The sequence below is a fragment of the Paracnuella aquatica genome (assembly GCF_003332885.2).
Taxonomy (GTDB): domain Bacteria; phylum Bacteroidota; class Bacteroidia; order Chitinophagales; family Chitinophagaceae; genus Flavisolibacter; species Flavisolibacter aquaticus.
In genome coordinates this window covers 230687-312082 of sequence record NZ_QOWJ01000004.1, presented here as the reverse complement: position 1 = coordinate 312082, position 81396 = coordinate 230687, and the positions used below count along the sequence as shown (strand labels likewise).

71 protein-coding genes (1 of these 71 running past the window's edge) are annotated in these 81396 nt (G+C 50.2%); 40 read left to right on the top strand and 31 right to left on the bottom strand.

Going from position 1 to position 81396, the window contains the following annotated elements; translation table 11 throughout:
* The first annotated feature begins 502 nt into the window (after positions 1–502).
* The 19 genes from DRJ53_RS09010 to moaCB all read left to right on the top strand — a co-directional run bounded on the left by DRJ53_RS09010 (position 503) and on the right by moaCB (position 19639).
* Positions 503–1150, top strand: a complete 648-nt coding sequence (locus DRJ53_RS09010) for a Crp/Fnr family transcriptional regulator (RefSeq protein ID WP_114235278.1) — start codon at positions 503–505, stop codon at positions 1148–1150.
* A gap of 54 nt (positions 1151–1204) precedes the next feature.
* Complete coding sequence (locus DRJ53_RS09005) at positions 1205–2011, top strand: sulfite exporter TauE/SafE family protein (RefSeq protein WP_114235277.1); 807 nt, start codon at positions 1205–1207, stop codon at positions 2009–2011.
* Between the two features lie 74 nt (positions 2012–2085).
* Entirely contained in the window at positions 2086–3504 is a 1419-nt protein-coding gene (locus DRJ53_RS09000) for an MBL fold metallo-hydrolase (protein WP_114235276.1), read from the top strand.
* A 112-nt stretch (positions 3505–3616) separates the two neighbouring features.
* Entirely contained in the window at positions 3617–3856 is a 240-nt protein-coding gene (locus DRJ53_RS08995) for a hypothetical protein (protein ID WP_114235275.1), read from the top strand.
* Between the two features lie 82 nt (positions 3857–3938).
* Entirely contained in the window at positions 3939–4499 is a 561-nt protein-coding gene (locus tag DRJ53_RS08990; RefSeq protein WP_114235274.1) for a YeeE/YedE family protein, read from the top strand.
* A 13-nt stretch (positions 4500–4512) separates the two neighbouring features.
* Positions 4513–5049, top strand: a complete 537-nt coding sequence (locus DRJ53_RS08985; protein ID WP_175580743.1) for a DUF6691 family protein — start codon at positions 4513–4515, stop codon at positions 5047–5049.
* Positions 5050–5304: 255 nt separating this feature from the next.
* Positions 5305–7071 carry an FAD-dependent oxidoreductase gene (locus DRJ53_RS08980; protein ID WP_206609743.1) on the top strand — a complete coding sequence of 589 codons (1767 nt, stop codon included), beginning with the start codon at positions 5305–5307 and terminating at the stop codon, positions 7069–7071.
* A gap of 482 nt (positions 7072–7553) precedes the next feature.
* A complete protein-coding gene (locus DRJ53_RS08975; RefSeq protein WP_114235272.1) occupies positions 7554–8909 on the top strand; it encodes an MBL fold metallo-hydrolase in 1356 nt (451 codons plus the stop codon).
* 176 nt (positions 8910–9085) lie between these two features.
* The gene (locus DRJ53_RS08970; protein ID WP_114235300.1) at positions 9086–9727 is read left to right on the top strand and encodes a 2Fe-2S iron-sulfur cluster-binding protein; all 642 of its coding nucleotides are present in this window, start codon (positions 9086–9088) and stop codon (positions 9725–9727) included.
* Positions 9724–10707, top strand: a complete 984-nt coding sequence (locus DRJ53_RS08965) for an FAD binding domain-containing protein (RefSeq protein ID WP_114235271.1) — start codon at positions 9724–9726, stop codon at positions 10705–10707. The genes DRJ53_RS08970 and DRJ53_RS08965 overlap by 4 nt, the downstream gene beginning before the upstream one ends.
* Positions 10708–10716: 9 nt before the next feature.
* Positions 10717–12960 carry a xanthine dehydrogenase family protein molybdopterin-binding subunit gene (locus tag DRJ53_RS08960; RefSeq protein ID WP_114235270.1) on the top strand — a complete coding sequence of 748 codons (2244 nt, stop codon included), beginning with the start codon at positions 10717–10719 and terminating at the stop codon, positions 12958–12960.
* Positions 12961–13091: 131 nt separating this feature from the next.
* The gene (locus DRJ53_RS08955; protein ID WP_114235269.1) at positions 13092–13715 is read left to right on the top strand and encodes a nucleotidyltransferase family protein; all 624 of its coding nucleotides are present in this window, start codon (positions 13092–13094) and stop codon (positions 13713–13715) included.
* Positions 13712–14692, top strand: coding sequence for a GTP 3',8-cyclase MoaA (gene moaA / locus DRJ53_RS08950; RefSeq protein WP_114235268.1), 981 nt, complete (start codon positions 13712–13714; stop codon positions 14690–14692). The genes DRJ53_RS08955 and moaA overlap by 4 nt, the downstream gene beginning before the upstream one ends.
* 271 nt (positions 14693–14963) lie before the next feature.
* Complete coding sequence (locus DRJ53_RS08945) at positions 14964–16157, top strand: molybdopterin molybdotransferase MoeA (protein WP_241558500.1); 1194 nt, start codon at positions 14964–14966, stop codon at positions 16155–16157.
* A gap of 9 nt (positions 16158–16166) precedes the next feature.
* Positions 16167–16904, top strand: a complete 738-nt coding sequence (locus DRJ53_RS08940) for a sulfite exporter TauE/SafE family protein (RefSeq protein WP_114235267.1) — start codon at positions 16167–16169, stop codon at positions 16902–16904.
* Between the two features lie 36 nt (positions 16905–16940).
* A complete protein-coding gene (locus tag DRJ53_RS08935; RefSeq protein ID WP_114235266.1) occupies positions 16941–17171 on the top strand; it encodes a MoaD/ThiS family protein in 231 nt (76 codons plus the stop codon).
* Between the two features lie 12 nt (positions 17172–17183).
* Entirely contained in the window at positions 17184–18302 is a 1119-nt protein-coding gene (locus tag DRJ53_RS08930; RefSeq protein ID WP_241558499.1) for a ThiF family adenylyltransferase, read from the top strand.
* Positions 18283–18726 (top strand): molybdenum cofactor biosynthesis protein MoaE, encoded by a 444-nt coding sequence (locus tag DRJ53_RS08925; RefSeq protein WP_114235264.1) that lies wholly within the window; start codon positions 18283–18285, stop codon positions 18724–18726. Before DRJ53_RS08930 ends, DRJ53_RS08925 begins: the two co-directional genes overlap by 20 nt.
* Before the next feature lies 1 nt (position 18727).
* Positions 18728–19639 carry a bifunctional molybdenum cofactor biosynthesis protein MoaC/MoaB gene (gene moaCB / locus DRJ53_RS08920; protein WP_114235263.1) on the top strand — a complete coding sequence of 304 codons (912 nt, stop codon included), beginning with the start codon at positions 18728–18730 and terminating at the stop codon, positions 19637–19639.
* A gap of 14 nt (positions 19640–19653) precedes the next feature.
* On the opposite strand, the gene DRJ53_RS08915 is transcribed toward moaCB, so the two are convergent.
* The 3 genes from DRJ53_RS08915 to DRJ53_RS08905 form a co-directional block, all read right to left on the bottom strand.
* The gene (locus tag DRJ53_RS08915; RefSeq protein WP_114235262.1) at positions 19654–20769 is read right to left on the bottom strand and encodes an XdhC family protein; all 1116 of its coding nucleotides are present in this window, start codon (positions 20767–20769) and stop codon (positions 19654–19656) included.
* A gap of 109 nt (positions 20770–20878) precedes the next feature.
* Complete coding sequence (locus tag DRJ53_RS08910; protein ID WP_114235261.1) at positions 20879–21313, bottom strand: hypothetical protein; 435 nt, start codon at positions 21311–21313, stop codon at positions 20879–20881.
* Between the two features lie 139 nt (positions 21314–21452).
* The gene (locus DRJ53_RS08905) at positions 21453–21878 is read right to left on the bottom strand and encodes a hypothetical protein (RefSeq protein WP_123893459.1); all 426 of its coding nucleotides are present in this window, start codon (positions 21876–21878) and stop codon (positions 21453–21455) included.
* A gap of 257 nt (positions 21879–22135) precedes the next feature.
* Between DRJ53_RS08905 and DRJ53_RS08900 the strand changes: the two genes are divergently transcribed.
* The 3 genes from DRJ53_RS08900 (at position 22136) to DRJ53_RS08890 (ending at position 26277) form a co-directional block, all read left to right on the top strand.
* On the top strand, positions 22136–23170 hold the full coding sequence (locus tag DRJ53_RS08900; protein ID WP_114235259.1) for a synaptic vesicle VAT-1 family membrane protein: 1035 nt from the start codon (positions 22136–22138) through the stop codon (positions 23168–23170).
* A 116-nt stretch (positions 23171–23286) separates the two neighbouring features.
* The gene (locus DRJ53_RS08895; RefSeq protein WP_114235258.1) at positions 23287–24927 is read left to right on the top strand and encodes a TldD/PmbA family protein; all 1641 of its coding nucleotides are present in this window, start codon (positions 23287–23289) and stop codon (positions 24925–24927) included.
* An 18-nt stretch (positions 24928–24945) separates the two neighbouring features.
* A complete protein-coding gene (locus DRJ53_RS08890; RefSeq protein WP_114235257.1) occupies positions 24946–26277 on the top strand; it encodes a TldD/PmbA family protein in 1332 nt (443 codons plus the stop codon).
* Positions 26278–26384: 107 nt separating this feature from the next.
* On the opposite strand, the gene DRJ53_RS08885 is transcribed toward DRJ53_RS08890, so the two are convergent.
* Positions 26385–26603, bottom strand: a complete 219-nt coding sequence (locus DRJ53_RS08885) for a hypothetical protein (protein ID WP_123893457.1) — start codon at positions 26601–26603, stop codon at positions 26385–26387.
* An 18-nt stretch (positions 26604–26621) separates the two neighbouring features.
* Positions 26622–26858: a hypothetical protein gene (locus tag DRJ53_RS08880; protein WP_114235255.1), complete on the bottom strand. Its 237-nt coding sequence runs from the start codon at positions 26856–26858 to the stop codon at positions 26622–26624.
* Positions 26859–27114: 256 nt separating this feature from the next.
* Between DRJ53_RS08880 and DRJ53_RS08875 the strand changes: the two genes are divergently transcribed.
* Positions 27115–27402: a type 2 periplasmic-binding domain-containing protein gene (locus DRJ53_RS08875; RefSeq protein ID WP_114235254.1), complete on the top strand. Its 288-nt coding sequence runs from the start codon at positions 27115–27117 to the stop codon at positions 27400–27402.
* Positions 27403–27487: 85 nt separating this feature from the next.
* On the opposite strand, the gene DRJ53_RS08870 is transcribed toward DRJ53_RS08875, so the two are convergent.
* Positions 27488–28927: an NAD-dependent succinate-semialdehyde dehydrogenase gene (locus DRJ53_RS08870; protein WP_114235298.1), complete on the bottom strand. Its 1440-nt coding sequence runs from the start codon at positions 28925–28927 to the stop codon at positions 27488–27490.
* 122 nt (positions 28928–29049) lie between these two features.
* Here DRJ53_RS08870 and DRJ53_RS08865 point away from each other — a divergent pair, with 122 nt between their 5' ends.
* Positions 29050–29661: a pseudouridine synthase gene (locus tag DRJ53_RS08865; RefSeq protein WP_114235253.1), complete on the top strand. Its 612-nt coding sequence runs from the start codon at positions 29050–29052 to the stop codon at positions 29659–29661.
* 119 nt (positions 29662–29780) lie between these two features.
* Here DRJ53_RS08865 and DRJ53_RS08860 read toward each other — a convergent pair whose 3' ends face one another.
* Together DRJ53_RS08860 and DRJ53_RS08855 are read right to left on the bottom strand one after the other, a co-directional pair.
* Positions 29781–30479 (bottom strand): dihydrofolate reductase family protein, encoded by a 699-nt coding sequence (locus tag DRJ53_RS08860; protein WP_114235252.1) that lies wholly within the window; start codon positions 30477–30479, stop codon positions 29781–29783.
* A 213-nt stretch (positions 30480–30692) separates the two neighbouring features.
* The gene (locus DRJ53_RS08855) at positions 30693–30902 is read right to left on the bottom strand and encodes a hypothetical protein (protein ID WP_123893455.1); all 210 of its coding nucleotides are present in this window, start codon (positions 30900–30902) and stop codon (positions 30693–30695) included.
* A gap of 124 nt (positions 30903–31026) precedes the next feature.
* On the opposite strand from DRJ53_RS08855, the gene DRJ53_RS08850 reads away from it, so the two are divergent.
* Both DRJ53_RS08850 and DRJ53_RS08845 read left to right on the top strand, forming a co-directional pair.
* On the top strand, positions 31027–31623 hold the full coding sequence (locus DRJ53_RS08850; protein WP_114235250.1) for a DUF4230 domain-containing protein: 597 nt from the start codon (positions 31027–31029) through the stop codon (positions 31621–31623).
* Positions 31624–31702: 79 nt separating this feature from the next.
* Complete coding sequence (locus DRJ53_RS08845) at positions 31703–33607, top strand: AAA domain-containing protein (protein ID WP_114235249.1); 1905 nt, start codon at positions 31703–31705, stop codon at positions 33605–33607.
* A 20-nt stretch (positions 33608–33627) separates the two neighbouring features.
* On the opposite strand, the gene DRJ53_RS08840 is transcribed toward DRJ53_RS08845, so the two are convergent.
* Entirely contained in the window at positions 33628–34476 is an 849-nt protein-coding gene (locus tag DRJ53_RS08840) for a DUF4349 domain-containing protein (RefSeq protein WP_114235248.1), read from the bottom strand.
* A gap of 379 nt (positions 34477–34855) precedes the next feature.
* On the bottom strand, positions 34856–35866 hold the full coding sequence (locus DRJ53_RS08835; protein WP_114235247.1) for an LLM class flavin-dependent oxidoreductase: 1011 nt from the start codon (positions 35864–35866) through the stop codon (positions 34856–34858).
* 240 nt (positions 35867–36106) lie between these two features.
* On the opposite strand from DRJ53_RS08835, the gene DRJ53_RS08830 reads away from it, so the two are divergent.
* Complete coding sequence (locus DRJ53_RS08830) at positions 36107–37405, top strand: NCS2 family permease (protein ID WP_114235246.1); 1299 nt, start codon at positions 36107–36109, stop codon at positions 37403–37405.
* A gap of 228 nt (positions 37406–37633) precedes the next feature.
* On the opposite strand, the gene DRJ53_RS08825 is transcribed toward DRJ53_RS08830, so the two are convergent.
* The 6 genes from DRJ53_RS08825 to DRJ53_RS08795 all read right to left on the bottom strand — a co-directional run bounded on the left by DRJ53_RS08825 (position 37634) and on the right by DRJ53_RS08795 (position 45652).
* Positions 37634–38671: an aldo/keto reductase gene (locus tag DRJ53_RS08825; RefSeq protein WP_114235245.1), complete on the bottom strand. Its 1038-nt coding sequence runs from the start codon at positions 38669–38671 to the stop codon at positions 37634–37636.
* A 218-nt stretch (positions 38672–38889) separates the two neighbouring features.
* Positions 38890–39141: a hypothetical protein gene (locus DRJ53_RS08820; protein WP_114235244.1), complete on the bottom strand. Its 252-nt coding sequence runs from the start codon at positions 39139–39141 to the stop codon at positions 38890–38892.
* 52 nt (positions 39142–39193) lie between these two features.
* Positions 39194–40024, bottom strand: a complete 831-nt coding sequence (locus DRJ53_RS08815; RefSeq protein ID WP_123893453.1) for a hypothetical protein — start codon at positions 40022–40024, stop codon at positions 39194–39196.
* A 267-nt stretch (positions 40025–40291) separates the two neighbouring features.
* Complete coding sequence (locus DRJ53_RS08810) at positions 40292–42796, bottom strand: sensor histidine kinase (RefSeq protein ID WP_162303839.1); 2505 nt, start codon at positions 42794–42796, stop codon at positions 40292–40294.
* A gap of 379 nt (positions 42797–43175) precedes the next feature.
* Positions 43176–44633 (bottom strand): glycogen-binding domain-containing protein, encoded by a 1458-nt coding sequence (locus DRJ53_RS08800; protein WP_162303838.1) that lies wholly within the window; start codon positions 44631–44633, stop codon positions 43176–43178.
* A complete protein-coding gene (locus DRJ53_RS08795) occupies positions 44630–45652 on the bottom strand; it encodes an aspartyl protease family protein (protein ID WP_123893451.1) in 1023 nt (340 codons plus the stop codon). Before DRJ53_RS08795 ends, DRJ53_RS08800 begins: the two co-directional genes overlap by 4 nt.
* 213 nt (positions 45653–45865) lie before the next feature.
* On the opposite strand from DRJ53_RS08795, the gene DRJ53_RS08790 reads away from it, so the two are divergent.
* Positions 45866–46072: a hypothetical protein gene (locus DRJ53_RS08790; protein ID WP_114235238.1), complete on the top strand. Its 207-nt coding sequence runs from the start codon at positions 45866–45868 to the stop codon at positions 46070–46072.
* A gap of 79 nt (positions 46073–46151) precedes the next feature.
* Here DRJ53_RS08790 and DRJ53_RS08785 read toward each other — a convergent pair whose 3' ends face one another.
* From DRJ53_RS08785 to sucD, 7 genes are all read right to left on the bottom strand, one after another.
* Positions 46152–46850, bottom strand: a complete 699-nt coding sequence (locus tag DRJ53_RS08785; RefSeq protein ID WP_114235237.1) for a PRC-barrel domain-containing protein — start codon at positions 46848–46850, stop codon at positions 46152–46154.
* A 71-nt stretch (positions 46851–46921) separates the two neighbouring features.
* The gene (locus tag DRJ53_RS21285) at positions 46922–47098 is read right to left on the bottom strand and encodes a hypothetical protein (protein WP_155523205.1); all 177 of its coding nucleotides are present in this window, start codon (positions 47096–47098) and stop codon (positions 46922–46924) included.
* Positions 47099–47237: 139 nt separating this feature from the next.
* Positions 47238–48293, bottom strand: a complete 1056-nt coding sequence (locus DRJ53_RS08780) for an NAD(P)/FAD-dependent oxidoreductase (RefSeq protein ID WP_114235236.1) — start codon at positions 48291–48293, stop codon at positions 47238–47240.
* Positions 48294–48467: 174 nt separating this feature from the next.
* Entirely contained in the window at positions 48468–48851 is a 384-nt protein-coding gene (locus tag DRJ53_RS08775) for a rhodanese-like domain-containing protein (RefSeq protein ID WP_114235235.1), read from the bottom strand.
* A gap of 77 nt (positions 48852–48928) precedes the next feature.
* Positions 48929–50860: an alpha-2-macroglobulin family protein gene (locus DRJ53_RS08770; RefSeq protein WP_123893449.1), complete on the bottom strand. Its 1932-nt coding sequence runs from the start codon at positions 50858–50860 to the stop codon at positions 48929–48931.
* Between the two features lie 106 nt (positions 50861–50966).
* Complete coding sequence (locus tag DRJ53_RS08765) at positions 50967–52370, bottom strand: hypothetical protein (protein ID WP_123893447.1); 1404 nt, start codon at positions 52368–52370, stop codon at positions 50967–50969.
* Between the two features lie 457 nt (positions 52371–52827).
* Positions 52828–53712: a succinate--CoA ligase subunit alpha gene (gene sucD / locus DRJ53_RS08760; protein ID WP_114235232.1), complete on the bottom strand. Its 885-nt coding sequence runs from the start codon at positions 53710–53712 to the stop codon at positions 52828–52830.
* Between the two features lie 306 nt (positions 53713–54018).
* Here sucD and DRJ53_RS08755 point away from each other — a divergent pair, with 306 nt between their 5' ends.
* The gene (locus DRJ53_RS08755) at positions 54019–54837 is read left to right on the top strand and encodes a purine-nucleoside phosphorylase (protein WP_114235231.1); all 819 of its coding nucleotides are present in this window, start codon (positions 54019–54021) and stop codon (positions 54835–54837) included.
* The gene (locus tag DRJ53_RS08750) at positions 54837–56840 is read left to right on the top strand and encodes a putative porin (protein WP_114235230.1); all 2004 of its coding nucleotides are present in this window, start codon (positions 54837–54839) and stop codon (positions 56838–56840) included. Before DRJ53_RS08755 ends, DRJ53_RS08750 begins: the two co-directional genes overlap by 1 nt.
* Before the next feature lie 314 nt (positions 56841–57154).
* Here the strand turns inward: DRJ53_RS08750 and DRJ53_RS08745 are convergent, their stop codons facing one another.
* Positions 57155–59377: a glutamine synthetase III family protein gene (locus DRJ53_RS08745; protein WP_114235229.1), complete on the bottom strand. Its 2223-nt coding sequence runs from the start codon at positions 59375–59377 to the stop codon at positions 57155–57157.
* A gap of 227 nt (positions 59378–59604) precedes the next feature.
* The gene (locus DRJ53_RS08740) at positions 59605–60864 is read right to left on the bottom strand and encodes a hypothetical protein (protein WP_114235228.1); all 1260 of its coding nucleotides are present in this window, start codon (positions 60862–60864) and stop codon (positions 59605–59607) included.
* 236 nt (positions 60865–61100) lie between these two features.
* On the opposite strand from DRJ53_RS08740, the gene purL reads away from it, so the two are divergent.
* The 6 genes from purL to DRJ53_RS08705 all read left to right on the top strand — a co-directional run bounded on the left by purL (position 61101) and on the right by DRJ53_RS08705 (position 73261).
* A complete protein-coding gene (purL, locus tag DRJ53_RS08735; RefSeq protein WP_114235227.1) occupies positions 61101–63338 on the top strand; it encodes a phosphoribosylformylglycinamidine synthase subunit PurL in 2238 nt (745 codons plus the stop codon).
* Positions 63339–63568: 230 nt separating this feature from the next.
* Positions 63569–64363 (top strand): pyrroline-5-carboxylate reductase, encoded by a 795-nt coding sequence (gene proC, locus DRJ53_RS08730; RefSeq protein ID WP_114235226.1) that lies wholly within the window; start codon positions 63569–63571, stop codon positions 64361–64363.
* 166 nt (positions 64364–64529) lie between these two features.
* Positions 64530–68270 (top strand): DUF3857 domain-containing protein, encoded by a 3741-nt coding sequence (locus tag DRJ53_RS08725; protein WP_114235225.1) that lies wholly within the window; start codon positions 64530–64532, stop codon positions 68268–68270.
* 367 nt (positions 68271–68637) lie between these two features.
* Positions 68638–70281 carry a CTP synthase gene (locus DRJ53_RS08720; RefSeq protein WP_114235224.1) on the top strand — a complete coding sequence of 548 codons (1644 nt, stop codon included), beginning with the start codon at positions 68638–68640 and terminating at the stop codon, positions 70279–70281.
* A gap of 322 nt (positions 70282–70603) precedes the next feature.
* Complete coding sequence (gene yidC, locus DRJ53_RS08710) at positions 70604–72439, top strand: membrane protein insertase YidC (RefSeq protein ID WP_114235222.1); 1836 nt, start codon at positions 70604–70606, stop codon at positions 72437–72439.
* A 165-nt stretch (positions 72440–72604) separates the two neighbouring features.
* Positions 72605–73261 (top strand): DUF4412 domain-containing protein, encoded by a 657-nt coding sequence (locus DRJ53_RS08705; protein ID WP_114235220.1) that lies wholly within the window; start codon positions 72605–72607, stop codon positions 73259–73261.
* Positions 73262–73337: 76 nt separating this feature from the next.
* Here the strand turns inward: DRJ53_RS08705 and DRJ53_RS08700 are convergent, their stop codons facing one another.
* Positions 73338–73694: a hypothetical protein gene (locus DRJ53_RS08700; protein ID WP_114235218.1), complete on the bottom strand. Its 357-nt coding sequence runs from the start codon at positions 73692–73694 to the stop codon at positions 73338–73340.
* Between the two features lie 150 nt (positions 73695–73844).
* Between DRJ53_RS08700 and DRJ53_RS08695 the strand changes: the two genes are divergently transcribed.
* From DRJ53_RS08695 to DRJ53_RS08685, 3 genes are read left to right on the top strand one after another with little or no spacing between them, the layout of a single operon-like run.
* On the top strand, positions 73845–75275 hold the full coding sequence (locus DRJ53_RS08695) for a tetratricopeptide repeat protein (protein WP_114235217.1): 1431 nt from the start codon (positions 73845–73847) through the stop codon (positions 75273–75275).
* Positions 75276–75335: 60 nt separating this feature from the next.
* Entirely contained in the window at positions 75336–76109 is a 774-nt protein-coding gene (locus DRJ53_RS08690) for a phosphosulfolactate synthase (protein ID WP_114235216.1), read from the top strand.
* Positions 76106–76867, top strand: a complete 762-nt coding sequence (locus tag DRJ53_RS08685) for a shikimate dehydrogenase family protein (RefSeq protein ID WP_114235215.1) — start codon at positions 76106–76108, stop codon at positions 76865–76867. The genes DRJ53_RS08690 and DRJ53_RS08685 overlap by 4 nt, the downstream gene beginning before the upstream one ends.
* Positions 76868–76899: 32 nt before the next feature.
* Here DRJ53_RS08685 and DRJ53_RS08680 read toward each other — a convergent pair whose 3' ends face one another.
* From DRJ53_RS08680 to DRJ53_RS08655, 5 genes are all read right to left on the bottom strand, one after another.
* Complete coding sequence (locus DRJ53_RS08680) at positions 76900–77331, bottom strand: acyl-CoA thioesterase (protein WP_114235214.1); 432 nt, start codon at positions 77329–77331, stop codon at positions 76900–76902.
* Positions 77332–77380: 49 nt separating this feature from the next.
* Positions 77381–78172, bottom strand: coding sequence for a hypothetical protein (locus tag DRJ53_RS08675; protein ID WP_114235212.1), 792 nt, complete (start codon positions 78170–78172; stop codon positions 77381–77383).
* A 5-nt stretch (positions 78173–78177) separates the two neighbouring features.
* On the bottom strand, positions 78178–78744 hold the full coding sequence (locus tag DRJ53_RS08670) for an RNA polymerase sigma factor (protein ID WP_114235211.1): 567 nt from the start codon (positions 78742–78744) through the stop codon (positions 78178–78180).
* 10 nt (positions 78745–78754) lie between these two features.
* Positions 78755–79330 carry an RdgB/HAM1 family non-canonical purine NTP pyrophosphatase gene (gene rdgB, locus DRJ53_RS08665; RefSeq protein ID WP_114235210.1) on the bottom strand — a complete coding sequence of 192 codons (576 nt, stop codon included), beginning with the start codon at positions 79328–79330 and terminating at the stop codon, positions 78755–78757.
* Positions 79331–79793: 463 nt separating this feature from the next.
* Positions 79794–80447 carry a hypothetical protein gene (locus DRJ53_RS08655; RefSeq protein WP_114235208.1) on the bottom strand — a complete coding sequence of 218 codons (654 nt, stop codon included), beginning with the start codon at positions 80445–80447 and terminating at the stop codon, positions 79794–79796.
* A gap of 65 nt (positions 80448–80512) precedes the next feature.
* Between DRJ53_RS08655 and DRJ53_RS08650 the strand changes: the two genes are divergently transcribed.
* Positions 80513–81396: the 5' portion of a branched-chain amino acid aminotransferase gene (locus tag DRJ53_RS08650; protein WP_114235207.1), read on the top strand. It continues 181 nt past the right edge of the window; 884 of the gene's 1065 nt are visible here — the first part of the coding sequence; the start codon lies at positions 80513–80515; its stop codon lies beyond the right edge, outside the window.

Here is an 81396-nt window from a genome sequence, read left to right as displayed (position 1 = left end):
GTGGAGGGCTTTTGAGGTCTTGTTTCCATGATCATTGTTTTTGAGGTGAGTGAATGGAAACCCTCTCTTAATTTACTACTATTCTAGTCCACTTTTCGCTGAAGATTTACAAAACCCGCTCTGGTAGCGGGTTTCATCGTTTTAAGGGAGCAATTCAATCTTCTCACTTTTAAAAAATGGGAGAATTTCAATCGAGCATACACTTCGGAGCAGTGCGCCTCTAAATCTAATTGAAGAACGAGATTGTTTCATTGAATCTGTATTTAGCGCTGGATGCACTGTCCAATACTCCATTTCAACTACTTTAATCCACCGTCAGTTTCTTCACATTAATAATCCGCTCATTCCTCAATTATATTCTCCAGCTGGATTCATTGTGTTTCACCGATCTGCGAGCCAATAGCGGCAAGTAGACAAATGGTGTAAGTGGCGAAATGCTGGTCTTATTTAGTGACACACTCCATTAAATTGCTGATCCAACACATCAGCTACCTTTGCAACTATGACCGAAAAGGACCTTTCCCTTTATTTCCCCACGCTGGAACCAGAACTGATCAGCGAAATATTTTCCGTGGCCGAAGTGAAAACATTGGCCGAAGGCGAATTGCTGATGCGTACCGGGCAAAACATCCGCGCCACGATGCTGGTGATCGATGGTTTGATCAAAATTTACCGCGAAGACGACCAGGGCAACGAGGTGTTTATGTACTACCTCGATGGTGGCCAGGCCTGCGCCATTTCATTGGTGTGTGCATTGGGACAGGAAACCAGCGGGTTGATGGCCAAAGCCGATAAGCCCTCAACGGTGTTGAGCATTCCGGTGCAGTACACCAACGAGTGGATGGGCAAATACAAAAGCTGGGCGCAGTTTGCGGTCAACTCATACCGCCAGCGGTTTGATGAATTGCTCCAAACCATTGATCACATTGCGTTCCGCAACATGGACGAACGCTTGGTGTTTTACCTAAAGCGGCACCAGGAAAAACTGGGCACCAACTTCATCGCTATTCCGTTTACCGAAATGGCGCAAGAGCTCAACTCTTCCCGTGAGGTGATTTCCCGACTCATGAAAAAGCTTTCCGAAAAGGGCATTGTAAAGCTGCACGGCTCTAAAGTGGAAATCATTAACCTCGATGTAGCACTGTCGTGACTTATATCACGAATTGCTACAGTGCAATAAGCCAGCTTTGCCTTTAAAAGCAGCATGGAAGGGATTGGATACATCGCGTCGTTATTGATTGGTATTTCGCTGGGGCTTATTGGTGGCGGTGGCTCCATTTTAACCGTTCCGGTTATGGTGTACCTGTTTGGCTTGCATCCCCTGCTGGCCACATCATACTCGCTTTTTATTGTGGGTACCACAAGTTTGGTGGGCGCATTTACACAGTATCGCAAAGGTTTGGTAAACCTTAAAGCGGCCTTGTTTTTTGGCGCGGCATCAGTGCTTACCGTTTTTCTTACCCGCCGGTTTTTGGTACCCGCCATACCGCATGATATACTCACCATTGGCAATTATACACTCAGTTCTTCGGTGCTCACCATGGTGCTGTTTGCGCTGCTGATGCTGGTGGCATCCATCGGTATGATCCGCGAAAAAAATAACGCAGCCGAAGCGCCGGAATGCCCCGAGTGCATTCGTTTGTCGAAGCTGTTGGGCTATGGTGTAGCTATCGGCCTCATCACCGGGCTGTTGGGTGCCGGTGGCGGATTTTTACTCATTCCCGCACTGGTATTTTTGCTCCGCTTGCCCATGAAAAAAGCAGTGGGCACATCGCTGCTCATCATTGCACTCAATTCGCTGATTGGCTTTGCAGGAGACCTTGGCCAGTTTTCCATCGACTGGTGGTTCCTGCTTAAGATTGCGCTGATTGCCATTGCGGGTATTTTTATCGGCGGTGCATTGAGTGTAAAGATACCGGGCGGTAAACTCAAAAAGGGCTTTGGTTGGTTTGTGCTGGTAATGGGGATTTATATCATTCTTAAAGAAACAATATTAACATTGCCGCAATAAGCGGCGTGACTCGGGTCACGAAATAAAGGGCTGCAGAGCCGCAATTTTACAGCATCAAATAAAAAAATACCGACATGAAAATAGAACAGATTTATACCGGATGTTTGGCTCAAGGCGCTTATTATATCGAAAGCGAAGGCGAAGCTGTAGTGATCGATCCGCTGCGTGAAGTGGAGCCTTACCTGCAGAAAGCAAGCCGCAACGGCGCTGCCATCAAGTACGTTTTTGAAACGCATTTTCATGCCGACTTTGTGTCGGGCCACGTGGACCTTTCCAAACAATCGGGAGCTCCCATTGTGTACGGTCCAAATGCCACGCCTTCGTTCGATGCCATCATTGCAACAGACGGGCAGGAGTTTAAAGTAGGTAGCCTCACGTTTAAAGTGCTGCATACGCCTGGTCACACCATGGAAAGCACCTGCTACCTGTTGAAAGATGAATCGGGGAAAGATGTAGCGCTGTTTAGCGGCGATACGCTGTTTATTGGTGATGTTGGCCGCCCCGACCTGGCACAAAAAGCAGCCAGCATGACGCAGGAAGAACTGGCCGGAACCTTATTCGATTCGCTGCGCAGCAAGATCATGCCGCTGGCCGACGATGTGGTGGTGTATCCTGCGCATGGTGCGGGTTCGGCTTGTGGTAAAAACATGAGCAAGGAAACTTCTGATACATTGGGCAATCAAAAGAAAACAAACTATGCCCTGCGTGCTGACATGACCCGCGATGAATTTATTAAAGAAGTAACCGACGGGCTCACCACACCGCCCGCATATTTTCCATTAAACGTAATGCTCAATAAGAAAGGCTACGAAAGCATTTCGGCAGTGTTGCAACGTGGCAAACAAGCGCTTTCGCCTGATGCATTTGAAACTGCCGCTAATGAAACCGGCGCCATCGTGCTCGATACAAGAGCGCCGCAAACCTTTGCCCAAGGCTTTATTCCCAATTCCATCAACATTGGTATTGATGGTTCATTTGCGCCTTGGGTGGGTGCCCTCATTCCAGATATCAAACAGCAAATTTTGCTCGTTACCGATGAAGGCCGTGAAGAAGAAGTGATTACCCGCCTGGCCCGTGTTGGCTATGATTATACCATTGGTTACCTCGCCGGCGGTTTTGCTGCATGGCAAAATAGCGGTAAGGAAATTGATCGCATTGAATCGATCACGGCTGAAGAATTTAGCAAGCAATTGAATAACGATATAACGGTGCTGGATGTGCGCAAACAAGGTGAGTTTATCAGTGAGCATGTGGACGGTGCAGTAAATATGCCGCTGGATAATATCAACGATCATCTAGCATCGCTTGACAAAGACGGCACCTACTACGTGCACTGCGCAGGTGGTTATCGCTCCATGATCTTTAATTCGATTTTAAAGGCCCGCGGCTTCGACAACCTGATCGACATCAACGGCGGTTTTAAAGCCATCAAAGAAAGTGGTGCAGTGCCCGTTACCGATTATGTATGTCCATCTACTTTAGCAAAAAAATAAGCGCAAATGAGGCCTGCCTTTGCAACGTGTTGTATGCGTATGCATGGCGCTTTGCAAGGCGGCCTTGTATTACAGTAACATATTTTTCAACAAGCAAAATAGCGTAGTGCATATGGAAAAAGTTTGGAATTGGATGCTGCTGAATAAGACCTATGGAATCGGTTTAGCTGTCGGTGCACTGGGTGGATTTTTATACTGGAAATATGTTGACTGCCTTACCGGCACTTGCAGCATCACATCCAGCCCCCTAAACAGTACGCTTTATTTTGCCCTGCTTGGTGCATTGCTGGTTGGCTCGTTTAAAAAAGGCAGCAAAGAGGCCGCACCAGGCCAAGAAAACAACAACAGGTAAAAGCGGTTGACAGGCCGTGATATAAGTCACGGTAAATGAAACGCCGCAATATCATTTTTGCTACCGCAAAACAAACAACACAATGGAGCTTTTACAACAACCCTGGCCCTGGTATGTAGCGGGTGCCCTCATCGGGCTAACCGTGCCGGCACTGCTGATTTTGGGCAATAAACATTTTGGTATTTCGGCAAACCTGCGGCATGCCTGTGCCGCCTGCTTCCCGGCCAAAATTCCTTTCTTTCAATACAATTGGAAAAAGGAAGCATGGAACCTGTTTTTTGTGGGTGGCATCCTCATCGGCGGCTTGCTGGCCACACAGTTTCTTTCCGATCCAAACCCTGTGCAGGTGGCACCGGCACTGTTGTCGGAACTTAAAGAATACGGCATCGAAGACCATTCGAAGGTGTTGCCCAAAGAGCTGTTCAGCATCGATGCATTGTTCACGCTGCGTGGCCTGATCATGCTGGTGGGTGGCGGTTTCCTGGTGGGTTTTGGTGCCCGGTATGCAGGCGGTTGCACCAGTGGTCATTCGATCATAGGCATTTCTAATTTGCAGGTGCCTTCTATGATTGCAACGGCCGCATTTATGGCGGGCGGCTTTCTGATGGCCAACCTGATTTTACCCTTTATTTTAAAATTGTAAAACCTAAGAAACAATGCCCGGCGTTTTTAATAAAATTTCTGTAGAAACCAACACTGCGCCCACCTTTGTGGACACCGATTACGAGGCAAGAGCGCAGGATACCATGTGTATCAACGAATCGCATTTGCAGCACAAATGGTACCACAACCTGAAGTATGCAGCAGTAGGCATCCTGTTTGGAATAGCGTTCACCAAAGCAGAAGTTATTTCCTGGTTTCGCATACAGGAAATGTTCCGCCTGCAAAGCTTCCACATGTACGGCGTTATTGGTACCGCCATCGTTGTGGGCATGCTCTCGGTTTGGCTGATCAAAAAGTTTAAGGTAAAGACCATCTATGGCGAGGCCATCGAGTTTCATCCGAAAAAATTCAACAAGGGACAGATCTATGGTGGTTTGATCTTTGGTTTGGGCTGGGCCATGACCGGCGCTTGCCCGGGACCACTATTCGCACAGATCGGTGCCGGATTCCTCGTCATTGCAGTAGTGCTATTGAGTGCTGTTGCCGGTACTTGGGTGTATGGCTACTTCCGCGAAAGACTGCCGCATTAATGCATGGCAGTTTTAGGTAAATAAATTCGGCTGACATAAATCAATTGTCTTAACCAATGCCGCAACAAGCAGTGACGCAAACACTGGATGTTGCGGCATTTTTTTATGTAAATAAAAGGCTTAAATAAATCATTATCTTCTTGTATAGTGCAGTACTGCTGCATGTTTCAATGTATGTAGTACTTGAAACTGATTCATTACCTACAAGCTTTTATGCGATGCTGATGCAACAGCAAAACATGAGATTGATCAGGTGTGATCCAAGTCACGCAAGGAGGAGTGGTGGCGGCGTCTTTTTGTAACACAAAATCACTCATTCAACTGATCATGCAATACATCATCATTGGCGCGGTGGCCGGCGGGGCTAGCACCGCAGCACGGCTTCGGCGCATGGACGAACATGCTTCTGTTATTCTTTTTGAAAAAGGCGATTATGTTTCTTACGCAAACTGCGGTTTGCCGTATTACATCGGCGATGTAATCACCGACCGCAACAAATTGTTTGTGCAGACAGCAACGGCGTTTAAGAACAGGTTTGCCATCGATGTGCGGGTTCGCACCGAGGTTACTTCCATCGACCCGGTGGCGCAAACCGTAACCGCTACCAACTTGTTTACCGGTGAAGTATACACCGAGCGGTACGATAAACTGGTGCTTTCGCCCGGCGCCGAACCCATCCGACCTCCACTGCCCGGTATCAATTTGAAAGGCATTTTTACGCTGCGCAATGTGGCCGATACCGATGTCATAAAATCATATGTGCAACATTTCCCGAAAGGCAAAGCAGTAGTGATTGGTGCCGGTTTTATTGGCCTTGAAATGGCCGAGAACCTGGCCCACCTGGGCATGGAAGTTACCGTTGTGGAAATGAGCAACCAGGTAATGGCGCCGCTTGATTACCCGATGGCGGCATTGGTGCAACAACATCTGCGCAGCAAAGGCATCCGGCTGATTTTGAATACCGCAGTAACCGGCTTTTACGAGGAGCCGCTTGATCGGTTGTCGCTTTCACTCAATATTGGTGATGCACTCGAAGCCGACGTGGTCATTTTGTCCATCGGCGTTCGGCCTGATGTGCTGCTGGCAAAAGCGGCCGGCCTGCAACTGGGTGCTGCCGGTGGTATTTGGGTAAACAAGCATTTGCAAACATCCAATCCCCATATCTATGCGGTGGGCGATGCAATTGAATTTGACAATCCCATCACCGGCAAGTCGATGTCGAGTTTCCTGGCCGGTCCGGCCAACAAGCAGGGGCGCATTTGTGCCAATAATATTGTGTTGGGCAATGCGCAGGTTTATGAAGGTGCCATCAATACTGCCATTGTAAAAATCTTTGACCTCACCGCAGGCGTTGCCGGTATGGCGGTTAAGCATTTAAAAGCAGCCGGCATCGAACACCTGGTTTCTACAACCTATAATGGTTCGCATGCAGGCTATTATCCCGGCGCCAATATGATGACCATTCAATTGGCGTTTGCACCCGGCACCGGTCGCTTATTAGGCGCCCAGGTTGTGGGCGGCGATGGTGTGGACAAACGACTCGACCTGTTGGCTTCAGTAATTAAAAAAGGTGGGACGATTTACGACCTTACTGAAATTGAACATGCTTATGCGCCGCCGTTTTCGTCGGCCAAAGACCCGGTCAATATTGCAGGCTATGCCGCGGAAAATATTTTGTTGCACCGCGTTCAGCCCTGGTATTGGGATAGCCCGGAAGCAGAATCGGGAAACAGCTTTTTGCTGGATGTAAGAACACCAACTGAATTTGCATCGGGCAGCATCGGCCATGCAGTAAATGTTCCCCTCGACGAGTTGCGCAGCCGGCTTACCGAACTGCCCAAAGATGCACCGATCTATCTTTTTTGCCAGATTGGGCTGCGTGGTTACATGGCTGCCCGTATATTGTTGCAAAGCGGCTTTGAAAGGGTGTATAACCTTTCGGGTGGCTACCGCTTGTGGCTGGCATCCACCATCGAAAAAGAGCAGTTGTTGGCGCATAATAATTTGCAATTCGCCGATTAATGCGGCATCATCAAATACAATTCAATTTGGATAAAAGCTAACGCTTCATTTTTTAAAATAACACTGGCCACTGCTGATGTAGTGGCCAGTGTTATTTTAAAAAGTCGTCATTGATTATGTCCATTAAATGTTTGTAAGGTTCCTTGAAGTTATTTCTGAATTATCCAATGCTCACGGTGTTTTTGGTGCTGCTTTTTACGAAAGGTTGCGCAATTATGCCAATAACTTCAGCGTGACTTGCATCACGAATGGCTGCTATTCGCCGCAGTAAATTTGTGGAAACAAACGGGTTAAAGCCGGTCAAGGTTTTCCGAAGAATGCGTGCTTTTATTCATGAACATGCGCTTTTGCACCTCGCCTTGCTTCCTTGCATCATTTGGCGCAGTTTTCGGAAGGTTAAAAGTTGATCATGATGGAACACACGGCATTTCAGGATCAGGCTTTCGCACCGGTTATTGTTCAACACAGAAAAGAAATCAAACATGAAGATTCAGCAATTTGAAGACAAGCATCTGGCACTTTATAGCTACGCGGTATTGAGCGAATGCGAACAGAAAATAGTGCTGATCGACCCGGCACGTGACGTGCAACAATACCACGATTTTGCAAAGGACCACAACGCCACCATCATTGGTGTTATTGAAACGCATCCGCATGCCGATTTTGTAAGCAGCCATTTGGAACTACACCAAACACTGAACGCAACCATTTATACCAGCAAATTGGTTGATGCTGCTTACCCGCATCAAACCTTTGATGAAGGCCAGTCGATACAATTGGGCAAAATAAAACTCACGGCCATCAACACCCCGGGCCATTCGCCGGATGGCATCAGCATATTGCTGGAGCACGACGGCAAACAGAAAGCGGTATTCACCGGCGATACCTTATTCATTGGCGATTGCGGCCGCCCCGACCTCCGCGAAGGTGCCGGTAAACTGCAGGCAAAACGTGAAGCGTTAGCAAAACAGATGTATCATTCGCTGCGCCAAAAACTGGCAGTGCTCAACGAAGATGTACTGGTATATCCAGCCCATGGCGCCGGCACATTGTGTGGCAAAAATTTAAGCAAGGAAAGCAGCAGTACCATTGGTAAAGAAAAACAAACCAACTGGAGCCTGCAGGAAGCCACCGAAGAAGAATTTGTTCAAAACCTGTTGGCCGACCAGCCTTTTGTTCCGGCGTATTTCCCGTTCGATGTAGAGCTGAATCGTAATGGCGCTGCGCCGTTGCATCAAAACATTGGAGCCGTTACCATCGAGCAACAACAAGCAGCACTGGACCCCGATGCATGGGTGGTGGACGTACGGGATGCAGCCACCTATAAAAAGGGCCACCTGCCCCACAGTATCAACCTGATGGAAGACGGCAAACTGGAAACATGGCTGGGCAGCATTATCAAGCCCGGCGAACGTTTTTACCTCGCTGGTGAAAACAGCGAACAGGTGCAGCGGGTGTTGCAGCGTGCTGCTTCCATTGGATACGAAACAGCTGTAATCAAAGGCTTGGTGATAACCGGTGGAGCGGAGCAAGACGAAGCCATCGATCTGCCCGCATTTAAACAGGCCACCGAAGAATACACCATTGTGGATGTACGCAACACTTTGGAAGTAAAGGAAGGGAAAATATTCAGCAACAGCATTTCCATTCCACTGGCCGAACTGCGCCAGCGGGTAGCTGAAATTCCAACAGGCAAACCCATTGTGGTGCATTGTGCCGGCGGGTACCGCAGCGCTGCAGGCAGTTCATTGATCCAGTCCACTTTGGGCCAGCAAGTGGAGGTGCTTGATTTAGGCGAAGCAGTAAAATCATTTCAAAAGGCACAGCCTGCACATTAGGACCATTTAGATTTCAAATAGAACAACCTTAAGAGCAAAGGGAAGGCGTAAATAAAAGCCTTCCCTTTTTCTATCTCTTGCAGCGATGGTTTAACTTAGAGATGGTGGCCGGCCATTTGCAATACTCAATGGCCTCCGGCGCAAGCCAACCCTTACCTAACCAAACCAAGTTGTTTATGCCCCATAAAAAACCTGCACCCAACCCTAACGAGGAGGGTGGCCCGGCACAGGGCCGTAGGGATTTTTTAAAACAATCGTCGTTGCTTGCAGCCATTGCCGCCATGCCGCCCCTGCTGGTAAAAGCCGCCGATGCCCAACTCGACGAAAAGGCCGCCGCATATTTTGAAAAGCTTCCCTTGTCGGTGGAAGTAAATGGCGTCACCCACCGCTTATCTATTGAGCCACGCACCACTTTACTCGACCTCCTGCGCGAACAGCTGGCCCTCACCGGTACCAAAAAAGGTTGCGACCATGGGCAGTGCGGTGCCTGCACCGTGCATGTTGATGGCCAGCGGGTGCTTTCCTGCCTGTCGCTTGCAGTGATGCAGGAAGGCAAAAAAGTCACTACCATCGAAGGGTTGGCCAATGGCGAAAACCTGCATCCCATGCAGGAAGCTTTTATCAAACACGACGGCTTTCAGTGCGGCTATTGCACACCGGGACAAATCATGTCGGGCATTGCCTGCATCCGCGAGGGGCATGCAGGTTCCGACGATGAAATACGGGAGTATATGAGCGGCAATATTTGCCGTTGCGGCGCTTATCCCAATATTGTGAAGGCCATTGCCGATGTAAAAAAAGGAGGGCAGCGCATATGATCAACTTCGAATACATACGTGTAGCTACGGCAAAAGCAGCCGTGGATGCGCTGGTAAAAGATGGCGTGGCGCAGTGGATTGCCGGCGGCACCAACCTGGTTGACCTGATGAAGAAAGGCGTAACGGCGCCACAAAAATTAATTGACATCAACAACCTGGCGCTAAAGGAAATAAAAAAGGAAGGCAGCAAGTTACGCATTGGTGCACTGGCCCTCAACAGCGCCGTGGCAGATAGTGAGTTGGTGCAAAAAGAACAGCCGTTGCTGGCACAGGCGCTGCAGGCCGGCGCCTCGCAGCAGATCCGCAACATGGCCACCGTAGGCGGCAACATGATGCAACGAACCCGCTGCCCATATTTTTACAACACCGATATGCCCTGCAACAAACGGCAACCCGGCCAGGGCTGCGGTGCGCTGAAAGGCTACAACCGCATGCATGCCATATTTGGTGCATCGGATAAATGCATTGCCGTGCACCCCAGCGATATGTGCGTTGCACTGGCGGCACTCGATGCAACGGTGCAGGTTACGGGTCCAAAGGGTAGTCGTTCTATTCCATTTTTATCTTTTCATCGCCTGCCCGGCGAACTGCCGCAAAAGGACAATACGCTGGAGCGTGGCGAACTCATTACCGGCATTGAAATACCCCAAAATGCATTTGCCAAAAGCACCCATTACCTCAAGGTCCGCGACCGCAGCTCCTATGCATTTGCATTGGTATCGGTGGCAGCTGCAGTGGATATGCAGCGTAACGCCATCCGCGATGTACGCCTGGCCATGGGCGGCGTGGCACATAAGCCCTGGCGCCTTACTGCAGCCGAAAATTTCCTGAAAGGAAAAGAAGCCACCGAGGCAAACTTTGGACAGGCTGCGCAACTGGCCATACAGGGCGCCAAAGGATACGGGCACAACAACTTTAAATTAAAGCTGGCTCCCAACGCTATTGTGGAGGCATTGAAAACCGCCGTCGGTAAATCTTAAAAACATTGTATGGACCAACACCATTTCTTTGATGCTCCGGAACGCGATCCCATTGACCGGGTAGATGGCAGGGCCAAAGTAACCGGCGGCGCCACGTATTCGGCTGAGTATAAAATTCAAAACACGGCCTATGGTTTTTTGGTAGGCAGCACGGTTGCCAAAGGCCGCATCAAAGCCATTGATACAAAAAGTGCCGAGCGGGCACCGGGTGTATTAGCAGTAATTACCCACCTCAATGCACCAAAGATACCGGGCTATCAAACGGGCAAAGACCCGTCGAAGCCACAAACCGGCGGACAGCCGCTGCGCGTTTTTTACAACGACGAAATTTTTTACTACGATCAGCCGATTGCGCTGGTCATTGCCGATACTTATGAGCGGGTTTTGCATGCAGCCAAACTGGTAAAAGCGCAGTTTGAAAAAGCGGCGCACCAAACCGACATGGAGGCGAATTTGGCCAAAGCAAAAATACCCACAGGCCCCCGCTTTGAAGATTACAAACGCGGCGAACTGGATGCATATAAAAATGCGCCGGTAAAACTGGAACAACAATATAATCACCCCGTTGAAGTACACAACCCAATGGAGTTGGGCAGCATCATTGCCCGGTGGGAGGGCGCCGATAAAGTAACGGTGTATACCAAAACGCAGGGTGTGGGTTCCACGCAAAATTCCATCCGCGATGCATTTGGCCTCAAGGCCGAAAATGTAACCGTACATGCAGAGCATATTGGTGGTGCATTCGGCATGGCGCTGCGCACCTGGCCGTATGAAATTGCAGCCATTATGGGTGCCCAAAAAATAGGCAGGCCGCTGAAGCTGATGCTGCACCGCGAACAGATGTTTACCAACGTGGGCTATCGCCCCGAAACGGTTCAGAAAATTGGCCTCGGCGCAACCGCCGATGGCAAGCTTACAGCCATTACCCACGAAGCCACAGCCAACACATCGCCGTACGAAGAGTTTACCGAGGCTACGGTCAATATTTCGCGGTTTTTATATGCCTGTTCCAACGTAACCACGCGGTACCGGCTGGTGCCGCTCAATGTGTGTACGCCCATCTGGATGCGTGGCCCCGGCGAGGCCACGGGTTGTTTTGCGTTGGAGTCGGCTATGGACGAACTGGCATTTGCGCTGAACCTTGATCCCATTGAATTTCGCATCCGCAACCATGCCGATACCGACCCCGAACGCAACCTGCCCTGGTCGAGTAAATTTTTGAAAGAATGCTACGAACTGGGCTCTGACCGCATTGGCTGGAAGGACCGCAAACTGCAGCCCCGTGCACGCCAGGAGGGCGACTGGCTGGTAGGCTACGGCATGGGCACGGGTTCGTTTGGTGCATTCAGGGGCAGCGCAACAGTAAAGGCCATTTTGCAACGGGATAATAAGTTGGTGCTGCAGTGTTCGGTAAACGATATGGGCCCCGGCACCGCCACCATGATGACCACCATTGCATCGGAGCAAATGGGCATGCCGCCCAAACAAATTGCGGTGCAAATGGGCAGCACCGGCCTGCCGCCGGGCCCCACACAGGGCGGCTCAATGGTTACATCTACGGTGGGTGCAGCAGTGCACGATGTATGTGCCGCACTAAAGGAACAACTGGCCGCACTGGCCAGCAAAGAGGGCTCGCCATTTCATACCGCCAACGTGCACGAGGTAAAAGTAGACGACCTCGTTTTTTCGGAAACCGGTTTGTCGCTCAAGCGGGATGGTTCAGTAAAAATCTCCTATGCCGACCTGTTGCAGCGCAACAGCCTGCCGGCGCTGGAACTGACCAAGGAATCGAGGGGGCAAAACCAGCCTTATTCCAGTTACTCTTACTCGGTGCATTTTGTAAAGCTGCGGGTGCATCCGCCCACCGGCCGCATCAAGATCGACCATATTGTTTCCTGCGCCGATGCAGGTACGATTGTTAGTCCCAAAACCGCCGAAAGCCAGATGATTGGTGGCGCGGTGGGCGGTGTAGGCATGGCCCTGATGGAAGCGGTGGTAATGGACCACCGGTTTGGCCGGCCTATCAACAACAACCTGGCTGATTACCATGTGCCGGTAAATGCCGATATACCAAAAGTGGACGTGCTGTTTGTAAACAAAAAAGACCCGTACACCAACCCGATGGGCTCCAAAGGTTTGGGCGAAATTGCCATCATTGGCGTGGCACCTGCGGTGGCCAATGCCGTGTTCAATGCCACGGGGAAACGCATCCGTTCGCTGCCCATTACCCCCGATAAAGTGATGGAAGCCTAGATTTACAAAGTATATTGCATTGTTATTTGATGCTAATGTGCATAAAAGCACTGGGTGCACAGCGTTAATGCTTCTGCATAAGCATTACCAAATAGCCGACCGATTTTTAAAATGCACGAACAAAACACACCATGAATAGGGGAGCAAACAGCAGTGAATGCACGGCGTTGCTGATTGCGGCTGCAGGCCGCTCGGCAAGGCTGGGCCGGCTAAAGCAACTGCTTTCGCTGGAAGGCGAACTGTTGCTGCAGCACAGTGTGCGGGTGGCAAAAGAAGCATCCCTTGGCCCTGTGGTGTTAGTGCTTGGTGCCCATGCCGATGAAGTGCAGGCGGGAATTGATAGCAATGGTGTTGATGTGGTAAAAAATAGTGAGTGGAGCGAAGGCATGGCGGCTTCCATTCGTGCAGGAATTGGGCATGTGCAAACGGCCTATCCCCATGTGCAAGCCGTTATCCTGATGGTGTGCGACCAGCCGTTAGTTTCCGCAAACTTGTTGCTGGAATTGCACGAAGCCCACCAGCGCACCGGCAAGCCCATCATCACGTGCAGCTACGCCGATACATTTGGTCCGCCTACACTTTTCCATCAAACTATGTTCATCGAACTTTTACAGCTAACTGGTGATGTGGGTGCCCGCAGCATTTTAAAGGCACATGCCAACAGCGTGGAAGCCATTTCATTCCCCGAAGGTGCAGTGGATGTAGATACCGATGCCGATTACCAAAACCTGCTCAAACACCAGCGTACAACATGATCCGTGATAACCATAACCGCATCCACAATTATCTGCGCATTTCGCTGACGGATAACTGCAACCTGCGGTGCTTTTACTGCATGCCCGAAGAGGAGTATGATTTTACCCCGGCATCGCGGCTGATGCAAAAAGGCGAGATTGAAACGCTGGCCAAAATATTTGTTTCGCAGGGCGTAAATAAGATCCGGCTCACGGGCGGTGAACCGCTGGTACGCAAAGATGCAGCTGATATCATCCTGTCGCTTTCGCGGTTGCCCGTGCAGCTCACGATGACCACCAACGGTACGAGGCTGCATCAATTTATCGATGTGTTGGAAGATGCCGGCGTGCGGTCGCTCAACATCAGCCTCGATACCTTGCAGTCCGACCGTTTTGCCATGATCACCCGGCGTGATGGCTTTCAGCAGGTGATGGACAATATTCAAATGCTGTTGCAAAAAGACTTTCATGTAAAAGTGAACGTGGTGGTGATGAAGGGCCTCAATGATGGCGAGTTGGCCGATTTTGTGCAATGGACCCGCGATGTGCCGGTGCATGTGCGGTTCATCGAGTTTATGCCATTTAGTGGCAACCGGTGGACGAGCAACAAAGTGGTAACGCTGCAACAAATGCTGCACACCATTGGCGAACAATTTGATTTTATTCCGCTGAAAGGCGTAGCGCATGATACCGCAAAAGGCTTTATGGTGCCGGGCCATGCCGGTACTTTTTCGGTGATCAGCACCATGAGCGCCCATTTTTGCGGCGACTGCAACCGGATGCGCCTGACGGCCGACGGCAAGCTCAAAAACTGCCTGTTTTCACAAGCCGAAACCGACCTGCTCACCCCGCTGCGCCACGGCGCCGATGTGTTGCCGCTCATTCATCAAAGCATTGCGGCAAAGGCCCGCCAGCTGGGTGGCCAACTGCCCGCCGATTTTCAAAACCTGCAGGCAGATACAGTGCAAAACCGTAGCATGATCACGATTGGTGGTTAACGATTTTCGCTTGTTGTTTTGCAGCACAATTCAGCATTGGGTAAAGGTGGTTTTGTTTTAAAAAGCGCCTTTCAATGAAGGTTCAAACGCTAGCTCCATTCATGTTCTGAATGACGTTTTGCTGCCACCAATTTATCCAACCCAATACATAACATTTCCTCCGTGTCACTCCCTGTCGATGTGCCTCCGTGGTTCAAAACCCTAAATCCACCAAATCACTTAAATTCATCCCTTCACCAGTTTGTTGACCACCTCAAATCATTATTTGAAAATGCGCACCATGATCGGCACGGAAGAAGCCGGAGCTATTATTGCCGCCCATGTTCAACCGTTGGAAGCCGTAGTGCTGCCGCTGGCTGATGCGGCCCGGCTGGTGCTGGCAGAAGATGTTATGGCACCGTTGCGCATTCCTGCTTTTCCGCAATCATCAATGGATGGATACGCTTTTTCTTTTGCCGGGTGGCAGGCGCACAACACGCTGAATATTGATGGCGTGGTGCCTGCAGGCAGCCACAAGCAAATACAATTGCAGCCGCAAAACTCCGCCCGCATTTTTACCGGCGCACCGGTGCCGCATGGCGCCGATACCGTGGTGATGCAGGAAAAAGTGAAAGTGGAAGGAAACAGGCTGCACATACTCGATGCACAACTGCAACCGGGTGCTAATGTGCGGCCGGCAGGTTCGGAAATGGAAAGAGGAGAATTGGCGCTACCAAAAGGAAGCCCTTTGTCTGCTGCGGCTGTTGGTTTCCTTGCGGGCCTAGGCATCACACAGGTGCCGGTGGTGCCCAACCCAACCATCACCATCATTGTTACGGGCAACGAGTTGCAGCAGCCCGGTGCGCCATTGGCCTATGGCCAGGTGTACGAGTCCAATTCATTTGCATTAACAACAGCTTTGAGCATCTTGCACATCCCGAATGTTACAGTGCGTCAGGTGCACGATGATCCCGCTGCACTGGCAAATGTTTTAGGGGCTGCATTGAATGAATCCGATGTGGTGCTGCTCACCGGCGGTGTGAGTGTTGGCGACTATGATTTTGTGATTGGTGCCGCCACGCAAAATGGGGTGACGCCACTTTTTCATAAAATAAAACAACGACCCGGCAAGCCGCTGTTCATGGGCATGCAGGGCAAAAAACTCGTGTTTGGTTTGCCCGGCAATCCTTCATCGGTGCTCACTTGTTTTTACTTGTATGTGTTGCCTGCTCTGGCCCACTTAACCGGCCGCGATCTTACGCTAAAAAAACTGCAGGTACCTCTTAGTAAACCCTATAAAAAAGCGGTAGGCATCACGCATTTTTTGAAAGGGGCCTGGGATGGGCAAACTGCTGTTCCGCTGGATGCGCAGGAATCGTATAAAATGCGGTCATTCGCACAAGCCAATTGCCTGATACAGGTGGATGAAAACATAGAAACCTGTGCAGAAGGCGATTTAATTACCATTCATTTATTGCCTGTTTAGATAGCCGTTATGGAATTAACGATCCTGTTTTTGGTGCTCCTGTTGTGCGTGGCATTTTTGTATGCCTCGGTAGGGCATGGTGGCGCCAGCGGCTACCTGGCGCTGATGGCCATTTTCAGCGTGGCGCCAGAGGTGATGAAACCAACGGCTTTGTTGCTCAACCTGTTTGTTTCGGTGGTTGCATTTGTGCAGTTTTATCGCGGCGGGCATTTCAATACCAAACTCTTTTTGCCCTTTGCATTGGCCTCCATTCCTTTTTCATTCATCGGCGGTTTGATCGTTGTGGATGGGCAGGTGTACAAACATATTTTGGGGCTGCTCTTGCTGGTGCCCATTGTTCGGTTTCTGGCGTTTAGAAACGGCGAAGAAGGGGAGAGCAAAGCGCCCAACATCGGGCTGGCATTGTTTATCGGCAGCATTATCGGATTTTTGTCGGGGCTTATTGGTATTGGCGGCGGCATTCTGCTATCGCCGGTCATCTTGTTGCTGGGCTGGGCCGGGCAAAAACAAACGGCCTCCGTCAGCGCCCTGTTTATTTTTGTCAACTCACTGGCTGGCCTCGGTGGGCAGTTGGTGAAAGGCGTGCAGTTCAGCACCGACATGTACCTGTATGTGGCGGTGGCGTTTGCGGGCGGATTGGGTGGGGCTTATTATGGGTCTATGCGCTTGCCGCAGCAAAGCCTGAAACGCATACTGGCCCTGGTGCTGCTGCTCGCATCGTATAAATTATTATTTACAGGAGCGTAGTATTTTTTTAAACTACCTGCTGCAAAAAAAGATACCATGATCCAAGTGTTGCTTTTTGGACAATTAGCGGAACTGGCCGGTGCCAGCAACCTGGAGTTAGATGGTGTGGCTGATACCGCATCGCTGCAACTGGAACTGCAACGGCGCATGCCTGCACTGGCAACAACTACCTATCGCATTGCGGTCAATAAAATTATTGTAACAGAAAATACCCCGCTCAGTGGCGGTGCAACTGTGGCCTTATTGCCGCCATTTTCAGGAGGATAATTTATGGGCACAATGGAGCGGTATCACCGGCAAATAATCTTAAAAGAACTGGGCGCTGAGGGCCAGCAAAAACTGCTGTCCGCAAAGGTGCTGGTGATTGGTGCCGGCGGCCTGGGGTGCCCCGTGTTGCAATACCTTACTGCTGCCGGTGTAGGTACTTTGGGTATTGTAGATGATGATGTGGTGGCGCTGTCTAACCTGCACCGCCAGGTGCTGTACACCATGGAGGATATTGGCAAACCAAAAGCCGCACAGGCAGCACTACGGCTGCGGGCTATGAATGATGATGTTCAAGTCATTGTGCATGCCGAACGGCTTACTACTGTCAATGCATGGAACTTGATAGCCCCTTACGACATTGTTGTAGACACTTCTGATAACTTCCCCACACGTTACCTCGTAAATGATGCATGTGTGTTGTTGCAAAAGCCCTTGGTGTACGGAGCAGTATCTCGGTTTGAAGGGCAGGTAGCTGTGTTTAATGTGCCAACAAAAAATACTGCTGCAGTCAATTACCGCGACCTGTTTCCAACCCCGCCGCAAGATGGCGAAGTTGCCAATTGTGCCGAAGCCGGCGTACTGGGAGTGTTGCCCGCCATCATTGGCAGTTTGCAGGCAGTGCAAGCCATCAAGCTCATTGCCGGCATTGGCCGGCCATTGATCAATAGGGTGCAAACGTATAACCTATTACAGGATAGTTGGTACGACTTTGAAGTGCAGCCGGCACCGCTTCCCAATCCATTACAACCAACAAGCCGTGCAGCATTTGAGGCAACGGGTTATGCGGTGCAATGCGGTATAAGTGGATTTGAAGAAATAGACGTAGCGCAATTTAACCAGTTGTTGCAACAAGCCGACACACTGGTGATCGATGTTCGGGAATTAGACGAGCTTCCGCCGGTAACTGAATTTGCACACCGGCAAGTGCCGCTTGCTACAGTGCCCGATCTATTTGGAAACATCAATCACCAAAGCATCGTTGTATTTTGCCAGGGTGGCAAGCGCAGCCAGCAGGCTGCAAAGCAGTTGGCCCATGCATTTCCCTTAAAAAAAATCTACAGCCTGCGCGGCGGTATACTGAGTTGGAAAGAAGCGGCACAAACAAAACAACATGAAAGAACACAAGCTTAAAAACATATTTGTTCAGGGCGCCATCCCGGCAAGCTTTATTGCCGAAAGCATCCAAAAACACAGCACGCAAAAAGGCATTGGCGGCCACTCTATTTTCCTGGGGCAGGTACGTGCCGATGTGTTGGATGAAAAAACCGTAACAGCAATTGAATACACTTCGTACGAACCAATGGCGCTGGAACAAATGGGTGCCATTCGCGAAGATATTTTTGCTAAATACAACCTTACCTGCATGCATGTGTACCATAGCCTGGGTGTAGTTGCTGTCGGCGAAATTTGTTTGTTTGTATTTACTTCATCAAAGCACCGAAAAGCTGCCATTGAAGCCTGCACCGAAGTGGTGGAGCGCATCAAAGCCGAGCTGCCGGTTTGGGGTAAAGAACAATTTGGCGATGCCACTCACCAATGGAAAGTGAATCAATAAGATGGTTGATATTACACACAAAAACACTACACTGCGCAAGGCCATTGCCAGCGCCACGCTGCAGGTAAGCAAGCAAGAAACAATCGATGCTATTCAAAGCCGCAGCGTGCCTAAAGGTGATGTGTTTGAGTTCAGCAGGGCTGCCGGATTATTGGCGGTGAAAAAAACAAGTGATGTTATTCCCGATTGTCACCCGCTGCCCGTAGAGTACACCGCCATCACCCACCGCGTGGAAGGAACGACGGTAGTGATTGAAGTGGAAGTGCATGCCATTTACCGCACCGGTGTGGAAGTGGAAGCCATGCATGGCGCTGCTATTGCTGCACTTACTATGTACGACATGCTTAAACCCATCGACAAAGAAGTGGAGATCAGCAGCATAAGGTTGGTAAAAAAAGAAGGCGGTAAATCGGACAAAAAATCGTTGAGCGGAGCGGGTTTGTCTGCTGCTGTTGTGGTTTGCTCCGATACTATTACGCGGGGTGAAAATAAGGACACTGCTGGCCAGTTCCTGGTGCATAGGTTAGAGGGACTTGGTGTGGAGCGGGTATCCATTACCGTTATACCCGATGAAGTTGCTGCAATACAGGCGCAGGCAAATGCTTTCATCGAAAATGGAATTGACCTTGTGATCTTTACCGGTGGCACCGGTCTTTCTCCGCGTGATGTAACGCCTGATGCTATCGAGCCGTTGCTGGATACACCCGTTCCAGGCATCATGGAAACGGTGCGCCATTACGGCCAGCAGCGGATGCCTTTCGCCATGCTGTCGCGGGGAGTGGCCGGCTTTGCCAAAAACTCGTTGCTGATCACGCTGCCCGGTTCGGAAGGTGGTGTGCGGGATGCGATGGATGCGCTGTTCCCGCAACTGTTCCATGTATTTAAAGTGCGGCAGGGCATGCGGCATTCTTAAAAAAAATATACGATTTATTGCGCAGCATTGCCATGGATGGTTCCCTGCTTCATGCGGAGCGGCGTGCCCGGCCTGCCGGCAAAATGGCTGGTAATTTCGGCTACAATCGACAGCGCAATTGCTTCGGGTGTGGTAGCGCCAATGTCTAACCCGGCCGGTGAGTAAATTCTTTGTTCGTCATTTGCCGTAATCGCAATTCCTTCGGCAATCAATGCATTCACCATTTTCAGCGTTCGCTTTTTTGGCCCAAGCAGCCCAACGTATGCAGCGTTAGTTTGCAATACTTGCTGCAAATTTTGCTGGTCGGTTGCCAGGTCGTGTGCCATCAGCACCACTGCGGTGTGATCGTCAATTTCGGGCGTTTCATTGCCCTTATGGTGCAGCACTTTGCTGGCGGTTGTAAACAGCGATTTGTCGGCCTTTGCCGTGTTCATCACCACTGTTGTATGCCAGCCCTGTTCCGAAGCAATTCTTACTAGCGGGTAAATATCATAATTGCCGCCATAAATAACGAGCCGAGTGGCAGGCCGCAACACCTCGATAAAAACCTGCACCGTTTGATTCTCATTTTGGAATGACGCTGTTTGCGAGGTCATCTGCGCCAGGCTTTCTTTGGTTTGTTGCAACACATAGGGCGCAATGGCTGGTATTGGAAAAGTTTGCAGCATTAAAGCATCATCTTCATACAGCAGCACCGTTCCCAACAACTCTTTATGTGTACCACCATCGGTTATGGTAAGCAGCACACGGGGCACACGGGTGCCGGCCACTTTTTCCAAAAGTTCAATAGGATTGGGTCGCTCCGCAACGATTGGTGTAAACAAAACATCGATCACCCCATTGCAGCCAAGGCCCACACCCACCTGGTGGTCATCGTCCTGCGTCGTATCGTACGTAACCACCGATGGCGTTCGCAGGGCAATGGCTTTTTGCGCCCTGCGCAATGCATCGCCTTCGAGGCAACCGCCACTGATGCCGCCCACATATTGCCCGTTTTCCAGCACCAGCATGCGGGCGCCCGTTCTGCGGTACGACGATCCCTCAACCCTGGAAACGGTGGCCAGTGCGGCGCCGGTGGGGGCAGGTTGTATTTGCCGATAGGCTTCAATAATGGCGTTGATCTCTTTCATTGAATGGCTTGCTCTGAATGGCAAAGAAACAAAAAACTAAAGCCCTGCATGCTTGCAGGGCTTTACATATAAATCAACCACCGGTTCATTAGAACCAGCGTTATAAAAATTAGTTGCGCAGCGGCTGTCCCACTGGTATGGAACAATCATGACCGGGTGCACCATGCGCCGGGTTCAGGCGGGCTGTTTGTCCCGACGACGGCAGGGGAGCTGGAGGAATTTGCATCATGGGTGCTGCCCCAACGCCAGCAGGTGCGGCTGTTGCGGCGCCAGCACTGCCATCCAGTGGCGCACCAACTGGAAGTTCGCAGCGGTGCCCCGGTGCGCCGTGTGCCGGGTTAAGCGCAACGGTTGCATTGCTGTTGGTGACAGGGGTAGTGGTGGTTGCTGCTGCGCCTTGTGTGGTTGGTGTAGCGGCTGGTGTGGCATCCGGTGTAAATGTAGTTGGTGCCGGAATCGGTTCGGATACCCGGTTGTTGCCCGAGCTTTCGCAGGAGGCAGCTACCAATGCTATTATAGCGATGCCCAATAATTTGTTGATCATAAAAGGGGATTGTCGGTTGAAGGGCTGAAAGTACTCTAAAAAACAGGAAAATGAAAAGTGCACCCAACCACATCGCTAAATTTAACCAATTAATGGCTGGAATGGGCTCCTGTGCGCCATTACATCGGGTTGAGCATGCCTACGCAAGTGTTGCCGTGGCTACCGTTTCTTCCCAGGGTTCTGTTTGAATTACTAGGTATTTCAGCAGGGAAAAATCAAAACCTGTAAGCAGTTCGTACAGGGCTGTGCCATCCAGTTGCGCCACGCTGCAAATTTTTACCGAACCGGCACCCAGTGTTTTTTCTGGTGACAGGTAAATGACGAGTCCGTGTTCAGCGGCCAGGTGTACGCCTTCCAGTTTCAGCAGGTGTTTGCTGTTGGGCTGGCGGTAAATAGCAACCGATCCGCCGCTTGTTTTGGAGGAATAAATCATCGGGCCGGATGCAACCACGGTCGCATGGGCAATGCTGGTTTCTTGGCTGGGTTCTGAAATATCGGCAGTTTCCTTAGTACAGGCAGTTGCCATCAAAGCAATTATAGAAAGGAGGAGTCGGTATTGTTGCATAAACATTGGTTTTGCATTTGCCGCTTCATATCGGTACTGCTTTTAAAGTTAACATTTTAGGGTGGTAGGCAAATGCAGCGCAATCAAACAGCAGGCAATCATTCAGTTTTAGTTCGGTTAAAAAATTAGCTTGCAGCTTGCTGTAGTTTCTGCAAATACTGTTTGTAGTTAAAAGATAGACTCCGATGATCAGGATTTTTGTGTCTTCAACTTTTTGTTTCAGACTGCAGTAGCCAACATTCCAAAAGAGCAAATCAATGAACGGAATTAAACGACAGGTATACCGCATGCCCAAAGCAGGCTCCATCAAACATTTAACCCTGCAGCAAGAGCCGTTGCCCGAACCTGCAAGTGATGAAGTTTGCGTAGCTGTTCGGGCCATCGGGCTCAACTTCGCCGACATATTTGCCATGCAGGGTTTGTACAGCGCCACGCCGCCTGGCTCGTTCATTCCTGGGCTGGAGTTTTCCGGTGAAGTGCTGGCTGTTGGCAGCAACGTAACGGCTTTAAAAAAGGGCGACCGGGTGATGGGCGCCACCAAGTTTGGCGGCTATGTGTCGCACATCAACATCAATCATCGCTATATCATTCCCCTGTCCGAAGGCTGGAGTTTTGAGCAAGGCGCCGGCTTCTTGGTGCAGGGTTTAACGGCTTTTTATGCCCTCACCGAACTGGGCAACCTGCACCGGGGTATGAACGTGCTCATACATAGTGCAGCGGGTGGCGTAGGCATCATGGCCAACCGCATTTGTAAAAAGTTCAATGCCTACACCATTGGCACGGTGGGCAGCAAGGGCAAGGTTGATTTTCTGTTGAACAGCGAAGGCTACGATGCAGTGATTGTTCGGGACGAGCATTTTGCTGCAAAACTAGCCACGGCACTGGATGGGCGCCCTTTGCACCTGGTGCTGGAATGTATTGGCGGCCCTATTTTACAACAAAGCTGGAATGCCATGGCGCCCATGGGCCGTATGATTGCCTACGGCAGCGCCTCGTTTACATCCCATGGCGCAAAACCCGATTACCTGCGCCTGGCTTGGCGGTTTTTGCGCCGGCCGAAAATTGACCCATTGCGGTTGCCGTCGCAAAACAAATCGTTGATGGGGTTCAACCTCATTTTTTTATACGAACAAACCGACCTGATGCTGCACATGCTCCAACGCTTGCAGGCACTACAACTGGACCCGCAACATGTGGGGCATGTATTTCCATTTGCACAAATGCACGATGCCATACACTTGTTTCAGCAAGGCAATACCGTGGGCAAAGTGGTGGTAATGGTGGATCAATAAAAAATGCAGCAACAGCATTTTTATACAAGCAAACAATCGGCGCAGCACTGGCTTTCTGTTTGGAAAATATTGGGTAAATGGCGTAAGTTGAACCCAATTAATCCAAAGTATTTATTTTGAAACGAGCCGATTTTCTCCGGATGACATCAATGGGTGTGGGCGCCCTGATGATGCCCGACCTGTTGTGGGGCAATGCAGTTGATCCTGCGCAGTTTTTGGAGCAGGCCCCCGACAAAGCCACCAAAAAAGCACTCGCCGATGCAGCCCTTGCAGCGGCCCGGGCCAAAGGTGCTACCTATGCCGATGTACGCATCAGCCGCTACCTGCAGCAAAATATTGCCACCCGCGAAGCCAAAGTGCAAAGCATTGCCAACAATGCTTCGTACGGCGTAGGCATCAGGGTGATTGCCGCTGGCTCGTGGGGCTTTGCGGCCACCAACAACGTGACCAAAGAGGGCATTGCACAATGTGCCGCGCAGGCGGTGGCCATTGCCAAGGCAAACGCCAGTTTGCGTACCGAACCGGTTTACCTGGTGCCGCAAAAAGGCCTCGGCGAAAAGGAGTGGAAAACGCCCATTGAAAAAAATCCTTTTGAAGTGCCCGTTGCCGATAAAGTGGCCCTGCTGATGGAGGTGAACAACGCCGCGATGAAAGAAGGTGCAAGCTTTATTACTTCCAATCTTTCGTTTGTAAACGAACAAAAATATTACGCTTCTACCGACGGCACTTATGTGGCGCAGGACATACACCGGCTGAATCCGGTTTTTTCGGTAACCGTGGTGGACCGCCAAACCGGTAAGTTTAAAACGCGGGATTCATTGAGTGCACCTATGGGCCGCGGTTGGGAATATCTGGAAGGCACCGCATCAGAAAAGTTGCAAGGCCCTGCGGGGCTGACACTGTACCGCAACAAATACGACATGGTGGAAGATGCAGTACAGGCCACACGCCATGCCAAAGAAAAGCACAAAGCGAAAAGCGTAGCGCCGGGTAAATACGACCTGGTGCTCGATCCAACCCATTTGGGACTCACCATCCACGAATCGATTGGCCACCCGCTGGAGCTGGACCGGGTACTTGGATACGAAGCCAACTATGCAGGTACTTCGTTTGCCACGCTGGATAAATGGAAGTCCGGCAACTTTAAATTTGGCAGCGATGTGGTAAACGTGGTGGCCGACAGAACGCAACCCTATTTGCTCAACACCATTGGCTTTGACGACGATGGCGTGCCGGCAAAAGAATGGGACCTGATCCGAAAAGGCATTTTGGTAAACTACCAGGCTACCCGTGACCAAGTGCACCTGCTGGGGCAAAAAGAATCGCATGGGTGCAGCCACGCGGATAGTTGGGGGTCGGTGCAATTTCAACGCATGCCCAATGTGTCGTTGCGGCCTAGCAAGGAAAAACTATCGCCTGCCGAAATGATCCGCAACGTGGAAAAAGGCATTTATATTTTGGGCCGCGGCTCTTACTCCATCGACCAGCAGCGTTATAATTTCCAGTTTGGCGGCCAACTGTTTTTTGAAATAATAAACGGTGAAATCAAGGGCATGCTCGAAGATGTGGCTTATCAATCCAACACACAGGAGTTTTGGAACGCCTGCGTGCAAACCTGCGATGCCGGCGATTACCGCAGCTTTGGTACATTTAACGATGGTAAAGGACAGCCGGGACAAGCCAGTGCCGTATCGCATGGTTGTGCCACCACAAGGTTCAATGGGGTAAATGTTATCAACACGCAGGCCTCTGCTTAATTTCAACCAGTACATTTCATGCAACTTCTCACCGAACAGGAAGCAAAAAAAATCATCGACACTGTGTTGGCCCATGCCACCGCCGACGAAACCAGCGTGGCCATCAATGGCAGCCGCACGGGCAATATCAGGTTTGCACAAAACATGGTAACCACCAGCGGCGAACGGGAAAACCTGACGCTTACGATCACCACTTATTTTGGAAAAAGGAGCGGTAGCGTTACCATTAACGAGCTGAATGATGCCGCCATAAAAAGCGCCGTGCAGCAAGCCGAAGAAGTGGCGCGGCTGGCACCGGAAAACAGCGAGCACCTGCCGCTGTTGGGCCCGCAGCAATACGCTAAGGCTGCCAACTATTCCGAGAAAACAGCAGCCATTACGCCTGCATTCCGTGCGGCGCTGGCAGGGGCCAGCATCAGGCCCTGCCGCGAAGCAAAAGTGGATGGCTCCGGCTACCTCGAAGACACTACCGGTTTTATTGCCATTAGCAACAGCAGGGGTTTGTTTGGATACAATAAGGCCACCAGCATTGAGCTCACCACCACCGTTCGTACGGCAGATGGCCGCGGGTCGGGGTTCGCGGTGCAAAGCTTTACCGACGCATCGAAGGTGGACAGCAAGGCGGCCACAACATTGGCCATGCAAAAAGCAAAAGCATCGGCCAGCGCCATCGAACTACCACCCGGCAAATACACCGTGATACTGGAGCCTGCAGCACTTGCAGGTAACGGCGACAGCAGTTTTCTTTCCAATTTTATGGGCGCCCTAGATGCCCGTAATGCCGATGAGGGCCGCAGTTTTTTTGGAAACAAAGGCGGCGGCAATAAAGTGGGTGAAAAACTGTTCAGCGACCTGCTCACCATTTACTCCGACCCCGCACATCCCGAAGTGCCTGCCATGCCTTTTGCGCCGGATGGCCGCCCGCAGGAAAAAGTTATGTGGGTGGAAAAAGGCGTGTTGAAAAACCTGGTGTACTCCAGGTTTTGGGCCGATAAACAGGGCGTGAAAGCAATGCCCGCACCGGGCAATATCATTGTGGCCGGCGGCACCAAATCATTGGAAGAAATGATTCGCGAATCGGACAATACCATACTGGTGACCCGCACCTGGTACATGCGACCGCTGAACCAACAAAGCTTGCTGGTAACGGGCCTAACGCGGGACGGTGTTTTTTTTATTGAAAAAGGGAAGATTAAACATGCCGTAAAAAACTTCCGGTTCAATGAAAGCCCGCTGCAGATCTTTCGCAACCTGGAAGTGGTGGGCCGGCCGGTGCGTATTGGCAACAACCTGGTGCCACCGGTAAAAACGCGGGATTTTAATTTCAGCTCCTTGTCTGATGCTGTGTAAACATTAGCCGTTCGATCAATGAGCCATCTGTAAAATAAAAACAACCCGGGGGTACATCTTACCGGGTTGTTTCGTCGCGGTGGTTTTCCAACTTCAGTATTTTCTGCCTATCCAACAACTGTTTCCCTTCTGTTGCAAGCCCGGTGCCGTTCTACTTGTCCGTTCTTAGCATTGTGATACACTTCTACATAAAAATCGTGCAACTGGTACACCTTCACACGGTAGCCCGGTACCACCTTCTCGGTAAGCGGGTCACCCCACAACTCCACGGTTTCTCTTTTTGCACCTTCGCTCATGGCACAAAAACCTCTTAACGTCATTGTCATGCACACTGGTTTTGATGATTAAGAATGGCTCGCTGGCTGCAGGTAAGGCTGCAGTCCAACCAGGCTTTTAAAATTTCGTTTACCCAACACTTCGTCGCCTACTGTGTTTAGAAACACTTCCACGTAAACCTTTGGTAACTGGAACAGGAGCACCTGCATATCGGATGTTTGGCGGCTGCCAATGCATGCGCCTTTGATGAGGATGCGCCGCAACTCCTTGCAATGATGGATGGTGTTGAATTGCTGGGTGGTCATAGGTTGAATTTTTTAGGTAATGGGGTTAGTTTAACATACATGGTGCCAATTCAGCCATTTGCCTGAAATTTTTTCCCGGCTTTGTGATACAAATGGTTTGTTTTTACTCATTTACATCAAACGGTTTTTCCCGATTAGGCCCCATTTCTACACAAACACCCGAAACGGAAACCCGTGCCGGAAGCATCTAAACGGCAGCGGGTTAATTGCCGATACGGCACTCTCTTTGGAAAGAATGAATAATAAACGTGGAGTAATGGAACATACGGTGGTTGTGCTGTTTAAAAATGCATTGGCGCATTACCATGTGGTTCAAAGCGGCGCATTAGGCTATGAAGCAAGCCTGCTGCGATACGGTGGCAGTGCCGAAAATGTACCACCGATCGATGTGCGGTTTGTAAAAGAAGGGCGGCATTGCACCGGAAGTACAGAAGAGGCCGATTTGATGGATGACCTGTATGATGCGGTGCAACGAAAAGAACAAAAAAGGGAAGGCCCGGCAGGTGCACATCCACCTGTGGTTCAGCCTTATTTAACCTTATAAATTTTTGAGGTGTGTGAAGTGTGTGAGTGATTTGGCCAGGCAGCTTTCGTTCGTGAAGGCTGCCTTTTTTTATGCCATAAAATCATCAGCCCATGTTGCCAAAACACAGGTATTTTAGTTCCATATAAGCGTCCATGCCGTATTTCGAACCCTCGCGGCCAAAGCCCGATTGCTTGATGCCGCCAAAAGGCGCCACTTCAGTGGAAATAAGCCCTTCGTTGATGCCAACCATGCCATACTCCAGTGCCTCTGCCACCCGCCAGCAGCGGGCCACATCTCGGCTGTAGAAATAGGCGGCCAATCCGTACTCCGTATCGTTTGCCATTCGTATCGCTTCGGCTTCATCATCGAACGGGAAAATGGGCGCCACCGGGCCAAACACTTCTTCTTTTGCAATCAGCATATCGGGTGTGGCAGGTGCCAGCACGGTAGGTTCAAAAAACAGTCCCTCTTTCACCGCGCCACCGGTTTTGATCTCTGCGCCTTTTTGCACCGCATCGGCAATATGTGCCTCCACTTTTTTCAAACCCGCTTTGTTGATCAGCGGGCCTACTTGGACGTTTTCATTCAATACATCGCCGGTCTTGAGGCTTTTTACTGCTTCAGTAAATTGCTCCAGGAAAGCATCATACACGCCGCGCTGCACCAGTATGCGGTTCACACATACGCAGGTTTGCCCATTGTGCCGGTATTTCGACACCAGCGCACCTTGCACAGCCGCTTTAATGTCTGCATCATCAAATACGATAAAAGGCGCATTACCGCCCAGTTCCAGCGACAACCTTTTGAGGTCGTTGGCACATTGCGACATCAGTATGCGGCCCACTTCGGTGGAGCCGGTAAACGAAAGCTTCCGAACCTTTGGGTTGGTGCACAGCTCTTTGCCCACATCACTGCTTTGGCTGGAAGTAACGGTGTTGTACACACCGGGCGGAAAACCAGCCTGCTCAGCCAGTTGCGCAAGTGCAAGTGCAGTAAGTGGCGTTTCGGCGGGCGGCTTTACCACCACGGTGCAGCCTGCAGCCAGTGCGGGGCCCACCTTGCGGGTGATCATTGCCAATGGAAAATTCCACGGTGTAATAGCTGCCACAACACCTATGGGTTGTTTGATCACCACCAGCCTGCGATCGCCAGTATGTTGCGGAATCACATCGCCATAAGTACGCTTAGCTTCCTCGGCAAACCATTCAATAAACGAAGCGCCATACTCCACTTCGCCAAGGCTTTCTTTGATTACTTTACCCGATTCAAGCGTCATGATGCGGGCCAGTTCGGCTTTGTGTGCAATCATCAGGTCAAACCATTTGCGCAGCAGTGCAGCACGTTGTTTTGCGGTCCAGCCGCGGTACTGTGCCCATGCAGCATCGGCCGCATCAATGGCTTTGGCAACATCTGCCGCATCCATATCGGGCACATCGCCAATCACTTCGCCGGTTGCGGGGTTGTTTACGCTAAATGTTTTGCCGCTGCCCGCAGCGGTCCATTGTCCGCCTACAAATGCTTTATCCAGAATGAGGTTGCTCATGTTGATTTCTTTAAATAAAAGTGCTGCCTGCTTAAAGGTACAAAGCACTGGCCAGGCTGGTTTAGCCGCAAGTAGTTTCACCGCGTTTTCAATGCCTGCTTCATTTAGCCTACATTGCTGCCATGGAAGCGCATGGTCACCGGTATTTTGTATTGAACAAACCTGCGGGTATGGTGTCGCAGTTCAGCAGTCCGCACAATGTAGGGTTGCTGGGTGATCTGCGGTATAATTTTCCGGAGGGCATACATGCCATTGGCCGGCTTGATAAAGACTCCGAAGGACTGTTGCTGCTCACCACCAATAAAAAGATCACCAGGCTGTTGTTTAACGGGCCGGTGGCGCACCGCCGCACGTACTTGGTGCAGGTGCGCAATAAGATGAGTGATGAAACAGTGCAACGGTTGCGCACCGGTGTGCACATACCCACCGATGCAGGCGGCATGTACCGCACACCTCCCTGCGATGTTGCGATTGTGGATCCACCTGCAGACTTGTTTCCATCGCCATTCCCGGTGTCTGATTACATACAGCACACCTGGGTTGAAATAAGCCTTACCGAAGGAAAATACCGGCAGGTGCGCAAAATGGTTTCGGCTGTGCGGCACCGTTGTATGCGGCTGATTCGCACTTCGATTGAAGACCTGCAATTGGGCGACCTCCAACCAGGCGCTGTGCGGGAAATAGGGGAGGTGGATTTTTTTACATTACTAAAGTTGGAGCCGCAGAAGATTTAGCGAAGCATAGAAACAAAAAGAGCAGGCTTATACCTGCTCTTTCAAACGAAATTATATCTGTCAATGTGTTGTGCTAAACGCGAAAAAAAATTCATCTTCCTTTCGCCGCACAGTGTTCATCATCGCCCCGACTTACCGCGCAACACTTCATAGCGTATCCACAAAAAGTCGTTGTAGATCTTCTTTACTGATTTTAAAGTAAACTGCGTGGCTTTGCGTTTGCCATAACCTTCTTCGGCTTCAAACACGGTAGGTGCGCCAATGGTGCCATCGGCAACAGGTGCCAGCACCAGGCTGAATTCATCGATCAATCCCGCTTTCAGGAACGAGCCGTTTACATGGCCGCCGCCATCAATGCGCAGCCTTTTAATGCCAAATAATTTATACAGTTTTTTCAGCACCAGCTTCAGATCGAGTTCAGTTTCGCCGCCAAAAATGTACGACACATTTTGCTCTTGCAGGTGTGCCAGGTAAGCACCGGAAACCTGCTCCGTCAGCACTTCAATCACATGCTCTGTTGATACCATGTTGGTATCCCAATGGCATTTGCCCGAAGGGTCGATCACCACTGCAAATGTTTTGGCTTTGTACTCCGCCACAAAATCTTCTCTCGGAATGTTTACGCGGCCACGTCTTTTAGCAGGTGCTTTTTTACTCGAAAACTCCTGCATGGTTACACGGCCCACCAGCCATGCATCGGCTTTGATTTTTGATGCCGGTTCTTCAAAATATTTGTGGTGGTCTTTAAAACCCCAGATGTCTTGTTTGATGCGGCCATCTACCGAGCCCAGCATGTGGCATATAACGTACGGCTTCATTTTCGGTTGTGTTTCAGTGATAGAATAGGAGCACAAAGTTGCAGCTTTATTATTTAGCCTTAAAGCAAGGGCAAACATGCTGCGTAATCATTGTGGTGAAAATAAACGCGGTGTATTGCAACAACGGTGTAACGCAAAACCCGGAAGTGCAGACACTTCCGGGTTTTGCGGGTGAATCATTCACCGGTTGTTTTCAACTTGTTTGCAAGGCTTTTAGCGTTCCCTGTCCTCATCCCGGCTTTTGCGCTGGCCCGACTGGCGCAGGTCTTCGGTGTACTGGTCTTCCTCGCGGTCGATGTTTTCACCGCCGTTGTTTTGTGCGCCGGTTTGTGCCGTGCCCTGCTGGTTGCCGATGCTTTCGTTGCGGCCATGTTCGTGCCCGCTGCGGTTGCCCTGTTCGCGGTTGCCTTTTTCCTGTGCCATAACATTTTTTTTAAGGTTAAAAAAGAAATAGGCCAATAGCAGCACAAACGCCGTACCGTTCCGGGCACGGCCCCCGGCCGAGCATGAATTTTGTAACAACCCTTGCATCTAATTACCGAACGCCATGACGGACAACTTCCTGCTGCTTTTGCTGGGCCTGTTGTTGGGTGCTTTCATCATGTTTTTGTTTTGGAAACTGCGCAGCAAAGGCCAAACCGTGCAGGTGCGGGAAACCTCGCATACGGTGGTGGAAGGCATTCGCAAGGTGTTTAAAATAGTTTTGGTGGAAGGCTATTTCAACGAGTTGTACAACTATGAAGAAACCAAAAAGCTGTTTGGTTTCATTCCCTCCACCAAGCGGGCCCTCGTCATTATACAAGCCAAGGTGTTGGTGGGTTTTGATTTTGAAAAATGCGTTTGGGAAGCCGATGAAAAGGACCGCAAAATAAAACTGATCTCTTTTCCCGAACCCGAGATTTTGAGCATCGAGCCGGATTATAAATATTACAATTTCGACGAAGGCATGTTTAACCTGCTCAACCGCGATGACCTGACCCGCATCCAGGCCAACGGAAAAAAACAGGTGGAACTGGCTGCACTTAAAAGCGACCTGCCCCGAATGGCTGCCGAACAAATGCGTACCCTGCTTACCGAAGTGGTCCAATCCAAACAATGGCAGATCGAAAACATGCACCAGATTACCGCGGTGAAAAAGCGTTGAAGTTTTAAGTTAAATACCGCGCATTATTCCACAGCAGTACCTGTGACTTAGTGCCCTTGCGGCCGTTACCTTTGCCCGCATGGATTATTTCAAACAACTGCAGCGCCTGCTGCAGGTGGAGCAGGAAGAAGACCGACGCAGTTACCGCCAGCTGATGGAAACTTTGCCGGTGGCCGACCGCCGCGAATCGGGGCTTACATGGTATCCTATTGCCATTCGCGAAACAGAAATTGGCCGCGGCGATTACCTGACGGTGGAGGTGGAGCGCACTACCCACACCGATGTGTTGCACCAATTGCGCTTTGGCATGTCGGCCGCGCTTTTTTCCAACCACGATCCAAAGGCCGACCGCGTGGACGGTGTTATCACACACATCAGCGGCAACCGGTTGAAGATTTCTCTGCGCATTGAGGACCTGCCCGACTGGACCCGCAACGGCAAACTGGGTATTGATGCAGTGTTTGATGAAGCCAGTTACCAGGAAATGGAAGCAGCGCTGAAAAGCGCATCTGCCATCATCGATGATAAAGAACGTGGCCGCATGGTGCAGGTGCTTACCGGTGGACAGGCACCAACGTTTAATAACGGCATCAACCTGCCACCAATCAGTGGTTTGAATCCATCACAAACCGAGGCCGTAAAAAATATTTTAACCGCTAATGAACTGGCTATTGTGCATGGCCCGCCCGGCACCGGCAAAACCACAACCTTGGTTCAGGCCATACGATTGCTGCACCGCCAGGACGGCGCTCAGGTTTTGGTGGTGGCGCCGTCCAATGCGGCCGTGGACCTGCTCAGCGAAAAGCTTTCGGATGTTGGCCTCAATGTGGTGCGTGTAGGCAACCCGGCAAGGGTGGCCGAAGCACAACTGGCCCTGACGCTGGACCGGAAGATGGCGGCACACCAAAGTTTTAAGGAAATAAAACGCTTAAAGAAACAAGCCGCTGAGTACCGCGATATGGCGCAACGGTACAAGCGCAGTTTTGGTCGTGATGAACGCGAACAACGCAAAGCGCTGTTTGCCGAAGCCCGCAATATTGCCCGTGATGTGGAGCGCACCGAGCAATACATTGTGGAAGATGTGTTGTCGAAAGCGCATGTGATCACCGCTACGCTGGTTGGTGCCAATCACTACACGGTACGCCACCTGAAATTTCAAACGGTGGTGATTGATGAAGCGGCACAAGCCTTGGAGCCCGCTTGCTGGATCCCGATTCTAAAAGCAAAAAAAGTGGTGATGGCCGGCGACCATTGGCAACTGCCGCCCACCATCAAATCGGATGAAGCTGCAAAGGGTGGACTGGCCACAACATTGATGGAAAAATGCGTAGCGCTCCATCCCGAATCGGTGGTGCTGTTGCAGGAGCAATACCGCATGCACCAAACCATCATGGGCTTTTCATCACAGGAGTTTTACAAAAACAAATTGATAGCGCACCCATCTGTTGCGGACCATGTGCTGGCACCCGGCGATAAGCCCTTGTTGTTTATTGATACCGCAGGCTGCGGCTTTGAAGAAAAGCTGGAAAGCACATCGCTTTCCAATGAAGAAGAAGCCCGTTTTTTGGTGCAGCAAATGGTGCGTTTTGTTGGAACGTTGCAGCCCCAAATTGCGGCCGTGGTAACGCCAAGCATCGGTGTTATTTCGCCATACCGCCACCAAGTGGAATTGCTAAAAGAACTGGCAGCAAAGGATGAAGTATTGCAATCTTATCCTGCACTTTCCATCAATACCATCGACTCCTTTCAAGGGCAGGAACGTGATGCCATTTTTATCAGCATGGTGCGCAGTAATACCGAAGGTGTTGTTGGCTTTTTATCCGACATCCGCCGCATGAATGTGGCCATGACGCGGGCCCGCAAAAAGCTGGTAGTAGTGGGCGATAGTGCTACGTTGGCACAGGCTTCTTTTTATGCCGATTTCATTGCTTATGCACAGGAGCATGATGCGTATCAAAGTGCATGGGAGTTGATGGAGTATTAAGTGGGTTTTGCAAAAACAATTCACCGAAGCACCGGTTGTTTTTTGCGGTTCCATAATTTTACCAGGTACCAGAAAGCAACACCCGCAACAATAAACATCCACAAGTTGGTAACGGCTATTATGAATTGTAAAAACAAATTCCAGCCCGATTGAAAAGATTGTGCCAATTGCGTAGTAAAGGGCAATTGGTAACTCGCAAGGTCGGCGTTTGCTTTTACTTCTTTACGCACCATCGGGTGTTGCATTAGGTGCAGCTGCACCGTGCTGTATGCAACATCCAGGTCAATCTGCCGCATCTCGCGTTCCTGCTCAATTATTTCGTCGTTCACTTGTAGTGAAACGATCGGTGTAGATGGTTTGGATGGCTTGCTGGGAGCGGTTTTCAGGAATGTTGACCGATTTCGCTGCTGCCGCTGCTGCACCATATAGTGCAGGCTTTTGTCATCGATGGAAAGCTGGCTGTTGCTGGTAAAATAACCCAATGCATGTACGTCTTGCAGAAAGTCTTCGAGGTGGTGCGATGGCACCCTTGCTGTTATATCAGCTGTGGTGGTGTAGGCCGTTATTTGCAACACTGAATCATTGGAAAGGCGCAACTCTTTTATGTCGGTTTCTGCAGCATCAATTTGCTGGTGGGTAATCATACCTCCCATGCTGCGCACCAGCACCGATACGTTGCGCACCGACTCCTGTGCATTGCGTACTTTGATGTTGACGCCTGCTTTCTTAACTAGCTTTGCTGCCTGGTTATTTGGTTTATTGTAAGCTGTTGTATCGGTCGTAATGTCGTAAGTGTTTTCGGCGTCGCCGTTTTCACATGCAGTAAGCATGCACAGCGCAAAGAGGGGCAGCAAGGAAAGAGCTTTCATAACCGTAGGTTTTGTATTGATTGATTCCTATGGGTTGTAAAAAGTAACCTCCGGTTTTTAAATTTCTATACTGCTTTATTTGTTAAAATAAATTGGCAAAACACGACATTGCTTGGGCAATATTGATTTATGCCTATGCTCGTTTTTATAGCTAAAAAATCCCGCAATCAATGTCGTCATGATTGCGGGATGATGTTTTTACTAAAAATAGATTTAGCCGTAGTTAGCCAAGGATAATTTGAACAATAACTGTGGAGTAGCTTCTCGTTTTCGTATAGCGCAACTGCATCTATGTTGATGAGGCGGTGCGAAAATTTACAATTAATGCTGCCGCATCTATTGCCGCTAATAAAACTTTATTGCAGTAATAAAAAGCTCCTTACTCCGCACCCTTGAACAACGGTGCAATCAGCGCAAACGAACGCTTTTTTGCTTCGTGGCTGTACATGTGCGACGCCACCATTATTTCATCCACACCGGTTTGATCGAGGAACTCCTGCAACTGCTGCCGGACGGTGGCAATACTGCCCACAAAGCTGTATTGCATCATGTGGCGCACCGCTGCTTTTTCGGCATCGTTCCAAACACCTTCCATCGTGTCAATGGGTGGCTGTAGCGGCATGCGTTTGTTGCGGATCATGCCCAGCGCCATCATATAAAATGACGTGGCGAGGCGTTCCGCTTCTTCGTCGGTTTCGGCGGCAATCACATTAACACAAGCCAGTGCATAGGGCTGTTGTAAAAACTGCGATTCCTGGAAGCGTTGGCGGTACAACTGCAACGCATCGGGTAGGTAGGTAGGTGCAAAATGCGAGGCAAAACCAAAGGGCAGGCCCAGCATGGCCGATAGTTGTGCACTGTACGTGCTGGAGCCCAGCAGCCAAACTGGCACACTAGTGCCTTCGCCGGGAATGGCCCGTACTTTGGCGTCGGGATCATGTGGGCCCAGGTAATTCAATATTTCAATCACATCGTTGGGAAACTGCTCCACCGGTGCATTGAGGTTGCGCCGCAGGGCCATGGAGGTGACGCCATCAGTGCCGGGTGCACGGCCAATGCCCAGGTCGATGCGATTGGGATACATAGAGGCCAGTGTGCCAAATTGTTCGGCAATGATCAGCGGCGCATGGTTGGGCAGCATTACGCCACCGGAACCCACCCTTATTTTTTGCGTAGCGCCGGCCACATAACCCACCAAGACCGAAGTGGCCGCCGATGCCACGCTTTCCATATTGTGGTGCTCGGCAAACCAGTAACGGGTATAGCCCAGCGCTTCGGCATGTTGCGCCATATCGCGGCTTTTGGTAAATGCATCGCCGGGAGTATCGCCGGCTACGATGGTGGCCAGGTCCAGCACGGAAACAGGTATATCTGAAAGTTGTTTGTTCATGGTAGTAAAAGGTGCAAAGTTCGGAAGCTGATATTGAAAGATGCCGTTAAATAAATGGTGGTGTTTTGAGGAATTAAACTACGGTGCTACAATGTCAGACAACCTCAGTTTTGTTTACCGCAATTGAATATTTAAGCGCAGCGATCTATTCATGAAATGAGCAATGGCATTGCTGTTGTTCCTGCACGGGTTACCTTTCCAATTCCTATTTATTTGAACGCACCACTATAAAACATTTGTATGGGATTGTTTCAGCTACGGGCAAATGGTACCAACATCCAGACCGAGATCATTGCAGGCATTTCCACGTTCCTGGCCACATCGTACATCATTGTGGTTAACCCGGCCATTTTAAGCGAAACAGGTATGCCTTTTTCGGCTGTGGCTACGGCAACGGTGGTGGTGTGCCTGTTTAGTTCGGTGCTGATGGGGCTGTATGCCCGCAACCCCGTGGTGGTGGCGCCGGGCATGGGCCTCAACGCATTTTTTACCTACAGCGCTGTGCTGGGCATGGGTGTGCCCTGGCAAACCGCGCTGGGTGCGGTGTTTTGGTCAGGGATCTTTTTCCTGTTGCTTTCGGTGTTCAACATCCGCACCCACATTGTGCGGGCCATACCCAAACCGCTGCGGTATGCAATAGCCGCAGGCATTGGCTTGTTCATCACACTTATTGGCCTGGCCAATGCAGGTTTTGTGGCGCAAAATAAAGCCACGATCATTGGGCGCGGCGCTTTGCAGCCATCGGTGCTGGTGTTTGTGTTGGGGCTGCTGCTTACCGCGGTATTTATTGTGCGCAATATGAAAGGCGCCATTTTATTCGGCATCATCATTACTACTTTGCTGGCGGCTACCATTGGAAGATGGTGGGGTGGCAGTGTGCCGCTGGTTCATTTCAGCGGTTTGTTTGCACCGCCCGATTTTAGCCTGGTGGGCCAATTGGATCTTTGGGGCTCGTTGCAGTTTGCTGTTCTGCCCGTGATCTTTGCATTTGTTTTTACCGACCTGTTCGATTCGCTTTCTACACTTGTGGGCCTGTCGGAAGCAGCAGGTTTGGTAGATGAAAACGGCGAGCCGCGCAATATAAAAAGGGCGCTGGTTACCGATGCGTTGGCCACAACCGTGGCAGGCCTGGTGGGCAGCAGTCCGGGTACTGCTTTTATCGAATCGGCAGTGGGCATAAAAGAGGGCGGCCGCACGGGCCTCACGGCAGTGGTTGCCGGGTTGTTGTTCTTGCCGTTTTTGTTCCTGTCGCCGTTGCTGAGCATGGTGCCTTCCATTGCCACTGCGCCAGCATTGGTGCTGGTGGGCGCCTTTATGCTGCAACCTGTTATCCGCATCAATTGGCTGCAGTTGGATGATGCCATACCGGCGTTTTTAGCGATGGTGCTCATCCCATTTACTTACTCTATTTCGCAGGGAATCATTTGGGGCTTCCTGAGTTGGACGGTCATTAAAATGGCTTGCGGTAAATGGGGCGAATTACCACCGGCGCTATTGGCCATCGATGCATTTTGTGTATTGGCGCTGGTGCTGGAATAAGTATTTTGAACCACGAAGACACGAAGGAACAAAGGGGCACGAAGAAGAAAATCAAGTATGAAAAGTCATCAACGGCAATTGAAAATACAACTGCAAAAGTCGACGACCGAGCCGCTAAACATTTATCAATCTAATGCCATTTGAAAAGGTTCTTTTCAACGGCGAACGTCTTTCTTAAAACCTTCGTGCCCCTTTGTTCCTTCGTGTCTTCGTGGTTCAACAAAACCTTCAATAAAACTTCGGCAATGGATTGAGCTTTGTGTTTTGGCGCTGGTGCCAGTACGGATAAATGGTGGGCAGTTCGCTGGCTTTATCTAGTTTACGCACCTGCTCCGGTGTTAAGTTCCAACCAACGGCACCGAGGTTTTGCTGCAACTGTTCTTCGTTGCGGGCACCTATAATGATGCTGCTTACCGTGGGCCGCTGCAGCAGCCAGTTGAGGGCCACCTGTGCCACGGTTTTGCCCACTTCTTCTGCCACTTCATCCAGCACATCCATGATGTTGTACAGGTGTTCGTCGTTCACCACCATTTGTGGAATGGGGCTGCCGCCCTGCGCCACGCGGCTATCCGGCGGCAATGGTTGGTTGCGGCGGTATTTGCCACCCAGCCGGCCCGCCGCCAGCGGCGACCATACTATAGCGCCTACTTTCTGGTCAATTCCCAGTGGCATCAGTTCCCATTCGTATTCGCGGTGCAGCAGCGAGTAATACACTTGGTGCGCCACGTAACGGCTCCAGCCGTAGCGGTCGGCAATGGACTGCGCTTTCATCAGGTGCCAACCCGAAAAGTTAGAGGCAGCAATATAACGCACCTTGCCGCTTTGTACCAGCCCGTCCAGCGTATGCATTACTTCCTCCACAGGTGTGTTGCCGTCAAAGCCGTGCATGTGGTACACGTCGATGTAATCGGTGCCCAGGCGCCGCAGGCTGCCTTCCACCTGTTGTATCAACCGGTGCCGCGATGAGCCCTGGTTGTTGGGGCCGGCGCCAAAAGGAAACGTGCCTTTTGTGGAAAGGATTACATCGTGCCGTTTGCCGGCAATGGCTTTGCCCAATATCTCTTCCGATGCCCCTTGCGAGTAGGTATCGGCGGTGTCAAAAAAGTTGAGGCCTGCATCCATGCACAGGTTCACGAGGCGGGTGGCCTCGTCCACCTGCGTGTTGCCCCAGGCTTTAAAAAAATCGCTGCCGCCGCCAAAGGTTGCCGTGCCAAAGCTCAATACGGGCACATACAGGCCCGAGCCGCCCAGTAGTCTGTATTCCATGCGCGATCAGGTTTTGTGTAAAAATAAGCGGGTAAATCTATCTGCGGCGGGGTTAAATTTTAATTGCAACTATGCCAGTTACAATTCAACCCATGTTGTTGATCAAAGCCGGATATGAAACAATTGTTACGTTTTTTTTATTTATAAAAAACAGGGTGCCGGGTCGTTTCCGGCACCCTGTTTTGGTGCTTTTTAGTGCTGCACAAATGCCCTTAATATCAGGGTTGTTCTTCCGTGGCAGCATCTTTTTGCGAGGCACGATCCACATCCAACAGCCGGTCTTCCATATTGGTGTGATCGTATTCTGTTGCTTCTTTCCGGATCACTTCATCCAGGTCTTCGTTGCCGGTGGCTGCTGGCAGTGGTTCGCCGGGTGCAGCGCCCTGGCCGTTTTGGAGGGCCCGTTCGTTTTCGTCCCAGGTTTGGCTGATGTTGCTGAGGCCGGGACCTTTACCTATATTCTTTGCCATAGTTTGCCGTTTTAATGAACAACTGCCCTTTCTTTCGAAAAAACTATGCCTGTTATTTCAGCCGTTCGTATACTTCGGTATCTTTTCCGCCCTCCCATTGAATGGTTTGTTCAAAATGATCTTTATCCAGCATTTTTATTTTTACGGTCACTGGTTTGTTTACCAATACCGTTTTGAACGAGGAACTGGTGTTGTTTTCAATAAGTTCATCCTTGCCGTTCATTTTAAAATTGCCATAACCATAAAATGAAACCGGCTTGTTGGTAGTGGCATCTTTGGTTGTATTTACCCAGGCAAAATTACCCCGGTGATAAAACTTGAATTGCGTGTGCCCTTCCCTTGTTTGGGTAGTCCCATCATTTGCAACTGAAATTACTTTTGTTTGTTTCCAAGCACCGTCAAGTGGCGAAACCAAATCTTTGTCCACCCGGTCGTATTCTTCTATAAGTTTCCAACTAATGTTGTCCGCACCGGGGGCAAACTGAATGACCTGTGCATAGCCGTTTCCCGTTTGGTTGATGGCCAATTCAAATTGATCTTTCACCGCTCCCTGTTCGCTGGTATAAAATACATCTTCGATTACTTTTCCATTGTTGATGCGGTAAGTTCCTACACCATAAACGGCCAGCGAATCATCGGGGCCGGGGTGCACATACAACATGTGTCGGCCGGTAAAAATCTTTATTTGCTTTGCCTGCATCAGGCTGTCCTTTGTTCCATCGTTGGCTACCTGGCGTGTCAATAAATAAGCGCCACGCATGTCTAAAGCGTTTTTATTGCTGGCAAATGTTTTGGCGTCTTTTTTGGCAGCCGGTTGGGCAATGCTGTTTGCGGCAATCAATAAAAAAACGCAACTCAGAAGCATTGAATGAATACGTAGCATTTGGTTGTATTTATTTGGTGAAGAGATCAGGTTAGCGGCGAAGCAGGGGCGAGGGCATAATCAGGAAGGGTATTCTAATGTATTGCCTTAAAATGGCAAATCCTATAGCTCAGGTTTGAATTAGGTGCACCTAAAAATGCAGAAACCTGTTTGGTTGTGGCGGGCTGATAACAAGTCTTGAAGGGAACTAAAAAAGCCATCCTGCCACTGTACTGTGGACCGGATGGCTTTTTGAAAATTGTTCGCAACTAATGCGTAGCAACGTATTTAATTACTGGCTGCAAGCGAGTGGAACATAAAGGCTGTTTCAGCGGGCAGCGGAAAGGAAGCCCGTATAGTACAACCCTTTCCAGGCCTTGTTTCCAGCATAAACTGCCCATTCATATTTTCGGCCCTAGTGCGCATGTTGGTAATGCCAATGCCTACCCATTTTTCCTTGCTGTTAAAGCCTTTGCCATCATCGCGGATAGTGAGCTGCAGCGTATCGTTTTGATACTGTAAAATGATCTCCGCACGGGAGGCGCCTGCATATTTAATGATGTTGTTCAAACCCTCTTGGATGATGCGGTAGATGCTCAGGTGCAGGTCTTCGGAGATGTGCAGTTTTTCGATGCCCTGCTGCTTGAAGCACACCATTAATTTATTGGTCAGGTTAACGCTTTCCACCAGGTCGGCAATGGAGTCGTGCAGCGTGATCTTGCCCAGCGTAGGAGCAGAAAGCCGTTTGGAAATGCTGCGGATTTCGTTGATACAATCCTGCAGGTATTGCGTGGAGCGCTCCAATAGTGCCCGGTCTTCGCGGTAGCCGCTCAGGTACATTTCGTTGTACAGCTTTACGGTGGTGAGCACCTGGTTTACATTGTCGTGCAGCTCCAGGCCCAGTTTCGACCGCTCGGTTTCCTGCGCTTTGATCACCGCCGATGTAATTTCTTTTTGCTTGTTGCGCAGTTCGGCGTCCAGGCGTTTTTGCAACTCCACGCGGTCGGTAATGTCCCGCGCATTTACAATGATGCCGCCAATAAGCGGGTTGGCCGAATGATCGATGCCTTTCGATTCGAGCCAAACATAATGACCTTCCCGGTGCCGGAAACGGTGCTGCACACCGGTCAGTGCTTCGTTTGTTTTAACCCGCTCCATGCCGGCCATTGTTTCCTGCATATCATTGGGGTGTATATATTCGCCCAGGTGTTTGCCCAGCAGTTCATTTGCTGTAAAACCCAAGCACTTCGAAACGCTGTCGCTTACATAGGTAAAGCAACCCTGCATGTCGAGGATGACAATCAGGTCGGAGCCTTCCTGCACCATTGCTTTAAATTTCTGTTCGCTAAACGCCAGTTCCTGTTCCGCTTTTTTCCTTTCGGTAACGTCTTTGGCAAAAGCAACATACCGCGACAGTTCGTTGGCTTCATTCAGCACCGGCTGTATGTTGAGCGACACCCAATAAGGCCTGCCGCTTTTGCTGTGGCAAAGGGCTTCCATTTGCACATGGCCACCCGTATTTACGGTTTGCTGAATATGCCGGTCGTCGGCTGCACTGAACGTACTGGCAAATACTTCGTTTGGTGTTTTGCCCAATACATCTTCAGCGTCATATTCGCTAAGCGTGCAGAAGGCTTTGTTTACCCAGGTAATGCGGTTTTCTTTGTCAGTGATCAAAATCGATTGCGTCGATTCTTCAGCTATCATGGAAAGTTCGCGAATGCGATCGTCGATCACTTTTTGTTCGGTGATGTCGCGGCTATTGTACACCAGCCCGTTTATATCAGGATCGTCCAGCAGGTTCGTCACGGTTGAAGCAATCCAGCGCCAGTTGCCTTCGCTGTTACGAAAACGGATCGGACCAACTTCCAGCTGCTTCTGGTTAAATGCCTGTTGTAGCAAAGCTTCAACGTTCACTGCATCTTCGGGGTGAATAAAATCGGTGACCGATTTTCCCATAACATAATCAGTGGTAAAGCCAAGCAATGTTTCCACGCTTTGCCCCACATATTGGTACCGTCCTTCGCCATCCAGAATGCCCACCATATCGGTGCAGTTTTGCACCAGCTTGCGAAATTTATTTTCACTTTGCTGCGCTGCCTGCTCCGAAAGTTTTTGCTGGGTTACATCCTGCAAAGTGCCAATGGTGTAGCAATGCCTGCCCGCTACGTTGTAATACATTTCGCGGTGGTGGTGTAGGTGTACCACCGTTCCATCGGGGCGGATGATGCGGTACTGGTGCTGGCGGTTTACGGAGGTGTCGGTCTGTATAAATTCAGCCCTTACCCACTGGTCTTCGGGGTGCAGCAGGTTCCACAGGTGGTCGATGGTAAAATCGGGCACCTCCTGTTTGGTGAGGCCCGTAATGGCGTAGATATTTTCCGATAAGTACTGAAAACGGCGGTTGATTACATCAAATTCAAAATTGGCCACACCGGCAATTTCCTGCGCTTTCAACAGGCGGCGCTCCAGTGCCCGCTGCCCCGATCCATCGCGGGCTACACAATACAGAAGTTCATCTTCTTTGCTCCACCTTGCCGACCAGCTCACATACACGATGGAGCCGTCCTTGCGGCGGTAGCGGTTTTCGTGGTGGTGGGTAAATGCAACGGCAGTATTATCGGCAATGGCCTTCAGTGTGTGGTACACATCCTCCTGCAGGATAAAATCGGTAAACGGGCGGCCCACCATTTCGGAAGGCTCATAACCCCAAAAGGTTGGCGATGCATCGCTGACATAGCGGATGATGCCGTTGCGGTCGAATACGCAGACTACGTCCACGATATGTTTCATCAACCTGGATGGGTCAAATTTGTAGGATATTGGCCCGGTCCCTTTTTGATCAGGGATTGCGTGGGCATGGATTTTCATGAATACAAAGATTTGAAAAAATGGGTCGCGTTTATTTGATGCGGGTTAATGTTTGCCGAAAAGATGCGCAAATACACAATAATACCTATGTGCCTACAGCGCTTGTACTTAATTTTTTCAGGTAAAAGCAGCAAAGCAAATAGGGGAGCGGGTTTGGGGCGCTGCAGTTTTTCAACAAAAGCCGTTTTTGCTTCGGCAAAAAACAAATCAAATTGCATCATCAAACCAAGAAAATGCGGGCTACAGATGTTGATTTTTTTGAATAAAAATGTTGCAGAAAAATGCGCAAAATGCCATGAGATTAACGACCAAACCAGAGGATGGAATTACCGGTTTTGTGTTCGTTTTGCTCCCATAATTTATTCTCCGGGTCCAGTATCCACTGGCCATCCACCACAAATTTATACCGCTGTTTTCCGTTCCACAGGTGCAGCGGCAGCACCCATTCGTTGCCCCGGCGTTGCATGGGAAAAGATGTTGGGTTCCAGTTGTTGAAATCGCCAGCCAAAAACACCCGCTTTGCTTGGTCAAAACCTTTTAGCCTGAACGTATGGTTGGCGCCCAGCACAAAATGCGAGTTGTTGCCGGCTACAGGTGGATTAGCCGGGTCGGACGTCCATTGGCCATCCACCAAAAAGCGGTATTCATAATTGCCCGGACCCAGCACATAAGGCAGTTCCCATCCGTTGGCTGTTTTACGCATCTGCAGTTCAAACGGCCGCCAGTTGTTGAACGAGCCGGCTACCCGCACTTCTTTGGCAGCTGTAAACCCAGGCAGTTGAAACAGGTATGGTTTGCCCAAAGCGACGTATGAGTTATAGCCGCCTTCGCCGTCGGGCAACTGTTTGGGGTTTTGTGGATCTGTTACCCATTTGCCATCGGCTACAAACTTGTATGCGTGTGTTCCTTCGGAAAGATAGAGCGGCAATACCCAGCCCCGCTCGGTGCGCTGCATGGCCAACTCACGGGGCCGCCATTGGTTGAACGAGCCGGCGAGGTACACATTTTTGGCGCCTTCAAAACCGGGCAACAAAAACACCGTATTTGTTTGGAAAAAAATAGAATTAATGTTGCCTTCGCCATCGTTTTCGCGTTGCTGGTTATCGGCATCTACCATCCAGTGGCCATCTGCAATAAACTTGTACCAGTATTTTCCGCCGCCCAGTTTTACGCCCACTTCCCAACCACCTTCGGTGCGCTTCATGGGCAGGGCTTCCGGGTCCCAATTGTTGAACGAACCGGCCAGCATAACTTGCCGCGCATTTTCATGGCCACGCAGAAAAAAGCGCACTACCGAATCGCGGCTTGTTTCAAAAGCAGGCTTGTTGCGAAAGCGGTTATGCCCAAGCGTGAGTCCGTTGTTGGTAGCCGGAAAGCGTTGTGCAAAAGTTGGTTTTGTTTCTGTAAAACGAATGCGGTTTTCTGGATTATTCCATTCTTCAAAATGCTGGAAACCTTTGGTGATGATCAGCGTTTTCCGGTTGGTTTGCGCCACCCGCCAGCCTGCTTTGCCCAAAGCCTCGGCGCTGTTTTTAAACACCAGTTCATTGAGCTGCAGGTGCTGCAGGTCGAACTGTGCCACAAAAGAATCAAGCGTAGCAGCTGAAATATTGCGGTCGATTTTTATCTGCATCCGCCCGTCTTTGACGGTGTATGATGGAAACAGCACCTGTGCCTGCAGCAGCAGTGGCAGCAAAAAGTAGACTGCACAGGCCATGATGCGTACCACCCGGCGCGACTTCCATATGGTACGGCTCATTTCCATAAATACATTTTTCTGGTCACAAAATTAAACCCGATTTTTTTCAGCGGCATAAAATGCAGCCCAATCACGCCGTGCACGCCCATATTTTGCGAAAAGCAGGTATGCTCCAGGTTAGCAATGAGCACCGGCATGGGTTCCAGCGTATTGGCTCCCAGCTGCAGGCCATTGGCATTGCCGCGCAACGCCTCCACATCTTTGGTGCTGGTGCCTTTAATGGTCATGCGGCCAATGATGGATACATGGTTCAGGATGCTTTCCGGCAGCCGGCTGTCGAGGATGCCGGTTTCGGCGCCACTGTCCAGCACCAACTTTAATTTTTTTCCTTTTAAATGAAGGTTCAGCATCACCTGGTTGTTTTGCACCGCTATTTCTTCCGTTAAAAAGCCCGCCTGTTGCAGGTGCGGACTGTTGTATTTGGCGCCTTCGCGGCGGCCAATCCGGTGAAAATATACCATGCCGGATTCATAATCAATCACCATTTCACAGTTTTTCAACAGCTCGTAACCAATCAAACCCAGTACTTTAATGCCTTTGCTGTTTTCAATCTGGCCCAAGTCCACCAGGTCGGCTTCAAAATGGTGGTAGGCCATGGCGCCAATTCCAAAATTTTTGACCGTGGTTTTTTGAATGGCCGATGCGGTGCCCGAAACGCTGGTGTGCTCTTCGTTGGAAACCACGCTGACGGGATAGTGGCGGAAATAAACCTGGTTGAGCACCAGGTGCGGTGCACCAGTGTCGAGGATAAAGTTGCCCTCCACACCATCCACCACGCCTTTAAGCACAATGAGGTTGCCTATGCGGTTAAACGGTACCGCAGTACTCAACGAGTCGTCCTGCTTGGCGGGGTCAAAAATCTCGATCCATTTTATTTCAGCGCCTGCAGGCTTTACAGCGGCAGGTAATGGGCGCCCTTCAATGGGCAGTGTTTTGAACGATGCACACAATAGGGCCAGCAGCACCAGCAGCATGGTCCTGATGAATATTTGGGCAAATATGGTTTTGGTGTGCAGCAAAGCGCCGGCTCTTGGTTTTGCTATGTAACGACGCTTGACGCAGTTAGGTTACCCGCTTTATACCAGCGGTTAAATAGCAGTATGGACCGGCCTATGTGTTAAGGCTTTACCAATCACCACTTGTAAAAAGGATGTGTACTGCCCTTAATATGGCAGCTTTTTTGAAACAAGAACCAGTGATGATCGATTTGTTAAACCATAAAATTTTGAGCTATGGCAAAAAATGAAATAGAGCGGAGCCAGCAGCAGGACCAGGGCGTAACCATTGGTACGCAGGGCAACAACGACATGGTGATACCGGGACCAGCTACACATGGCAGCCATGAACAAGAGCAGGGATCGGAGCACCAAATTCCCAACCAGGACAAATCTTCGGCTAACCGTAACCGGAATACGGAGCAGGAGCGCAACAGTGATTAAGTTTTGGGCTAGCCCCAAAAAGAGCGGCATGTTTACCCGAAGGAAACATGCCGCTCTTTTATTTTAAGCTGCGTTTATTTTAAATATCCCGATGCTTGCCGGTTCTGCGGTAGTATTCGTCGTCGGTTTCGGCGCGGTGGCGCTGGCCGTCTTCAAATCCACGGCGATATGCCTCGTCGTTATCGCGTTTGGCGTGGGTGTCGTTATAGTCCAGGTCGCTGCGCCGTACGGGCTCGTTGTGGTACACCGGCCGGTCGGTAGCGGGTGTTTGGGAAACAAAACCCTGCCGGCGGCGCAGCATGTTGTTGTCGTCAAAATGCTCGTGGTTGTAAAAGCCTTCATCCACATCGGTTTGGGACAGGCCACCCTGCTGCGTGGAGCCCAGCGCTGTGTTGCCGAAAATAAAGCGCACATCGTGCTCGGCCTTGGCGCCCAACCGCGACTTATTGTAGCTGGGCAGGGCCCGCAACTGAAACGCATTTACCGAAGGCAAAAACACATCGTTGTCCGATGCATCCAGTTCAGCCATGCCAATGGGCACCAACACGGTGCGGCGGTCCAGCTCCAGTTCGGGTGTGTCCAGTATCTGCAGCACCATATAGCGCACTTTGCCGGCCCTGATGTCGAAGATCAGGTCCTGCACGGTACCGAATTTCAGTTTGTTGGCGTCCCGCACATCCCAGCCGCGGATGTCGGGCTGGTTTTTTGGAATCGTGTAATCGCTGCCGCTCAGTTCGCGGAGCCGGGTGGTAGGTTCGGGTGTTTTTTTACCAAACATATACCTGTATTTTATGGCAGGCTACAAGCCCGCCGGTTGATGAATATTTTTTAGCGCAAATACCTCGGTAGCTACCGCGTGGCCGGTGCTGCGGTTGAATCGTATGCTGCATCGGGTGTGGTGGTAACCGCCGCTGGTTCGTCGTTGTTATACAGTAGGAAAAATGCCAGTACGGCCAAAATGATTAGGGTGAGAATGATCCAGGGTAGGGGAGACTTTCTTTTTTTTACTACATCGAGGTCTGCCATATGGTTACATTTTTGGGTTCGATATAGTACAGTAAAAATTTATGCCACCGAAGAATTGTGGTTTGAAGGCACATAGTTATGCGCAGCAAAATGCTACCTGATCATTTAGCTGCTGCATTTAAAACAATAGGTTGTTTCCTTAAAATTTCGTCAGCACCCGTTCAAAACGTTTCACGTCGGCTTCTGGCGTAATGGGTGTGCCGTGCACCAGGTGCGCTGCAAATTGGTGGGCAAAATACGGTGCCAGCGAAGTGCCTTTGGTGCCCAACCCGTTGAAAATGCCAACGGCCGGATGCTGCGGGTGCAGGCCCACAAACGGGCGGCGTTCCACCGTGGCGGGGCGGATGGCTGCTTTGTGGTCCACCACGGTAAAGGGCAGCTTCAGCCAGTCGCGCAGGTGTTGTTCGGTCCGTTGCCGGAACTCAGGCGTTGGCGCCGCATCGGCAAACCGGTTTTGGTACGTAGAGCCCACCCAAAACAAACCCTTTTGCGCCAGCGGTGCCAGCAGGTGCGATTGCTTAAAAATGTGCTTGTCTTCCAGCCCGGCACATTCAATAAACAGCGCTTCACCTTTGTTGGCGGAAAAGGGAAGGGCCCGGAACCATTTGTTTGCTTCGCCCTGGTGCCCTTCGCAAAAAATGATCTTTTGCGCATCAATGTCTTCATACCTCACGCCATCGGGCTGCACCGTAAGTGCTTCGGGGTTAAACCGGTGATCGCGGAAATGTTGCGGCATAGCGGCCCGCCAGGCCTGCATCAGCAACTGCAGGTCAACGCAAAAAGCGGGGCGTACCTGGCCGCAGCCGTAGTGGTAATTGAAAAAGTTATTGAAATGGTTTTGGTCGGGGTAAGTGTGCAGGTAAGTATCATCTTCGGTGATGCGGGTAACAAACAGATCGCGGCTTTCGCTGTTGGGAAAAAACCGGATCATGTCGAGGTGACGCACCACCTGCACCTGCAAAAAAGTTTCCATTTCGCTATACGTGGTACGGGCAAATGGCAACAGTTCTTCAATCATCCAGCTGCGCACAAAACGCCTGCCGGTAACGGGGTTGATGATGCCGGCAGCTACCCTTGAAGAAGTGATGGGCGCCGCTTCATCCAGCACCAAAAAAGATTTGCCTGCCCGGTGCAGGGCCCACGAAAGCATGGTGCCTGCAATGCCCTGTCCGATGATGAGGTAATCCACTTGCATGGTTCAAAGGTACAGGCGCAGCTATTTCGGTTGTGCGTCCTGTTTGTATTATGAAGTGTCGTCTTAGTGTTTTTCCAAAAGCAAGTTTGGGATGATGAATATGTGGGTGAAGGCACACGAAATTCTGTCCGGATGTGTATCCAGCCTGTAATAGTTGCAACCTTATTTTTTTAATTACTGCTCTACGTTTTTGCCGGCTTCTTTCCATGCCTTAATGCCGCCATCCAAATGCGCTACATTTTCATAACCCATTTGTTTGAGCGTAGCAGCGGCCAGCGCCGATCTGCCGCCAGAAGCACAATGCAAAATGATGCGTTTGGATTTGTCAAACTCCGGCTTGTGATAAGGCAGCGTTTCGTCGGCATAAAACTCCAGCATGCCGCGGGGCGCATGCACCGACCCGGGGATCTTCCCTGTTTGCGACAACTCTTCTTTTTCGCGGATGTCGATCAGCGTTGCGCCGCCGTCGCGCAGCGATGTTTCCACCTCATCGGGGCTGAGGTTTTCAATTTGTTGCTTGGCTTCCTTAACCAGTTCTGTTGCAGATTTTGCGGCCATAGTTAAAGGTTTATTGGTTCACTAAATCTACAACAGTGTGTCTTGAAAGGCAAATTGCTTTTTAGGAAGTCGGCCGTTTATTCAATCTCCATTTTTACTATGCCTTGCCTAGCCAGTGCCTTCCCGGTGCGCATTTCTGTAAGTTCTGTAATACCGCTGTGAAAAGTGCCGCGGTGCGCCGCTTTTATGCGGTAGGTAAATGTGGTGCGGCCGGCCGGCAATTTGGTCAACCACCATCTTTTTGCACCCAACATGTTCTGCTCAAAAATGCTTGCATTTATACTGGTAGTGCCCAGTGGTGCAAAGCCCGCGGGCCAACCCGATTGAAGCTGAAGCCCCGTTCTTTCTTGGTCGTTAGTCACCTGTAATTTTACTTCCATAGTATCGCCCAGCAAAACCGGAATTCCTTCGCTCCATGGTGTCTTTTTTCCTCCTTTGCATAAAAAGATTTCACGCTGGAGGTCAACTCCATTAACGGGGTCTACATACTCATCAAAATATTGCCAATAAGCCACTGTAATAGGCATAGAAGCTCCCCCCGTTTTGCCCACTGTAATGTTGCCCGCTGCGGGATGCACCAAACCTGCATCAACCGTAGTTGTATAGAAGTATGCATTTGCCGGCAAGGTTCGTGGCGGCAGGTTGCCCATTTGCACAGACGTGGGTTGCAATTGAACCAAATGCGCATTGTTGACTAAAAGCGCATAGGCGGCACCGGTAGTTGCCGATGGATTCTGCCAGCCATCGGGATTGCCTGTTTGCAAAAGGGGTAAAATAAGGCTGTCTGCTGCTTTCCTGTTGTTTACAAGCGTTGCTGCTCCCAACAATAAACTTGTTTCGCTTGCCAATTGGTGCCTGTTATCCAAGCTAGGTGCTGATGGTTTTTGTTGCTGCAAAGCAAGCATTAAAACGTTTTTTGCCTGTGCGGTATCTCCCCTGCGCCACAGCACCATCGCCATCATGGCCTGTGTTCCCAGGCTTTCCCTGCCCAACGTTGCTGAAATATTTATGGCATTGGAAAATTTTTTGTCGGCCGGCTGCAACAAACTTTCGAGGTAAGCCAGGCTAATTGCAGACAATTCGGCTTTTGACTTTATCAAAAATCGCACAGCGTTTTTGGTCATGTTGTTTATTGCACTGTGCTGTGCTGCAGGTATTGCCGAACGGTGGATCAATCTAGCCAGTGTTATGGCAACAGTATGCGTTGTCGTTGCATCGGTATTGCTGCCACGCCAGGCGGCAAAGCCACCAGAGGCTTGTTGCGTTAGTTGTAAGGTGTGCAGTGCTGCTGTAAATTGTTGTCGCAGGTAAACCAGCTCAAAAGCCTGCAAGTTTATTTCCTTCGCCATTGCATTGGCAGCTTCGGGTTGTTGGCCTACAAACTGCATTAAAATACCAGCGGCAAACAAGCGGTTCGCTGCTGCCTCGGCGCCAGGGTTTTCTTGCTGCAGCAAATGGCCCAATGCCGCATATGCAAAAGGCGCTGGCGTAGCCGCCATTTGCACCTGCAGCGCCGCCTGTTGCAGGCTTTCGTTTTCGCCGCTGTTTACCAACTGCGGAATAGAAAAGGTTCCACTGCCTTTATGCACTGCAGATTGTGTGTGTAGTTGCCGGTTTGGAAGCACCGGCACAAGCGCATTCACCGTTGCCGTATCTGCTGCGGCACTGGCCACGTATCGCAGCCTTGCCGTTTTGAAAAAAGTATAAGGCACTTCCACCGGGAAACGCACTGTAGCGCTATCTGCCGGTGATGCGGTAAAATATTGGTTCGGAAAAAAGTTTTGAAACCACCCGTCCACAGCAGTGCCTGATGTTGCATCCTGCAGTTGCAGCTCGGATTGACCGGTAACCTCTTTATTGCTGTTGTTTTTTACATGCAGCAACAACTCCATCCGGTCGCCAGGGCGCAGAAACTGGGGTACCGCCGAACGCAGCACTAACGACTGGGCCGTAACCGTTGCCGATAAAAAGAGGAATAGAATGGCGCAACAAAAAGTGGAACAACGCATAACCGGGTTCAAAGCGCCAAAATAAGATTTTGTTGCACTGCACAATGGTTAAAGTAGCGCCAAGCCAATGATCGAATATAGCCTGACGCCTGAAGCAATCTATTTCTTAGAAAATAACATGCGTAATGCCGATGGAAAAATTACCCAGCAAATCACGGCGTTTGAAATTCTGACCAAACCATGGACTGCCATCTTCCATTTTTTGTTGGTAATGCTCGTAGCTGGCACCTGCCTGGAACGAAAGCCTTGTGTTGTAGCTGATAAAGTAGTCGCCGTTCAGGTAAAGCCCCGGCTTAATGCTGGTAATTGAACGAGCCAAATTGTCGCCACCCAACAAATTCCAAGTGCCTGTCATGTTAAATCCGCCAGTAACAATAGTCCTGTTGTTGGGATAATATCCCATTTCGTAAAAAAGATCGGCATGATAAACGGACGACTCGTCATTAACGGTTTGCTCCGGTGTGTTGGTGGCCGTTTGTTTAATACGTAAGCCGTTGCGGGTGTAGCTTGCCGAGGCACCCATGTTGCGTTGCCACTTTAGCGAAACGGGCACATGGCGGCTAAAGCCCAGCACGGGTTTCAGGTTGTACCCATTATTATTTCTAATGGCTTCAGAATCCTTCTGATCAATGGTGCTTTTTTGAACGACGCGTAACCAACTAGCTCCAGGTGTTACGTTGACATACCAACGAGTGCCGGATGCTCGGGTGGGGTTAAATGCCAGCGCCCAGTTGTCGTTGATCGTGGTAAAAACGCGTATATCGCCGGTGCCGGTCAATCCTTCCCGCTGCAAAAAATCATGGATGGTAGTGAGTTCATAGATACGGCGGCGGCGGCTGTCGAACACTCTTCGGTTGTTGATGGCCGTTATAACCTGCGCCAGCTTCAGTGTTGTTTGCTCGTCGGCAGGTCGTTGCAGCAAACCTTGTTGTTGCAGATCGTTTAAAATAAAAAAAGCCATTTGTGCGTCCTGCACCAGTTCTATCCGGCCACGGCCAAAGCCCAGAGTAACAGAGCCTGCCAACTGGGGGTTGTTGGTTTTTTGTATACTGCTGGAGTCGGTTGAGCGGCTGCCTGAAGTCGTAGCAAAAGCGTTGCCGCCCAGTTCCCAGAACCAATTATTTGCCCTGTAGTTGCGTTGGGTAATAGATGCATTTACCGAGGCGGATCCATTACGTGACTGTCGGTCTGTTTTTGAAAAGCCATTTTCCGCTTTGTTGCCGGTTGACGAAAACTGGCTGCCTACGCTGATTCCGGCTTGCTGCCAAATGCGGTCGGTGCTTTTGAAACTAGCGAATGATACATTGGTAGGCTGCAGCGCAAAATTGCGCATAATCGCCTGGCCGTTGCCGCTCTTGCCATTGGTGTACACACCACTCATGCCGGAGTTGACCGTTAGTGCCCGAAAGCCTGGTGTGCGGTATTTGTAGTTTTTGAGCAGCGTACTGTCTTGTGCAAATGCCGGAATGGTAGCCAATGTTAAGTAGGCGTAGAGTAGATTTTTTCTCATGGCAAATTAGTCTTGAGTGTTGATTTATTACCAAATCAACTGAATTTTAAAATGGCAAACTGTTGCAGAAATGATAAAGAAAAGATGAGGGCTATGAATTTATTTTTAAGCAGATACATGTCGTCTTTTGGTAACGGTATTATTTTAAATGTCCATTCTTATTCTACAGAGTAAGCGGTTATGTTTAATTCTAAGAAACTGCCATGCCGAACATGTTTCGGCAGCTCCATTGAAAAGAAAAGACATCATTAAAACAGCGTATGATTGTATTTTTTTGGCAGCATTCGCTAGTACGAAGGAGCTGCCGAAACGAGTTCGGCATGACAACTCTGAAATTGGAAAGGGTACTCGGTATTCTTAATTGAATTTGACAATGCAACTCTATTGAAGCAAAATAAAAACGCCCCTGGATCAGGGGCGTTTTTACAAATATATCAGTAACAAATGCTGCCTGAAATTAAGCAACTGCACCTTGCAGTACCTGCGCCATTGTTTTACCAATGTCGGCAGGCGAGCTTACTACGTTGATGCCGCATTCTTCCATGATCTGCATTTTAGCGGCAGCGGTATCTTCTGCACCGCCAACAATGGCACCAGCGTGGCCCATGCGGCGTCCCGGAGGCGCGGTTTGGCCGGCGATAAAACCAACAACTGGTTTCTTGTTACCGGTTTCTTTAATCCAGCGGGCAGCTTCGGCTTCCATGCCGCCACCAATTTCACCAATCATTACGATGGCATCGGTTTCGGGGTCGTTCATGAACAGCTCCACAGCTTCTTTGGTAGTGGTGCCAATGATGGGGTCGCCACCAATCCCGATGGCAGTGGAAATACCCAGGCCTGCTTTGGCTACCTGGTCGGCAGCTTCGTAGGTGAGGGTGCCCGATTTGGAAACAATACCTACGCGGCCTTTTTTGAATACAAAGCCGGGCATGATGCCCACCTTGCACTCATCGGCAGTAATAACGCCGGGGCAGTTAGGGCCAATGAGGCGTGTGTTTTTGCCTTGCAAATAATTTTTCACTTTAACCATGTCCTGCACCGGAATGCCCTCGGTGATGCACACTACCAGCGCAATGCCGGCATCGGCAGCTTCCATGATGGCATCGGCGGCAAATGCCGGCGGCACAAAAATGATGGAAACATTAGCACCGGTTTCCTGCACGCATGCTGCTACCGTATTGAATACCGGACGGTCGAGGTGCGAAGTGCCGCCTTTGTTGGGCGTAACGCCACCAACAACGTTGGTTCCGTACTCAATCATCTGCGACGCGTGGAATGTACCTTCGGTGCCGGTAAAACCCTGAACCAGGATTTTGGAGTCTTTATTTACAAGAACGCTCATCGTAAAAATTTAAGTGTGGCAAATGTAAGCCGAAAAGAATAACAGGAAAACAAGAATAACGAACAGAAGAACAAGGAACAGATGAATGATGAAGTGGTACGACGAATGATAAATTATTATTTATGGATTATTAATTATTAGCGTTGTTGCAAATTCATAACTCATAATTCAACATTTAAATTCTCCTTCATCATTTTACATTCCTTGTTCCTTGTTCAATATTCTTTGCCCAACTTCATCTGTTTCTTGTTCGTCTGTTCACCTGTTCGTTATTCTTCCCATCCTGGTTATCTTTGGCGCCAATTTATGGATACCTATCAAAAGCTTCAGGAAGCAGCAGCTTACCTGCAACAGTATGCAGGCAAAAGCCCCAAGGTGGGCGTAGTGCTGGGCAGTGGCCTCGGTAACTTTGTTCAGGAAATAGAAGTGGAAACTGCTATTCCCTACGACCAGATCCCGCATTTCCCGGTGTCTACCGTGGAAGGCCATTCGGGAAAATTGATCTTTGGATCGGTTGCCGGTAAACCCATCATTGCCATGCAGGGACGCTTTCATTTTTATGAAGGCTACAGCCCCGAAGATGTAGTATTGCCCATCAGGGTAATGCGCATGCTGGGTGTGCAAACCCTGCTGCTTTCCAATGCTGCCGGTGGCGTTAATCCTGCTTTTACCGTAGGCGACCTGATGGTGATCACCGACCATATTTCTTTTGCTACCGCCAACCCGCTGATGGGCCCCAACGACAACCGCATTGGGCCACGCTTCCCCGACATGAGCGAACCTTACCGAAAATCGCTGATTCAAAAGGCGCTGCAAATAGGGCAGGAGCAAAATATAAAATTGCACCAAGGCGTTTATTTTGGCGTTACGGGGCCAACTTTTGAAACCCGTGCCGAGTACCGGCTTATCCAGATTTTGGGTGCCGATACCGTGGGCATGAGCACCGTGCAGGAATGCATTGCCGCCGTGCATATGGGTATGGATGTTTTTGCCATGAGCGTGGTTACCGACCTCGGCATCCGCGATGAAGAAAACGTGATTACCCACGAAGAAGTGCTGCAAGCCGCTAAAGCTGCGGAGCCCCATTTTGCCACCATTTTCCGCGAACTGATTCGCTCTATTTAATGCAGGTAAAATTTCTGTTGCGTTTTTTAATCTTATTCCTGGTGCTGTGCGGCGGGCTTGTGGCCTCCGCACAGGCGCCAGGTATTTTGCGGCGTCTGCCCCGCGGTGGCATGGGCGGTGGCGGCGGCTCCGATTCGTTGGAGCGCCGCAGCAAATCGGAAGACAGTGTGAATATTTCGTACCGCCTTCTCGATTCTACTTTCATCCACCGCTTCGATTCCAGCCTCAACGATTTTTCGCGATGGTTCCCGGTGCCCCCTACACACCGGTATTTGGGCAACACTGGCACAGCCACCCAGTCCCTATTGTTTGAAGGCCCCAAGCAAATTGGCTTCGATCCCGGCTTTCATAGTTTTGATGCCTATAAATGGCGTGCTGCCGACGCACAGTTTTTTACCACATCGAGGCCCTATACTCAGCTGGGTTACCTGGTGGGCGGGCAACAGGAGCAGCACATCGAAATTTTTCATACGCAAAACATCCGGCCGTACTGGAACTTTTCGCTGCGCTACCGGCTGATCAACTCGCCGGGATTTTTTCGCAACCAGCGGGCCAACCATAATAATTACCAAGTGGGCTCTTGGTACGAGTCGCCCAACAAGCGGTACAACAACTATTTCGTGCTGGTGGCCAATGCGCTGCAGGCCGGCGAGAACGGCGGCATCCTTGGCTCCCGGTTTTTGGATAGTGCCATATTCAACGACCGGTTTACCATACCTACAAGGCTGGGCGGGTCGCAGCAGTTTACCTCTTCGCTGTTTGGTGGCGGATCGCTGGCCACAGCCAATCGCTACAACGAAGTAACGGCCATCATGCGCCAGCAGTACGACCTGGGCCGGAAAGATTCGCTGGTTACTGACACATCGGTGATTCCGCTTTTTTATCCAAGGCTCCGGTTTGAACACACGCTGCAGTACAAAAACGACCGCTTCCGGTTTTACGACCAAGCCGAGGAAGACACCACCTATTACGAGACGTTTTATAAATTCGACCCGGCTACCGACTCTGTGGACCTGCAGGATCGCTGGATTGAACTAAGCAACGATTTTTCAATTTACCAATTCCCGGATGCCAAAAACCTGCAGCAGTTTTTGAAAGCGGGCATCCAGTTCCAGTTTTTGCAAGGCACCACCACCCGCGGCACGTTTAACCTGTACAACCTGATTGGGCATGGCGAGTACCGCAACCGTACCCGCAACCGCAAATGGGAAATTGGCGCCAGCGGCCGGCTGCACCTCAATGGTTTTAATGCCGGCGATTATCATGCGTACGGCTCCCTGCAGCGCAATGTGCCCCGGTTGGGCAATTTGTTGATTGGCGGCGAAAGCATCAACCGGTCGCCGTCATTTGCTTACGATACCCGCAGTTCGTTTTACCTCGATGATGCAGCTAAATCTTTTTCAAAAGAAAATACCACGCATTTTTTTGGATCGCTGGGCATTGAAAAATTGCGGTTGCGCCTCACCGGTGATTATTTCCTGATCTCGAATTACCTGTACCTCAAAAATTTTTACGAGCTGCAACAGGAAGCGGCGCTGTTCAATGTGTTGCGCATCGGTGCTTCCAAACAGTTTCGCCTTAGCCCGCGCTGGAGCCTTTACAGCGATGTGTGGGTACAACAAAAAACCGGTGATGCCGAACTGAATATACCACTTGTTTTTACCCGCAACCGGCTGGTATTTGAAGGCACTTTTTTCCGCAGGCTGAACCTGGCCACGGGCCTCGAAATGCGCTACCACACGCCATATGAGGGCGACGATTATTCGCCGGTGCTGGGCCGCTATTTTTACCAGCAGGGTTACACCATCAACAACCGCCCCGATATGGCTGCATTTTTCAATTTCCGCATCCGCACATTCCGGGCATTTGTTCGTGCCGAAAACCTGAATTCGTTTGAGTGGACTAAAGATCCTGGTTTTACCGGCAATAATATGGGTGCACCTGAGTATCCTTACCCCGGGCTTGTTATCCGGTTTGGCATCAATTGGACGTTTTTGAATTAGGGCAAAAGGCGATAGTGGGGCAACGAAGCGTTTGCCTTACTCTAAACACAAGCTCTAAACAGGTAACCAATAGACTTTTGAATATTAGTGTTGTCATGCCGAACTTGTTTCGGCATCTCCTTTACATTAGCAAAATTCCGAAGGTTGTAGGGGATGCCGAAACAAGTTCGGCATGACATTTCCGCTAAGCAAATGTTAGCTTCCTGGCGGACTGATATTAGCGTACGCCAATTACTTTCAGCTTTTCCCATTTGACCTAAATAAAAAAGCCCGCTCTTTACAGAGCAGGCTTTTTTTATGATCGGGACAATTGCTTAGCGCATAAAGAGCAGCTCGCGGTACTTAGGCAGGTACCATTCTTTGTCGTCAACCAGCAGTTCCAGTTTGTCGGCGTGGCGGCGGATTTTGTCAAAGAATGCTTCCTTCACATCTTCGGCGTACGCAATGGCTTTTTCACGGGTATTTTCCAGTGCATTGGCCTTTTTGCGGGCTTTGATCATAGCAACCACGTTGGTGCTTGTTTCGTTGATGTGGCGCGAAAGTGTTTGCAGCAACTCCACCTGGCTGTTGTAGGTGTCTTCGGCCATTCCTACTTCTTTCAAGCCTTTGATGTTGTTGATCAACAGGTTCTGGTAACGAACCGCTGCCGGCAAAATGTGGCTGGTAGCGAGTTCGGCCATCATGCGGCCTTCGATCTGTACCTTCTTGATGTATTTTTCCAGCTCAATCTCGTGGCGGGCTTCCAACTCGCTGTGCGAGTAGATGTTGTTTTCGGTAAACAGCTTGAATGCCTTTTCGGTAACCATCGCATCCAGCGCCAGCGGCGTGGTTTTTACGTTGGGCAAACCGCGACCTTCAGCTTCCTGGGCCCACTCTTCGGAGTAGCCATTGCCTTCAAACAGCACTTTTTCGGAAGACAGGATGTATTCCTTAATTACGTGCATGATGGCAATTTCTTTTTTCTCACCCTTGCCAATCAGTCCATCCACGTCGGCTTTAAATTGCTTCAAAGTGGCGGCCATGGCAGTGTTCAGCACGGTCATGGGGTTGGCGCAGTTGGCGGTAGAGCCTACAGCGCGGAACTCAAATTTATTACCGGTAAATGCAAACGGCGAAGTACGGTTGCGGTCGGTGTTGTCCATCAGCAGTTCGGGAATGCTGCGGTGGATGTCCATCTTCAGCATGCTTTCGTCCTGCTCGTCAAACTTATCGCCAACGCGTTGCTTGATGTCGTTCAGTACTTTGGTCAGGTACTGGCCAATGAACACCGACATGATTGCGGGAGGCGCTTCGTTGGCACCCAGGCGGAAGTCGTTGGATGCAGAAGCAATGGAGGCGCGGAGAATATCGGCATAATCGTGGAAGGCCTTGATGGTGTTCACAAAAAAGGTCAGGAACATCAGGTTGGTCTTCGGTGTTTTGCCGGGGCTGAGCAGGTTTACACCGGTATCGGTAGCCATGCTCCAGTTGTTGTGCTTGCCCGAGCCATTGATGCCGGCAAAAGGCTTCTCGTGCAGCAGGACACGCAGCTTATGGCGCTTGGCCACGCGGTCCATTACATCCATAAGCAGGGTGTTATGGTCTACGGCCAAATTCAGTTCTTCAAAAATAGGGGCGCACTCAAACTGGCCGGGAGCCACCTCGTTGTGGCGGGTACGCAGGGGAATGCCCAGTACATACGCTTCTTTTTCAAAGTCGCGCATAAAAGCATACACACGCTCCGGTATAGAACCAAAGTAGTGGTCTTCCAGCTGCTGGTTTTTAGCCGAGTTGTGGCCGTAAACTGTGCGGCCGCACATAACCAAGTCCGGGCGGGCATTGAACATCGCCTCATCAATCACAAAATATTCCTGCTCCCAGCCAAGGGTAGCGGTTACTTTGGTCACGTTGCGGTCGAAATAGTTGCACACATCCACTGCGGAATTGTTGAGGGCTTCAATAGCCTTCAGCAGGGGTGCTTTATAATCCAGCGATTCGCCGGTGTAAGAAACAAAGATGGTTGGAATACACAGGGTTTTGCCAAAACCTGTTTCCAGAATAAATGCAGGAGAAGATGGGTCCCATGCAGTATAGCCGCGGGCCTCAAAAGTAGCACGCAGGCCGCCATTGGGAAAAGAAGATGCGTCGGGCTCTTGCTGGATCAGCGCATCGCCTTCAAACTGCTCGATGGGGGTGCCGTCGGTTTTAAGGGTAAAAAACGAATCGTGCTTTTCGGCGGTCGTGCCGGTAAGGGGTTGAAACCAGTGTGTGTAGTGCGTTACGCCTTTGGTTTCGGCCCAGGCGCGGATGCCATGAGCAATCTGGTTTGCCATGGCGCGGTCGATTTTCTGACCGGCTTTGATCGAACCATTCAGGCTTTTATATGCTTCGTCGCTCAGGAACTGACGGGCTTTGCTCAGTGTAAAAACATTTTCACCAAAAATGCCGGTGATTTTAGCTGAACCGTTGAGGTAGCTGCCGTTACCGTTAACGGATTCCAGCAGCGAATCGGTGGAGGATTCGGTTAAACCGCTGAGGGCTTGAAAACGCAAGGACATAGATAAATTTTTGGCAAAATAAGAATTTATGCCGCAGATGTTGAAATATTTTTAAGAAAACGCCATCATTTTCACGAAACGACTGTAAAAAGTGTGGAAAAATTGATGATACAACAGCGAAAAACGGATGAGGTAATTTGTTTTGTAAATATTAGTTGAAAATATAATTTGAATTTCGATTTATTAAGATTGTAGCTATGCTTTAATCCAAATCAGGTTCAGCAATACTATGGTTGATTGTTGCGTAAATGCTTTGCAGGCTGCCGCAGTAGCTGAGCCATTACTGGCATCAACATCAACGGCAACACTACGCTTCGATAGCGAACAATGGCGCCGGGAAATACAACGGTGTAGCCGATGATCAATAGCGATGCTACAGAAAAAAACAGGCAGAACAATAATAGTGAGTTGCGCCAGCCTGCTGCTTGAATGCGCCACAGGGCAAACGCACAAAGAACGATGATCACCGCCGCTTCAATCGCCGACAGCAAGGCGCCAGCATTATTCGCCTCCCAAATCATTGGCCTGAACCCGGCGTTATACAACGCCTGCGGCGCATGTTGCACAAAAGAAAGCGCATTGGGCTCCAAAGCCAGCGATGCAAAACGATTTGGGCTTCTTAGTACACTGAAGGCTTCCTGCCGGTCAATGACAACTTTTGGTAAATTGAAGCCGGGTAGAAAAAGATGCGCCGAGAAAAAAAGCAGCCCGGCTATAAAAAATAAAACGCAATAAGTAACGAGGGGACGAATCTTGGGTTGGGCCCATTTTGCGGCTGCAAAAGCAACCAGTCCCAACAGCAGCGGGAGCAGCAGGTAGTTGCGCATCACCAGCACAATGAGTAAACCAATGACGATGGCAGCCACACGTTTTACTCCCCATTTCTGTTCAAACACGCCAAAATAAACCGCATACAGTAGTAAGCCAAGCGCCAATACCAGCATGCCTTCTTTATGAATGCCGCTGCTCCAGAAAATAAATGAAGGCACAAGAAACGGCGCCAGTGCCAGCAGTGACTTTTTTATGGGAACACTGTGCTGCCACACGCGATAAAGCAGCAACAATCCTCCAAGGGAGAAAAGGTTGAAAAACAAGCTATTAATATAGTAGTTGCTGCCGCTAAGCAGGTGGGCAACGGCCAGCATTTTTCCAAACACATGTCCATCCAGGTCGTTCCACCAGGAATTAGCTGTGCCGAAAAATTCGCCATACCCGGTGATGTAACCCGGGTTTTTGATGCTCGTTAAAAAAAGGATCGGGTCTGACCGCAGTATTTGTAAATCTTCTAACCCGTATCGGTGGTACACCCATGTATCACCACCGCCCCGCTGCGCATGAAAATAACCGTAAGCCACACCTGCCAATGCTTTGATCAGGAATAGGCCTTGTAAATAATGCTTTCGTAAACCTGCCTTGCGAAAAAACGGGATGCGTGGAATGGCCCAAAGAAGCGCAATGAGGTATGCAAAAAAAAAGGCGTAGGCCATGAACGGGGAAACAGGTTTTGAAATATGAACGAATCGTTTAATGGGGCCGAAAATCCGAAAAAGAAGGGTGCGGTCCAAGTTTAACCAATCAGTACAGGTTACGGCCTTACGTCATTAAATAATAATGGCAATAGTGACGGGGTGTTCAATTTCGCTCCAAAACAACCTTGCCATCAACTTTTTACCGTCTCCACTTCGCACTTACAACTTACATTTGCCGCGCATAAACACCCATTATGGAAGTTACCGTAAAAACCGCCCAACAACTCCGCCTCACTCCCGAAGAATTTGAGCTGATCAAACAAAAGCTGGGCCGTACGCCCAACTTCAATGAGCTCTGTGCTTTTTCGGGCATGTGGAGCGAACACTGCAGTTATAAAAATTCCATCAAGTGGCTTAAAACCCTGCCCCGCGAAGGCGGCCGCATGCTGGTAAAAGCCGGTGAAGAAAACGCAGGCCTGATGGATATCGGCAACGACTATGGTGTGGTGTTCAAGATCGAATCGCACAACCACCCCTCTGCGCTGGAGCCATTCCAGGGTGCCGCCACTGGTGTAGGTGGTATCCACCGCGATATTTTTACCATGGGTGCCCGCCCCATTGCGGCACTTAACTCGCTGCGTTTTGGTCGTCTTACCGAAGATAAAACCCAGCACCTGCTGGCTGGCGTGGTACATGGCATCGGCCATTATGGCAACTGCTTTGGCGTGCCTACCGTTGGTGGCGAAATCTATTTCGAAGACTGCTATCATACCAACCCGCTGGTAAATGCCATGAGCGTAGGTATTGTAAAAGCGGGTAAAACCGTTTCTGCAACGGCACTTGGAAAAGGAAATCCTGTGATGTACGTGGGTTCTGCTACCGGTAAAGACGGTATTGGTGGCGCTTCTTTTGCCTCGGCCGACATCACTGCCGAATCGGTACAGGAACTTCCTGCCGTACAGGTGGGCGATCCGTTCCAGGAAAAGAAACTGCTCGAAGCCTGCCTGGAAGTAATTGAAACCGGAGGCGTTGTGGGTATGCAGGACATGGGTGCTGCGGGCATTATTTGCTCTACTGCCGAAATGAGCGCCAAGGGCGAAGTGGGTATGCGCATCGACCTGGAAAAAGTGCCCATGCGCCAGCAGAATATGAAGGCCTGGGAACTGCTGCTTTCCGAAAGCCAGGAGCGGATGCTGTTGGTGGTGGAAAAAGGGCAGGAAGACAAAGTGAAAGCGGTATTTGATAAATGGGACCTCGAAAGCTCCGTGATTGGTGAAGTTACCGACGACGGCCTGCTTTCTTTTTATATGCATGGCCAACTGGAGGCCCAGATTCCCGCACAGGAGCTGGTATTGGGCGGTGGCGCCCCGGTTTATGAACGGGCTTATGAGCGGCCTGCTTATTTCGATAAAATTGAAGCGTTCAAACCCGAGTCTGTTTCAGAACCCGAAACTGCAGATCTTAAAGCCATTGCGGAAAAGCTGGTACAGTTGCCGTCCATTGCCAACAAACGCTGGATATACAACCAGTACGACAGCATGGTGGGCACCGTAAATGCATCTACTAATGCGCCTTCCGATGCGCAAATTGTGCTGGTGAAAGAAACCGGCAAGGGCCTGGCGGTAACTGTTGATTGCAACAGCCGCTATGTGTTTGCCGATCCGTATAAAGGCGCGATGATCGCCGTAGCCGAAGCTGCCCGCAACATTACCGTTAGCGGCGGACAGCCACTGGGTGTTACCAACTGCCTCAATTTTGGCAATCCCTACGATCCGCAGGTTTATTTCCAGTTTGTAAACGCGGTAAAAGGCATGGGCGAAGCCTGCCGCAAATTCGATACGCCGGTAACGGGTGGTAATGTTAGCTTTTACAACCAAAACCCCGACGGACCGGTTTACCCAACCCCCACCATTGGTATGGTAGGTTTGGTGGAAGATCTGGAAAAAACCATGAGCCTGAATTTCAAAAGGGAAGGCGATGTGATTTTCCTCTTAGGTGCTTTGCAAAACGATATTAACTCCTCTGAATATTTGCAAAAGATCCGCGGTGTGGAATTTTCGCCGGCGCCCCATTTCGCGCTGGACGAAGAGTTTCAATTGCAGCAAAAAGTTAGCGAACTGATCAAAGTCGGCGTGCTCCGTTCGGCACACGACCTGGCCGAAGGCGGCCTGATCGTAGCCCTGCTGGAAAGCGGCTTTGTTCATGGACTGGGCTTTGATTTGAAGATGGTAGAAGGCTTCCGTAAAGATGCCTACCTGTTTGGCGAAGCCCAGAGCCGTGTGTTGGTTTCGGTTGCAGCCGATGGGGTTGCTGCATTTAAAAATGTGCTGGGCAACCTGCCCTGCTACGAACTCGGCACCGTTACAGGCGGCGAAGTGGTTGTGGGCGGCGAAAGCTGGGGACAAATTGAAACCTGGAAAGAACAATACGACACCGCCATCGAAAGCCTGCTGGCGAAGGAAGAAGCCGGCGGTGCGTTGAGTATGATTTAAGGGATGAAGGATGAGAAGTTGGTAGTTGGTAGTTGACAGTTGGTAGTTGATAGTAATTATTAATTTATTGATTATTTATTATTGGTTCGAAGCATTGGAGTTTTATAGCATTTTCATTGCCCACAATAATCAACAATCACCTCCATTCGCCATTCACATTTTACGTTTCACGCCTCGCATAACTTATCTTAGCAAGCGGTATTACGGCCGCTTGCTTTTTTATTTTTACCATGAACCAATCCATTGCTATCATTGGCGGCGGCAACCTGGGCACCGCCATTGCCGAAGGGCTGATCAAAAGCGGCTTTGTACAGCCGCAGCACATTACCATTACCCGCCGCACCGTTGCCGCACTCCAGCATTTGAAAGAGCAAGGCGCCAACGTTACTGCCGATAACGCCGAGGCTGTAAAAGAAGCCGGTATGGTGATTCTTGCGGTGAAACCGTTCCAGGTAAAAGAAGTGCTGACCGAAATCGCGGTGGCCCTCAACCCGCAGCAGGTGCTGGTTTCGGTGGTAACCGGCATTTTTCTGAAAGACCTGCAGGAAGTGGTGGGCCGCCAGATGGCGCTGTTCCGCGCCATGCCCAATACGGCCATCGCCATCCAGGAAAGCATGACCTGCCTCGCCAGCACCCAGGCTTCGGAAGACCAAGTAAAATGGGTGCACGATATTTTTTCAGCGCTGGGCAAGGTGGCCGTGATTGATGAAAAGCTGATGGATGCTGCCACGGTGCTGGGCGCCTGCGGCACGGCTTACGCCATGCGTTACATCCGCGCCAATATCCAAGGCGGCATTGAAATTGGTTTTGATGCCAAAACCGCTTCGCTTATTGCGGCGCAAACTGTAAAAGGCGCTGCCGAACTGTTGTTGCAACGCGGCGCCCACCCCGAACAGGAAATAGATAAAGTAACCACGCCAAAAGGCTGCACCATTGCGGGCCTGAACGAAATGGAGCATCAAGGTTTTTCCTCTTCACTCATCAAAGGCATTGCTACCAGCTACGATAAAATTGTGAAAGGGTAGCAGCAGCTCATTTATAAAAATTGATTCTACTTAATCAAAAAGGCGCTCTGGTTGCGTCTTTTTTGTACCCATTTTATGGGATATTTTTAGAAAAACAGGGGTGAACGCCATCGCTTTACCATTTTAAGCTCATCTTTACAGTACCTAAAAACGCAATAACCAAAACATGCGCACCGTACTGCTTACCCTGGCGGCATTCCTGCTTTGTGCTGCCTCCAATGCTCAGGACTCCTATCAAAAATTGTGGGCCTCATTGAACAAAAACGACCGCAAGGCTGCACAGCAATTTTTGCAGGCTGCAAAGTCTAGCGAACAATCAGCCCTCGATGCCCACCTCACCGAGGCATTCTTAAACAACTTTGGCGCCGTGCAAACCGAAGTGCCGGGTTTGTTGGATGCCCTTAATAAAACCGGTGCCGAACTGAACGCCTATGCCTATGCGCTTTGGTTTCACCCGGCTTACCTGGGCGAGTATGGCAAAAAAGAACAGGCCCGCCACCTGACGTTGCTCAACCAGATTTTTACCAACCCGGCGTACAACGGATCGCTGAAAGCGGCAGCCCGCTATGTAAAAGGGTTGCATCATGTGTATGGAAACGAGTTTCCGAAAGCAGCGAAAGAGTTTCCGCAAATGGGCGGTTTAAACAACTGGCAGCTTACCGGGCCATTTGAAAATATTTCGGGCAGCGGCATAAATGTCGCTTACGATCCTATCAAAAAGGCAGCGCCGGACAGCCGGTTTAGGGGCCTCAACGATATCGAAATTGGCTGGTTTACACCGGCCAAAATGAACAGCGATGGCTGGAGTTTTACCCGCAACCACATTTTGGAAGAAGAAGCCATTGTGTATGCACAAACTTTTGTAGAAGCCTCGGATGATATGGACGTGCTGTTGGCTGTAGGCGGCGGCGGTTCGCTTAAAGTTTGGGTAAACGATGCCCTGATGATCGCCGAATCAGAAGAGCGCAACACCGAATTGGATTATTACAAAGTGCCTGCAAAGTTGCGCAAAGGCGTCAACCGGGTGCTGGTGCAGTTGGGCTATTCCAGCATCGAGTCGCCCAACTTTATTGTACGTTTTACCGACCGCGATTTTAACGCCATCGCCGGTTTGCGCTCCACATCCGAATACAAGCAGTACACGCCGGCCCCGGCCTCGGCAAAACCTGCAGCCATCCCGCATTTTGCCGAAGTTTATTTCCAAGAAAAAGTAAAAAAGCAACCCGGCAACCTGGTAAATTACCTGTTGCTGAGCCAGGCTTACCTGCGCAACAACCGCACCAGCGATGCCCGGCAGATCCTGAGCAGAGCGCTGGAACTGGCGCCTGAAAATTCGCTGGTGCGTTTCGAACTGATCCAATGCCTGCTGAAAGAGGGAAACCGCACTTTGCTGATGGAAGAAATAGAGCGGCTAAAAGAAGCGGACCCCGATTGCTACTTAACCCTCAACCTGGAAGTAAGGCGCCTTACCGATGAAGAGAAGTATGAAGAAGCACTGACGCTGCTGGATGCCGTAACTGCCCGTTTTGGCGAAAACCTTGAAGTGTTCAACAGCCGCATCAACCTGCTGGCGGAGTTGGAGAAAAACGAAGAGTTGTTCCAGTTGATTGAAGCCGGGTACAAAAAATACAAGAACAGTGCAAGGGCAGCCGAACTGATGTACAACCTGAATAAGAAAGGCTACCAAAATAAAAAAGCCGCCATTGAAGCACTGGAGCGTTTTTGCGCAGCCAATTATCATTACGAAATGGTGAACCTGCTGGCTACCGAATACAAAGAGCAAGGCCAGAACGATAAATACCTGAAAACGGTGCTGGGCCTGTACAACAGTGTGCCCTACGATCCGCGCCTGGCACTGGGCCTGGCCGACTATCATTACCGCAAGCAGGAGTTTAGCAAAGCTCTGGACTACTCCCGCCAGGCACTGAACCTGGCGCCGTACGAAAGCCGCTATTGGGAAAATATCGGCACCATTTACGAGCAGCAAAAACAAACAGACGAAGCCATTGCTGCTTACCGTAAATCGCTACACTATAAGCCCGCCAACTACGATGCCCGCAAAAAGCTGCGCAGCCTGGAAAAAAGGGAAGAACTCTACAACCAGATCCCAGTAACCGACCTGTACGCCACCATTAAAAAAGCAGCACCCAAAAGCGAGTACAATTTCGAATACCTGCTCGATGAAAAAGCTGTGATCATTTATGATAAAGGCGCATCGGAAGAGTACATCACCACCGTGGTAAAAGTGTACAACCAAAAAGGCATTGATACCTGGAAAGAAACCACGCTCAATTACGACCGCGGCACACAAACCCTGTTGGTAGAAAAATGCGAAGTGGTAAAAGCTTCCGGTGCAAAAGTGGCGGCCGAACGCAACGAAGATGATGTGGTATTTACCAACCTGGCGCCGGGCGATGCCATCATTATGAAATACCGCCTGCAGAACTATACCAGCGGCCGCATGGGAAAGGAGTATTGGGACAAATTTGTGCTGAATGCATTTGTACCTACCGCCACCTGCCGCTACATGCTGATTACGCCGAAAGATTACCAGTTCGACTGGCGCCTGGCTAATTCGGATGTAAAACCAGTTCAAAAACAGGCCGGTGATTACCAAACGTTTTCGTGGGAAATTAATGCCGTGCCGCCGGTGGCCGACGAGCCGCTGATGCCGGTGTTGGGCGATATTGGCGTGGTGCTCCATGTTTCTTCGGTAAAAACTTGGCCGGAGATTGCCAACTGGTACCGCGACCTGGTGTTTCAAGACCATAGCTCCAACACCGAGTTGGACGGCCTGTACCGCGAGTTGTTTCCAACCGAAGAAAAGCTGACACAGCTGCAAAAAGCCAAACGCATTTACGATTACCTCGTTACGCATATCAGCTATAGTTCGGTATCGTTCCGCCAAACCGGCCTGGTGCCGCAGCCCATTTCCAAGATCATCACCACCCGCCTGGGCGATTGTAAGGACTTGTCGCTGTTGTTTACTGCCCTGGCCCGCAGAGCCGGTCTGGATGCCCGCATGATGCTGATCGACACGAGGGACAATGGCAAAAACGACATGCTGCTGCCTTCGATGGAATTCAACCATTGTATTGCGGTGTGCCGTATTGATGGCAAAGACCATTACCTGGAACTGACCGACACCTACCTGCCCTTTGGCAGCCTGCCCAATAATTTAGGCAATGCCCTGTCGCTGATGGTGCCAGCCGAAGGTGAAACCGCCAACTGGTCGCTGAAGCCGCTGGTGTCCACCACCCGCAATGCCGACCGCCAGTTGAAAAAGATCGATGTGACCGTTGATGGTACCGACCTGAAGTTTGCAGTGGTGGCCAAAACCACCGGGCATCTCTCCAGCGGCTGGCGCGACAAATACCGCAATCTGTCGGAGGCCGACCAGAAAAAGAATTTTGCAGAATATGTAAGCGGTCGCTATAAAAGCCCAGCCACTTTGCAGACTATTCAGTTCGATGGGCTAGAAACACTTTCCGATACCTTGTCGGTGCAGTACGATTACCTGGTGAAAAACGACGTGGTGGAAGCCGGCAGCATGCGGATGATTAAATTGCCGCTGCTCGACTTAGTTGCCTCAATGGACCAGTTTGGTGCGGAAACAAGGGTGCACCCTATTGAATACTGGAAATACGAGGACGCCGATGTGTACGAAAGCATCATCAACATAAAACTGTCGCCGGCGCAAAGCTTTGTGGAAGTGCCTGCCGACCAGCAGTTCCGATTTGGTAATTCGACCTATAGCCTCAGTTTTAAAAAGCAGGGCAATACACTCACGGTTCGCCGCGCTGCGCAGCTCGATCGCAGCGATAAAGCCGCATCCGAATACGCTGGTTTGAAGCAGTTCTTCAACCAGATTGTGGCTGCCGAATCGAAGTATATTGTTTTTAAATAGCCGGTAAATAAAATAGCGCAAAGCCCCGCACACAACCTGCGGGGCTTTTTCATTTATAAAAAAGTCCTGTAAACGCACCTGCTGTAAACTGCGGCTCATGCACATTTCAAAAAATACTTGTACAGTTCGCGCTTCATTTTTCCACAGCCCTGTTAAAATGAATATGCAGGTTTAAAATTTGGCGTAGGTTTGCACGACCTCCCGGATTTTTTAAGGACCCATCCGCCGGTCATGAGCGACAGGTTTTCGCCTGCGCTTTTCATTTTTAAAGCATTTTTTAGAACATCGTTGCTGCCCACCGTTGGTTAGCAAGTAATGTTTTTGGAGCGGCCCCAGGCCCTCATGTTAAAGCTGGAAACAACCTTTTATGGCTAAGTATATATTCGTAACCGGTGGCGTTACATCTTCGTTGGGTAAAGGCATCATTGCTGCTTCATTGGCAAAATTGCTGCAGGCCCGTGGCCTCCGTGTTACCATCCAAAAATTTGATCCGTACATTAATGTGGATCCCGGAACGCTCAACCCGTACGAGCATGGCGAGTGCTACGTAACCGAAGACGGCGCCGAAACCGACCTCGACCTGGGTCACTACGAACGCTTTTTGAACATCTACACGTCGCAGGCTAACAACGTCACCACCGGCCGCATTTACCAGCATGTCATCAACCGCGAAAGGGAAGGGGCATTTTTGGGAAAAACAGTGCAGGTGGTGCCGCACATTACCGACGAGATCAAGCGGCGGATGCTGCTGCTGGGCCAAAACAACCAGTACGATATTGTGATCACCGAGTTGGGCGGCACTGTGGGCGATATTGAATCGCTGCCCTACGTGGAAGCCGTTCGTCAGTTGCAGTGGGAGCTGCCCGACGAGGACCTGCTGGTGGTGCACCTGACGCTGATTCCTTACCTCAAAGCAGCCAAGGAACTCAAAACCAAGCCCACGCAACACTCTGTGAGGATGCTGAGCGAAAACGGCGTGTTCCCGGATGTAATCGTTTGCCGCTCCGAAGAGCCGCTGAACGACGACATCAAACGCAAGATCGCACTGTTTTGCAATGTAAAACCTGAAGCGGTAATTGAGGCGCCGGATGCCAACACTATTTACGAAGTGCCGCTGCTGATGCTGAACGAGCAGCTCGACCTGATCGTGTTGAAAAAATTGAACATCACCGAATTTGCCGAACCCGACCTGACGCGTTGGAAAGGATTTTTGGATAAACTGAAATACCCCAAAGCCAAGATCACCATTGGCCTGATTGGTAAATACGTGGAGCTGCAGGATGCGTACAAATCCATTCTGGAAGCATTTATACACGCCGGCGCCATGAACGAATGCAAGGTGCAGGTGGTGCCTATCCACTCCGAAAGCCTGACACCGGAGAATGTGGCCGAAAAGCTGATCAACCTCGATGGGTTGCTGGTAGCGCCTGGTTTTGGTCACCGCGGTATTGAAGGCAAAATCACTGCAGTGCAATTTGCCAGGGAGACCGGACTGCCGTTTTTTGGCATTTGCCTCGGCATGCAAATGGCCGTGATCGAATTTGGCCGCAATATCCTGGGCATTAAAGATGCACACTCCACCGAAATGCAGCCCGACACCGAAGGCGCTGTGATCAACATGATGGAGGAGCAGAAAAAGATTACCCAGAAAGGCGGCACCATGCGTCTGGGTGCTTACCCATGCACCATTAAAGAAGGTACGCTGGCCCATAAAATTTATGGCACCACGCAAATCACCGAACGCCACCGCCACCGCTACGAGTTCAACAACGAGTACCTCGAGGCATACGAAGGTGCCGGTATGGTGGCCAGCGGCCGCAATCCGGAGACCGGTCTGGTGGAGATCGTGGAATTGCCCAACCACCCGTATTTTATTGGTTGCCAATACCACCCCGAGCTGAAAAGCACCGTGGAAGCACCGCATCCGCTGTTTGTGCATTTTGTTGCGGCTTCCCGCCAGTTTCACGACCGAAAAGCACAGCGTGCCAACAAAGTGAACGAAGCTGTTTAATCATTCATACTTTTTGCAAACGGGGAGCCTGTGGGTTCCCCGTTTCTTTTTTGTCAAAAAAGCTGGCGCTGCATTTTACTTACAGCAAAAGGGTTAAAAAGAGGGTAAAAATGGGGCTGGAAATGGTTCGGAGTAAGGGCGGCTTATGTCTTTTGCCGATGAACGGCTCCCAAAAAAGCATCGAAAATGGGGTTCGTCCAAGGTTCCTGACTATCTTTGCCACCCTTTATAAAGGGTAGGAGGTTTGCGCCAATTCCGCTCCACCGCGGTTTTTGGCTGCTAAACTTTTGGCCTGCCACACAGTACACAATATATACCACCAATGAATTTTGATCGGAATACCGTCATCGGTTTCGTAATCCTGGGCGTTCTTTTTGTTGCTTATTTTTTCTACAACAGCCGTGAGCAGCAGGCTTTTATGCGCCAAAAAGCTATTGAGGATTCCATTGCCAAAAGCCGCCTGCCCAAAGTGGACAGCATGGCCTTTCGCAGCGATTCCATCCGCCTCGATTCGCAAACCAAGGTAGCGGCGGCCGGTGGTTTCCAGGCGGCTATTACGGGTATGGAGCAACTGATCACCGTGGAGAACGAACTGGTGAAGATCGTTTTTACCAACAAAGGCGGCCAGCCCCGTTCGGTTGAACTGAAAGGTTTTAAAGCCCCCGACAGCACCAACGTAAAACTGGGCGCTACGGCTTTTGATAAATTTAGCTATGTGGTGCGCACCGGCGATAACCGCACTGCCGACGTAACCAATTTCTATTTTGCCGGCAGCCAGCCCAAACAAAACGCTGATGGCTCTACCACCGTGCAGTTTCAATTGGTGGGCAACGATGGCTCGTCGATTGTGCACCAATACATTTTGCGCAAGGACAATTACCTGGTTGATTTCAACCTGGGCCTCAACGGCGTTCCGCAGCTGACCCAGAACAACGAGCTGAATGTATTGTGGCAAAACCAGGCGGTGCAACTGCAGCGCGACCTGGATTACGAACGTACCCAGTCGTCGGTAAACTACCGCGTGGCCGGCGATCCTGATTATGAACTGGTAGGTAGCGGATCCACCGAAAAGTTTGATGATCCCATCAACTGGGTGTCGGTAAAACAACAGTTTTTCAACACCACGCTGCTGGCAAAAAGCAATTTTTCCTCAGGCGAAGTTTCCTGGACGGCTCCCGAAAATACCAGCACCATCGTTGAGGCGAGGGCTAATTTGAAGTTGAAGTTGCCCGCCTCGGCCAACACCACTATTCCGCTGGGTTTCTATTTTGGCCCCAACGATTACAAAGTACTGAAGCAATACGGCAACGATATGGAAGATATCGTGAACCTGGGCACTGGCATGTTTGCCTTTGTAAAATACCTGAACCGCTGGATCGTGATCCCGGTGTTTGATTTCTTCCGCAATTTCACCAGCAACTACGGGATTGTTATCCTGCTGCTGACGCTGTTTATCCGCCTGCTTATTTCGCCGCTCAACTACAGTAGCTACTTAAGTGGTGCCAAAATGAAAGCGCTGCGGCCGGAAATTGAGCAGCTGCGCAAAAAGCACGGCGACGATCAGCAGGCCATGAGCATGGACCAGATGAAATTGTTCCGTGAAGCAGGCGTAAACCCGCTGGGTGGCTGTATCCCCGGTTTGTTGCAGATCCCGATCTTCTTTGCCCTCTATAGTTTCTTTAACTCGGAAATTGCGCTGCGCGGCGAAAGCTTCCTGTGGGCAGCCGACCTGTCGCAGTACGATTCGATCGCGGAACTGCCGTTCTCCATTCCGTTTTACGGGTCGCATGTGAGCCTGTTTACCATTACCGCGGTGCTCACTTCGTTCCTCATTTCGATCTACAGCATGAGCATGACGCCGGACCAAAGCAACCCGGCCCTGAAGTACATGCCGTATATTTTCCCGTTCATTCTCCTGTTCGTGTTCAACAAGCTGCCGTCGGGTTTGACCTGGTACTACACCGTGTCCAACATCATTACGCTGGTGCTGCAGTTTGTAATCCAGAATTACATCATCAACCACGATAAGATTTTGGCAAGGATAGACGAGAACCGGAAAAAGCCGAAGACCAAATCCAAGTGGCAGGAGCGTATTGAAGCCATGCAGGAACAGCAAAAAAAAGTGCAGGAAATGCAGAAAAAAAGCGGCGGACGCTAAGGCGGGCATTACTGATTACTGCGCTGCGGAAGGATCAATAATGAATAATCAGTAATCAATAATGCGAAATCCTCAATCATAACAAAACTTTCCATCCCGCCTTATGGCGGGATTTTTTATACAGACAACTTATTGGGATATTTGGCTCGTCTATTACCTGTAATTATGAATAAAATAAAGGTTTTGCTGCTGGCTGGTTTGTTTTGGTCTGTATCCGCACTGGGACAGAAAAAGTTTACCGAAGGTGTGATCAGTTACGACGTGGTGATCAATACCGGCTCCGATAAGCCGCAGGCCGCCGATTTTTTGGACGGCGCCACCACCACCGTATTTATCAAGGGCAACCGCAGCCGCAGCGAAATGGTGAGCTCGCTGGGCACACAGGCCACCATTATCGACGGCATCAAAAACAACATTGCGATTTTAAAAGATTACGGCAACCAGAAATACCTCATCAACCTGACGCAGGCCAACTGGCAGGAAATGAACAGCAAATACAAGGACATTCAGTTTACACTGGTTGACTCAACCAAGCAGATCTTGGGTTACAACTGTAAAAAGGCAGTAGGTAAGCTAAGCGACGGTACGCCGGTTCATGTTTGGTACACGCCTGATGTTTTGCTGGAGAATAAAAGCTTCAACATGCTGGCGCAGGGCCTGCCCGGCCTGCCGATGGAGTACGTTTCGTCTATGGGCAACCTCAATATCACCTATACAGTTTCCCGCATCAACTTCAGCCCGGTGCCGGTTGCCAAGTTCGATCTGCCACAATCTGGGTTCCGCGTAATGACTTACGAGGAAAGCAAGGGCGGACGCCAATAAATGGTAAAGGGGCACAAAACGCCCCTTGAGTTATTTTAAATCAGTTCTTTGCCGGTAAAATGGAAGCCGCTGGTACTTAGCGTTGTGTGGGGCTAAAGGTTACTTTATCCAGCAGCACCTTCTTTTTGAGGGGCAGGATAAAAGTTTGATTGCCTTTTTGGTAAGTGATCACCTGGTTCAGCACGATGTACTTGTTAGGTGCCGTAGTGTTGATGATGCTGCTGCCGCGGTATTGATAACCGGAGCGGAGCGTGAAGTTCTTGAAATTGGTGATGGGCGTGCGGGCCAGTAGGGTAGTGGTTTTGTGCTGTGCTGTATCGCGTTTTTTGCCTTCGCCCAAAGTGGCAAAAGCAGCCACAGAAGCCGCCAACAGCACAACAGTGCAGGCTTGGCGCTTAAAAAGGGAGATGTATTTGAAGGCTGAATTTTTCATTTGCAGTAGGCAAATATAGTAAAAATATTAACAAATGCTAAAGTGTTTCCAAATTCTATTACAAACTGTTTAACGTTTGGGGATAAAGAAAAGTTGTGATAATTGGCTCCTTTTTAGCTTAATAGTAATTTGTAACCGGAGGATTGTAGGATGAAAACAGACCCGCACTTTGATAAAGAGAACCTTCAGGAATTGTTGCGCAGTTATGAAAACCTCCGTTTGGGAAAAAGCAGCGCTTTTATTGAGGAAGAAGCTTTTGAGCAGATCATAGACTACTTCGACGACCGCGAGGAAATGGGCAAAGCGCTGGAAGCAGCCACCATTGCCATGGAGCATTTCCCCTTTTGTGCCACTCTCATGTTCAAAAAAGCCGACCTCCTGCTGGCCACCCGCAAATACCGGCAGGCGCTGGAAATTTTAGAGAAAGCCGAACTGCTTGATGCCAACGACATCAACCTGTATATTTTAAAAACCGACGCTTACCTGGCGCTGGACCAGCAGGAAAAAGCTGTTGCCCTTTTGGAGGCAGCCATTGGTTTGTTTGAAGGCGAAGAAAAGGTGGAACTCTTATTTGAGTTGGCCGATGTGTACGATGATTACGAGGAATTTGAAAAAGTGTTCGATTGCCTGAAAATGATATTGGAGGAAGATCCCACCAACGAGGAGGCATTATATAAAATTTGTTTCTGGACCGATTTTACCGGCCGCAACGAAGAAAGTATTCGGCTGCACATGCGGATCATCGACGAGCAGCCTTACAGCGAACTGGCCTGGTTCAACCTGGCCACGGCTTACCAGGGCTTGAAGTTGTATGAAAAAGCAATTGATGCATATGAGTACGCATTGGTGATCGATGAGAAATTTGATTATGCCTACCGCAACATGGGCGATGCATACATCAGGCTGCGCAAATACAAGGAAGCCATCGATGCATTGGAAAAAGTACTGGAACTGTCCAAGCCCGAAGAGGTGATTTATGAAGCCATCGGCCATTGTTACGACCGGTTGAAAAACTATGGGCAGGCCCGCATTCATTACCGTAAGGCTGCCCACATGAATCCCGAGGATAGCAAGCTGTTTTATAAAATTGCCTGCACTTATTACAACGAAGGCGAATACAACAGCGCCATCAAGCAGCTCGATGTTTCCCTGCGCATTCAGCGCAACCAGCAGGAAGCAAACCTGTTGATGGGTGAATGCAAATTGCAATTGGGGATGTATAAAGAAGCACTGTTGTATTTTTCTTACGTAGTAAAGCTGCGGCCCAAGCGTGCTGCCGGTTGGGAAGCATTGATCCGCTGCCTGTACGAAGGCGAATACTACGATGAAGCCCGCCAGCAAATCAGTGCAGCGTTGGAAGCCACCGATGGCAAGCCTGTTTTTTATTATTACTTAAGCGCTGTGCTGTTGGCCGAACGCAAACCTAAAGAAGCGCTTTTGTGCCTTGAAAAAGCTTTGGTTGCTGCGCCGCGTTTGTTCAAAAAAATGCTGGCGCTCAATCCTGCATTGTTGCAAAACAGCCAGGTTGCAGAAATGGTAGCCCGCCACAAACGAAAACGTAGTGGCAAATCTGGGCAATAGGCAAAGATTTCCCCTATTTTTGCGCGCAATCACACCAGTTGTGGTTTCAATCTGCAGCGCATGAATTTTAATCTTTCCCAAATTCCTGAACGGATCGCCAAACCTCGTTTGTCCGGCATTACCATGGTTATGGACAAAGGCCTGAGCGTTCAGGATGCCCGTAATTTTTTAAGTGTAGCACACCCGCATATCGACCTGGTGAAACTGGGTTTCGGTACATCATTCGTTACGCCCAACCTCAAAGAAAAACTGGCGGTGTATGCCGAATACGATGTGCCCGTTTATTTTGGCGGTACCCTCTTTGAAGCATTCCTGATCCGCAACCAGTTTGAAGATTATATCAACGTGTGTAAAGAATTTGGTGTGCGATACATGGAAGTCAGTGATGGCTCCATCACCATTCCGCATGCTGAAAAATGTGGTTACATTGAAAAGCTCACCAAACATGGCACTGTGCTGAGCGAAGTGGGCAGCAAAGATGCCGCACACATCATTCCGCCGTATAAGTGGATTGAGTTGATGCAGGCCGAACTGAATGCCGGCGCATCATATGTTATTGCCGAAGCCCGCGAAGGTGGCAACGTTGGTATTTACCGCGGCTCGGGCGAAGTGCGGGAAGGTTTGGTGCAGGAAATCCTGACCCAGATTCCTGGCGAAAAAATCCTATGGGAAGCACCGCAAAAAGAGCAGCAACTATATTTTATCGAGTTGCTTGGTTGCAATGTAAACCTGGGCAACATTGCACCTACTGAAGTCATTCCTTTGGAGTCGATGCGTGTAGGTTTGCGCGGCGATACCTTTCACTTGTTTTTAGACAAAGCCGAAGTAGAATGAGCCTTTACGGACTGCTGGGGAAAACGCTGAAACATTCGTTTTCCAAAACATTCTTCACTGAAAAATTTGCCCGTGAAGGGCTGGCAGGCCACCGCTACGAAAACTTCGAACTTGAACATATTGGCCAGTTAACCGGCTTGCTGCAACAGCATCCGGATATTGCCGGCCTGAATGTGACCATTCCTTACAAGGAAGAAGTACTTTCCTTTTTACATTACAAAAATGATGTAGTTGCGGCCATCGGTGCCTGCAACTGCATCAAGATTTCGGAAGGCCAGCTCTATGGGTTCAACACCGATGTAGTGGGCTTCCGAAATTCTTTGCAACCGCATTTGGGCCCGCAACACACCAACGCACTGGTGCTTGGTACCGGCGGCGCAGCCAAAGCCGTTTTGTACGTGCTGCAGCAACTGGGTATTGCGGCCACCGTTGTTTCCCGAACCCGCAGCGCAGCAACCATTGGCTATGATGATGTGGACGAGGCAATGATGCAGCAGCACTTACTGGTCATCAACACATCGCCGGTAGGCATGTACCCGCATGTTGATGCCGCACCATTGCTTCCATACAAAGCCATCACGCCGCAACATCTCCTGTTTGATTTAATTTATAACCCCGAACAAACGCTTTTTTTACAAAAAGGCGCAGCAAAAGGCGCCGCAACTGTCAATGGCTATGAAATGCTGGTAGGGCAGGCGTTGGAAAGCTGGCGCATATGGAATGAAGCAGTACCCAACGGCAGCATGCAAAAAGCATAAATATTTACCGCAAAAAGATCAGCCGACTTTTATTATTCGCCGGCAGAGAGTTTATCAATAAATAATTGCGGCACAGCCACCGTTTTGCGCTGTTGGTAGTTAAAACAAACCATCCCGGTTTTTGCCAGCGCCACCACATCTTCCCCTTCGTTTTTCACCAGTTTATAAGCAAGGTCGAAACTAACACGGCTAAAATCAAATGCGGTTACATACACTTTTAGCTTGTCGCCGTAAAACAGTTCCGATTTGTATTGAACGGCCACGTCGCTCATTATCAGGCTGGCGCTGTCGGGGTTGAGTTCGGCGAGGCCGTGGTGTTGCAAAAAGCGCATCCGGGCTTCGTGCACCATCGAAAGAATGGTATCGTTGCCCACATGGCCGCCATAATTCAGGTCGGTAATGCGCACCGGTATTTCTGTAAAAAATGAAAAGGATTGCGGTAGGTCAAGTTTAATGCGGGCCATAGCTGCAATTTACTGCGCTGGCGCATTACAATGCCGTGAGGCCAATTGCTTATTGAAGCGAACCCATATTTTGCACCACTTCCATCACGCCCAGGAAATCGGCTGATGCCAATTGCTCCGGGGCAGCCATCTGGCGACGCAGCGCTGCCAGCCGTTCCCAACATCCCGATGGATCGGGTTGTTCTTCGCATCGAAAAGCTGCGTATAATTTTTTAGGCAAACGCACCGCTGCATCTTCAGTTACCGGCAGTATTATGTACCGGTCGATAAAGTTGCCCACATGCGGCACATCTTCATTTTCGGGTAACCATGACCGCAATACAGAACTGGCTCTTTCGGTAGTGGCCATCCGCAGGGGAGCATTATCTTTTGGCGGCAGCGGCACATTTGCAACGTACACCGCCGGTTGTTCGTTTGATACAGCTGTCGCAATGGGAGTAGTTTCTGCCGGAGGCACAGTTAAGGCATTGGTCGGAACATTAACGGTTGGCATGCCCTGCTGCACAACAGGAGTGGAAGCCGGAGCAGTAGTTTGCCCGCCAGACCGGAACAGCGGCGGTAAAAAATATACGGCAAAAAGGAGCGAAGCCGCAATGCTGGCCACCTGCAGCCATCTTTTGCGCGGATACATTTGAATGACCGGCGGCGATGCTTGCTCTCCGTTCAGTTCCTTTGCAATCTCATCCCAGACTGCGGGTGGCGGCGGTGCTGCAAAATCGTACAACTTTTGCGCATAAGCCGGCTGCTGCTCCTGTGGCAATGCATCGGAAAGCCGCTCCCAGCCGCCTGGTGGAGGCTCGGGCGTCCAATTGTGTAACCGTTCTTTCCAATCCTTTTGCATGGGTTTTACCGTACTTTTCTTTTTTCGATATGCTGTTGTACCAGTTCCTGTAAAATTTGTTTGGCTCGCGACAGTTGCGATTTCGAAGTGCCTTCTGATATGTTCAGCATTTCTGCAATTTGCCGGTGGGTGTATCCTTCCACTACGTACAGGTTGAACACCGTACGGTAGCCCGGTGGCAGGCCTTGCACCAGTTGCACAATGTCCTTTTCGGCCATATGGTCCAGGGCCGTCAGGTACTTGCCTTCAATGGTTTCTTCTTCGGTGCCGCTCAGCGGCTGCAGCCTTGTTTTTCGCCTAAAATGTTCAATGGCCGTGTTTACAAAAATGCGGCGCACCCAACCTTCAAACGAGCCCTCGCCGCGGTAGCTATCTAGCTTGCGAAACACTTTAAGGAAACCTTCCTGCAGCATGTCTTCGGCTTCTTCATTGTTGGCTGCATAACGCAGGCAAACGCCAAACATGCGGGGCGCAAAACGCTGGTACAGCTCGGCCTGTGCCTTGCGGTCGCCGCGGATGCATCCATCAATTAAGTCGGATTCGTTAGGGAAATGGTTGCCTGCCTGCTCCAAGATTTCTGCTTTATGATACCTGATTCAAAAATGCTACCAGCTGGGCCACAGCTTTTTTGCGGTGGCTATACCGGCTTTTTTCTTCCATGGTCATTTCACCAAAACTGCGGTCGCTGCCTTCCGGGATAAATATTGGGTCGTAGCCAAAACCGCCGTTGCCGGTAGGGGCAAATGCAATGTGCCCAGTGCACACGCCTTCAAACAAGTGCTCTTCGTTGTTCCAGATAAGCGCCACCACCGTGCGGAAGCGTGCCCTGCGGGCTGTTTTGCCTTCCATGTTCTGCAGCAGCAGGGCTATATTGGCCTCGTTCGACCGCCCTTCGCCGGCATAGCGGGCACTGTGCACACCCGGCGCACCATCCAGTGCTTCCACTTCCAGGCCGGTGTCTTCACTGAAACAATTATTGCCCGTAAGACGATGAATGACCCGCGCCTTTTCCAGCGCATTCTCCTCCAGCGTATCGTACGGCTCGGGAATGTCCTGGTTGATGTCAGCTTCCTTCAGCGTTGATACCTGTATGCCTGCCGGCAAAATGGCCTGCACTTCTTTAGCCTTGTTTTCATTATTGGTAGCAAAAATGAGCATACGCGAAGATAGTTAGTGGGCGGGAGTTGGCAGTTTGGAGTTAGTAATTGAGATTTCAGAGTTGATAGTTGACGGTTGATAGTTGACAGTTGATTGCTGTTGATAGTTTGCACCTGAAAGATGTTTGCAAATAATGGTGTGTCGCACTTCCGTCATTGCGAGGCGCCGTAGTGGCGTGATAGACGAATATCACTTGGTGCGCCGAAGCAATCTCCTTGAACCCGATTTGCATTCATCTTTTTGCCATTTTTGTTTGTAAAAAACAAAACCGAATTGTGGTTTAAATAAAAGGAGATTGCTTCGGCGCACTGCGAAGCTATTACGTCAAAGCATCCGCGGCGCCTCGCAATGACGGGTCGATGTTGTGGAATGCTTGGTGGTAAAATCAATTAGTAAAACAACAAGACGAGCAAGAGGAATGCTCCCGACTCTCAACTATCAACTTTCAACTACCAACTCCTCGCTACACGCCAAACAATTGCTTCAAACAGCCCCAGAGCTGCATTTTCAGCGAACGGTCCTGTGCCATTTGGCGTAGGGGATAAGCCGATAAATAAGTGCGGCTGTCAAATGGCTGTAATTGAAAATGCGGGAAATGAAAAGGTAAATCCACTTCCTGTGGCGTTACACCCATCAGCAATACCTGCCTGGCCGTGAATTGCTCCAGCAGAGCCATGTATGGTTGCGGGTAATGATGCAGGTTAACAATGGCAACATCGGCTATGCTCAGGCGGCAGGCGCTTAAAATAGCAGAAAGAAATTCAAGGTCCGCATCGGGTAGAAAGGGAACAGTTTCATTCTTTACTAGTATCAACACACCTTTCCTATTGCCGCCCAGCGACGGTGTGTTGCTGTAGGCCACAGGTTGTTCGGCTACAATAGGTGGTGGGGTAGAAGCGGGTGTTTTTGGCGGAGCCTGTAATACAGTTTCTGCAGCAGGCGGTGTTGCGGCTACCTGCGCAACGGGCGGCATTTCAATTTTTTCTTTCGCCGGTTGTGTTGGTGCAATAGCTATGTTTCTCTTTGCAGGTACTGCCTTTTGCTCTGTTTCCAGCAGCGAGTGTGGGTATAATTGGGTAAGCAGGTGCGGGTTCAGGCTCAGGTCGTTCAGGCTCATAGTACAATTTTATGACCGGTTTTCAGGCGGTTTTAGGTACATTGCGCTGCTAAAATACTCACATTATGACTGCCACTATGGATATTCCGGTTACAAAGGCTGCCCATAGCAAACTGGAAGGCCTGACGCTGGAAAATATTCCTTTCGGAAAAGTGTTTACCGATTATATGCTCGAGGCCGACTATGATAACGGCACCTGGAGCAATGTCAATATTCGCCCATATGCCCCGCTGAGCCTCGATCCGTCGGTGGCTGCGCTGCATTATGGTCAGGCTATTTTCGAAGGCATCAAAGCTTATAAAGACGAAGCCGGCAACGCGGTGGTGTTTCGCCTGCACGACAATTTCAAGCGCTTTAATATTTCGGCCGAACGCATGATGATGCCGGCTGTGCCCGAAGATATTTTTGTAGAAGGCATCCGCCAGCTGATTGACCTGGAGCGGGCCTGGATTCCGTCGCTGCCCGACCACTCCTTGTACATCCGGCCGTTTATGTTTTCGAGTGATGAAGCCATTGGCGTTCGTCCTTCGGAAAAATATAAGTTCCTGGTGATCCTGAGCCCCACCGGCCCATACTACGGAACGCCGATGCGCATTTACGTGGAAGAGCAATATGTACGTGCCGTAAAAGGCGGCATCGGCTACGCAAAAGCTGCGGGCAACTACGGAGCCTCTATGCTGGCAACACATATTGCCAAAGAAAAAGGCTACGACCAGGTGTTGTGGACCGATGCCTATGAGCACAAATATGTGCAGGAAATCGGCACTATGAACGTGGTATTTATTCTTGGAAATAAGGCAGTTACCCCCGATCTGGAAGCGGGCACCATTCTCAACGGCGTTACCCGTATGAGTGTGCTCACCATTCTGAAAGAAATGGGGCTGGAGATTGAAGAGCGTCCTATTTCCATAGACGAATTAATGGAAGCCTACAAGGCTGGCGAGCTGAA

What these genes read in the sequence shown, in the direction of transcription:
- DRJ53_RS09010 (WP_114235278.1), top strand. Translation starts at nt 503, where the DNA reads ATGACCGAAAAGGACCTTTCCCTTTATTTCCCCACGCTGGAACCAGAA.
- DRJ53_RS09005 (WP_114235277.1), top strand. Translation starts at nt 1,205, where the DNA reads ATGGAAGGGATTGGATACATCGCGTCGTTATTGATTGGTATTTCGCTG.
- DRJ53_RS09000 (WP_114235276.1), top strand. Translation starts at nt 2,086, where the DNA reads ATGAAAATAGAACAGATTTATACCGGATGTTTGGCTCAAGGCGCTTAT.
- DRJ53_RS08995 (WP_114235275.1), top strand. Translation starts at nt 3,617, where the DNA reads ATGGAAAAAGTTTGGAATTGGATGCTGCTGAATAAGACCTATGGAATC.
- DRJ53_RS08990 (WP_114235274.1), top strand. Translation starts at nt 3,939, where the DNA reads ATGGAGCTTTTACAACAACCCTGGCCCTGGTATGTAGCGGGTGCCCTC.
- DRJ53_RS08985 (WP_175580743.1), top strand. Translation starts at nt 4,513, where the DNA reads ATGCCCGGCGTTTTTAATAAAATTTCTGTAGAAACCAACACTGCGCCC.
- DRJ53_RS08975 (WP_114235272.1), top strand. Translation starts at nt 7,554, where the DNA reads ATGAAGATTCAGCAATTTGAAGACAAGCATCTGGCACTTTATAGCTAC.
- DRJ53_RS08970 (WP_114235300.1), top strand. Translation starts at nt 9,086, where the DNA reads ATGCCCCATAAAAAACCTGCACCCAACCCTAACGAGGAGGGTGGCCCG.
- DRJ53_RS08965 (WP_114235271.1), top strand. Translation starts at nt 9,724, where the DNA reads ATGATCAACTTCGAATACATACGTGTAGCTACGGCAAAAGCAGCCGTG.
- DRJ53_RS08960 (WP_114235270.1), top strand. Translation starts at nt 10,717, where the DNA reads ATGGACCAACACCATTTCTTTGATGCTCCGGAACGCGATCCCATTGAC.
- DRJ53_RS08955 (WP_114235269.1), top strand. Translation starts at nt 13,092, where the DNA reads ATGAATAGGGGAGCAAACAGCAGTGAATGCACGGCGTTGCTGATTGCG.
- moaA (WP_114235268.1), top strand. Translation starts at nt 13,712, where the DNA reads ATGATCCGTGATAACCATAACCGCATCCACAATTATCTGCGCATTTCG.
- DRJ53_RS08945 (WP_241558500.1), top strand. Translation starts at nt 14,964, where the DNA reads ATGCGCACCATGATCGGCACGGAAGAAGCCGGAGCTATTATTGCCGCC.
- DRJ53_RS08940 (WP_114235267.1), top strand. Translation starts at nt 16,167, where the DNA reads ATGGAATTAACGATCCTGTTTTTGGTGCTCCTGTTGTGCGTGGCATTT.
- DRJ53_RS08935 (WP_114235266.1), top strand. Translation starts at nt 16,941, where the DNA reads ATGATCCAAGTGTTGCTTTTTGGACAATTAGCGGAACTGGCCGGTGCC.
- DRJ53_RS08930 (WP_241558499.1), top strand. Translation starts at nt 17,184, where the DNA reads ATGGAGCGGTATCACCGGCAAATAATCTTAAAAGAACTGGGCGCTGAG.
- DRJ53_RS08925 (WP_114235264.1), top strand. Translation starts at nt 18,283, where the DNA reads ATGAAAGAACACAAGCTTAAAAACATATTTGTTCAGGGCGCCATCCCG.
- moaCB (WP_114235263.1), top strand. Translation starts at nt 18,728, where the DNA reads ATGGTTGATATTACACACAAAAACACTACACTGCGCAAGGCCATTGCC.
- DRJ53_RS08915 (WP_114235262.1), bottom strand. Translation starts at nt 20,769, where the DNA reads ATGAAAGAGATCAACGCCATTATTGAAGCCTATCGGCAAATACAACCT.
- DRJ53_RS08910 (WP_114235261.1), bottom strand. Translation starts at nt 21,313, where the DNA reads ATGATCAACAAATTATTGGGCATCGCTATAATAGCATTGGTAGCTGCC.
- DRJ53_RS08905 (WP_123893459.1), bottom strand. Translation starts at nt 21,878, where the DNA reads ATGCAACAATACCGACTCCTCCTTTCTATAATTGCTTTGATGGCAACT.
- DRJ53_RS08900 (WP_114235259.1), top strand. Translation starts at nt 22,136, where the DNA reads ATGAACGGAATTAAACGACAGGTATACCGCATGCCCAAAGCAGGCTCC.
- DRJ53_RS08890 (WP_114235257.1), top strand. Translation starts at nt 24,946, where the DNA reads ATGCAACTTCTCACCGAACAGGAAGCAAAAAAAATCATCGACACTGTG.
- DRJ53_RS08885 (WP_123893457.1), bottom strand. Translation starts at nt 26,603, where the DNA reads ATGACAATGACGTTAAGAGGTTTTTGTGCCATGAGCGAAGGTGCAAAA.
- DRJ53_RS08880 (WP_114235255.1), bottom strand. Translation starts at nt 26,858, where the DNA reads ATGACCACCCAGCAATTCAACACCATCCATCATTGCAAGGAGTTGCGG.
- DRJ53_RS08875 (WP_114235254.1), top strand. Translation starts at nt 27,115, where the DNA reads ATGGAACATACGGTGGTTGTGCTGTTTAAAAATGCATTGGCGCATTAC.
- DRJ53_RS08870 (WP_114235298.1), bottom strand. Translation starts at nt 28,927, where the DNA reads ATGAGCAACCTCATTCTGGATAAAGCATTTGTAGGCGGACAATGGACC.
- DRJ53_RS08865 (WP_114235253.1), top strand. Translation starts at nt 29,050, where the DNA reads ATGGAAGCGCATGGTCACCGGTATTTTGTATTGAACAAACCTGCGGGT.
- DRJ53_RS08860 (WP_114235252.1), bottom strand. Translation starts at nt 30,479, where the DNA reads ATGAAGCCGTACGTTATATGCCACATGCTGGGCTCGGTAGATGGCCGC.
- DRJ53_RS08855 (WP_123893455.1), bottom strand. Translation starts at nt 30,902, where the DNA reads ATGGCACAGGAAAAAGGCAACCGCGAACAGGGCAACCGCAGCGGGCAC.
- DRJ53_RS08850 (WP_114235250.1), top strand. Translation starts at nt 31,027, where the DNA reads ATGACGGACAACTTCCTGCTGCTTTTGCTGGGCCTGTTGTTGGGTGCT.
- DRJ53_RS08845 (WP_114235249.1), top strand. Translation starts at nt 31,703, where the DNA reads ATGGATTATTTCAAACAACTGCAGCGCCTGCTGCAGGTGGAGCAGGAA.
- DRJ53_RS08840 (WP_114235248.1), bottom strand. Translation starts at nt 34,476, where the DNA reads ATGAAAGCTCTTTCCTTGCTGCCCCTCTTTGCGCTGTGCATGCTTACT.
- DRJ53_RS08835 (WP_114235247.1), bottom strand. Translation starts at nt 35,866, where the DNA reads ATGAACAAACAACTTTCAGATATACCTGTTTCCGTGCTGGACCTGGCC.
- DRJ53_RS08830 (WP_114235246.1), top strand. Translation starts at nt 36,107, where the DNA reads ATGGGATTGTTTCAGCTACGGGCAAATGGTACCAACATCCAGACCGAG.
- DRJ53_RS08825 (WP_114235245.1), bottom strand. Translation starts at nt 38,671, where the DNA reads ATGGAATACAGACTACTGGGCGGCTCGGGCCTGTATGTGCCCGTATTG.
- DRJ53_RS08820 (WP_114235244.1), bottom strand. Translation starts at nt 39,141, where the DNA reads ATGGCAAAGAATATAGGTAAAGGTCCCGGCCTCAGCAACATCAGCCAA.
- DRJ53_RS08815 (WP_123893453.1), bottom strand. Translation starts at nt 40,024, where the DNA reads ATGCTACGTATTCATTCAATGCTTCTGAGTTGCGTTTTTTTATTGATT.
- DRJ53_RS08810 (WP_162303839.1), bottom strand. Translation starts at nt 42,796, where the DNA reads ATGAAACATATCGTGGACGTAGTCTGCGTATTCGACCGCAACGGCATC.
- DRJ53_RS08800 (WP_162303838.1), bottom strand. Translation starts at nt 44,633, where the DNA reads ATGAGCCGTACCATATGGAAGTCGCGCCGGGTGGTACGCATCATGGCC.
- DRJ53_RS08790 (WP_114235238.1), top strand. Translation starts at nt 45,866, where the DNA reads ATGGCAAAAAATGAAATAGAGCGGAGCCAGCAGCAGGACCAGGGCGTA.
- DRJ53_RS08785 (WP_114235237.1), bottom strand. Translation starts at nt 46,850, where the DNA reads ATGTTTGGTAAAAAAACACCCGAACCTACCACCCGGCTCCGCGAACTG.
- DRJ53_RS21285 (WP_155523205.1), bottom strand. Translation starts at nt 47,098, where the DNA reads ATGGCAGACCTCGATGTAGTAAAAAAAAGAAAGTCTCCCCTACCCTGG.
- DRJ53_RS08780 (WP_114235236.1), bottom strand. Translation starts at nt 48,293, where the DNA reads ATGCAAGTGGATTACCTCATCATCGGACAGGGCATTGCAGGCACCATG.
- DRJ53_RS08775 (WP_114235235.1), bottom strand. Translation starts at nt 48,851, where the DNA reads ATGGCCGCAAAATCTGCAACAGAACTGGTTAAGGAAGCCAAGCAACAA.
- DRJ53_RS08770 (WP_123893449.1), bottom strand. Translation starts at nt 50,860, where the DNA reads ATGCGTTGTTCCACTTTTTGTTGCGCCATTCTATTCCTCTTTTTATCG.
- DRJ53_RS08765 (WP_123893447.1), bottom strand. Translation starts at nt 52,370, where the DNA reads ATGAGAAAAAATCTACTCTACGCCTACTTAACATTGGCTACCATTCCG.
- sucD (WP_114235232.1), bottom strand. Translation starts at nt 53,712, where the DNA reads ATGAGCGTTCTTGTAAATAAAGACTCCAAAATCCTGGTTCAGGGTTTT.
- DRJ53_RS08755 (WP_114235231.1), top strand. Translation starts at nt 54,019, where the DNA reads ATGGATACCTATCAAAAGCTTCAGGAAGCAGCAGCTTACCTGCAACAG.
- DRJ53_RS08750 (WP_114235230.1), top strand. Translation starts at nt 54,837, where the DNA reads ATGCAGGTAAAATTTCTGTTGCGTTTTTTAATCTTATTCCTGGTGCTG.
- DRJ53_RS08745 (WP_114235229.1), bottom strand. Translation starts at nt 59,377, where the DNA reads ATGTCCTTGCGTTTTCAAGCCCTCAGCGGTTTAACCGAATCCTCCACC.
- DRJ53_RS08740 (WP_114235228.1), bottom strand. Translation starts at nt 60,864, where the DNA reads ATGGCCTACGCCTTTTTTTTTGCATACCTCATTGCGCTTCTTTGGGCC.
- purL (WP_114235227.1), top strand. Translation starts at nt 61,101, where the DNA reads ATGGAAGTTACCGTAAAAACCGCCCAACAACTCCGCCTCACTCCCGAA.
- proC (WP_114235226.1), top strand. Translation starts at nt 63,569, where the DNA reads ATGAACCAATCCATTGCTATCATTGGCGGCGGCAACCTGGGCACCGCC.
- DRJ53_RS08725 (WP_114235225.1), top strand. Translation starts at nt 64,530, where the DNA reads ATGCGCACCGTACTGCTTACCCTGGCGGCATTCCTGCTTTGTGCTGCC.
- DRJ53_RS08720 (WP_114235224.1), top strand. Translation starts at nt 68,638, where the DNA reads ATGGCTAAGTATATATTCGTAACCGGTGGCGTTACATCTTCGTTGGGT.
- yidC (WP_114235222.1), top strand. Translation starts at nt 70,604, where the DNA reads ATGAATTTTGATCGGAATACCGTCATCGGTTTCGTAATCCTGGGCGTT.
- DRJ53_RS08705 (WP_114235220.1), top strand. Translation starts at nt 72,605, where the DNA reads ATGAATAAAATAAAGGTTTTGCTGCTGGCTGGTTTGTTTTGGTCTGTA.
- DRJ53_RS08700 (WP_114235218.1), bottom strand. Translation starts at nt 73,694, where the DNA reads ATGAAAAATTCAGCCTTCAAATACATCTCCCTTTTTAAGCGCCAAGCC.
- DRJ53_RS08695 (WP_114235217.1), top strand. Translation starts at nt 73,845, where the DNA reads ATGAAAACAGACCCGCACTTTGATAAAGAGAACCTTCAGGAATTGTTG.
- DRJ53_RS08690 (WP_114235216.1), top strand. Translation starts at nt 75,336, where the DNA reads ATGAATTTTAATCTTTCCCAAATTCCTGAACGGATCGCCAAACCTCGT.
- DRJ53_RS08685 (WP_114235215.1), top strand. Translation starts at nt 76,106, where the DNA reads ATGAGCCTTTACGGACTGCTGGGGAAAACGCTGAAACATTCGTTTTCC.
- DRJ53_RS08680 (WP_114235214.1), bottom strand. Translation starts at nt 77,331, where the DNA reads ATGGCCCGCATTAAACTTGACCTACCGCAATCCTTTTCATTTTTTACA.
- DRJ53_RS08675 (WP_114235212.1), bottom strand. Translation starts at nt 78,172, where the DNA reads ATGCAAAAGGATTGGAAAGAACGGTTACACAATTGGACGCCCGAGCCT.
- rdgB (WP_114235210.1), bottom strand. Translation starts at nt 79,330, where the DNA reads ATGCTCATTTTTGCTACCAATAATGAAAACAAGGCTAAAGAAGTGCAG.
- DRJ53_RS08655 (WP_114235208.1), bottom strand. Translation starts at nt 80,447, where the DNA reads ATGAGCCTGAACGACCTGAGCCTGAACCCGCACCTGCTTACCCAATTA.